Here is a 115,343-nt window from a genome sequence, read left to right on the forward strand (position 1 = left end):
CAAGATCTCAGTTCATCAAACACACTTCAGTTGCGCTCGCAAGCCGAGCACTACGTCGAACTGCACACGCCGGAAGATCTGCATTCCCTGATCAACGATTCTCAGATTAGAAAAATGACCTGGAAGATTTTGGGTGGCGGAAGCAATCTCGTGCTCCCCTTCAAGGTCCAGGGTTTGGTTTTGAAGGTGGCCAACCAAGGTTGGTCTTTGATCAACGAAGACGCCGATCATTGGTTCGTGAAAGCTCAAGCTGGTGATGTCTGGAATGAGTTTGTGCAATGGACCCTGACCCAAGGCTATTGGGGGTTGGAGAATCTTTCCTTGATCCCGGGCACGGTGGGCGCCGCTCCCATTCAGAATATCGGCGCATATGGTGTCGAGGTGAAAGACAGCTTGTGGGAAGTCACCTGTCTGGATTTACAGTCCGGAGAAAAGAAAGTCTTCTCGAATAAAGAATGTCATTTCTCTTATCGTGATAGCTTCTTCAAACAAGAGGGCGCTGGCAAGTATCTGATCTGGGATGTGACCTTCCGCCTGCCCAAGAAAAGCACCTTACGTCTTGAGTACGGCGACATCCGCAAAGAAGTCGAACGCCAAGGCTGGTCTTTGGATGCCCGCAGTGTTTCCAAAGCCGTGATCAATATTCGCCAAAGCAAACTGCCCGATCCCAAAGTCATCGGCAATGCCGGAAGCTTTTTCAAAAATCCTATCGTCGCCCAGGAACTGCGCGATCAGCTTCTTGCGACCTACCCGAATCTGGTCAGCTTCCCTTACGAGCAAGGTCAGTTCAAACTGGCTGCAGGCTGGTTGATTGACCGTGCCGGATGGAAGGGTAAACAGCTTGGCCCTGTCGGCATGTATGAAAAGCAGGCCCTGGTTCTGGTCAATCATGGCGGTGCGACGGCTGATGATGTTTGGGAGCTGGCACATCAGGTGGCTTTGGATGTAAAAAACAAATTCGCGGTGGACATCGAGCCCGAACCTATTCGCTGGTAGCTCTGGAAGCTGGACCTAGGTCGGCCCGACTCTACCTAAGCCTTGTACCCTAACACTAAATCCTCTCACAATATGGTATCTGAGAATCTCAGATACCCAAGGAGGGGTTATGAAAATCACCAAGTGGCTGGGCCTTGCGGCCGTTGCAGCGATGGCAATTCTGCCGATTCAGAACGCACAATCTGTTGATACCAACCAATACTGGATGAAAATTCGCGCCGAAGACAAGTTCCAACGAAGTCTGATCGCCAATACCGGTGCGACAATTGAAACCACACGCGAAGACTATGTGATCGCCGTGGGCAGCTTGGAAGAAAAAAAGGCCATCGAAGAATTGGGACTTTTAGAAGTCAGCTTCCCACTGACCGAGGCGATGGACTTCCCGGCAAAAGATGCTGCCTTCCATAACTATGCGGAAATGACTGACAAACTTAGAACTCTGACGCAGCAGCATTCCTCCATTTCCCAAATGAATTCTATCGGAAAGTCCCTGGAAGGCCGTGATATCTGGGCGGTTCGAATTTCTGGCGACCTTGCCAATGCTGACACCTTGCCAGCGGCGATCTTCATGGGTGGCCACCATGCCCGTGAACACCTTTCCATCGAAATGCCGATCTACTACATCGAATATCTTCTGACAGAATATGCCAACGGCAATCCACGCATTCAACGTCTGGTGAATGGCCGTGACCTGCACTTTGTTCCGATGGTCAACCCAGACGGTGCGGAATACGATATTTCCACGGGCAGTTACAAATCCTGGAGAAAAAATCGCCGTCAGAACGGCAATGGAACTTACGGCGTGGATCTCAACCGCAACTATGGTTACGGTTGGGGTGGTGGTGGCGCCAGCACCAGCCCGAACAGCGACACCTATCGTGGACCTTCCGCATTCAGCGAGCCAGAAACTCAAGCGATCAAAAAGTATGTAGAGACGCACGAGAACATCACAAGCCTTCTGTCCTTCCATACCTATTCGCAGTTGATTCTGTATCCTTGGGGACATCAATACGAAGGCATCTCTAACACCCGTGACAAACAAGTTCACGAAGTGATGGCTAAAAAGATGGCGGAATGGAACGGCTATCGCCCCCAGCAATCCTCTGAACTGTACATCGCCAGCGGTGACACCACAGATTGGTCTTATGGTGAACACAAAATCATCTCTTTCACCTTTGAACTTGATCCGGCCAACAGCGGCTGGGGTGGTGGGGGCTTCTATCCCGGAGCACAAATCATCCCTGAAGTGCAAAGAAAGAATCTGGAGCCGGTTCTTTACATGATCGAGTACGCTGACAATCCTTACCGTGTGCTGGAAGGCAACGGCCCGATCTTCAAGCCTTAAGAAGGTTGAAAAAAGAATAAACTCAGAAAAGGACGCTGCCCCCAGCGTCCTTTTTTGTTTTTCAACACAATCCATCCAGCAAAGGTCCAAGTATATCAGAATTGGACTCTGTATTTTTGCGGTATCGACTTCATGCTTGGAATATGCCAAGCATCAGTTATCAAATCATCCCACTTCATCATGTGTGTGATTCACAAAAAGAACTTTTGAACGAAGTCTTTGGACTTTGGGAAGACACGTTCGGCCGAGTGCTCAACAGCGCCGGTGTCGAGCTGAATTATGACGACTTCTTCCGCTGTCACGCCGCTGGAGTGCTGCTTTATAAAAATGAAGTGGTGGGATTCAATCTTTTCACCACCTTCGATCTGCATCTGCATGCCCACCGCAACCACAACTATTTCAAAGAACTCGATCCTCAGTTCGTGAAGTCGGTGACCAAACAAGGCAGCAAGATCATGACGATGGAATACTTCACGTTGTCCCCTCTTTGGCGCAAGCAGTCCCAGGAAATACCCTGGGGTGAGATCTTAACGGGCCTGGGACTTTACTATATGGATCAATCCCCCGCGGATATCGTGGTGGGAACCCCCCGTGTCGATCTGAAGGTGGATTCCATGTGCGAACGCTTGGGTGCCACGATTCAAGGACATATCGAGAAGATGAACTACAAGTGTGCGATTGCGGTCTTCGAAAAACAGGCCCACCGCCACTTCAGTAATCCCCTGACGCATCACTGGGTGAAAAAACTCTGGGCCAAATACATTCACAAGAAACAAGAAAGAAGCTTGGCATCACCTCCGCCATTCGAGATGACTCTTGCCGAGAACCCCTCGTCCGTTTAGACTGAGGGCTCTACTTCAACAATACCGGAGGTACTTTCGTGGCCTATCACGTTCATAGCGACAAGCCTTTCTTTGATCTGATCATCGGCGATAAAACATTCTCTTCATGGTCCATGCGTGCCTGGCTGGTGGCTGTGCAGTCCGGTCTGCCCTTCAAAGAAGTCAACATCACTCTGGATCAACCGGATACCACGAAAAAAATCCTGAAATACTCTCCGGCAGGAAAAGTTCCGGCCCTTCGCAATGGCAAAATCATCATCTGGGATTCCCTGGCGATTGCAGAATACATCAATGAGCTTTCTCCAGAAGCGCAACTGTGGCCTGAAGATATCGGTGCCCGTGCGCTGGCGCGCAGTTATGCCGCAGAAGTGCATTCTGGCTTCACATCCCTGCGCTCTCAGTTAAGCATGGATTTGCAACACAAAGGTGATGTCAGACACCTGACACCGGGAACAATCAAAGATATCGAACGCATTTTGGAAATGTGGACAACCGCCCTGAAGGTCAGTGAAGGTCCTTATCTGTTCGGTGATTTCTGTATTGCTGACGCCTTCTTCGCTCCGATCGTATTCCGCTTCCTGTCCTACAATGTACAGATCAAAGATAAGATGATCCGCCAGTACATGAAGAACATCCAGGACCATCATGGAGTACAATTCTGGATGGAAGATGCTTTGAAAGAGAAAATCGGCCGTAAAGTCTTTTGACACTCAGGTAAAGCTTTCAAGGCCCCCCGGCAGACCCTTTACATAAAGACATGAAAAGGTGAACTTCACTGCAACGATGAAGTTCACCTTTTTTTCTTTTCTGCTGACCGTTCTTTTGATCCCTGCTGCCCACGCTGGTCGGGTCATCGTCTTCATGAAAGATCGTCAGGCTTTTGAATCAGCCCGACTGCCTGTAAAGATTCAGAAGAATCTTAGAAATCTGAATACCTTCATCGTCGAAGCCAACGATGAATCAAAGCTGCAGGCTCTCAAAAATATTCCGGGCGTAAGCTATGTGGAAAAAGAGCACAACCGCCCCGTCAGCTTCAAACCACAAAGACAATCTCTCTTGGCGAATGTCGCCATTGAACACGCGGAAAAAACCTGGGGACTGGAAGCGATCAAGGCTCCGCAGGCCTGGGAAAAATCCGGCAAAGGTCAGGGCATCCGCGTTCTAGTGCTGGATACGGGCATTGATCCTAAACATCCTTCTTTGAAAGATAACTTTGAAAAAGGCCGCGACTTCACCGGAATTAGCAAAGGTGAAAACTTCACCGACCAGACCGGTCATGGAACTCATGTCGCCGGCACGGTCGCCGCTGTTGAAAATAGCACGGGCTTTGCCGGTGTTGCCCCCAAAGCAAAAATCCTGGCCGGCCGGGTATGCAGTGAAATGGGTTGCAACAATGTCGGCGTGGTCGAAGGCTTGGACTGGGGGGTGACCGAAAAGGTGGATGTGATCAACCTGTCACTGGGCTCCTCGGGATCGTCCCCTGCTGAGCAAGAGGCTATCTTGCGTGCGGATCGCGCCGGGATTTCAGTGGTGGCGGCCACCGGTAATTATGGCATCGACCAAGTTCTGTTCCCGGCGGCTTATCCTTCTGTGATTGCGGTAGGGGCGGTGGATAGAAGTATGCAAATTGCTTCGTTCTCGCAATACGGACCGGAAGTCACATTGGTGGCGCCAGGGGTTGAGGTCGTTTCCACTTATCCCGTCGGCAAAGGCCGTAAAAGCATCCTGACTTTAAACGTGGGTTCAAGCCAGACACAGTCTTTGATTGAACTTATGATGGGCACCACACCCAGCTGGCAGCCTCAAGATATGGAAGTTGTTGATTGCGGTTTGGGGCGCCCAGAGGATTTCCAAGGAAAAGACCTGACCGGAAAAATTGCCCTGGTTGCCAAAACAGATCTGGCCTTTGCTGATCAGATCCGTTCCGCCATGCGGGTGGGTTCCCGTCATGTGCTCATCCACAACACTGATGGCAAGTATGCTGACGTAAAGTTGTTCGATAACGAAAACTCGTTGTTTGCCAGTGCCTATCTGATTGATGCGAAGCTGGGATGGCAGCTTAAGTCTTTGCTCACCGCCGGACAAAATCCACTCGTGTCTTTGCAGACGATTGCAACCAACTACTTTGAAACGTTCGGGACCTCAATGGCCTCCCCGCATGTTGCAGGTGTCGTCGCCCTGATAAAAGCCGTCAACAAAGACCTTACTCCTGCCCAGATCAAATCCCTGCTGATGAAAACGGCCCTGCCCCTGACCCCGAATGATCACAATAAGTTTGGCGCGGGATTGGTCGATGCCGAAGCGGCAGTTCTCGAAGCCCAACGCCTGCTGAAATAACAAACGGGCCTCTGGATAGAAGCCCGTGATATAAACCTGGAATTTTGGATTAGCTAGAATCCCGACACATCCCCAAGGGAAGATGCTTTAGGAGTGTATTTCGATCCCCCCGCCCCCTGAAGAGCATGAACAGAAGCACTGACTGATTTTTGTACCCCCGCACCTCCCTGAATAAGAGCCTGAAGCTCTCCAACCAGCTCGGTCAAAGAATCCGCCTGCTGAGACATCTCCTCGGAAGAAGCCGCCACCTCTTCAGATGAAGCCGCGTTCCCCTGCGTCGCCTGATCCAGTTGATTCATGGCTTTGGAGATCTGCTCCAATCCGTGAGACTGTTCCTGACTTCCTGTTGCAATTTCAGAATTCAGCTCTGCTACTTTCTTTACCGCTCCGAGAATTTCTTTAAGCACTTCGCCACTGGTGTCCGCAATTTTTGCTCCGCGCTCACTCAAAACAACATTTTCATTGATCAAAGTTGAAATCTCTTTCGCGGATGAGGCACTTCTTGCAGCCAAAGCGCGCACCGCCTCTGCTACAACCGCAAACCCTTTGCCCTGCTCTCCGGCCCGCGCCGCTTCCACCGCAGCATTCAATGCCAGAAGATTGGTTTGAAAAGCGATATCATCAATCACATTGATAATCTCTTCAATCTTCTTGGATCCATTTGCAATATCCGCCATGGAGCTGATCAACTTGGAAATTTCCACTTCACCTTTTTCAGCCGACTCACGTGATCTTTGCGACAAAGAATTCGCCTCTTGGGCATGCCCCGTGTTCAACTTCACCATGCTTGCAAGCTCTTCCAGCGAAGCCACCGTTTCCTCCAGAGACGCCGCCGCCTCGGTCGAGCCGGAAGACAGTTGGGCGCTGGCAGCCGCAAGCTGAGTTCCCCCACTGGAGGTCTGCTCGGACGCCATCAGGACAGACTCGCCAATACGACTGAGTGACTTTGCCAGGGATGTTGCAAAAAGGTAGCCCGCCAAAAGAGCCGTAAGGATTCCACCAATGACGATACCAATTGTGATTTTACTGCTGGTGGAGGATATCTCGGCAGCTGTGGCAGCTCGACCCGCCATAATACCCTTATGATATCGCAACAGATCTTGAACCGCGGCAGTATAGGTCCCCGCTCGAGACGGCAGCTCCTGCAAAATTATCTGCAACTTCTTCTTTTGGTCCGCCTCTGCATCACTCTGATGAAGCGACATCACCGTTCCGGTAATCTCTTTATAACTCTTCCAAGCACCATCAACTTTCTCAAAAACTTCCCGTTGTCCCGGCACAAAACCAAGATCAATGTACGCCTGTTTGTCCTTTTCATAGTCGTTAATAGCCGACTGAGCGGTCTTGATACTCTCTGCGGCATCTGCTGCTGAAAGATCAGTCACTCCAAGCATGGTGACGTTGATTCGAAGTCGTCGATAGTTCGCCAGAAAACTTGCGGCATATTCTGACTTTGGCGAAACTCGCGTCACAATAAAGTCATACTCGTGCGCGACTTTGGACTGAGACACCAAACCCGCAACCCCCACGACCAGTGAAATTGACGACAAGAAAAAACACAGAAGAAACAACTTGGCTTTAAGACTTAGTTTACTGAGCATATTTTGAGGACCTTTCATATTGGCAATAAATATGTGCTCACATATCGGCGGGAGCCCATTTAAAAAGAGAGGTTGTCTTTAATTTGATTACTGCATTCTAAAAAATTGGACCTAAGCCCACCGAGATTGTAAGGCCGCCCAAGACTGTGCCTTCTGTCAAATTTTGAGACAGTCACTTGCCTTCAGAAGGCTTCCAATTGCATAAAAAGTTGGCCAGGGCCTTGCTTATGTGATCTCTGGATTCCTAGGGAGAGGTTTACACCTATGTTGAAGTTCTTGTTGGCTGCAATTGTTGTTATTGGATTTGGGTTGCCCCAGGCTCAGGCTGCGGGTCTTTGCCAGGTTTCGAAGACAGCCAAACTTGCTATAGACCAACGAGATGATCTGCGTTTGAAATGCCTGAAGCAGAAGAAGCAACAGATCTCTGTAACCCAGTGCCTTAACATCGCAGCAAACATGGAGTATTCCACGAACGCTGAAGATGCTCGCATGATTTGCCTTTACGACCTGCGCATGCGTCCTACTTTGAAGGAGTGTCATACAATTTCCAAAGCCATGGAGTTCCCAGATTCGGGAGATGAAGCTCGTTGGGAGTGCCTGCGTCACTTTAATAAGACGATCACCAAGAAGCAGTGTAATAAACTCGCCCAAAGTATGAGTTACCCGGCGAACGAGCAAAGAGCGCTCCAGTACTGCGATCAAGAGCTTCAGTAAAAATCTACGAATAAAGTCTCATATTTTTCTACAGTTTTTCTTTACAAACATTACGGGTTTGCAAAAAACCAGACTTGCCCACGCGTCCAGACGAACCTATTCTGTCCTCACGGGCCTCGGGTCCACAGAAAGGGTATTCGTTGATCATGATGTCATCTGAAGAAAAAACGAAGAAAACTAAGATTATTGTCAAAGCACCTACTCAAGAACGTTCTCGCCAAACCGTTGCGACTATCTTGGATGCCTGCTCTCGCCTGCTCGTCAGTGAAGGCTTCTATGCTATCACTACAGATAAAATCGCCAAAGAAGCTGGCGTGAGCATCGGGTCTCTTTATCAGTTCTTTGGCAACAAAGAATCCGTTGTTCAAGCTGTCGTTAAGAACATCCTTGAAGAGGACAAACGCATCTTCAGCGAAAAAATGCGCGCCATCTCTCCACTTCCACCAGAACAGCGTGTGAAGGGGATGATCGAACTTGCCGTTGAAACAACTCGCCGTAACTCAGAACTTCGCTCTAAACTGACCACCATTCAGTACTACGTAGCCGAAGCTGCTTACATGTCCGAGTCGATCCGCTTCTTCCAGGAAGTTGTCCGCTACAACCTTCCGCAGATTCCGGGTCGTGATATGGACAAGATCTCCTATATCATGGTCAATGCTTTCATCGGCCTGACCAACACCATGGCAATCGATAATCCGACGGCCATCCACGATGCTGCTATCGTTGAAGAGATCTACCAGCTCTTCCACAAGTATCTGGATATGGGTGCAACGGCGCAGGTTCCTGCTGCCAACGCGAATCGCAGCAAAGGCGACTTCATCTAGCACCGTCTTTCCAAAACAAAAAAGGGAGCTTTCAAGCTCCCTTTTTTTATGCCCTGATTTTATTGCAGACTTATTTTCTTTCCATCGCCACCATACGGTCACGACGAGCCAGGGAAATCAAAGCCACATTGTATTTGTCTTTAGGTACCGCAATCACCGTCTTAGCCGGGATTGGATGACCTTTGCGGGCCTTGAAAGTCAGATGCGGATTGAAAATCTGGGCCTTACGGTCATCTCCGTCAAACCAGCTTACGATCTCTTTGTATTTCACAGACACCGGCAGCTTCAAATCCTGCGCATCCAATGGTTTGGACCAGACCACAGAGCCGAAGTACTTGCCCGCGTTCTTTTCCACTTCAACTGCCGCCAGGAAGCTTGCATAGAAGTTGCGCGAAGCAAAGCCGAAGCTTTTGCGTGAACGAACATTGGCAATCAGTTCACCCAACTCACGAGTTTTATAGTTCTCGGTCATCTTGCGCACACCGGTCGGACCATGATTGTAACCCGTCACCGCCAAAGGCCAGGACTGCAACATGCCGTAGTTTTGACGAAGAAGCTTTGCCGCCAATTTGGTGGCTTCCATGGGATGGTTGCGATTATCCACCGTCGCTGAAATCATTTTATAAGGCTTTGCCGTGTAAGGCATGATCTGCCAAAGACCACTCGCACCGACTTTGGAGCGCGCCATGATATTAAAGCTGCTTTCCACAAATGCCAGACGCGTCAGTTCCACCGGAACTTTGGCATCGCGGAAGATTTTTTCCATGTCTTCAATATAGCGACCGGAATAGAAGATCGCATCCTGCATGCGGTCCTTTTGCCCCAACTGGAAACGCAGGCGTTCTTTTTCTTCGGCAGACAATTTCATACCGATGGTTTTTTTAACCTCATCGATTTTCTTCTGCTGGGCTCGTTCACCCACCAGGCCTGTCAGATCAACCACTTCATAAACGGTCTCGACATTTTCAGCATCGTGGATCACGCCCTGATTGGTGGAGTACTTGGTATAGATATCCACCCAGAACTGAACCTGTTTTTCCATGCCCTTAGGAGTCGCGAAAGCTTCACCATGATATCCCAAGAAGGAATCCTGCCCCGAAAATACGGGTGCGCGCCATGGACGGCTTTCCTCCGGGCTTCTTCCCATCACCTGTGGAACGACCTGAGAAGCAATATCCCCTTGAGCCATCGCCATCGGCGCGCCCAAAAGAACTGCGTATAGAATTGAGACACTAAGTTTCGTCATGGAGGTCCACCTTCCACATTTTTATTCGGCTTATTTTACAAGATAGATAAGTAAATTATCAAAAAACGAACGAATCTTCGTCTCATCCGTAGAACCATTGTAAACGAAAGAGAAAGTCACAACTCGGCCGTCCTCCAAACCCGCGTAACCCGCCAAGGAGACGACGCCAGTCAGGAATCCCGTTTTCGCACGCACCCAACGTTCTGCCGGGGAATTTTTCATGCGTTTCTTGAGCGTGCCATCAACCCCCGCAATCGGCAAGGAGGTCAGGAACTCGGGCTGGACTCGGAAGTCGTTGCGTAAATGCTGCAGGACCTTCCACATCGCAAACGATGACATCTTATTGTCCCGGGTCAAACCGGATGGAGACTGCAAATGATATTGATCCGCAGGAACCCCCAGACTTTGCATATGCTCATTTAAAACGGTCACACCATCTGCCAGCGAAGCCCCTTTTGTTTTTTTCACCGCGCCCAAGTTTTTCGTCAGCATTTCAGCGACGTAGTTGTTGGAAAACTTGTTCATGTCAGCAACGATGGCCTCGATCGCCTTACTTTCAGATTCCGCGACCAGTTCGGCCTTCTCTGGTGTGACACCATTCTTGATATTTCCGGTGAGTGTGATTCCTCTTTGCCCCAGGAAAGACTTCAAATTGTAACCTGCCCAAAGGTCCGGCTGCGTGATGTTCTTAAAGACCACCACTTCCTTCAGCCCCTGGCCAATGCTGCCCCCCACGTGAATCACATCGCCATTGAACTTTTTATCTTCCTGACGATCCGCCAAAAGCTTGTTCGCAGAACCACTGATCGTTTTGGCTTTGTTCACCAGACGAATATAGTCATTTTCCGGATCAATCGAAACGTCAGCGCCATTACCCGCCCCATTGGGACGAACGAAAATATTCACCGAGTTCCAGTTAAAGCTCATCGCCCCGACCGGAGCATCATAGGCCCGGTCCACACGCTCTTTCTGGCGGCTCATGTCGTAACGAACTTTGTCGAACAAGGAGTCATCCACGATGATATCCCCTTCGATTTTCTTGATTTTTGCACGGGTGAACGCGTTCACCAGAAACCACATGTTCTCAGAGACAAAAGACGGATCACCACCGCCTTTCAGGTAGAGGTTTCCTTTCAAAGTGCCATTTTTGACATCACCACTGGTCAGCAGCTGAGTCTTGAATTTATACCCCGGAGGAAAAGAAGCCAGAACAGCCGACGCCGTCGCCACTTTGGAAATAGACGCCGGAATCATGACTTTCTGCCCGTTCACGTCCAGGAGGGTCTTTAGCTCCTCACCTTCACCAATCGTTGCATAAATGCCAACATCCTTGGTGCTGACCCCAAACTTCTTTGCCAAAGCCTCAAACTCTTTTTGAACATCTGCAAACTTCTCGTCCGCTTGAGCCGAAGCTGCCACAAAAACAATCAAACAAACATTCAAAAGAAATCTCACGAAGCCTCCAAGTGTACGAGCGTTCTAGACGATGGTAATGAGAGGTTTTTTCATTCGCAAGTCCTTGTGTGAATTGTTAGACTGAAGTGCATGAAAAAACGCGAATGGCTAATTGTGATTCTTCCTCTTCTGGCGACGTGGTCCTTGGACCGCATCACAAAAATATGGGCCACCGGCATCACCCAGCTTAAATCTTTCGGTCCAGTGCACTTCGTCCTGCACCATAATCACGGGGCGATGCTGGGACTGTTTTCAGACCTTCCATCTGTTTTGCGTATTGTGTCCCTGTCCACGGGTGGTGCATTCCTATTAGCGACCTATGCCCTGATCCAGTATTTACTGCCGATCAAATCCCTGACTTTGCGTTCGGGCCTGTCCATCTTGATTGGTGGCATCATTGGAAACGTCACCGATCGTATCGTTTGGGGCTATGTTGTCGACTTTATCGTTTTGGGCACCCCGTCCTTGTCCAGCCCGGCGTTTAACGTCGCCGATGCTTTACAGTGGCTGGGTTATGGTTTGATTGTCTATGCGATCATCCGCGAAGGCGAGCTATTGTGGCCGGAAAACAACGTGCGCAAACAGTACTGGGTGAATATGCCCTTCCAGCTTAAATACTGCTTTATCCTGATGGGTGTGGGTTTAAGCCTGACTTTAATCTGCTCGGTGTTTTCCTACACCTACATGCGTGTGACGATTCAGGAACTGGTGGGGAACAACGCCTTCTTGCTGAATAAATTCCTGGTGCCTTTCGTCATCACCTTCCTGATTATCTCCGTTGCGTTCTGTGCCATCCTGTTTGCTGTCGGTCGTTTGATTTCCCACCGTATCGCAGGGCCGCTGTATGCCTTTGAAAGATTCCTGAACGAAGCTTTGGAAGGTAAAGCCAACGCCAACCTGAAATTGCGCGCGGGCGATGAATTCAAACATCTGGAAGAACTGGCAGAAGAGGTCAACAAACGCCTGCACCAGATCAAAAAAGAACGCACCGTGAACGTTATCGAGTACTCTGAAGGCGAATAATCACATCACCCATGACTTTGGCGCTGTCCTCGTCGTGGGTTACCATCACCGTCGTCAAATTGCGCGCACGAATTACTTCCAGACACTGCTGTTGAACCTGTTCCCGCAAGGCTTTGTCCAGACTGGAAAATGGCTCGTCCATCAACAGCACCTTTGGGTCCGAGGCTATCGCACGGGCAATCGCCACACGCTGCTGCTCGCCTCCGGAAATCTGATGCGGATAGCGGTTTTCGTGCTGTTCAATGCGGAAGTCCTGCAGAAGCTTTTTAAGCAGCTGCTGTTTTTCCTCTTTGCTTTCGCGGGTGCAGCCAAAAAGGATGTTCTTCGCTACGGTGAGGTGTGGAAATAAAGCGTGCTGCTGAAACACCAGACCAATTTTTCGTTCTTGAGGCACCACAAATGAAGCGCCTTCGCCAGCAATCGCTTTGCCACCGATCAGGATCTGACCTGACTGAGGTTCCAGGAATCCCGCCATAAGCTTCAATAATGTCGTCTTGCCACTGCCCGACGCCCCCAACAAACAGGCGATTTTGCCTTCCGGAACTTCAAAAGAAACTCCAGAAACTCCACCGACCTTGTAACGATAAGTTGCATTTTTAAGTTCAATGTTCGACATCACGCCACCTTAAACTGCGCTTTTGAATCCAGTGGAGCGCAACCACGGCCACGGTTGACATGGCAATCAAGACCAAAGAGTACGGAGCCGCTTCGATATAACGATCGTCGCTGGAAAATTCAAAAGCCGCCACCGCCAAAGTTTTCACATCAAAAGGACGAAGGATCAAAGTGGCCGGAAGCTCTTTGACCGTATCCAAAAACACGACGATAAACGCCGTACACAAAGAAAGTGTCATCAATGGAACATGCACCCGGAAAATGGTGGTGACCTTGCCCTTCCCCAAAGACGCCGCCGCCATGTCGATTTCCTCAGGTATGCGCAACATGCCGCTATGAAGCGGACTGTACGCCGTCGCCATAAAACGAACCGTGTAAGCAATCAACAAGCCCGCAATGCTGCCAGTGATAATCCAAGTCGAACCCGTGAAATCGCGCAACCACCCGAACAACATCATCAAGCCGACCGCAACAACCGCCCCCGGAATCGCATAACCCAGATTTGCCAATAACGTGACCAAACGCAACCACTGCGCATGAAAACGTTCCGCACACACCATCGTAAAGGCAGCAAAGCAGGCCAGCAGTCCTGTGAAAATACCCAGCCGAATACTTTGCCACAAGTAATCCGTTAAAGATTCCAGGAAGCTCCATGAGGTGGAATAAAGCACCAGACGAATCAGAATCGCGACAGGCAACAAGAAGCCCGCCGTCACCGGAAGCAAACACGCGACAAAAGCCCCCAGGTTCGCTAGACCCTGCAGCGGAACCTTGTCTGTCGCCTGCTGATTGCGCAAAGAACTGTAGCGCATTCCCCGGCGTCCCAAAGCTTCAACCCCCATCAGAACAAAAACAAAAATCAAGAGCAATCCTGCCAGACGAGCGGCCACCAATGGTTCACTCATAAAGAACCAACTGCGATATATCCCAGCACTGACCGTCTGTACCCCCAGCACCGTCACCGTTCCGATGTCGGCGATGGTTTCCATTAATGACAACGCAACCCCGGTGGCAATAAACGGACGGGCCGCAGGTAAGGCAATTTTACGGAAGATGCGCGACGGATAAGCGCCCAGTGTGGCCGCTGCTTCCCACCACTCGCGCGGTTGGGACAAGAACGCCGTGCGAGCCAGCAGATAGACATACGGGGTTGTGGAAATACCCAAGACCCACATAGCGCCCCCTAAACTGCGAAATTCGGGAAACCAATAATCGCCCCGCGACCACTGCATCCATTCACGCAACAGGGACTGCACCGGACCGGCATACTCAAAAAGCCAGCCGTAAGAATATGCGGAAATATAAGCCGGCACAGCCAGGGGAAGAATCATTCCCCATTCAAGCCAACGCCGACCTGTGAAAGAAAACTGTGACGTCAGCCACGCCGCCGTCACACCAAGAACAGAACAGATGGTGGCAACACCCAAACACAAACCGACGGTCTGCCACACATAAGAACTTAAAAGAGTTTCAAGAACATGCTGCCAGCTTTCCGCCGTTTCCGGGGAAAATGGCAACAGCCAGGCCGTGAGCACCAACAAAAGTGGCGCTATGCACAGAGACGCAATAAAAATGGCCAGGAATCTCAACACCGAAAACTACTTCCAGCCAGCCTTGTCTGCGATACGAGTCGCATCCTTGCTGTGAGTCGCCCACACAGACAGATTGGTACCTTCATTTTTGAACGGACCCCAAGCGGCCAAAACAGTATCCGCCTTCACCGTTGGATTTACCGGGAACTCTTTGTTTGCCGCTGCATAGATGTTCTGCGCATGATCACCGCTCAGGAATTCAAGCAGCTTTTGTGCGTTCTTGGCATTTTTGCTGGTCTTCAAAATACCGCCACCGCTGATATTCACATGGGCGCCGGTCAAATCACCTTTACCCGCTTTTTGATTCGGAAAGAAGATGCCTACTTTTTGCGCCACCAGTTTATCTTCAGGAAGGTCCGAGGTCATCATACGGCCATAGTAATAGCTGTTGGCAATCGCCAGCTTCGCTTCACCAGCGGCCACCGCTTTCAATTGGTCTGAATCCCCGCCTTGAGGTTTCCGAGCCAGATTTGCCACAAAACCATCTGCCCACTTCTGAGCCTCTTTGGCACCGTGGACAGCCACGATATTTGCCAACAAAGACTGATTGTAAGGGTGAGCAGAAGAACGAGTCAGGATTTCACCTTTCCAACGAGTGTTTGCCAGATCTTCGTAAGTGGAAAGCTCTTCAGGTTTTACTTTTTCTTTGTTGTAGAAAATAGCGCGAACACGTTTGCTCAACGCAAACCACTGACTGTCTTTATCGCGATAGATGGCAGGAACATTCTTTTCCAAGACTTTGGATTTTACTGGCGCAAAAAGACCTTTGTCTTTGGCAATTGTCAAATTCGCCACATCCACCGTAATCAATAAATCCGCAGGGCTTGCCGCACCTTCAGACTCCAGACGAGCAATCAGCTTTGGCGCGTCGTCAGAAAGAAATTTAACGGCGATGCCAGTTTCTTTGGTGAACTGGTCAAAAATAGGCTTGATCAGCTCTTCCTTACGCGCAGAATAAACAACGATCTCTTCCTTCACGACAACGTCCGCTGCAAAAGAAGAAGATGCAGAGAAAACCCCTGCCCACAGCAAAATTGCATTCAAAATCAGTTTGGATGACATGAAATATCCTTTCAATTTCGGGGCAACCTATCCCAAGAGGCTTTGAGGGGCAAAAGAATGCCACAAAAACCCGGAAATGAAAGGCTAAAGATAATACTCAAGACCGCTATTTTTCATCTCTGTATTCTGCCTGCATCATATGTTTTTGTTTGATCAAAAGCCCAAGAAATTGATAGAGATAGACCATGAGTAAACTAACTTTTATGCCCCCCATTCTTGGTCTTCTTCTGCCCGTATTGGTGCAAGGGGAGCCGTTAAGTCTCTCTGAAGCTCTGCAAAAAACCCTGAGAGACAATCGGGAAATCAAAGCCTCGGCCTCTTCCGTGGAAGCCGCTAAAAACACCTACGATGGTGCTATCGGCAAATATCTGCCCAGCATCGGACTGACAGCAGCTTATACTCATTTAAACGATGACATCGTGGTAGACCTCAGCGAACTACGCACCGCTATGATTGGTTCGGCTTCCACCGCCGCAACCATCGCCAACGGCCCGGCAGCCGGAGCCGCCACCAGCACAGCTTTGCAAAACGCACTTCCCCGCTTTGAGCTTCCGGTGCAAAAACAGGACTTCACCGTGGCCTCTGTGAACCTGACTCAGCCTCTTTTCACAGGCGGCAAGATCACTGCCAACAAAAATGCCAAAGAGCAGCTTTATAAGAATTCTCAGACCGAAGAAAAAGAAACTCAAAGCCGCATTCTGGTCAGCCTGGTGCAACAGTACTTCACTGTTCAATTGGCGGCTCAGGTAAAATCAGTGCGCTCTGAGGCCTTGAGCACTTTGCAGGAGCATCAGCGCATTGCTGCGGCTCTTTTAAAGCAAGGTCAGCTTTCCAAAGCACAAAAAATGAAAGTCGATGTGGCTGTGGCCGATGCAGAAAACGCGCTTTCCAGAGCCGGACGTGATGAATCCTTGGCGCGCAAGGTTTTGGCTAACACTCTGGACCGCGAGGATACAAACTTCACTTTGACGACTCCGCTGAAAATCACTGCACTGAAAAGTGTGGAAACCTACAGCAAGACCGCCCAAGAGGAAAACTACAGCTTAAAGCAGATCAAACACAAGCGCGAGCTTCTGGCAGCCAAGAAAACGGCGGCCCGGTCTGAGTTTATGCCGACACTGGCCTTGATCGGAAGCTACGAGGTTTACGAAAAGGATCTGACCGAAGTGGCACCGCAATGGTATGCCGGCCTGGTTCTGAAGATGAATCTGTTCAACGGTCTTTCTGATAACAATGAATTAAAAACCATCAGTCAGGAAAAAACGGCCCTGGACCTGTTCGAAGGCAATGCGCAAAGCATGGTCAGTATCGGCGTGGAAAAATACTATTCTGAAATTCTGAATGCCCGTGAAGAATACGACACCGTTCAGAAAACAAAAGATCTGGCCAAAGAAAGTCTGCGCCTGAATACCGTGGCTTTCCGCAACGGTTTTGCCAAAAGCACGGATGTCATTGATTCTCAGCTACAACTCACAGCAGTTCAGCTTAATGAGCTTAAAGCGCTCTATGACTACAACAACAACTTCGTCCAACTGCTGAAGTTCAGTGGCCACAAGGACGATCTTCTTGAAGCATATAAAAACTAGGAAAGGCAGCATATGTCTCGTTTTATCATCTTACTGACTTCCATGGCTCTTTTCGCGGGCTGCACCAAGACTGATAATATTTTCTATGGCGAAGTTTCTGCCACGGAAATTGATGTCGGTGTGAAGATCCCGGGCCGTATCGGCGAAATTCGTGTTTCTGAAGGACAAGCGGTCAGCAAAGACACCGTGATGGGCATTCTGGAAAGCCCTGAAGTGCGCGCCAAAATGCAATCCGCTCAAGCCGGCAAAGGTGTTGCCAAAGATCAGTTGTCATTGGCAAAAACCACCTATGAACGAGTCGAGAAGCTTTTCGCCGAAGGTGCCGTCACCCGTCAGCAGCGTGACGAAGCGAAGTTTAAATACGATGCCGCCCGTGCGCAATTCTCGGCTTCTCAAGGGGTTGTCGGGGAAGTCACTGCGGCAGAGGATGAAACCTCCATCAAAGCACCGATGGAAGGCGAAGTTCTGCAAATCGTGTCCAATGTCGGCGAACTGGTTTCCCCGGGCTATCCGGTGGTGACGCTGGTGAATCTGAAAGATCAGTGGGTGGTCTTCAATGTGCGTGAAGACAAGCTGAAAGATTTCAAAAAAGATCAGGAAGTGTCTGTTCGTATTCCGGCTTTGGACCAAAGCTTTAAGATGAAAATCACCTACATTTCGGCCTTGGGAGCTTTTGCCAAGTGGAAGTCCACCAATGAACAAGGCCGCTTTGATCTTAAAACATTTGAACTGCGCGCTCGTCCCGCAGAAGCCATTGAAGGTCTGCGCCCCGGCATGACCGCGATTGTTTCGCTCTAGGAAGTTTATGAAAGATCTTTTCAAAGTCTGGAAAATGGAAATGCAAAGGCTTCTGGCGCACAAAGGATTTTTATTCCTGGCGCTGGCATGGCCTTTGGTGTTTGCCTTCTTCTTTGGGAAGATCTATTCACAGCGTGTGGTGAATCAAATGCCCATCGCGATCGTGGATCTGGATCGCTCCAATCTGTCACGCACTCTGATTCGTTTTACCAGCACCAACCGGTCATTTGAAATCAAAGAAACTTTCGATAACACGGAAACTTTAAAAGATCCTTTCCTGAAGGGTGACTTTGCGGCCGCCATCATCATTCCCCGCGACTTCCAAAGGGACATCAAACGCGGCCATCGCACGCAAGTGACAGTCTGGGTCAATGCCACCAATGTCGTCGTGGCAAATCTGACGATGTCGGAAATGGCCTATATCGTGGGAACCCTCAATGGCGGAATTCAGATGAAGTTCCTGCAAAAAACAGGAAGCTCCAGCCAGCGTGCAATGGAAATGATCCAGCCGTTGCCTTTAAATATTGCCAAGCTTTACAATCCCGGCCTGAATTATCTGAACTATCTGACACCAGGGATCTGGGCCGCAATCCTTCATCAAGTCATTATTCTTCTGGGCGCTTTATGTTTCGTCCCTCACCAGCAACGCAAGGAAACAGCCACACTTTTAAGCCACCTGCGGTCCTCCCAGGCGATGTTCTGGGGCAAGTGGAGCTTTTATTTCGTTCTGGGCCTATTGAGCTTTGAAGTCTTCTTCCGACTTCTCTTTCCGTGGTTTGAAATCTCGCTTCATGCCCCAGTGGCCGAGCTTTTGGTGTTCTCGGCTTTGCTTTGTGCCGCAGCGGTGTCTTTGGGCTGTGCCATCTCTTTGGCCTCAGCGCGCACTATCGGGGCCTTAAAGGGTGTTTTACTTTTGGCCTCTCCGGCCTTTATCTTATCCGGCTACACCTTCCCGATCAGCCAGATGCCGGAATTTTATAAGTACATCACTGCGATCTTCCCGCTGACTCCATTTATTTCCGGCTATCGCAAAATCTATCAGGAAGGCGTGCCCCTGACTTATCTTGGAAGCGAAGTTCTGCATTTACTGATCCTGACCGTCCTGTATCTGGCCGTGGCCCTGTTCTTCTATCAACGTAAATGGAGAAAACCCGCATGAGATCTTTCTGGGACTTCTTCAAAGCTGAATTACGACGTGTCTTTAGCAATCCTGACATCCGTCTGATGGCTCTGGCTGCACCGGTTCTTTACGCCGTGGTCCTTTGTTTTGCCTATCAAAAAGGGCGTGTGCAGAACGTTCCTGTCGGAGTTGTCAGCGAAGACGCCTCTGGGTTCACGCAAGAACTTTTACGCCAGATTGATGCGACCGAGGAAGTGGCTTTGGAAGGCAACTATCTGAATTTGCATGAGGCCTCTGAAGCCATGGCGCAAGGGCATACGGTTGGCACTCTTTATATTCCGCGCGACTTCACCCAAAACCGACTGCGCTTGCAACAGGCTCCCCTTTATCTGGCGACCAACACGTCAAACTTTGCACTGTCCAATCCCGCCATGGTAGGGGCATCCACTGTCACTCAAGTCTATGGAGCCGGAACTTTGATGACCGTTCTGCGCAAGGCAGGTCTTCCCAAAGGCAAAGCCGTGGTCATGGCAAATCCCGTGGCTCTGAGTTCAAAACCGATCTTCAATCCGCTTTTGAATTACAGCTTCTTTTTCGTACCCGGCCTGATCTATGCGATTCTTCAGCAGATCATCATTGTCGGACTTTGCTTCAGTCTGACAGAACAAAAGGACGCTGGCACCTGGCAACCTGAACGACGCTCCAACAGGATTATTCCCTATGTTCTGGGACGCTCGATGCCGTATGCGCTGATCAATCTGGCTTTCTCGATGATCTTTATCTATGGCCTGCTGCCCCTGATTGATCTTCCAGCCCAAGCCTCTCAGTTTCTTTTGATTTTGGGATTGGGGTTCTTCTTCACTTTATCTGTATCCGTGATGGCATTCTTGTTTGGGCTCCTGTTTAAAGACTCGGTGACCGCCTTTGTGGCTTTGATGTTCTATTCGATGCCGGCTTTCTTGATTTCCGGTATGTCCTGGCCGACCTACAATCTGAGCTGGGATCTGAGAATTTTAAGTTGGCTGACACCGATTACTCACTTTGGGGATGCGATCCGCCGGGTGCTTCTGGAGCCTCAGGTGGGTTTTATCCATGTCTGGGGAACCTTCCTAAACCTCACATTATTTTCGGCCGTGATTCTTGGTATTTGTTACATCCTGCTTCGCTATCGTACCCGCTCCTGACTTGGGGGTTTGAGGGGTTTCACTAGCTTTTCCAAGGGCCTGTGCTATACCGTTCGGCATGAATGAAACAAAACCTCTGAAGGCAGTTCTTGTCGGCATCCAAACATCGCGCACCACCTATGAAGAGACCCAAGAGTCTTTGACGGAACTTTCCCGCCTGGTCACCACTCTGGGCTATGAGGTCGTCGGCCAAATGTCCCAGCGCCGTACCTCCACAAAAACGGCCACGGTCCTTGGAGATGGCAAGCTTATGGAGCTGGCTGAATGGACTGGCGGCACCGGCAAAGTGGCTCCTTCTTTCGTGAAAAAAAAGCATAAGGCCGCCTTGAAGTTCAGCAAAAATCAGGATGATGAGGACGATGATCTTTTCGGAGACAACGTTGACGAAGTCTTTGAAGAAGAACAAGGTGCCGAGGATTTGGATGCCTCTGCGGACACGGCTCCAAAAGAAACTGCGGAAGTTGTCGTCTTTGACTGTGACCTTTCCCCGTCTCAGCTTAAGCTCGTTGAAAGCGCCACAAGTGCCAAAGTTTTGGATCGCACGGGTGTGATCATTGAGATCTTCAGCCGTCATGCGCGAACTAAGGCTGCCCGTTCACAGGTGGAAATTGCCCGTCTTAAATACGTGGCACCACGAATGCGTGAAGCTTTGGGGGATGATGATCGTCAGGGTGGTGGCGGCAAAGGGGCTGGGGAAACCAGCATCGAATTGGATCGCCGTAAAATCCGTGACCGTATCAAGGAACTGAAACAGGAACTGGCTGCAGTATCGCAAGAACTTGATCAACGCCGCGCTCGTCGCGACCAGGAAATCTCTGTGGCTTTGGTGGGTTATACCAACGCGGGGAAATCTTCCTTGATGCGTGCCCTGACTGGCAGTGAAGTCTTGGTGGCGGATAAACTGTTTGCAACTCTGGATACCACTGTCCGTGTGCTCTATCCGGACACCCGTCCTCGTATTCTGGTTTCTGATACAGTCGGGTTTATCAAAAAACTTCCACACGATCTGGTGGCCTCATTCAAATCCACTTTGGATGAAGCGGCCAACGCTTCTTTGTTACTTTATACCGTGGACTGCTCTGATCCGACATTCCGCTCTCAGTTGGAAGTCACCCGCACAGTTTTGGCTGAAGTGGGTGCGGCGGATTTACCGAGTTTCTTGATCTTCAACAAACGTGATCGCCTGACCCCGGAACAAGAGGCCGAGCTGGCGAAAGAATTCCCGACAGCTCATTTTATGTCTGCGAAAAATCCGGATGATGTGGCCACTTTGCATGCGAAGCTGGTCAAACACTTTGAAGAAGAAATGATCGAAGAAGACGTTCTGATTCCATACACCACTCAAGGTGCTATCGGCGAAATTCGCAGCAAGATGCGCGTGCTTTCAGAAAACTACGAAGGCAACGGTGTGGTGCTCAAAATCCGCGCGCACAAGCAGGATTTAGAGCAAATGAAAGAACGTTTTGATCTTGTTCCCGGCAAAAACAGAAAGAAAAGCAAACCAAGCTGGAATATCGACGAGGACTAAATCCAAATCACCTGTGCATCACTGATGCGATTTAGATAGTATCTCTTGTGCGCCTGATCCTTGTGACAGAAGGCGTACAGATAATCGCCATCAGGATTGCGAACAATGCCAATCGGTGTGACCCGGCGGGTTTCACCTTTATTCGAACCACCTTCATAGGACATATCGACATCTTTTTTGGTCTGAATCGCATCAATCAAAGTTTTGATCTGCACGGCCGTCAGGGCATTGATGGAATAGTCTTTCCACATCAGGTTTTTTCCCTGGCTTTTGATGGCGCCCGCCAAAGTCATCTCTGCGCCCATTTTTTCAAAACACGCCAAGCCCACATGCAAACACGCTTTGGCATCATCGTAAGCGCGATGGGCTTGTCCCCCATCAATCCCCAGATGTTTTACCAAGGTTTGCAGCTTGTGGTTGTCCACTCCATGAATCCATTTTCTGGACAACAAGCTGGTGCACAAAGCCGGCTCAGGTAAAACCGACAAAAATGCTTTTTCAAAATCAATAGCCATGAATCCCAGATCAAAAGGGGCGTGGTGAGCCAAGACAATGGCCCCTTTAAAGAATTCATGGATCTCCTGAATCTTTTCAGAAATCAGCGGAGCCTCTTTCACCATGTCGTTGGTGATACCATGAATGCCAATGATAAAGTCACTCATCAGCTCGCGCGGTTTGAACAGGAACTGCAAACGGCCGACCTCTTCGCCCTTGTACCACTTCACTGCCCCGAACTCGACCACGTCAAATCCGACCGGATAAGCTCCGCTGGTTTCTGTATCAAAGGCAACGTATGTGTATTCATTTAATGGCAAATCAAGGTTCATAGCGGGCCAATCTACCCGTCCTTGGGCTTTTGGTCCAGTTCCCGTTGCTGGGTCCCTGCGAAAACTTTGTTTTTCCCGATTCTTTACGTCACAATGAAGCGAACTATCTATGCGAAGATACATTGCTTTTACCATTATTCTATTGAGCACTTTGGGGGCCTTAACCTCTAAAGCCAGCACGTCCCCCACTTTTGATCTTTCCGGAGATGTCAGTCTGCTTTCCCATTATGTGGAATACGGACTTTCCCAGTCGGATCATTCACCGGCTCTGCAGGGGTCGTTCTGGTTTAACTTTGGTTCGCAATTCCGCCTGGGAGTTTGGGGTTCCAACACCAACTACGATCACGGCGACGATCACTTCAATCTGCGCCTGAATGCGGATATCAAGGTGGATTTCTCTGCAAATACAAATCTGATCATCGGTTACAGCGAAAGCCAGTTCTACAACGGTGGCGATCACAACGGAAATATCCTGAGCCTTCATCTGCACTTGTGGAAGTCACGCATCATGTACGATGCAATTTCCAACTGGGAAGCCAGCAAAGAACGTTCGGCCCGTTTTGCTTTTGGCAATACCATGGATGTTTTTGGTAACTGGAAATGGGACAACGAGATTGGTTACAACGCCCCGGAAGTGGATTCCATCAATCCTTACTTCGATGCGCGCACAGGACTGGGACGAAAATGGGGGGTGATCTTCTTTGAAGGAGCTCTCACCGGAACCAGTGAAAGCTCTCAATTTGACGGCGCTGGAGATTACTTCTTTATTCTGTCTGCGAAGACGGAGTTGTAAAGCCCGCTTCTTCCTTTAGATCCTGATCCACTTGCTGTTTCAGATCCGGCTTTTCCGCTTTCTTGCGGTTGCTGATCTGGTTCACAAAGTTATCATACACAGACATATCCACACGCGAAGGCCCGAACAAAGTATCGAGCTTGCGCGGCTTTCTGCCGTCGGCAGTGATTTCCTTCTGGGCGATTTTCACACGGATAAAGCCCACCAGTTTTGCCGGATCCACTTCACCGCGCTTTTCTTTGACATTGATACCACCGGAAACATCCACGGTGTTATTTTCCAAAGACGCCAGAATTTTGTTACGAACGATATCATAGCGTTCGGCCGCCACCTTGTTCGCCGTCATCGCACTGGCATCAGGAACCGCCTGCACAAACAAACCGGAAGTCAGCTTGATATTGGCATCCTTCAGACCTGTCGTGATGCCTTTGATTTTATCCATGACCTTCACAAAGTTGGCATTCGGCGTGGCCGAACCACGTTCAAACAACATGTAATCAGGAATATCAAAGTCATACCCTTCCGGAGTCACCGTGACGTTCTTTGCCACGTCATTCATCTGATCCGCCAGATAAGCTGCCACCACTTTTGTGGAGCCCATATCCAACAGGTTCGGCGTTTTATCTGCCGGCTCCATGAAGCTTTGGAAGGCTTTCAATGGCTCGTTCAGAATATCCAGGAAAAGTTTTTCAAGAGTGATTTCCGCACCGAAGTTCTGGAAGTTGTATTCAATAACAGACGGCGTGGAGAAATAGTCAGAAACCGCTTTTTTGGTTTCTTCAGACTGCCCCACCAGCCACATCACCAGGAAGAAGGCCATCAAGGCCGTCATAAAATCGGCCAAGGCCACCTTCCAGGAACCCCCGTGGTGACCACCGCCCGATACGATAATTTTCTTGATGACTATCGTCTGTTTTTTCTGCCATAGTTTAGTTCCAGTCCAGTTACGCGGGCTGTGCCCGCTTCACATCCTCGGCCGTGGCCGCCAGTCCAGTTACGCGGGCTGTGCCCGCTTCACATCCTCGGCGGCGCCGGTATTACGCAGCTTTCTTAATTTCTTTTGTAGCCTTGTCGATCTCTTCAAAAGAAGGTCTTTCTTCAGGCATGATGGAGCGACGTGCGTACTCCACGCATACGATCGGTGGCGCACCTCTTTGCAAAGCCACCATCGCAGCTTTGATACAACTTAGGTAACGGCCTTCCGCATCGATATCCGCTCCCATTTTCGTCGCTGTCGGACCAATCAGACCGTAAGCTCCGAAAACCCCTAACATCGTACCAACCAGGGCGCCGGCAACCAAGGCACCGATCTTCTCAACCCCTTCGGTCAAATGTCCCATCGTTTTTACGATACCCAAAACCGCGGCAACGATCCCCAGACCCGGGAAACCATCGGCCACTGTTTGTACGGCGTGAACCGCCATGTGTTCTTCGTGGTGAATCGCTTTAATATCCGCATCCAAAAGATCATCAACGTCATACGGAGACATCTCTGCAGACAAAGTGATTTTCATCGTGTCGCAAAGGAAATGAACCGCATGGTGATTGTGCATGAAACTTGGATAAGCTTTGAAGATGTCACTCTTATCCGGCTCTTCGATATGTTTCTCGATCCCTTGAGGTCCTTCTTTTCTGAAAGCCTGGAAAAGCTGGAACATCATCTGCAGCAGTTCCACATAATCCTGCTTCTGAGGTCCCTTGGCCGTCATGGCTTTGATACTCATCTTGAAACCGGCTTTGATAATCTTCATTGGGTTGGCAATGATGTACGCTCCCAAAGCCGCGCCCCCGATAATCATCAATTCGAGCGGAGCCGCCTTGAGGATCACGGACATATGACCACCTGCTAGCAGGAAGCCCCCGAAGACCATCACAAATACTACGATAATACCTACAAAACCCATAAGTTATGACCTCTCAGTTTCTCTATCGGAGTGAACTGTGCTAATATTGAGGCAGTCGCAAATAAACTTGCCCATAGTCCGGAGTCGGACTAAGACGAGGCCAGAGGAAAAACATGAGATTCAGCCTGTTTTACGTTGTAGTTCTAATTCTCTCGTTGTTCGCAAGTCCTAAGTCTTGGGCTGTTGACCCGAACGACACTGATCCCCTTTTAGCAGAGACCAAAGTCCTTCCCTATGAATGGAGCCCGGGCCAGGGTGGCAACATTGAAATCAAAATGAAACTGCCTGCGGGTTATCATGCTTACGAAGACAAATTCAGCGTGGTGATTCTGGAGCCGGATGGATTCAAAGTGGCTCCCTTTAAAATCGAACCACTGATCACCTGGAATGATAAATTCTCAAAGAAGATGCGCTCCGGAATTGAAAATGAAGCCACACTGACGGCGCACATTGAGGCTCCTCACCGTTTCCTGAAGCGTCATACAAAAATGAAAATGGAGCTCACCTATCAGGCGTGCTCGGACCAGTTCTGCCTGTTCCCGACAGTTAAAACTCTTGAGGTTCCCATAACAGTCACACAGGTTGAAGGTGAATCACAGATTATGGAAGCCGATGTGCAACCAACTGTTGCGCCCACATCTTTCTTTGGCGCTGACAGCTTCCATAAGTATCTCAGCTCCAGCATGTGGGCCGGGTTGATCTTTGTATTCTTCGCAGGGATCTTCACCAGCTTCACTCCATGTATTTTTCCGATGATTCCTATCACCCTGGCTGTTTTGGGAAATCATTCCAATGAGCGCACACGCCTGCAGAATTTTTTCACCAGCTGTGTGTATGTGCTGGGTATCGCGACGACCTATTCTATTCTGGGACTGATCGCCGCCTCCAGCGGTGGTATCTTTGGTGCCAGCCTGGGGAATCCCTATGTGCTGTCTGTCATCTGCATGATCTTCCTGGCCATGGCGCTTTCCATGTATGGTCTTTATGATCTGCAAGTGCCCGCCTTCCTGCGCAACAAGTTTGGCCGTGGGACTCAGAAAAAAGGAATTGTTGGTGTCTATCTAACTGGCTTATTCGCAGGTATCGTTGCCAGCCCTTGTGTAGGTCCTGTGCTGGTAGCGATACTGACTTATGTGGCATCCACGCAAAATAAAATGCTTGGATTCATTTATCTGTTTGTCTATGCCCTGGGCTTGGGATTGATCTTTATTGCTTTGGGCCTTTTCAATCAGTTGGCAAAAGCTCTTCCAAGATCTGGTGCGTGGATGAATTCATTCAAGTTCATTCTGGGCACACTGATGCTGTCTGCCTTCTATTACTATCTGGAACTGTTGCTGCCGGACCGTTGGTTCGATGGTGCTTTGGCTGTCGGCTTGATTATTCTGGCCAGTGTCTATGGTGCCTTCTTACCAGCTCAGGGAAAATCCACTTTGCAGCATATCCAGAAGGGCCTGATGCAATCAGTTTTGATCGTGGGCATTGGCTATATGGTGATCTCGGCATTTGATCTGCGTCCCTACATCCGCAGTCAGATGATGGGCACCGCCAGCATCAATCAAATCCAAAAGCTTAATTGGCAGCCTTATTCAGAGGCTCTGCTGGCCCAAGCTGCAAAAGATCAAAAGCCTGTGATCATTGATTTCTGGGCGGACTGGTGTGCGGCCTGCCACGAGCTGGAAGAACAAACCTTCACCGATCCTCGTGTACGGGCCTTGTCAGAAAAATTCGTCATGCTGAAGTTCGATGCGACGAAGGACTCCGCAGAGCTGAAAGAACTTAAAAAGAAGTACAACATTCAGGGCCTGCCAACTGTCGTCTTTATTAATCCTCACGGTATGTGGATTGACGCTCTGACATTGACCCAGTTTGAAAAGGCTGCGGACTTCATCAAACGTATGGAAAAAGCATCTCAATAGACTTTCTACCTGGGAATTATGTCCTGGGTCATAATCGCCAAGGCCTCTTTGGGTTATAATAAACCCATGTAAAGGAGGCATTATGTCTGTCTTTCAAAGAAACGAAGGCTCAATAGATCGAACTCTCAGAATCGTAGTGGGACTTATCCTGGTCAGTCTGGCCTTTGTCGGACCGGCGAATCCGTGGTTTCTTCTGGGCGCAATCCCTTTAGTCACAGGTTTGGTCGGCTGGTGTCCCGCTTACCAAATTTTTGGTCTGAATACCTGCCGCCACAAAAAGGTCATGAAAATGTAAGTCGGGTGCTGGCCCCCAGCACCTCACCCTATCAGAAATTCCACAGCAGCTTGGCTTGAGGCACACTTTCGTTCAAGCCATTGATGCCGTACTTATTGCCCCAGTATTTGTATTCCATACCAATTTTCAAAGGCACTTTCTGAGCCGTTTTTCGACTGATGTCGTACAAAAAGCTCGCCTGAATATGAACGTTGTCTTTCAATGCTCCTTCGACACCGGCCCAATCCAAAAAGCCGGAAAACTCCAATGGCAGCCAGTCCCCGCCAGCACGCTTTAGCCACGCCACCGTCAACTGCCCTGTATGCCCGTCAACCCCCACAACATCCCGGTATAAGAACTGCGTGGCCAGATAATCAAACCCGACATCTTTCCACTCCAAGGTCACGCCAGCCAAGTTCGCCCGACGAGCGGGCCCCTGTGGAAGCTCAAAATTCAATTGAAGCAAAACATCCTTCAAGAAGGATTCTGGCGGGGTCAAGATCCCCATCTTGCCCAGGCTGAACGCGGGTGCAAATTCGCCATAGTAAGCAGTACTGCTTTCGGTATCAGGGCTGGTAATATCAAAAAAGAAAAAGTTGGAGCCGTAATCCCACTGACTGAGGTGCTCAAACGTCACAACAGTCGCAGAATAAGAAATATCCCCGGGCTTCTTATAAGAGTCCCCGTGCAGAAACTGCACATTGGTCTGAGACCAATTGGCGGCATAGGTTGTAGAAGAGAGAAGAAGAGTTAAAAAGGCGATTATGTTTTTAAGCATGCCTACCTAGCTTAGGTAGCCCGGCAAACTCAAAACAACTCGCATTCATTTTTCTGTGCGGAGGTACTGTTCACAACGGGCAGTACCGACAACGGTCTGCCCGCAGAACTTTCAATTTTTATAGACGCTTCAGACGTGCAATTTCCATTTTGGCTTCGTTCAAAGCCGCCTGGCTTGCGATCATCTGGGCTTCTTTTTCAGCCAAAAGTTTTTGCAGGTGGTTCATGCGAACTTCAAAACTTTTGATCACATTGTTGTGGCGATCGACCATTTCCTGAACTTTCAGATCCAAGCTTTTGCGCTCGTTCACACGCTGGCTCAGTTGCGTGATTTTTTGACCGGCTTCAGTCGCCAGACCATTGTGGCTTTGTTCCAGGCGGTTCAAAAGATGGTGCTGTTTTTCGAACTTGATATTGGAAGTTTTGATCAACTCGTTGACGGTCGCGACGACCTTATTCAACTGATCCGCCAAAGCCTGGTTTTGGGCTCTCAGCTCAAAAATCTGGCGGTCTGTATTCAGGTAGCTGTTCGGGGCTGTCCCCATGGCAGAAACGCTGTCCATAGCGGAACTCTTGGCCACTTTCTTTTCCCCAAACAATTCTGGATTCAATTCTTTATGCATAATCGGGCCCCTCCGTAGGACTTAAAAAATTCTGCTCTTCCAGTATATTTTCTCTGGACTAAAAATTCAAATGTTCATACTTTAGGGCCGACGTGCAGAGAGGGGAAAAATGCTAAAAGTTGGACAGCTTTTGAAGTTTGTTTCTGATTTAAATCCGCAGAATACTCCGACGCGTCTGTCTTTTTTCAATTTCCTGCGTGGTTTCCCCCATTCCGATGACGTTTTGACTCCGGAATTGATCGAAATGTTCTTCAATTACTGCATGGATTACCCGCACTGGGCGTCCAATAAGCAACAATTGGGTCACGAAGTTCAGTTCCTTTTAGAGAATTTCAACGGTTTCTATCAGCAAAAGTTCGATCTCACCCCGATTCGCTTCCCACAAACGGTTCAGCTTATTGAGATTGAGCATTTCTCCGACCTTATTGACGCGGTGAGTTCATACGTTAAGACCCAATGCGCCGAAGGTGAGAAATTCCGCATCCTGCCTGATCAGAACAAGCGAGCCGTTGCGATTATTCTTCGCGAAGATAAATCCCTGGAAGTTCGTACTTTCGATCGCAAGTTCACAATCCGCAATGGTCTTTTGGAACCTTTGCGCAAAGATCTGGTGCTTTATTACAACTCCGAGCTGGAGCTAAGTTCCCAGCACACCCATAAAATTGAGGTGGCGCCGTACATTACAGCGCAATTCCGTGTTGTGAACGACAAGGTCACGGGCTCCCTTTTGCGTGGCTATGTTTTCCAAAAGCTTCTGGAAATGAAGAACGAGCCTTTGCAGGAACAGACACGTCTTTTGTTCCCGATCAAACGACTGGAGCAGTTCTTTGTCGATCGTCGTACAGATCCTTACTATCAGGATCTGGTCAGCCAGCTTGAAAGAACCTGTGCTCTTATCCAACAGGGTGACTCTGAAGCCCTGAAATGGTCCTCTATCGTACTTTCCAAGGCTGAAACAGCCGTGGATAACGTCTTTTTGGGAGACAAGCTCATGACTCTGCTGGCTCGCGACCTTCGCCATGCCATCGCCGAGTACAACCGCAAGAATATCTCCTCTTCCGGCCTGAGTGGTGATATATTGATCACTCAACAATTACCCGAGGCCGATGAAGAATGTCTGAAAATAACTCCTCTGAAAGAGTTCGACTTAATAAACTAATTGCCGACAGTGGCTTGGCGTCCCGTCGTCATGCAGACCGCATGATCGAAGAAGGACAAGTGACTGTGAACGGTAAACGCGTTTACGAGTTGGGTGTCAAAGTAGATCCTCAAAACGACCGTATCCTGATTGACGGAAAGCCTCTGCGCAAGCCTCTGACTCAGAAAATCTATGCCATTCTGAACAAACCAACAGGTGTATTGACTACGATGGAAGATCCTTTGGATCGCCCAACAGTGGCAGAATACCTGGCTGATATTCCCGTACGTGTATTCCCGGTAGGGCGTCTGGACTGGGACTCTGAAGGAATGCTTCTTTTGACCAACGACGGTGATTTTGCCAATAAGGTGATGCATCCGAAGGCGGAAGTAACCAAAACCTATCTTGTAAAACTCAGTGGCAAGCCCGAACCGGTTCAGTTGGATAAACTGCGCAAAGGTGTTTCCATCGTTGGTGGTCGCGTATCTGCCCGCCACATCGAAAAAGTCAAAAAGACCGGTGAAAACAAATCTGAAAAGTACGAGTGGTACAAAATCGTGATCACGGAAGGTAAAAACCGTCAGATCCGTCAGATGTTCGCGAAAATCGGTTTTGATGTGATGAGACTTCAGCGTGTGGCGATCGGTCGTCTGCGCATGGGTGCAATTAAAACCGGCGAGTTGGCTTATCTGAATGAAGCCGCAGCTCAACGTGTGTTCCTTGCTGACGATCCGGAAGACGTAAAAACAAAACGCACCTACAAGGGGCGCGCGACTTCCATCAAGAAGACAGCAAAACCAGCTTCCAAAGTGAAGACTCAGAAAAAACCAAGCAAATATAAAAACGGCCAAAAAGTAGCAAAATAAGCCTTATCTATGAAAAACATGAACCCACGTCTTCGCGGAACCATTGAAATATCCTTAGCGAGCGTGGGTTTTGGCTTTTTAGGGGTCTTTGGAAAATGGGGATTTGATTCAGGCCTTTCTGTCGGCGAAGTTTTATCCTATCGCTTTACCCTGGCCGCCGTTCTAATGTGGATTGGCCTGCTGCTGTTCCGACCGTCCTGGGTTCGTCTGAATCTGCGTCAGACCGTGATTGCGGCCTTGCTGGGAATTTTCGGTTACGCTTTCTTTTCCACTTTGTATTTCACGGCTGTTCAAGGTCTTAGTATCACACTCGCAGCGCTCTTGCTTTACACTTATCCATTCTGGGTGAATATCTTTTCACACTTCTTCACCGAAGATAAAATTTCCCGTCGCGAGGCCCTGTGTCTGCTGGCCGCCTCCAGCGGACTGATCCTGCTTTTGTGGGGACATATCGAAGTGAAAAACATCTGGGCCATCGGCGCCGGACTGGCGTCAGCGATCAGCTACGCCATCTATGTTCTGCTTTCAGGACGCCTGCAGAAAAATGTCCGACCGATTTCTTCTTCGTTGTATGTGATCACTTTTGGCGCCTTGGCCCTCTCTCTGTTCCATCACCCGCACTACTCTGCGATTCAAAGCCTGTCCAATATCCAAGCCTCCAGTATTTTAGGTCTGGCTTTGGTCTGCACCATCATTCCACTGACCTTTGAACTGGCTGCTTTACAAAAACTGAAAAGCACGGAAGTAGCCCTCCTGATGATGATAGAACCCATCACTGCCGCCCTGATGGGCGCCCTTATCTTTAAAGAATCTTTGAGCTTTGTTCAGATTCTGGGAGCCTTGGTTATCGGTACAGCGCTGGTGATCAATACGACCTCTCTCAAAACGAGACAGAATTAATCAACAACCCATTTTACCTACGCAATCTAGACTTCAATAACTCATGTTTCTTGTTAAAAATCCGACAAGATAAGTATGAGAATCGGAACGTACCTGCTTAAAATTCTCGTACTCCTATGGACTGGGGTCGCAGTCGCGGCTCCAAATTCTCTGACTTACCAGGGCCGTATCATCAACAGTGACGGCAAAGGCCTGGAATACAACAACGTCAGCTTCCTTTTTGAAATCACCAGTCCCAACGGAACTTGCGTGATCTATCGCGAACAGAAAAATGGCGTAAATCTGCAAAACTCTGGCGGGGTCTTCGATGTCCCGATCGGGTCAGGCACAAAAATATTTCCCACAGATCCTCTGTTTACACTGCTGGATGCCTTCAACAACACCCTGGAACACAACTGTGCCGGCGGCTCAAAATATCAGGCCGTTTCCGGTGACATTCGTTTTTTGAAAGTTCAGTTTCATGATGGTTCAGGATGGAAAGTGATTTCTCCTGCCAATGAAATTCGCACGGTGCCTTATGCGGCCTATGCCAAGTCAGCGGAAATGCTCGGCTCCAACGTGATTGATGACTTCTTTTTGAAATCTGATTTCCCTGTCTGCCCGGCCAATACATTCCTGACCCGCACAGGCGGCACCCTTTCCTGTGCTGGTATTTCTGGAGCCAATGGCGGCACCGTGACCAGCGTTAGTTCTGGCAGCACGGCTCTTTCTATTACCGATAACACCACAACTCCGGTGATCACTCTGAATGTAGGTCAAGCGGCAGGAACGGTGGCGGCGGGGAATGATCCGCGCTTCACCGACCCTCGCGCCCCTGTCGGAGGCGCCAGCGGAGATTTGTCGGGTAACTATCCCTCCCCTTCTGTGGCGAAAATCCAGGGTGTCGCTGTTTCTGCGACAGCTCCCACCGGAAATCAGTTCTTTAAATATGTCGGAACTGAATGGACTCCGTCAGCGATCAGCCAAAGTGATGTCAGCGGACTGTCTGCGACCTTGAATACATATATGACAGACGCAGAGTTCAGTGCAGCTGTCACCAACGCCAGCTGTAATCCGCACGAGACCATGTACTGGAATGCAGTGGGTGGTTTTAATTGTCAGGCCATCAATGTTTCTGTTGCAGGTGATATCGGTGGAACTATCGGCGCAACATCGCTGAATAAAATCAAAGGTGTTCCCGTTGATACAACAGGATTGAGCACCGGTCAGATCCTTAAATATGATGGCAGCAAATGGGCTCCTGCCCCCGATAATGACGCCAACTCTGGTGGGACGGTCACGAACATCGCCACAGGCACGGGACTCAGCGGTGGTCCGATCAGCACAACAGGGACCATTTCTTTGGCGAATACAACGGTGACTGCGAACTCTTATGGTTCAACAACTCAAGTTGCGACCTTCACTGTCGATGCTCAAGGCCGCTTAACGGCGGCAAACAACGCTTCTATCGCGTTCCCAGTCGTTTCAGTGGCCGGAAAAACCAATGCTGTCACTTTGGATGTTGGCGACATTGGCAACGCCGCTGGAAAATATTTTATCTATCGTCCCAACAACACAGCTTGTACCGACGGGCAGGTTTTGAAGTGGGTTGCCGCAAACAATCGTTGGGAATGCGGAACTGATACGGACACATCTTCCGGTGGTACGGTCACAAACATCGCCACAGGCACAGGTCTTACTGGCGGACCGATCAGCAGCACTGGTACTATTGCTCTGGCCAACACGACGGTCACTCCGGGCACATACACTCGTGCGACCATCACTGTGGATGCTCAAGGTCGTTTGACTTCAGCGTCCAGTGGAGCTGCCATCAGTCTTACCTCCGATGTGAATGGCACATTGCCAATTGCAAATGGTGGCACCGGAGCCGCGACAGCTCAGGCAGCCATCAATGCATTGTCTCCTTTAACTGCAAAAGGGGACGTCCTGGTACGCGACGCTGCAAACAACACCCGTCTTCCTGTGGGCACCAATGGTCAGGTTCTCACTGCGGACTCCGCGCAAACCTCCGGCTTGAAGTGGGCCACTCCTACGGTAGGTACTGTCACCAACGTCACTGGCACAGCCCCCATTCAGGTCGCCACCGGAACCACCACTCCCGTTATCTCTGTGGACCCGGCAACAACAGGTGCTCGCGGTGTCGTTCAGATTGGCTCAGGGATTGCCGTTTCATCAGGGACTATTAGCGCAGATCCTGCGAACTTCCCCTCGGCAGTTCCTGTGAATAAGGGCGGTACTGGTGCCACTTCTTTAACGGGGGATCGACTGCTTGTTTCCAACGTAACAGGTTCCGCGATTATCCCCTTCACCTGCGGTACCACTCAGATGATCACATTCAGTGCCTCAGGGGTGATGGGTTGTACCAACTTTGCTTCTGCGGGCTTCTTCGCCAATGGCGGAAATACTTTGGCTACCAATGCCACTCTGGGCACCAACGATGCCTTTGCTTTGAATTTTGAAACCACCAATATCACCCGAATGACGATTCACAAAGATGGTTATGTTGGCATCAACACAACTCCTGACACCAATGCCTCTTTGATTGTTCGAGCTCCCGCGACCACGAAATCGTCCCTTATTCTTTCAGGTCCCGATAATGGAAAGGTAGAGATGGAGTATATTCGAGATTCGGCATGGCTGGGTAACGTCGGCTACACAGATGCCACGAACTCAAATCTCTATGTCACCAACGGCGCCAATGCCCATATTATCTTCGACACCAACAACGTCGAAAAGATGCGAGTCACGAACGACGGAAAAGTCGGAATTGACACCATCAATCCTGGGGCTCGTTTGCAGGTCGGCCAGTGGGACGCCACGGCCAACTACAACGCTGTATTTGTCGGCTCTTATCACAATACGCTGGGGCAGGCGCAGTTTGTCGGGAACTGGAACAGCACCGGTTACTGGGGCATCGGCCCGGTAGCCAATCCAGCAAGCAGCACCGTGCGCTTGGGTAACGCCAACACCCAAGGGGACTGGCGATCGACTCAGGATCTGAAATTAGTCGTACCGGGTGGAATTGCCATCGGAAGTACGCTCACGACCCCAGAGCGTGTCTTTCACATCAAAGGAACCGGAGGCGGCAATGATGACGTCTACATTCAAAGCGTCGGCAACACTGCAGAAGCAGCCGTCATCATGACCAAAGCTCGCGACAACGCGGGAGCCGAATCGCCCGTATTGGCCGGTGACTCATTGGGATTCGTGGCTATGCGCGCTTGGGATGGAGCCGCTTACTCCAATGGCGCAGCTATTCATTCCTATGCCGAAGCGGACTATGCCACTGCCAAATCAGCCTACTTGTCGTTTGCGACAAACTCCAATGGCTCCTTCGCTGAACGTATGCGCATTGCCAGCAATGGTTACTTGGGACTTGGTTCAACCTCCCCTAGTGTCAGACTTCATGTCCAAGGACCAAACTATAGCGCCTCCTCAGCTGCCTTTGAGCGCAATGAAAATGCGACAGCAGGCCCGGGAATCCAGTTGATGAAGTCTCGTGGAACTGCTGCCTCCAAAGCTGCTGTGTTGAGTGGAGATACTCTCGGAAATCTACTCTACAATGGCTATGGCGACGCCACCACCGTAGGGCTCGGAGCCAATATCTACAGTGAAGCTTCGGCCAATTGGACAACAACGTCCGCTCCCGCTGATCTTGTGTTTACAGTCAACAGCGGTTCTGGTGCCGTCCTTTCAACAACAGAGCGAATGAGAATTGCTTCTACCGGTTGGGTAGGCCTGGGAGCCGGCGCACCAGGAGCGCCCTTCTACATAAAAAATGCAACCGCTCCTTACATTGGCTTTGAAGAAGGTGACACAACTCAAAAATTCTTCATGGGGGTTGACGGCGGACACTTCTGGATCAGACCCGGCCCAACGACAGCCAGTGGGGATGCTCTGACCATAAGCAATGGAGGTAACGTCTACATCGGCGGCAATACTGGTTCTCGCAAATTCTTCGTCAATGGGACTTCGGGTGGTACGGCGGCTTGGGAAAACTTGTCCGATGCTCGCCTGAAACAAGATATTGAAATCATACCGGACTCATTACAGAAAATCCTGTCTTTGAAAGGTGTGACTTTCAACTGGCGCCATGATGTTCGTCCCGATCTGGATCTGATCGACAAGAAAGATATGGGTGTCATCGCTCAAGACGTCGAAAAAGTCTTCCCCGAGGCTGTTGATAAAGACGAGAAAGGCTTCCGCGCTGTTGCCTATACTAAACTGATTGGCCCTATGATTGAGGCATTTAAAGAGCTCTATAAATCCATCTCAGGTGTAAAGGCTGAGCTTCAGGCTCAAAAAAGAGAAATCGCTTCTTTGAAACAGGAAAACCAAGAGCTGCGCGAAGCCGTTTGTGAGATCAATCCTAAAGCCAAGGCCTGCGGAAAAAAGAAGTAACTCTCATTAAATACTCGTAGAGATTCGACGATTTAGCTCTATTTCTCCCCCCAAACAACCGATAAGATAAGCATGAGAAACGGAACGTATTTGTTTGTATTACTCTCATGGCTCTTTGCTTTTTCGGCAGAGGCCTCTCCTAATTCCCTGACCTATCAGGGACGGATCATTAAATCCAACGGCCAGCCTTTAGAAAACAGTAGCGTCAGCTTCCTATTTGAGATCACCAGCCCTAATGGTGGTTGCGTCATCTATCGAGAACAAAAAGACGGTATCAACATGCTCAATTCCGCCGGGGTCTTTGATGTACCCATTGGTTCGGGAACGAAGCTGTTTCCCACTGATCCTCTGTTCACTTTGCTGGATGCTTTCAACAACAGCAAAACACATAGCTGTTATGGCAACTCCACCTATCCAGCTCAGGCCGGGGACTTCCGTCTTTTAAAAGTACAGTTCCATGACGGCTCCGGATGGAAAGTCATCTCTCCATCCAATGAAATTCGCACCGTTCCCTATGCTGCCTATGCCTTGTCGTCAGAAAAACTGGGACAAAACAAAGCCGAAGACTTCGTGCTTAGGGACACGTTGCCGACCTGTCCGGATGGCACCTTCCTGAAGTGGAATGGCACCGCCTTAATTTGTGCCGGGGTCACCGGCGCAAATGGGGGCACAGTTTCGGATGTTTCCTCCGCCAATGGATACATCACCATCACAAATGGAACCAGCACTCCGCAACTGACTTTGCAGGTGGGAAATACCGCCAATACCGTGGCTGCAGGTAACGACCCCCGCCTAAGTGACGCCCGCACTCCTTCTGGCACCGCCGGAGGTGACTTGAGTGGAGCTTATCCAAACCCAAGCGTGGTGGCGCTTCAAGGAACTGCTGTTTCCAACGCCGTTCCCACGAACGGACATTTTTTGAAATTCAACGGAACCCAGTGGCTGTCTGCACAAATCGGAACAGCCGATATCAATGGACTCAATACAACACTGAATAGCTACATGACCGATGCTGAATTCAGTGACGCCGTCGCAAACGCAGGCTGTGGTCCACATCAAACCATGTACTGGAATGCGGTGGGCGGCTTTAATTGTCAGGCCATCAATGTTTCTGTCGCAGGCGATATCGGTGGTACCATCGGCGCTACCTCGCTGAATAAAATCAAAGGTGTTCCAGTTGATACAACCGGTTTAACCACGGGCCAGATCTTAAAATATGATGGCTCTAAATGGGCTCCAGCCGCTGACAATGATGCAAACTCAGGCGGCACCGTCACCAACATCGCCACAGGCACAGGTCTTTCCGGTGGACCAATCTCTACCGCAGGAACAATTTCTTTGGCGAATACAACGGTGACGGCGAACTCTTATGGCTCGCCAACTCAAGTCGCCACCTTTACGGTCGATGCCCAAGGCCGTTTGACGGCGGCAAACAATGCTTCTATCGCGTTCCCAGTAACCACCGTTGCCGGTCGTACCGGAGCTGTCACCTTGGATGCTGGTGATATCGGAAGTGCCGCTGGAAAATATCTAACCTATCGACCAAACAACGCGGCCTGCGGTGACGGACAAGTTCTGAAATGGATTGCTGCAAATAATCGCTGGGAATGTGCCAATGACACCGACACCTCCTCCGGAGGTACAGTTACGAATATCGTCACGGGCACCGGACTCAACGGTGGTCCGATCAGCACCACCGGAACCATCTCTTTGGCCAACACTTCTGTATCTGCAAATTCCTATGGTTCAACAACTCAGGTAGGCACTTTCACTGTCGATGCACAAGGACGCCTGACTGCAGCTGCCAATGCTGCGATCGCCTTTCCTGTGACCAGCGTTGCGGGCCGCACCGGCGCTGTGACTTTGGATGTGGGTGATGTCGGCAATGCCGTAGGAAAATACTTTATCTATCGCCCAAACAACACCGCTTGTACAGATGGCCAAGTTTTGAAGTGGGTTTCTGCGAACAATCGTTGGGAATGTGCCAACGATACCGATACTTCTTCCGGTGGCACCGTTACCAACATCGCAACTGGCACCGGCTTAAGTGGTGGTCCGATCAGTACGACCGGAACTATTTCTCTGGCGAATACAACAGTTGCTGCCGGATCTTATACGCGAGCAAATATCACCGTCGATGCCCAAGGTCGTCTGACTGCTGCCGCCAATGGAGCTGCCATCAATCTGGCATCCGAAGTCACAAGCACTTTGCCTGTTGCAAATGGTGGAACGGGAGCAACAACAGTCCTCGGTGCATTTAATGCGCTTTCTCCTCTGACAACCAAAGGTGATATCCTAACCCGAGATACCAGCAATAACATTCGTTTGCCAGTTGGCTCGAACGGACAAGTTCTGACTGTTGATACAGCGACAGCTTCAGGTCTGAAGTGGGCTTCCCCCACGGTCGGAACAGTCACCAGCGTTTCTGGAACTGCCCCAGTGCAAGTGGCCACTGGAACTACAACTCCTGTGATTTCTGTGGACCCAGCGACAACAGGGGCTCGTGGGGTTGTGCAAATAGGCTCGGGAATCGCGGTGTCCTCAGGAACAATCAGTGCAGATCCCGCCAATTTCCCGTCAGCAGTTCCCGTCAATAAAGGCGGTACCGGTGCTACTTCTATTACGCCCAATCGCCTGCTGGCTTCTGATGGCACCGGAGCCAGTATCATTCCATTCACTTGCGGCGTGGGCCAAATGATCACCTTCAACGCCTCGGGTGTTATGGGATGCACGACCTATTCTTCATCTGGAATCTTTGCCAATGGAGGCAATAGTTTTGGAGCTGCCGCAGTTCTGGGAACCAACGACGCCAACTCTCTGACCTTGGAAACCAGTGGGTCTCCTCGACTGACGATCCTTTCAAACGGTGCAGTCGGTATCAACGAAACATCCCCGACGGGAAGTTTCATGGTGGCTGGTACGGGCGCTACAGATATTCGCCTGCAGGACAAATCCGTGGCCAATCCGTCCACTCTGCGCATTCTGACTCAAAACGGGGCCAATTATATTGAGTCCGGAACTGACTTTACAAATACCACCTCCGCAGACCTGCACTTTACTGACATGATGGGAGTCAATCGCTGGATGACCATCAAGGCTGACGGAAAAGTGGGAATCAACGCGACCAGCCCCGTCACGAACTTCCAAGTCAAGGGCGGAACAATCATCGGGGATCTTACACCATTCCCTGCATCCTATGCAGTCATCCCGACTGAAACCCAGATGGCGGTTTTACGCAACAATACCGAAACCTCCGGCAACCTGACAGGCAGTGGAGTCTATCAGCGCTTCAATCCGGCTGCCAACTCCACCCTCTCAACCCATGCGACGGTCAGCATTGTTGTGCCGAATGTTCCCTCGGGTGTTACAGTCACCAGCACCAATGAGGCACTGTATACAGCGGCGACCCGCAATCGTTACGCTGGCAATACGGATGCGGGGACAGTCACAGACCTAAGAGCCGCAAGCTTCTTGTATGGACATGAAGGTTTCGAAGCCGGTAATTCCCCCACCACAAACACTGCCATCGGGTTGCATGTCTTGCCTCGCCTCCAAACTGGAACCATCGGCACTATGTATGATCTCCTGCTGGAAGCCCCGGTAACGGGCGGCACCGTGACAAACCGATACAGCGTCTATCAAGCCAGCAGCACGGCCAAGAACTATTTTGCAGGACCCACTGGATTTAACACTGCTTCACCACTGGCCAATGTGCATATAGGCAGTTCGGGTGCGGGGAATACGGCTTACTCTTCTTTCCAGATGGGCAGCGATGCTACCGTCACCAATAACTTCCACATTGTGAATGAGTTTGGAACTTCCCGTCGCCTGAATTTCTATAAAGGCAATCTAGGTTCAGGACAGATGCTGATGTCTTTGGATGCGTCAGGCGTATTGACTCTGGGAGAAACCGGCTCCAGTGGGATGGGAATCCTGAATTTGAAACCAGGCACTGGGGATCACACTTATATTCAGTTCTTCGCCCGCACAGCCAGCCCCAACACTCGCAGCGCTTATATGGGAATCCCCACCGGCGGTAGTGCTCAGTTAAATATCGGAAACGAAATCGAAGGCGGCAGCATCGAATTTCTGACCAAAAATGGTGGAGCTATCTCCTCTAAGATGAGTCTATCTGCGGCAGGCAACCTGACCACCGCTGGTACGGTTAACGGCGCATCAGACATCCGCCTGAAAAAAGACATCCATCTTCTTGAAGACAGCCTTGAAAAAATCCTTCAGTTGAAACCTTCCTCGTATCACTGGAAAGACCAAGCCGCGGATCCTCGTCTGCAAATGGGCTTTATCGCCCAGGAGTTGGAACAGATCTACCCGCATGTTGTGGACCAGAACAAAAATGGCATCAAGTCGGTCTCTTACATGAACATGATCGCCCCCATCACCAGTGCTGTGCAGGAGCTTTATCATAAGTTCAAAGCGATCCTCACGAATCATGACAGCCGCATTTCCAATCTGGAAACGCAGATGACTGCCTTACAAAAGCAAAATGAGGATCTACGCCAGCAGAATGAAGATCTAATGAAATATATCCGATCTCAAAATGAGAAAACTCAAAGAGTTCCGGCTTCCAGCCGATAAGTAACTTGTGCGGAGGTTGCACGTGAAATGGATCGTACTGGCTTCACTAATGATTCTTGCCACAGGGTGCTCGATGGAAGCATCGCTGGAGCAAATTTCTGAAAACTCGCCGATCAAGTTTCAAGATCCCGCGAAAACTACGGGCTTGGTTTCAGGTTCCACTCAGACTGGCACCGCCACTGGTGGTGGCGTGACTTATCACGTGCAAAGTACCGTGGGTAACTATATGTCCGGCATTGAACAAACCACTGAAGACAAGTCTTACAAGGTCTATAGCTCTGTTCAGGGCGCGATCGTTTCCAATTAAGGGCTTTGGTTCACACCAAAGTCCAGAGGCCTCAAGTTTCAAAATAAGACAGCCGATATAGATACTAGCTAAAACCATGGAAGGGTTTTCTTATGATGCTTATATTCATGCTTCTTTTCGGTCTCACGACAGAGTCCAAAGCCGCAGATATGTCAGTGGTGGATGTGCGCAGAAACATCACCCTGTCTGAAGACGACACCGTCTACAAAGACTTCTACATCAATGTCACCCCCGGCTCTGGATTGAAAAAGAATCTGGTGGTCACTGCTGTTCGAAAAATCAACATCCGCGATGCCAGTGGCGCCAACGCCGTTGGTGAAATCATGGTTCCGGTGGGACAGCTTAAAATTATAGCCATCTATGACCGCGTGGCCGTAGCCCGCGAATTCACCCTGCTTTCCCGCGATGAACTGCCGATGCTGGAGCAAATCGGCATTATGACCGGTGATCGCATTGACCTGGGGGGCTCTTTTATCGATACCTCCAAGCCAAAACGCCGCAAGGTTGCTGAAGCCGAAGTCCCGGCCACCCCAGCCTCCCCGACTGTGACTGTGGTTCAGCCCCAGATTATCACGACGCCAGCCCCCACCCAGACTGCCAACCCTGTAGTTTCTGCAAACCCTCCGGCGGCGGCTTCAACGGTGGTTCAAGCCTCCCTGCAAACCGCAGAAAAGCTTGAAAAATCGGTGGTTTCTGATTACACCACTCGGAATGAGTGACACAAATTCCTACTTCCGTATCCGCCTAAGTCAGGTTCCTGCTGAACTTGAAGACATCATCACTACCCACTGCTTCGAATGTGGCGCCTCTGGCGTCACAGAAGCATTGCCTTTCACACAACCTGATCTGACTTATGATCCTCAAATTCTTCACGTGCGCGCCCACGAACTGGATGTATTCTTCCCAGAACGGCCGGGTTGCAATTTCTTTGATGGCTTGATTGAGCTTAACGAAAGCATCAAGTGGCACATCCATGAAGAAGAAACCAAAGACTGGTTGGAAGAATGGAAGAAGGGCTTCAAACCTTTCAAACTTGTGGGCGACTTCTGGGTTGTTCCTTCCTGGCTAACACCTCCTCCAGAGTGCAAACATCCGATCTATATTGATCCGGGCATGGCTTTCGGGACAGGCACTCATGCGACCACTCAGATGATGGCGTTCTTCATTCATAAGCTGGCTGAAAAGTACAAAGGTCAGATTGGTGATTGGACAATGTTGGATGTCGGCACGGGCACCGCCATTTTGGCGATGCTGGCAGAGATGGCTGGTATGGGCCTTGTCACTGGTATCGAAATTGACCCTGAAGCCCGCCGTGTCGCGCGCGAAAATATCAAACTCAACAAGGTGGAACAAATCTCCATCCCAGAGTCTTTGATTGAAGACCTGCGCGAACAGTATGACGTGGTTGTTGCCAACATCATCGACGGCGTTCTGATTAATATCAAAAAGGATCTTATGCGCGTTCTGAAGCCGGGCGGCCACATGCTGCTGACGGGTATTCTGGAAGAACGTGACAACCACTTCTTCGAAAAGTTCCTGGAAGGTTCCGGCCTGACCGTCATCCGTCGTCTTGAGAAAGACGAATGGGTTGGTTACTGGGTTCAATCATGAGACGTTACTGGATCGACAAAAAGGATCTCTTTCAAGACCAGGTGAACTTCACCGGAGATGTGTTTCACCACATCTTCGATGTTTGCCGTCAGGAAGTGGGATCCAAGTTCGAAGTGCTGACTGAAGATAGCAAAGCTTACTTTGTTGAAGTCACTCAAGTGACCAAGAAAACTGCCACAGCGCAGATTCTTGAAACTCGCGATATCCCCGCCCTGAAAGAGCCTCACATGCACCTGGTCCTTTCCCTGTCCCGCTTCCCGGTGATGGATGCCATTATGGAAAAGGCTGTGGAACTGGGCGTTTCCAGCATCCACCCGTTCTTCTCGGAATTCAGCTTCCTGAGAAAGGGTGAAAAACTGTCCGACAATAAAACCGACCGTTGGGACAAGATCGTCAAATCCGCCACTCAGCAAAGTGGCCGTGGCGACCTGATGAAGATTCATCCGGCCATCCCGTTTGAAAAGATCTCGGATTTAATTAACCAGAATGGGTCCGGTGTGGGTCTATTTGCTTATGAGGGTCCGGCGACTCTAAGCATCAAGGATTATGTCACCAAAGTTAAATCTGACCGTCCTCAAGGGATCAAAGATATCTGGATTATCGTGGGCAGCGAGGGTGGTTTCTCTCACCGCGAGGTTGAGGAATTCCAAAAACTAGGCCTTCATCCAGTCACCTTAGGGCCCCAAGTTCTGCGAGTTGAAACGGCTTGCATGACCTTGGTCTCCGTCCTAAAGTATGACTTTGATCTGATGTGTTGAAAGGAGAGGGAATGGATCCTTTCGAGGAATTTGAGTTTAAGCCCCTCACGGATGGTTTGGGTTTTCACAAGAAAAAACAAAACAATGCGTCCACTCAGGATAAAGCTGAGGCATTCTCCGTCAGCCCGGTTCTTAAGGACAAAGGTCTAGAGCTTATTGAAGAAGCCTCTACAGATCCTCTTCGTCCGCCACTTCCACGCAAAAAAGCATCTCCAGTTCCTCCAGCGCCAGGCTCATTGACTGAAGTTGGCGGCGATGGCGCGGCTCCATCCACGGCGGTCGATGAAATCCTGAAGACTCTGCAAAAGAATCGTCGTTTGGATTTGAACAAAGCTCCTCAAAAAATCACAGGCGCTGCGACCAAGGAAGAATTCAAAAAAACAACGTGGAGCTTCTCCGCAGCCCTTTTGGATGGAATGTTGGTTATCGCGGCCAGCCTTCTTTGCATGATCATTCTTTTGGTCATCACCAAAGTGGACTTGATCGGCAACCTGACCAATCCAGATGCACAAGGCATGATCTATCTTTCCACGTTCTGTCTGTTTGCAGGTGTGGCGTTCATCTATCTGACGGTGAACCGTATCTTTGTTGGCTGCACTCCGGGTGAGTGGGCCTTCGATCAAAGAGTCGGCAAACCGGAAGAATTGAACAAGGCCGCTTATTCTTTGAAAGTTGTTGCCCGCAGTTTGATCGTGATCGCAACAGGTTTTGTTGTAATGCCACTTCTATCCGTTCTATTTAATAAAGACTTCGCAGGCACTGTCACTGGTGCACAGCTTTACAAGAAAGCATAAGAGACTCTATGGGCCAGGTTTGCACATTCGACAATATCGAGGAAACTCTGGCCGCTATCCGCTCTCAAGGTAAAAAAATCGTTTTCACCAATGGCTGCTTCGACCTTCTGCACGTAGGCCACGTCCGTTACCTGCAGGAAGCTCAGCGCCTGGGTGATGTTCTGGTGGTGGGAGTAAACTCCGACGCCAGCGTAAAACGCCTGAAGGGTCCTACCCGCCCGGTGCAGGTCGAAAACGACCGTGCAGAAATTCTGGCAGCTCTGGGAGCTGTGAATTTCACGGTGATCTTTACCGAAGACACTCCGGAAAATCTGATTCACAAAGTAAAGCCTGATATCCTGGTCAAAGGCGGCGACTGGAAAATCGATTCCATCGTCGGCGCCCCATTTGTCATGTCCTACGGCGGGAAAGTCATGTCCTTGCAATTCGTGGATGGAAAATCCACGACCAAACTTATCGAAAAAGCTCAAAAATAAAAACTGATCTAGAAGCGGAATCCGACCTTGGCGCTATAGACAGAGTCAGCATAGCGGTCAATTTGCATTGCTAAGAACATCTTGGCAATGTCGATATTGATTCCAAAGACGGCATGATCTTCAACGACATCGCGAGTAACTGTGTTCTGATCAGCCGTGATACCGTCAGCTCCTCCAATGAAAGTCCCATTGGCACGAATACGTCCAAAGCCCGTATAAATAGCCAAACGATCCATAGCCACAGTCGCTATCAGATCCAGCCCCATCGTGGACACATTGATCAGATTGGAAAAACTGGCGCCGCCACCGTAAAGCATCGCTGTCAGACTCAGAGGAAAGAAACTGGCTTCATAGAAACCCCAGCGCACCTGAGCGCCGTAGTTCTGCATTTTCTCTCCCTGAATGGTGGGGGTGAAATAAAACAAAGTATCAATATTGTAGTAAAGACCTTTGCCGACGGTCAGGGTGTAAAAGTTAAACTCCCCTTTGTCATCGGTCTTACTGCCCAAGCTGGCCAGATCTTCCGTGGGAATAAATTCTGAAGAAAGTCCCACTTCAATTCCCGTATATCCACCCAAGGGATAAGGGTTATCCAAAATCTTGGAGGCCGAACCAAATCCCAGAATTTGCAGAGCGCGAATTTGATCACCAGAATCCAAATTTCGTGGCAGATCCGTGGCCGCCAAGACCGGAGCCGTCGTCGCCAAAAGAAGAATCAGAATTGTGTTTCGCCAGAAATGAAATAAGCCCATAAATATGGGCTTATTCTGATCGAAAACAGGCAGACCTGTCCAGTTTTAAAGAGCCGCAACCGCTGCGGTTTGGATTTGACTCAAAGCTGCAGAAGCCATACTTGCAATTTCACTGTCCTGACTTTGTGCCAACTGTTGAAAGACTGGGATAAACTTCGCATAACCATCAACTGAGTTGATAACCACATCACCGCGGGAACCACGAGGATCCATCAAAGACGTCCCTGCTTTGGCCGCCACATAACCTTCCATCACCACTTGAGTTGCCGCCGTCACCAGCTCTGCATTGTTACTTTTCAAAACCGACATCAAGATACCCATGCGACCGGAAACTGCATAGCTCAGCATATAAGCATGAACCTTGGTCTGTACTTCCGGAGCCAGTTGATCGTAATACTGAGATGCCACTGCGAAGCTCTTTTCGCTGTAGGCACCTTTCAAAGCTACCAAGCCCAGATCTTGAGTTTCGGTTTTATTGCTGCGAAGAAGCTCAGTCACGATTGTATAGAAAGTCTGATCATCCACTTCTTTCTCACTGTAAGCCGCAATAAGCTTGTCCACGTTTTCTTTGGTTGGTTGCGCTTGCAGTAAGGCTCTCCACTGATCACCGGAAAGAGTGTTCTTTTTTTCAGTGGTATTTGCTGTGTTGGTTTTATTTGTATCCTGCTGATAGTTCTGCTGACCGTTGCCATCACCCACCGTGATGTCGTCAGATTTCAAGCCAGAAGCCGGGGCCGCATCGACCACATTCACTTCCACAGAAGGCTTCTTAATTGGTGTTGGAGACTTCTTTGAATCCGTCTTCTTCGCTACAGCTTTTGCCGGAGTCTGCTGAGGAGCCGCTGTTTTCGCATCGACTTTTTTAGCATCGTCTTTTTTCTTAGCAAATGGATTCTTATAATCACGGGAGATCTCACGATCACCCAGATCAAACAACGCCGCCAAAATGGATTTCGGACGAGGCATCTCGTAGATCACTTCCATTTCGCTGATGGCGTTTTGAACAGGGGACTTCAACAGATAACCCATCCCGCCAATCATAAGAAGGGCAAAGCCTGCGATCGCGATTTCGAGTTTTTTGTCTGTGAAGCTCATAAGGGCCTCCTGTTCTTACTAGATGTAAGAGCAGTGCTTGTGCCACTTCAGAGCGAATATACCAGCCTTGACACGCCCCATGCTGAGACAGGGCCGAACAAGAGCACACCCCTGTCAGAATTTTCGACAATCAGCCTGGGCAGAACCCCGGACGGGGCCCAATAGAGGGAAACTGGCGGCAGGTGTCGGGACGCTTCTCATAGACCGTACACAGGCGCGTTTTAGAATCCAGATAAAGGCAGTCCCGGTTGGCCTTCTGAGAAAGCATAAAAAACTCTGTCCCAGAACGATACGAGACAATAACGCCTTCTTTCATCAGTCGCTTTGCTAGTTTTTTGATGGAGGTTTGGGCCTCATCCTCGGTGGCAACACCAAGGCGGATGAGGTCCGAGAGTTTGATTTCAACCGGCATTGTGCAGCAGCCACCGAAGCAGCCGTTGCACATCCCTGTTTTATAGGGCTTCCAGGTTGAAGGACGATCAATATCTGTTTTTCTCATGAACTTTTAAAACTATGGCAGTCTTTTCTTAACCAGCTTGCTGTTGTATCTCGCAGACATATCTGCGGGCTGAAGTAGTACAATACTGTAGCCACGGTTGTAAAGCTCACGCAGGAACTGAGGCATAATTTCTGCCGTTTTCCTTTGGATATCATGGAAAAGAACCTGTCCACGACCACGCTTTTCAATTTCAGCGATGGTGGTGCGCAACAGATTTTCATTTGTTTGAGCTCTCCAGTCATTACTGTCGATAGACCAGAAGAATTCACCCGTAGAGTTGTTCTTCAGGAAATTCTTAAGCTCCGGAGAACCTTCACCATACGGGAAGCGGAAGAAAGGGTCCACCCAACCGATAGCATCATAAACCGCCTGATGACCACCTTTGATCTCAGCCACCGCTTCATCAAATGTCAGGTTACGACCATTGGTTTTACGACAAGCCGAACTGCTGCCCAAACACGCATGTGTTGTCGAGTGTGTTCCGATAGAGTGACCGTCAGCTGCGACACGTTTTACCATATCCGGGTTTGCACGAACGGCCTTACCCATGTGGAAGAAGATCGCTTTGGCATTCACTTCTTTGAACGCACGTAGGATTGCATCCGTGTATTGACCGTTTGGACCATCATCAAATGTGATGATCACTTCTTTGCGAGCCACATCACCAGTCACAGCGAAGTAGCCATTAGCCGTATCACGCTTTTGAATGTTCGTCGGGAACTGGAAGCTATTTCCGGAATAAACCGCCTTCAGGGCGTGACCAGGAACATCCAACGTCTCACGTTCTTTATCAAAGTGAGCATCCACCTTTTGCAGAAGCTCCTCTTTACAAGAGCTGACCAAGGCACGGTTGTTTTCGTCACGGATTTCATTTTCAAAGATTGTCAAAGACTGCCCATCGAGCTTGTTCAGCTCCCCGCACAGCTCTTCCTTCATGGCTTCACGCTTGGTTGAATCCACCATGAAGTCGTGGCGCCAGTTGGCGAACAATGCCTCCGGGTTGGCTTCAGAGTTTTCCCATTCAACCAGGTTTTTAGCCTCTTGGTTGACCGTCACTGCCTGACGAACACTGCTGCCAATCTGACTTCCACACCCCACCAGGGAAGTCGCAGATAGTAAAATCATACCCCCGAAAACAATTTTCTTCATAGTCACCTACTGAGAAACATCGGTCCCTTGACCGACATTAAGAACGTTCCATGCCATCTTCTGCTGTTCGTCCTCGTTAACTTCATCCTTCTTGGCTTCCGGTTTCTTCAAACTAAACTTAATCTTGGAATTCTCGATAATCACTCGTGGATCCACGGAGTGGTTGTCGAAAATAACCAGGTTGCGGGACGCTTGTGCCGTCACCACATGCGGGTTCCACAGGTAACGGAAATAAATTACCAGCGAGCCCACGAACTGACTTAATAGCAATGACAACAGCCCCAGACTTAAAAGTCCGATCTGTGGCAATGTCGTCTCCCAACGAGCCCGCTCCAATACTTCAAAGCGAGTATCAATGGAAATTTTCATCGCATCCAATTTGGTCAAAGCCGTGCTCAATTCCTTATAACGATTGAACTCCAGCTCGGACTTTTTCTTCAGGTCATCCACCATTTGTGCCGCGAAAGGAAGGTCCTTTACTTCCTTCTTCAAGCGGGCAATAGAGGCCTGCACCTGACCGAGCTTGCCGGCCAGGATGTTATTTTCAATTTTCAATGCTTCAATGCGACCACCTACACCATAAAGGGCACTTTCCTTCTGCTTCCCACGTCCTGCTTGAAGGTAGTCGATCATCTTTTTGTTTTCCGCCATCTTCAGTTTGATCTCATTGGATCGAACCAGAAGGTCGGACACGTAATCACCCATTTTGTCTTTGGAGGCCAAAGGCAAAAGGTTTTCATCTTTATTCTGCATATCAGCCAGTTGCTTCCCGAAGGCCACCAACTTCTGATCGGCATCGACTTTTTGCTTAGCCATGAAATCTTCCACACGGTTGATTTCTGCAAGCTCCCGTTTTTTCAGCATATCTGCTGCCAGCTCCGAAGCCGTGTTCGAAAGGAACAGCGACATGGACTTCACCGGGGTCACCGCTGCCACACGGATCTCGAAATCTGAATCCAGATTGATTCGAGTCCAAGCATTAAGCACTTGCAATAATTGAACCCGGCCTTCGGGGTTGCCTTCCAAGTCCTTCAAATACTTGTCGCGGAAGATCTCAAAGCCTTTACGTTCTTCCAGAGTGATTTCCTGGCTGTTTCCACGCTCTTCAACCCGCTTTAAAAGGGTCTCATAGAACTCACGGGTCTTAAGGTATTCAATGTGTTTGGATAAGACACTGCTGCCCTTTTTTGACTCTTGAACAGACTTTGAAAGCCCATAGAACTGATTGGAAAACGCCTGCAAGGACGAGTTCTGGGAATCGTGAATAACAATCGTGGAATTAGCCACAAACGGAATTTTAATGATGTAAACAAGAACACTGATAGCAAACAGCACGGCCGTAAAGACGGCAAACATCCGCCAATGAGATAAGTACAGTTTGATAATTTCGCCTACCGTGAGTTCCGGTTCCATATGCTGATCACTCATATTTCCCCACCTTTTCATCTACCAGTCCGTAAGCATTGGTTGTGCCACCGTTTTTTGAGCTTGGCCTGTGTTTAATGTGCAATGAGGATTAAGAGTTTGAAATTACTTCACGGCAGGGCGCCCAATTGACAACTTCCACAGCAGTAAAACCGCCAGAATGAAAAGACCACCCACCAGAGGACCAAAAGCGAGACTCAGTCGAAAATGCGTGGTTTCCACCTCGTTGGTCAGCGCCCAGGTCAGCAGTTGTCCTGTAACAGCCAATGCCAAGCCCCGAGAGATTTTACCGACCATTTTCCACACGCCAAAATAGAGTCCCAGCTCGTCGTGCCCCGTGCGATCTTCTTCGGCTTTTACAATATCCGTCAGCAATGATTCTAAAAGCACCGCAGAGCCCACCAGAGTGCCTCCCACTAAAGAGGCCCACAACAAGGCCCACCCCACTTGAGCGACCGGCAGAATCGGATATATGAAGCAACTGACCATCCCGAGCAGAAATACACCCCACATCAAGGCCCGGCTCTTCGGCACATATTTGATCAGGTACAGCCAGCCGGGAATCGACAAGGTAAAAGCCAACAGAAACAACAAAAGAACAGCGGTGATTTCCGTCTCGGTAAATTCCAGTGCTTCCCGGTAGAAATACAAAGCTACAGACGAATTAAAAGTCAGTCCGATATTGGCAACAAAGTACGCCAGCAAAAGCGGCGCAAAATTTCTATTTTGCAAAGGTTGCCACATGGAAAATTTCGCGGCAGCTCTTCCTTCAACCACAGGACGATTGTATTTCACTGCCGTCAGCCAAGACACCAAAGTGCCAATACATAGCAGACCCACAATCATCCACGCTGTTTGTGCGTAAGGCTTGGAATCCCGGGCAATCAAAAAATATCCTGGAACCGCGATACCAAAAATCGCCCCTAGATTACCAAATGCCAAACGCCAGCCGATCAGGCGCGAGCGCTCGGCAGAGTCTTTGGCAAGATCACCCACCAAAGCAGAATAGGGCACACTTAAACAAGTATAGGCAGTGTTCACCAACAACGAAAAAGCCAGAAGATAGAAGAACTTCGACGTCATCGAAGTCATGGGAGGTGGATTCAACAGCCCCATGATCGAGACTGACAGAAACACCAACCCCCAGGGCAGAAATGAATACCGCTCTCCCCGACGGAAACGCACACGGTCCGAGTAATAGCCAATCAAGGGGTCAATCAGTGCATCCCAGAAAATAGAAAGCCCCAAGGCCAGCCCGGCCCACGAGGAACTAAGTCCGACTTCCTGAGTATAGAAAACCAGCAGATGCAGGCGAAGGAAGATCTCAACACAGTTGATTCCCAACTCTGCAAAGCCGTATCCAAAACCTTTCATTTCTTCCCTGTCCGGGAGACTGACGCTGCAATAAAGCCAAAGACCATCCAGTAAAGACGGTCGGCCATGCCTCCTATGGACAAGTGTATGTGATAGATAATGAGGATAGGAATATGGGACAGTAAATAGATGGCGACTTGCCGTTTGGAGATGTCAAAACTCAAAAGCGCCTTGAAAGAACCGACAATCATCAAAATTAAAGAAATGCCAGCCAACACAAGAAGTGGCCAACCCCCGATCACCCCGGCAGAGATAAAGATATTGTGCGGGTCCTTCATAGCGTTGTAGTTGGAAACATCCACTTCGTTGCCCGCTGCAAACTTGGAAAGAAGTCCGTGGCCCAGCCAAGGTTCTTCCAGGAAAATCTGACTGCCCCGTTCGACTTCTTCCCAGCGGGAAGCAATACCATCCTGCGCCTCGCGAGTTCCCAAAGAGCTTTGTCCCGTCGCAATTCCGCGTGCGAAATCATAAACCTGATTTCCGAAGAACAAGGTGAACGTCACCAGCAAAGACAAAAAAGAAAATTTAAAGATCCGCCCCTGATTGCTGGCGGTTTTATGCAAAACCATCGTGACAACAAAAGCCATCAAAGCAGCCGCCGCTGACGAACGAGTTCCCGTCAGGATGATCGCCAGAAAGCTTCCACCCAGCACCAGCACATCCCAAACCTTATGTTTCATTTTGCTGTCATCAAGCAAAGTCCCCAAGGAAAAAACAAAGGCCACTGTCGCACAAGTCACCATGTGCGGAATATGTTTAAAGACCCCAACAAAACGCCCACCCTTAAAGACAGCACCGCCAGCCGCCACCCATAAGATAAGAGACATCAACACCAAAATGCCGGACCATTTCTGCACAAAGCGCATGAAGTCCCGGACATCCCAAAGGCTCGGGATCAGGACGCCATACACAACCACCATAAACAGCGACACCAACAAAGCGCCCACCTGCATAACGGGGGATTCTTCAGTGTTCACATAGCTGATCTGTAAAAGAGTTTGCACAATCAGGGTCAACATCAGCAGAAAGACGAAAAGCTTATAGAACCCGCTAAGATGATGACGGTCGCGCACCTTCAGCCACAATAGAGCCAGCGGAAGCCCCAGCAGAAAGCACAAAAACACATTCACGTAAGGATGAAGCCCCTGCTGGAAAATCAGATAGGAAAAACTGTAAGGAACAGGAAGCAGAAAGCTTCCCAAAGAAATCTTGGAAATAAACAGCAGGGCCACAAGGGCTTTGATCAAAAATAAGATTCGACCGTCGCGGGCCCCCACCATCTCTACTTCCCGCTGTTTTTATCAATAAGAAGACCAGTTAGCACGATTCCCAAAACCACAGAGACAATTGTGATCCCGCGAGAAGCCTCATTGCTGATCCAAGGAGTGCGTGGCGGCACATAGACAAAGTCATCCTGACCCAACTTTAGATTCTTGCCTCCGCCGTACTTGATGATTTTTTCGGCATCAACTTCGTAAGCCCCTTGGTATTCGTTAATCGCCTTCATTTTCAGATCGGACCAGGATTTCGGCTCGGACTTGCGAACCAAAACCTCAGAAAGGTCCCCACCGTTTGTGGTCCCGCCGGCCAAGGTCAGAAGCTTTAGCAGCTCCGTATTTGCCGGAATGTAATAGATCCCTGGCTTATACACGGCCCCCAACAACTGCACACTGATAAGTGATTCTTTTGGGGAAGAGCGGAAGATATATTCTGAAGACTGTTGCGGCGGCTTGATGTCACTTAGCAGGCCCATTTCCTGTTGACCATAAGCTGTACTTACGCAAGTCATCGTCATTAAAACAGCCATCGCAAACTGCAAAGACTTTTGGATACTCATTTTTACTCTCCCACATCATGACTATTCAACACTGGACCTAAATCGAGAGGCTGGACTGATGTCAATAAATTTCGATGACTTGACTTCCGTCTGTGCCTCACAATGAAGTCTATGACGAACTCCGTTCCTGAGCACGAAAAACTTTTTGATGAGATCTGCAGCAAACTTAACGAGCTGGGCACCAACCCTGAAGAGGGTCTAGTCCCGCCTCCACCAAAGTATGAACAAATGCAGGTTCAAATGAAGAAATTCCATTCAGACCTGAAAGGCAGCCAGGAAGAACTTCGCGAGAAGATCAAATCTCTGGAGAACGTGTCTTACGGAGCTGAAACGTTGGACGCACAACTGCAACAATTGGCGAACCAATTAATTGCAGAACGTTCTAACAACACCAAGCTTAGTGGTGATCTGGCAAAATCTTTGGAGTTGAGCCTTCAGCTTCAATTAGAAATTCAGGGTCTTAAAGCCCGCGCCTTGCAAATGCAAAGCGAAGAAAAGAAATACAGCCAGGCTCTGTTTGAAAAGAACAAGCAACTGCAAAGAGACCTGGAACTGAATCAGGCCCTCAAAGACGAAACGGCGATGGAACTGATGAAAGCCAAAAGCGCTTTCGCCAAAGAACAAGAACTTTGGGAAGAACAGCGCGAGCAGTTCGAAAAAGAAATCCACGGCCTGAAAGAAGAACGTCAGAACCTGCAGCATAACGTTGAGGAGCTTCAAGCCTCTGTCACTCAAAGAGACGAGACTGTTGCTTCCTTGAACGAAGAGATCGAAAAGATCTCTACCGCCTTCAGCGAAGTGGAGGCCTCAGCCCAACAGCAAAACGATGTCCTTAAGAATCTGATGTCTGTGGCTGAAACCAAAATCGTGGAAATGAAGCTGGCTTTGGATAAAAAAGCTCTGGAAGCTCAGGACTACTACAGTCATCTGCAACAGGCCCTGACTCAGTTGGGAGTTCTAAAGCAGGAAAACGGCGCCCTGAAAGAGTACGTGGCCAAACTCAACTACTACCATCAGCAGGCTCAACAAGCCCAGATGACTGTGGCGCAGATGGCACAAGCGGCGGCTGCCCAGGTGCAGGGAGGAAGTCCGGTACAGATGCAGGCTTCTCAACAACAGCAACAAACAAATATCTAGATAAAAAAAGCCCGGCAACAAACCGGGCTTTTTTTTATTCTGTCACCGCATTGGGTGGCAGGCTTGGGAAGGCTCGAGAGGCCAAAACTTTTTTCGCCGCCTCCCCTTTGATTCTGTAGTAAGGGATGTTGGTGTTCACATCACCCAAACCGACTTTCTTAAACGGATTCTGAGAATCATACCAGCTATAGTGACCGGAGAAGAAGTCAAAGCGTCCCAGTCCCTTGATGCCCCGGCCCTTGTCACGAATAACAAAGTAACCGTTGTGCTTGCTTCCATCTGGAAGCTCCAAACCCACAACTGCCGGAACAAAGATCACTTCACCCGGTTTGTAGATCGTTAAATCCGCCGCCAAGGTATAGAAAGGATCAAGGCAACTGCTGTTCACGCCGTAACCGAAGCGGCAGCCATCATCTGGAATTTCAAAATAACGGTCCTGGCCATCGAAGCGACCAATAATATTGAACGTATGCAATTGTCCTTTTTGAATAATGCCACAGGACCCCTGCAATGCACACGCTGCCGCCGTCTTCGGACAAACCTTCAACAGAGGTTTGCTGCCAGCACCATGCATTGTTCTTTTCGTATCGGCCTTACAGCCATTTTTATCTTCATTCAAAATCACAAAGAAATAAACTGTTGGTTTCAAAACACCGGGCCCAACGATCTCACTACGAGGAGCATTGGGAGTTTTGGAAAGAACAGGCTCTTCTTTTTTAGGCTCTGTCTTCTCTTCTGCAACTTCAGCAGATTTCTCTGGCGCTTTTTCCTCTGTCTCTTTGACAGGTTCAGCTTCCGTCTTGGTAGAGCTTGTCTTGGCCGGAGCGAGAACTCCTACCGGAGCCGCAGGTTTGACGTCTTTCTTCTCTTTAACTGGAGAGATGGCTTCCTGTACGACTTCTTCGTAAGTATCCATGGCTTCTTCATAGCCATAGTAGCCACTGCTGCCCAGATCCGCTTGTTGCGCAGGTCCTTGAGCCACCTGCTGCCCATAAGGCGAGCCCTGAGGGTTCGCTTCAAATGAAGTCACACCAACATTCATATTTCCGCAGGCTGCTAGAGCCAACAGAGCGAAAATCAGTGTAGGTATTTTAATATGTTTCCCTGTCATATTTAAACTCCTAACCTAAAGACAAGGGCAAGAATAGCAACTCCATCGTAACTTGCGGGATATTTAGGAAGCTCTTGAAAAGATGAAAATTCCGGTGCCGAAAATAGTTACCTGTGAAATATGGTGCCATGATATGCTTGTAACCCTATGAGCACAGACACCTATCTCTCCATTGATTTTGGGACCAGCAACTCTTTAGTCGGCGCCTATCATCAGGGAAAGCGCTATGAAGCCCTCACGTTGGACAAAAAAGCCAGCGATCCTACGATGATGCGCACCCTGCTGTATTTCCCGAATCCGGATCTTTGTTACTATGGCTCTGAAGCTATTGAGCAATATATTGAACAAGATATGGAAGGCCGCCTGTTCAGATCCTTCAAATCCCATCTGCCAAATCAGAACTATTTGGGAACAGTTCTCGACAATCGTATTCTGACTTTGGAAAGCATGATCGGCACCTTCCTGTTGGAACTGAAAAAAAGAGCTGAACAAACTTTAGACACCTCCGTTGAAAAGGCTGTGATCGGTCGTCCGGCCCGCTATTCCATGGACTCGGTGGCCGATGGCTTTGCTCTTCATCGCATGCAGAAGGCCGCCGCCTTTGCGGGGTTCAAGGAAGTGCATTTTGTCCCGGAACCTCTGGCCGCCGCCTTCGACTATCGCCGCGAACTGACCTCAGAAAAAATTGTTTTGATTGGGGACTTCGGCGGGGGAACGTCGGATTTTACTCTGATCAAACTTCGCCCTTCGGGCTTTTCCAAAGACGACGTTCTGGCAATTGATGGATGTCCTCTTGCAGGCGATGCCCTGGATAGCGTGTTTATGAGTCACAAGCTCAATGAATACTTCGGCGCCAAGTCCCGCTATCGCCTGCCGATGGGAAGCAATGTGATGACAATGCCCAAGGGTGTGACCTTGCGCCTGAACCACCCGGCCCACATCGTTCACTTGAAAGAAAAAGACACTTACGAGTTCATTCGCGAGGTGAAGAAGTGCTCTTTGACCGAGAAAGACGCTTCGGCGGTGGAAAGATTGTTTATCCTGATCGAAGACCAGCAGATCTTCCCCTTCTTTGAAAACATCGAGAAAACCAAACGAGCATTGTCCAATTCCGATGAGACTGACTTTGCCTTTGATTATCCGGGTCTTGAGATTCAAGAACATTTCACCAGCAAGTTGTTTGTGGAATGGGCGGAAGACACCCGTCAGAATATCTTTACCTCGTTGGACCAGTGCCTGAAAGACGCCAACATCACCGCCGATCAGGTAGATCTGGTATGTCTGACCGGAGGCACCGCGAAGGTTCCTTTCATTCAGAAAGAGTTTGAAAAACGCTTCGGGGCCCAACGGCTGCAGACACAATCCCACTTCCACTCGGTTCTTTCCGGACTGACGGAGGCTGCAGGATTCGTCGCCAATGGGCAGCAAGTCGTTTAAAAGATTGAGTTCTAGCCAGATGCAGTAATATGTTGCGCCCAAAGACGTACTTTTAGGCTGCATAATAGAACAAAAGTGAGTATTTCAACCCCGTGTTGAGAGGTGATAAATGATTCAAGCATTCCGTATTCTAGGCTGGCTCGAAGGGGCTTCTTTCCTGGCTCTTCTTTTGATCGCCATGCCGGTAAAGTACATGGCTGGCAACCCTGCCATGGTAAAAGCACTCGGACCGATCCATGGCTTCCTGTTCATTGGCTACGTATTAATGGCAAACTTCATTGCCGGTGAATTGAACTGGCCGATGAAAACCAGACTTCTTGCTTTCGTTTCCTCAGTTCTGCCTGCAGGCACATTCTGGTTCGAACGCAAGTATCTGGATAAAAAAGAAGTCGCTTAGTTAGGGATTCCCATCTTCGCCTGTTAAAACAAATTGCAACGGCGCCAGGAAGTTTACTCCCGTCTGTTCATAAATGACTTTGATCATTCGGGCAGCTTGCATGCAGTATAACTTCTTGAGCGCACTTTTAGCAGGCTTCTCGCAATCATATTGCTCCACAGATGCCATATTTGATTCCAGGCCTGTCGCCTCATAGATCGCGCGAGGCAATGAAATAACAGGCTTGTGATTTTTCTCCTGAAGATGAGCCAAGCCAATATAAATAACAGAGCGCTGACAACGACCACTGTGCATTTTAATCATTTGAGCAAACTGTCGGTTTCTTTCCGAAAGAATAATATCATCGCCTTTCAGCAACAGTTCACGAGAATTACTTTCCGCCATCTGACGCTGTAGTTGGTGACTGCGTTTTCCCAAAGCACCAGAAAAATCCAGATCGGCTGCGATGACCTGAATACCCGCCTCTTTCGCTTTTTGCATCAGCCCTTCGGTCAAAGACATATGGCTCTCAGAACCTGGATAGTACATGGATCCGAGATCTCTTTTTAGAAGAGATGCTTTGTAATTTAAGACAGCTTCAAACCCACTGCGACCGTCTTGGAAATACCGGTCCACCGCAGGCTGCATTCTTCGATCTTCTTCCAAAAAAAGACAATCGAAGCGTTCATCAGCAACTTTTAAAGTACTAAGTTTAAGACCAAGTGTATCACGCAGCTCGGGACTATGATGATTGGTGTCTGCCAGAATCAAAACTTTGGAATCATCCCCAATGATCTCACAAATCTGCTGCAAGGTCGGATTGACGACAGCCTGAGCCCGAGCCACCACCGGGCTGGAAACCAGCCCCATAAGCACCGTCGAAAGCAATAAAGCCGCTTTGAAAGCCATAATCCACACCTCTAATAAGGCCTAGATCTGCAACTTCCCTACCACCCTAAAACACCCCTAATGGCCTATAACCCACCATCAGTGCCTAGGGTGCCATTTATCGGCGAAGCCCGCTCCCTCCCGAGGACCAAGGCCGCTTAATGGATGTAGTGGACGTACATTTTTAGGTAGAAACCCTCTGGGAATTGCATCAACGTCGGATGATCGGCCGCATGGCCTCCGCGCAGAACGCTGCGAAGTTCGGCATAATTTCTCAAAGAAGCTTTGCGAATGGCATCGCGGAATTCTTCTTCTTCCAACAGCCCAGAACATGAACAAGACGCCACAAAGCCGTTCTTTTTCACCAGGCGGAATGCGTGAGTGTTCATTTTCAAATAAGCATGCTTTCCGATTGGAATGTCTTTTTTGGATTTAATAAACGCCGGAGGATCTGCGATCACAATGTCGTAATGAGTGCTGGCCAATTGAGTCAGCCCTTCAGACACGTCCATTTCATGTACGATGACCTCAGCGCCTTCACGTGCCGCATTCTTTTTCGCGAACGCCAAAGCCGTCTTGGAAATATCCGCCAAAGACACTTCCACTTCAAAGCCCAAAGACTTCAAAGCACGCGTGATCTGCGTGGACCAGTGGCCGACATAGCAGCACAGATCCAGGACACGAATTTTGCGCGGGGTCTGAGTTTTCGCCCAGTTTTTGAAAAGTCCCACAGCCAGGAAAATGTTATGTGTCTGATCCAGAAAGAATCCGGTCTTTTGCCCTTCCACCAGATCACAGCTCATCTTCACCAAACCGTCATCGCCTGCCGCATTCAGCAGAATTTCGACATCGCGAAGATTCATTTCAGGAAGATCTTTGATCAGTCGCGGTTCTTCCACTTGCAGACCTTCCAGTTTACGAACGCCCACGTCGTTACGAATCACAACGGCCGTTTGTTCCCACGAAAATTCGGACAGCCCTTGTGCATGGGCTTTTTCCGCCAGACCTTTAAAGAAGCCTTCGGCATCTTTGAGGGCCTCATTCATCCCTGCTGTCACAAGCTGGGCTGCAAACAACTGGGCCTTCTTGCCGTTTTGTTCGATCATGTAATAATCCAGCACCAAACCCGGAATAAAATCAGACTCACCAAATGCCAGACGGAAGCTGCCACGGAAGCCCGCAGCTTTGCGCACACGCCAAGAGTTAAAGATCTTCTCATGAAGGAAGTCAAAACTGGTGGGCTCTTTATCCTGACTGTTAAAACTTAAAGCGCGGAATGCGATCAAAGAATGGGGATTGCCGTATCCACGGGCCAAAAACTGCCCCTTGGAATCCTGAAGCTCCACCGGAGTTCCGGCAGGATGCCCTTTGGGACTTGCGGAAAGTTCATTAGAGAACACCCAAGGATGTCCGCTGCGAATTCTTTTATCAGCACCAGGACGAAGACGCCATACTGTCATCATAAACTACTCACCCTCAACTGCAAAAACCACTAACTCGGTGATTTCTTTTTTTGAAAAATTATTATCAGACATCACCAGTAAACTGCGACGTCCGTCGGAAAGCTTGGGTCCCCAGGACAAGGCTTCAAAGTTCTGAACTTTTTTATCCTTGCGAATCTTCAGATCCACTTCAAAATCCACCAGCAGTTTTTTACTTACGCCGGTGAACTTGGCCCCTTCCAGTTTACTTAAGCCTGAAACATCACTGCCCTTGCTTAGATCCACTTCAAACAAAGCCACTGTGTTGGCCCAGATCTTTTTTGGAAAAAGACGAACGCCTCTTTCCAAGACCAGCAGCTTCGTTTCGCTGACTGCCAGAACTTCTGAAACCCCGCGGAAGACTTCTTTGCCGCCATGAGCATCCTTCAGAGGCTCAATGCGATAAGCGTACTCCCCCACCGGCTGAAAGCCTTTTTCCGATTTCTCTTCGTACTTGAGAATTCGGACCCAGTCGCCTTTTTCTTCTTCACCGATCACATAATCCTGAAAAAGAGAAGTTTCTACACCCACAAAGGCATGCTTGCCATCCGCGGTCACAGAGAGCCCCTCGAACGCGGCATTGTTCTGCACACCCTTTTTCTGCTGCCCCGTGGACTCTGGCAAAAACTTGTCCGGCACAGGCAGATCCGCCTTCCATACTCCCAAAGCTGAGACCTGGAAAACTCTTGGCATTTCACGCGGTTTGGAGTCGTTATTGCCTTCAGAGGAAATCAACAGATCCCCGGAAGGAAGCCCTGCCAGCCCCTCAGGATCCAAAGAAGCCTTCTTTTCCCCAGTCGTCGGAAGCCCTGAAAGAAAATGAACTTTCTGTGGTTTTAAAGAGACCTCGGAAGACGATATTTTTAAGTCGAACTCATAAAAACGCGGCTCGCCCATGCGGCCCTTATCATCGGAAAGCGCCAGCAGCCTGCCATCACGCCAGACGATGCCAGAAAGACCGCCAATGGTGGTCTTTTGAAATTCCGTTCCTGTTTTGATGGAAGCTTCCCCCACATAGCTCAGACTGAGTGCCTGAGCCTGTCCGCCTATGAATAAAACCAGCAGAGCGTGGGGCAGAAAAGACATACTAACTTCTCCAGCGAAGCTCAGTTTCTTTAACCGGGTGATTGAAGTCGCGCTTTTCCTGAAGATGATCATGATACTCTGTTTTCAAAGCATAGTACCACTTCGCCTGAGTATCCGCGTCCTTGATCAACATCAAACTTGGATCATAACGAAGACCATCTTGTTGCTTGGTCACCGCATCCATGTCCTGACCCAGGAAGGTTTTAGAGAAGCTATTGATCGCGGGCTTAATCAGGCTCAACCAAGGAATATCCCAATACGCCAACTGGGTCACACGTGTGTTGTTTTCATCCACCGGAGTCAACGCCGTGTAGGAATAGAAATTACGAGGCCCCACTTCAATGTGCTCAACACGAACGCACGGCAAAGTGAAAGTGATCTCGGTCGTCGGCGTTCCACCCAAAATTTTATAAGCCTTGGAGTTTTTCGAAGGTTGATGGCGCACCATCTGGAAACCGTAGTTCACCGGAGCAAACTTCTTTTTCTTTTCCAGCATGGTCTTTTCAGAACGCCAGAACCAGCTCTTATGCACATAAGGCCCGTGAGCCGGGTCCATCAAACCGATCACCGCGTGATCCACGTGACATGGGAAGTTCACCACATAAGTCAGCTTCGGCTTCACATCCGCCGGGAAAGCTTTCATCACCGGAATCGCGGGCGCCTTGGAAACATCATAGTCCTTGTCACCCACGAACACCCAAATCAAACCTTGAGCTTCGTGAACAGGAAAAGAACGCACTTTGATTTTATTGGGGTTAAGATCCTGATCCGGACACAGAGAAGGAATCTCCGTACACATGCCCGTGCCATCGAACTTCCAGCCGTGATAAGGACATTCAATTTGATCATTGACCACACGGCCATAGCTCAGCGGGATACCACGGTGAGGACAGATGTCGCGCATCGCGGAAGCTTTTCCTTTGGAATCACGATAGAACACAACCGGTTCACCCATGATTTTGCGAGAAGTGGCTTTGTTCACAGCCAGCTCTGCACTTGGAAGTCCCACATACCAAACATTTTTTAAGAATCCACTGAACATAAAATCCTCACCTACAAACTAGAATCCGGCGCGCTTTTCCGCTAGCAGACAGGTGTTCTGCAAAAGCATCGCAATCGTCATCGGACCCACACCACCGGGAACAGGCGTTGCCGCCTTCACCCAACCATCAAGTTCTTCAAAGCGGACATCACCGCACAGCTTGCCACCCTGACCCGTGCCGTGCATTCCCACGTCGATCACGATCGCATCTTTTTTAAAGTCCTCTTTACCCAGGAAGCGGGCCTTGCCCGCCGCCACCACAACAAGATCTGCCTGGCGAATCGCCTCGGACAGGTTCTCTGTTTTTGAGTGGCACAATGTGACTGTCGCATGAGCCTCTGTCAACATGTGCGCCATCGGTTTGCCAACAATATTACTGCGCCCGACGACCACCGCATTTCGCCCTTGAACAGAGATTTGATAGTGTTTCAGAATCTGCATGACCCCAGCCGGGGTGCAGGGGCTGACAAAGGGTTTTCCGGCAAAGAAGTATCCCAAAGAAGCATACGTCAGACCGTCGGCATCCTTTTCAGGGGAAACCAATTTTAAAACCTCGTCGGAACTTAAATGCTTGGGAAGGGGGAACTGAACAAGAATTCCGTCAACCTCAGAATCCGCATTGAGCTTTTTTAAGGCTTCATTCAACTGGGCCTGAGTTGTCGTCGCTGGCATACTGTGAATCGTGGAAGTCATCCCTACTTTTTCACAGGCGATTTTCTTGTTTTTTACGTAAGTATGACTGGCAGGATCGTCACCCACAATGACAACTGACAAATGAGGAGCTCGGCCGGTTTTACCTTTGAAGTCTGCTACCCTGGGAACGAGGGCAGAACGCACTTCCTTTGCGACTTCTCTTCCGTTAAGAATCAGCACCGAAAGACCTCCCCGTTTTTGAAGTCTTAAATCTCCGCTATTTCCCAAAGAAATTCAATAGTTATTACCTATTCCACCGTCCCCGGAGCTTGCAAAAAAAGCTTGCTTCGGCCCCTCCTCCGTTGTACAAACCCTTTAAAACACTAGGGGATTTTCGAATGGCTGAAAAAGTAAAGCTCTCAAAAGACGGTAGCTCCATTGACTTCGTTCAATCTGACAGCCTTCCTACGTCTCTAAAAAAGTTCCGTCAAAGCCCTGAGATCGAGGGTTTCTATCGTTTTATCTTTGAAAACGACCTGCAAAAAGAAGCTTTTGATATTTTGGACCGTATTATCTTCCAGCGTAAGGCGAAAAAAGCCGGCGCTAAAAAAGAAGCCGCTGCCGCTGCTAAAGAAGAAAAGGCCGCCGCTAAAAAAGCCGATGCTAAAGGCAAAAAGAAATAAGCTTACAAAGTCCGGACCTCCGGACTTTCTTTTTTGTTTTAAGCCCACCCTGTTACTTGCACATCTCTTGCTAAGGCCTCCTTCCTGGAGGTCTTATGAAAAACAAATCACTTATCAAAAATAAAAAAGGGCAAGGACTGGTCGAATATCTGATCATCGTGGCCATTGTTGCTATTGGCAGCATCTCGGTCATCAAGGTGGTGGGCGCCAATATCGACGTTCAATTCGCCAACGTGGCTCAAGCTCTGGGCGGCACTGACAGCCGGAAAAAGAGTGCGCATGCCGTGACTGAAAGCATGTATAAAAAACGCGACTTCAGTGACTTCTTCGAAGGATCTGTCAACGATTCCAAAGCCAGCAAAAAGTAGCCGTTCATGAATCCGCTCAAGACACAACAAGGTCAAGGATTGCTGGAATCCGTGCTCATTCTGCCGCTCCTATTTTTACTGGGAAGCGTGCTGACTCTTCTGCTTTACAGATCTTTGATCTTTTATGTCGCCGACTATCACCTGCATGAAGCTCTGCTTTGCGGAGCTTCGGAACCAACTCATTCCTGTGAAATTCACTTTAAAGATCAGATACGCAAAATTCTTCCGACCAGGACGGCAGTCGCTGTTCGACTACAAAAGTATCGCCCCTCTGGAGAAGTGACCATTCAACTAACCCCGGTAATGAAAATCACCAAAGAGCTGGCTCTTCCGCGCTAGGGAAACATCATGGTCTCACTAAAATCCAATCAAGGTTTTGCTGCCATTCTTATTGTTTCCTTATTGCCGTGTCTGCTGGCTGGTCTATTTCTGGTCACGGTCCTGATGAGCTTTCTGCAGATCGACCTTGAGCTAAAGCATCGCTGTCGCACCGGCGGACTTAGCGGCCAGACAGCGGTGCGCCCTTATTTGACGGCTCTGCTGGCACTGAACCCTCTGGCCACGACACTGAAAGCTCAGGAAACTATATTGCTGGCAAAACTGGCTGCGGCGATCGCTTCGGGTAATCCCCCTGCCATCGCTGCCTTAAAAGTTCAACTGGCTAAAATACGACAAAAACGCCAGGAGCTGGATATTCGCCAGAAGCAACTGATCCAGCAAAGCAATGTCTCACTGGCGCGCCATCACAGCACGACCCACTATCAGATTCGGCATAGATCCGCCGAGATACAAAACAGATTTTTCTTTTTAAACTTAAACTTGCGTGCACTTCCCGAAAACGCTCCCCGTCTTGCAGTCCGTCCGGACTCATCGGACATAGCTCCGACATACAGTCCCGAAGAAAATTTTGAAACCCGTCAGGCCTTGGCGCACCGCTGGCAATATCGGCTCACACCGCGCGGGCCCCTGGCTCATTTTTTATCTGGATCTTTCCAGTTTGAAAAAGCCTGCGCCGTCACTTTAACCAAGGAAGCACGTGGATGGAACACACTAATAACAAAGGGCAAATACTCATTGAAGTCTGTTTGGTGATGAGTTTGATCTTTCTGATCTTCTTTGCCGCCATTTCACAAATTTCCGAACTCAAATCCACACAACGTAAACACCAGTTCATCAAGGAGAAGTCTTATGTTTCAAAAGACACTTTCCCAGCTAAAAAGTAATTGGCCTTTAGCCGGTTTTATTCTGGTGGGCCTTGTGGCCTTTATCTCCAGCCCAAAACCTGAAAAGGAAGATGCTTTGCAAGTCGTTCCTTCACCGGCCTCTGTGGACACCTATATCCCCCGAGGTTTTGTGCTCGTTCCCCTGGAAATCAGCAACGCTGAATCGTTGGCATCATTGGTTGGTGATATGGGAGGCGTTGTGGATCTTTATCTGGCCTCCAACGATCGCCAAAAAGGCGGCTTGAAAGTCGGCAGCAAATTAAAACTGCTCCGGGCACCACTGAATCCTGAACAATATGCAGTGCTAGTGAAAGATACAGAAAGCTCGCGCTTGCTTAGCTTCACCGGACCTTTTCTGGCTGTTGTACAAAACCCCGATGAAAAAGGCACTGAAGTCACAAAATCGGCATCAACTTCTCGTTTGAAAGTGGACTATCAAAACTAAGGAAGCTCCCATGAAAAAGCTTATTCTTCTTCTCTCAGTGTTTTGGCCCCTGCTGGCGCAATCACAAATTCTTGTTCAGGGGCCGGGAACTTCGCCCAAAGAGTTCGAAGATTTTCTACGCCTGAATCCTCGGGCTCAGTCCATTCAAAGATTCACCATCGAGCAAATACAAAACCAGCCCGTTCAGGAACAAAGACTCTTTACCCTTGCCGATTTAACACCGCCAGAAATCGACACAGGACTGCAAACACTGGAGGGTATAAATCGACAAACACCTCTTTCCACTTTAAGTCTGCAATTTTTAAAAGATCTTCTGGGCCGCTGGCAAACCGTCACACCTCAAAACAAGGTCACGAAAATCGCCGTCACTCAACTTTCTTGCAAGATGAACTTCCTGCTTGGTGAAAACACGACTTCTTCAGAGTGTCCGTTAGAACAAATCCATCTGAAGGAATTGCACCTCAGAAACTCGTGGGCTGACACTTTGTTGGTGGAAAATATCGCTTATTCTATGGAAGACGGTGGTCGGATTTTGTTGATCACTTCGGCCCGCTATCACTTCACCTTGCTATCCAATACCCATAAACCTGTCAGCTTTTACGGAACCTATGCAGAGCTTCTAACCCAACATCTAAAATCTGAAACTCTGGTATCTGGTACTTGTGAAGGCTTTCAGGCGGATATCGACAATATGAGTATCCTAAATCAAGGCTCTGTTTTTTGGAATTCTCAATGCGTGCGTCGCCTGCAGGAAGGGCAGGATGACGATATGTCCGGAAGGAGCTGGGTTCAGCGCAATAAAACCTGGCTTTACCCCACTGCCGCCCTGCTGATCGGCGGTGGAATCTATGCCATGAAAGACAAAAAGCTGGTTATTGATACGTCATCATTCAAGTGACAAGGGACGCCCGTTGAAGTTGATCTCTTTCACAAGGCCTTCTTCAATGACTGTGTAAGAATCCGCAAAGGTTTTATCCGGATGGGCATGGGCTACTGCCAAGTCGCCTGTAAATTTGCGGATTCTAAATTTCGGGCTTTCATCCAACGCAATCTTATTGCGCCAGAACGAAGACGGCTCCACCGGGCTGTCACAACCAAATGAAATGGGAATCTGTGCGGCCCGCAAAGCCTCCCACGGAAAGGCATACGGATACAGTTCCTTAAGCTTATCCTGCAACCACACCCGATCACTCAACCAGTGACAAGGCTGCATATGACAGCGCACATGCAGTGGCTTCATCATCTGAATCGTTTCCGGGCGCAAAACTTGAGCATGCTCCAGATTCAAACGCCCCACAGCTCCTTGTGCAGAAATCTTGCGTGCCGTCTGCACAATGTGGTGAGATGCCTCATCCCCAATCGCGTGAACAGAAAACTCCAGACCCGCCGCCCAGGTTTGTTTCATGATATTTTCAATATCCGCCAGATCCCACAGTACTCTCCCCTGATTGCCACCGCGAATTCCGTTATAGGGTCTGGACAGCAAAGCAGTTTCCGATCCCAAAGAGCCATCATAGAAAACTTTGATCCCTTTAGCTCGTAACAAAGGACGCTCATTCTGACGAGCGTATTTCGCCAAGCTCAACATAGCTTCAAAATCATTCATATCATGGGACGTGAAGTTTTCCTCAATCGCCAAAGTCAGGTCCCCGGCATCAGCCACTTCACACAACATGCTCCACAAGGATTCTGTGCAGCTCATATCCCGCACATGCGTGAATCCGGCTTTGTTAAAAGTCCGGCAAGCTTGCAGAATGTGTGATCGTCCCTGTTCTTTGGTAAATCCGGGCAGCTGATCCCACGCACGAAGATGATCTTTTTCTGTCAGGATACCTGTTTCAGAAATCAGATTCATTTCCTGCAAGGCTTTGGAGTTTAACCAACAACTGTGACCATCCAGGCGTGCAAAGAAAACGGGAATATCCGGAAAGACCTCATCCAGAAGAGCTTTATGAGGTTGCTCGGAAGCGGGCCACTTACGTTCATCCCAGCCAAAGCCCAGCAACCAATGACGGCGATAATATCCGGGATTGGAGCGGACGATATTCTGTAGATCCTGCTTGGAGTTAATATTTTCCAAACGCAGACCTGAGGCGAATTCGCCAGTGGCCAGAAAGTGAGTATGGCTGTCATACAGACGCGGGATTCTGAAAAGCATAAGGCCCTCTGTTTTAGCAGAGGGCCTTCGTTTATTTAACTGTTTTGTTGAAATTATCGTGTACCCGGAATTGGCGCAGTGCCTGTGCCCGTTCCATTGCCAATTGGAACTGGGATTGGGCTTGTGCCTGTACCGCCACCGATTGGTGTTGGCACAATTCCACCACCGATACCGCCTCCAATACCACCGCCGATTCCGATCGAGCCGCCACCGCCGCCCACACCGTATTGAACCTGCTGGATTCTATACAACAGACCGTAAAGCTCCTGCTGCAAGCTTGCCACAACCTGCTGTCTTTGCATTTGTTGTTGCATGTAAGACTGCTGCTGCTGGATGTACTGTTGGTATTGTTGCATCTGCATTTGCATCATTTGCTGTTGCATTTGCATCATACCCAAGCTGCCAGCCATACCGCCGGCCATTCCACCAGCCATGCCACCCATCATTGCTCCCGGATAAGCGCCCATCATGCCACCCATCATAGAACCAGGGTAACCACCCATCATGCCGCCCATGCCTGCCATACCGCCCATCATAGAGCCTGGATATGCGCCCATCATGCCGCCGCCAATTCCACCGACCATGCCACCTGGGAATGCTCCACCCATACCAGCCATACCGCCCATCATAGAACCAGGATAGCCGCCCATCATGCCACCCATACCACCTGGGTATGCGCCCATCATGCCGCCACCGATTCCACCGACCATACCGCCTGGGAATGCTCCGCCCATGCCGCCCATGCCACCCATCATAGAGCCTGGGTAACCACCCATCATCGCTCCAGGATATGCGCCAATAATTCCGCTAGCCAAAGCGCCCATACCCATCATTCCACCTGGGTAACCGCCCATCATACCGGCCATGCCACCCATACCGCCCATCATAGAGCCTGGGTAACCACCCATCATGCCGCCCATACCACCTGGGTATGCGCCCATCATGCCGCCGCCGAAACCACCAATCATAGCACCTGGGAATCCACCCATCATGCCACCCATACCGCCCATAGGTCCGCCCATGCCCCAAGGACCGGCCATACCCCAAGGACCCATACCAGGCATGTAGATACCACCACCCATGCCGCCCATACCAAGACCGGCCATCGCATATGGGTTACCCCACATACCATTGCCGTTCATACCACCGTATGGACCCATCATGCCGTAAGCACCACCATTGTTGCCTGCACAACCGAAGGCACCCGCACCGATACCACCGCCGATAGAGCCGTAGATACCGCTGCCACCATTGATCATCTGACCAACGCCAGTTCCAATCGCACCCAAACCGTAACCGTAGCCCGTGGAAGCCCAAGGGTCTGTCGGCCAACCGATATTAGAGTTCGCATCAGCAACCATTTGATTTGTTTTATAACCAAGGAAAATAGAACCAATACCCAAAGCCACGTTACCAACAACAGAACCCCAGTTTGTTTCTGGCTTCTGATACTGATAGCCGGAACCGCTGGCGATACAGTCGATGCAAACGCCACCTTCCAACTGCTCACGACGTTTTTCACGTTGTTCGTCAGCATAGTCTTCTTTGGCAATTTTAATGTCTTCTTTTCTGTTTTCGATCAAGGCCTTCAAAGCGTCGATTTCACGAGTCACTTTGTTGCGTTCAGCGTGGCCTTTTCTCATATCTGTCAGACCCTTCTTACAGTCTGCAGTTGTATAACGGCCTTTTTCGCCCTGACGATATTTTGGATTTTCACACACGGCACCTGATACAGAACCGTTTTTATTGGCATCGCACACACGCGCCCATTCCTGAATCTGGAAGCCGTACACTTCACGTGTTGCCGGCGCCTGAATGGAAGCATCACCTTCTTGCCCCTGAGCGATGAACTCGTCACCAGCACCCAAGCCTTTATACTCTTTACAGTTTACGTTGTTGGAGATGTGTTCAAACATGAACTCTGTGTAGTCACCGGAAACAACACCATTCACAGCATCACTGGAGCGCTTTAAAGATCTGTCGATCTTCTTGAGCTCGGACTGCTTCGACCGAAGCTGTTTCTGTGCTTCGCTGATCTCAGCTTGTGCTTCTTTGATTTCATCAAGATAGCTGGAGGAACCGGCGCCCGCGGAATAGTTATAAGGACATGCTTGCATGCCTCCGTACATTCCCGTACCCCACATTTGAGCTTGAGCACCACCTGCAATACTCATCACCAGTGTGACGGGAGCTGCAATGCGCATCCAAAACTTCATACACGATCTCCTGAAAAGGATAAAAATACTTCTATCGTCTCTATTATCGTCAGGAGTCGACTTGAACTTGACTCATTCTTGAGCAAAAGTATTGAAAGATTGTGAAACTAGACTGATGGCCAGCATAGTTTTCTGCAATTTTTCCGCATCGTCATCCATGACAACAGACCCGCACAAAATACTTTGCACAGATCTTTCCACAATCCTACACTAGCTTCTATGACTAAGCACACAATTCTTTGTGTAGATGATGAAATAGATAATGTAGATGCGCTTGAGAGGCTCTTTAGGAAGAAGTACACAGTACTAAAGGCCACCTCAGGAAAAGAGGCGCTGGCTGTTCTCGACGAACATCGAGGTCCTGTTGCACTCATCATCACAGATCAACGAATGCCGGAAATGACTGGAGTGGAATTCTTAGAGAAAACTCTGGAGTCTCATCCTGAGACAGTGCGAATTCTTCTGACCGGCTATACCGATCTTGAATCTGTCATCATGGCTGTGAACAAAGGTCAGATCTTCCGCTATCTGACAAAGCCGTGGGACCCGACCGATCTATCCAACACCGTAGAGCATGCGATCGACCGCTTTGCTCTGGGACAGGAACTAAAACAAAAAAATCAGGAGCTGGCACGCGCTCTGGATGACTTAAAAAGTCTGGACGTTGCGAAATCCAACTTTATGATTCTGATCAATCACGAACTCAAAACCCCACTGACTTCGATCTTAAGTTTTTCGTCGCTGCTGGCAGAATCCAAGCTGAATGACGAAGACAAACTGATGGTGAATCGAATCACAAAAAGCGCGGACCGCCTGAAGACGCTGGTGGATGACGTTCTGCTGGTGGTGCGGGCGGAAACCAATCAACTTAAGATCGACATGCAGCAGGTGGCATTCACGCAGTTTGATGAAGCCCTGTCTAAAGAAGTCGTGGATCTTATTGCCAAGAAACAGCAAAAACTTATCAGCAAGCTCGAACCGCTCTCTGTTCTGGCTGATGTTCGTCTGATCAAGCAGGTGATGCTACGTTTGATTCACAATGCGGCAAAGTTCGGAACCGACGGCAGTGAGATTCATGTGGAAAGCATGAAGAGCGGCAACAGCCTGCGCTTCCTGGTTTCCAATCTGGGACCGCAGCTCCCGTCCTCTGTTGCAGATAAGATCACGAAGCCTTTCTATATTGACGAGGATGTCATGCACCACTCCACCGGCACGGGGTTGGGATTGACGATTTGCCAGTCGATCCTGAAGTCCCACAAATCCACGCTGCAGTTTAAAAATACTGCACAAGGGGTGATGGTCTTCTTTGAGCTGCCTTTGGCCTGATTGTCCGAACATCGTCTATCACATCTAAATTTTGAGTCTTGATCTCTGCACGGGGTTTGCTTCTGAACCCCGCGATGAAACCACTTCTTATCGCTCTATTATTCTTTGGCATTTCCACGGCCGCAGCTCAGACGGAACTGACGTTGGGTCTTGGGGAACAAATTACATTAACGGTCAAATCCCAGGATCGGATTTGGATCCAGGACAGAAATATTCTGACCGCCGAAGGCCAGGGACACCGCCTGCAAATTCGCGGACGCCAAGAGGGGCAGACCACGATCAAGATCGGACCAGAACTCTATTCTGTTCAGGTTCTGCATCCATCCAAGAAAGCCGCTTTCAGCGCTTTGCAGTCGCAGTTGAAAAATCATCTTGGCCTGAAAGCGAATCTCAGTGAAGGAGACTTGCTGATTCAAGGTCATCTGTACCGTCTTCAAGACTGGGTGCGCCTTGCTGAATTTATGCAGGGTAAGAATCTTTCCTACCAAATGCGTGCGCATATGACAGTCGCACGTCAACAGGAAGCTCAAGCTTATTTTGAACAACTCCTTCAGAAGGCCAAACTGCCCCCGCAGACTTTGATCTTTGAACCCTCTTTGGAGGTTCGAGTCAGCGCCAGCGATCTGGCCTTTAAGAAATATGTAAAGCTGCTGACTTCCTATGGCATTCAGGTTCTGCGCGACGAAAACAGTTTGGATATAGCCCCCACTATCAAAGTACAAATCACTGTTGCTGAAATCAGAAAAAATCTGGCGATGAAATACGGACTGCAATGGCCGGAGGCTTATTCAGCCCGACTGCTTCCCACCGGGGGCTTTTCGCAGGATGAACTGCCGTTCAATCTGCGTGCAATGGAACAAAAAGGGCTGGGGAAGATTCTAGCCAGCCCCAACATCTTATGCCGCAGCGGCAAAGAGGCCGAATTTCTGGCCGGTGGTGAGTTTCCTATTAAAATTATGAACTATAAAATTCAGGACATCGTCTGGAAGCGCTATGGAATCTTACTTCGCGTAAAACCCAAAGCCGATGCCGCCGGTCGCATGAGCCTGTCGATTGAAACCGAAGTTTCCACCATGGACAAGGCCACCGCCGTTGGTGATATTCCCGGAATATTAACCAACCGAGTCTCCAGCCATTTTGATTTAACCCGCCCGCAAACGATTGCCCTTTCTGGTCTTATCAAAAATGAAGATGCCAAAGGCCATGAAGGACTGCCGTTCCTTTCCCGTTTGCCGATTTTAGGCGCTCTATTTTCCAGTAATGACTTTCTGGAAAATCGCACAGAGTTAGTTATCTTTGTACGCCCCTCGATCGTTCATGAGGGCGACGAGCAAGAAGAAAGCCCTCAGCATTTGAAAGCCTATCAAGGAGGCATTCAGTGATTGAAGAAGCCCAAAGAATCTATGAACGCATTCAGGAAGACATTCAACGCCTGCCTTTGAATGAGTTCTTACTGGGAAGTGATGACGAAAACCTGCTGCGCTCGCAACGGGTGGAAAATCTTTTGGCGACACACACCAAAAGTTCCTGTGAAAAAGTTAAAACCCGTGTGCTGGCGGAATTTCATTCTTGGGGACCACTGGAAGAACTGCTGGCTGACGACAGTATCACTGAGATCCTGGTGAACGGCCCTGGAGCAATATGGCTGGAACGCCAGGGACGGCTGCTGCGCCATCCGGATCATTTTTTCTCGGACCTGAGCTATCGCAATTTTTTGGATCGGATCAGTCATGCCGCCAAGGCCCATATCACCACTGAATTTCCCTGCGCGGATGGACGCTTTGGCGACTTCCGTCTAAGTCTGATCGGTGCCGAGCTGACACAGAACCAACCTCACCTGACCTTAAGACGTCATCCCAAGAACCCGTGGACTTTTGCCCGCCTGGCCGAATATCAATGGTGCTCGATGGAGCAACTCGATGCTCTGACCCGTCTTGTCGCTGAACGAAAGAACTTTTTGGTCGTCGGACCGACCGGTTCAGGGAAGACCTCAGTTTTAAATTCATTCTTAAACCTGATGCCGGACAACGAACGCCTGGTGGTGATCGAGGACACTTCTGAAATCTCATTACCGAATAATGCCAGCCTGAAGCTCTTAACACGGGAAGATCCACAAGGGGTTCTGCCTTCCGTCGAACAAGGACAACTGGTGCGCAGGTCTTTGCGTCTGCGCCCGGACCGTCTGGTCATGGGGGAAGTCCGCGGACCTGAAGCCAAAGATTTTTTAATGGCACTGGCCACTGGACACAGCGGCAGCTTCGGAACCCTGCACGCACAGGATGCGGCCCAGGCTTTGATTCGACTTGAAATGCTGATTCAGATGGGGGCTCCCCAATGGAGCCTGACTGCCATTCGTCGTCTTATTCAGATGTCTTTGGATTATGTTATCGTGGCAGAACGCGCACCGACGGGCCAGCGCAGACTCAAAGGTCTTTATCGTCTTTGTTCGTTGGAAGAAAATGGATTTCTGCTGGAAAAGGAAGTCTAAAACTAAAAACCCGGAAAGCGAGGGGCGCAATCCGGGTTTTTATTTATTAAGAAGCTTTAGTCGTGTCTGTTTGTGGAGTCAAAGGAGTGGCTTCCGCCCTTAAATCCTTTTCCACATAGAAGAGTCCTTCATTTTCGGTGGCTTTGGTAAAGGTCTCTTCAGACTTGGTCTGATCCCCTTCGCGCGCCACTGATTTCGGATTATTGAAGAACTTCTGATTCAGATCTTCAATCACCTTCAGCTTTTTCACTTCCACTGGATTTTTGTAAACGGGAGAGGCTTCCAGCTCTGGAAGCTGACCGGTTGCCCGCATCTCTTCCATTTGTTTGCTTAAGGTGATGCGATCCCCTAACGAGTTCTTGCCCATCGGACGCCCCAAGGCCAAAGCGCCGGGACGCGCAGGCTGGGAAGCCGAAGTATCAATCGCTCTTGTCCGGGCTGTCGCCGGCAGGATTCCGCTGATTTTTTCCATGTCACACCTCCGTGTGCGTGCTTGAAGTCCATCCTGGTCTTCACTTCACAGGAAACGTATCGGAATCGAACGTCTAAACTTGAGACGTAAAAAGGATTTCTGGACCTAAGTCCACGAAATAAACAGCCAAGGACTTGCTGGGTGCCCCAGAAGTTTTTCGCAGATGCTTTTCACGCGAGGATCATCCGCTCCGGACCAAAAGGTGCGGCCGATCAGAAAGCTCTGAGAAAAATCCATCCAATTATCAAACTTACCCTCAATAATCGGCGCCAGTTTCAAAACTTCTGACCACGCCTGAATGTCCGAAAGATAACCAGCTACAAAGCTCAAACGAACCAGATGAATGTAGCGAGAAGCATCCCAGGCTAAAATGCCCGGCTCTTTAAGATATTTATTTGTACGCTGAACCCACAACGCCAACTTGCTGTAGTCAGCCTCGCTCATCTGCAAATCCTGCCCGTCTTCCAGATCGAAGTTGAAAATCTGGCGAAACTTTTCCATGGAAACGGCATCAATACTGCCATCCTTCGGCAAAGAGGATCTCAAAACATTGAACTTGGTTCGATGGCCTTGGGTGCGGATAGCTTCCAAAGTTCTTTGGCAGGTCTCACGATCCACTACGCTCCAGAACTCTTCCAGAATACCGATACAGTCGGCTTTAATCTCAGGTCCGTAGTTCATATCCAAACGAAAGAAGTACTCACCGATCTCGTCCAGAACCTGCTCTTTGGTTTCCGACGAAAGCTCCTGGTTGTCGCCAAGGTCGTGTCCCAAAACTTGAAACAGCTCATCAAGAACTTGATTTTCCTCAACAAAAGGAGCACCCAGCGACATCAACTTTCGTTCAAGATCTGTCTCTGGCAATATACGCTGCATAAACTCCTCCTTCTTTTCAAACCCCAGCCCACACTTCCATTCAATTACGTTTTCAATGCCTTTTCAATGTGTTAGTTTCTTCGCATGTTAAAGAAGCTTCTGATGGCCGCCGTGGCCCTTTTCTTTATTCTCGCGGGCTCACTGATGCTGCTGATGGGTTATGTCTTCAACAACCCAGGCACAGTATTTAACGCCTTCAACTCGGTCGCTGATCGCTTCCTGCAAGGCGAAGCACATGAAGAAAATGAGGAATTTTTTCTGCAGGGCATGGAGGAGCTTCAGCTCTCTTCACGCCACGTGGAAATGGAAGTGCGAATATACAAAGGCAGCACACTAAAAGTTCGCCTGTCAGGGAAAGTTCCCCGCTTTGAAGCCGGGAAGTACATCCTGCAGACCACAGAAAAAAATCGTCTGCAGATCACCTTCCTGGAACCTCTGGCCAGCCATTGGATTCACATGAACGTCAACGGACAGGAACTCAGCAAAACAACAGATTCGCAGCTAAAGGCAGAAGTATATCTGCCAGAGTCGTACAAAAATCGAATTAACATTGAAACTCAGGAAGGCTCCGTCACCTTGCATCTTCCCAAAGATGCACTGTACGAGCTGGATCTGCAGTCTATACAGGGAGCCATCTCTAACAATCTGGAGCAGGCTGCCCCCGCTCAGGTGGAACCACAGAATGTCGGACATATTCAAGTCCGAACCGCTGGGGGGCCCATCACCGTTCAGCCTCAGGAATAAAAAACCCGCTTCTTCAGCGGGTTTTCTTTTTTCGAACTATGTCTTCTTGATATCTTCCAGATGTTTTTCAGCCATTGGGCTTAAGCGGATTCCCACTTCTGCCAACTGCTCACGGCTGACATCACTTGGACACTCGGACATCAAATCTGTCGCCTTCGCTGTTTTCGGGAAGGCAATCACTTCACGAATCGCATCCGTTTCACACAACAACATCACCAGACGGTCCATACCCCATGCGATACCACCATGCGGAGGTGTCCCGTACTTCAAAGCTTCCAGGAAGTAGCCAAACTTGTGCTGAGTTTCCTGCTCGCTCATACCCAACAAGCGGAACATCCCCTGCTGAATCTCGTTACGATAGATACGGATACTTCCGCCACCCATTTCATAACCGTTACAAACAAGGTCGTAAGCCTTTGCCAGCATCTTGCCGTAAGCCGCTTCGTTATTGTTGATCAAATCCTGCGCGAACTCATCCTTAGGGGATGTGAACGGATGGTGACGAGCCACCCAGCGCTTTTCATCTGGAGAGTACTCAAGCAATGGGAAGTCCACGACCCACAAGAACTTGTATTTGCTGTTGTCGATCAGATTCAATTCACGACCCAGATGCAAACGCAAAGTTGAAAGTGCCGCACAAGCCGTGTCGAAATCATCGCCCACGATCAAGGCACAGTCGCCAGCCTCACCACCGCAAGTTTTAAACATCTCTGCCAGCTTTTCAGGGCTGAAGAACTTGGAAACCGAAGAAGACAGGGTGCCGTCAGCCTCAGACTTGATCCATACCAAGCCTTTCGCGCCCGCACGTTTTGCCATGTCAGTCAGTTTATCCAGCTGACCACGGGAGTAGCTGCCACCTTTCGGAGCTGCGATACCACGAACGATCCCGCCACGTGCCAGAACATCGTCGAAGACTTTGAAGCCAGAACCCGTAACGACAGATTTCAGATCTTTGATTTCAATACCAAAGCGAGTGTCCGGCTTATCAATGCCGTATCTGTCCATCGCCTCTTGATAAGTCATGCGAGGAATTGCGCCCACGTCGATGCCTTTGATCTCTTTCCAGATCGTGCGCAACATTTTTTCGTTCATTTCCATGATGTCTTCCTGATCGATGTAAGACATCTCCATATCGATCTGGGAGAATTCCGGTTGACGGTCCGCACGCAAGTCTTCGTCACGGAAGCAGCGGGCGATCTGGAAGTATCTGTCGTAACCGGAGATCATCAAAAGCTGCTTCAACGTCTGCGGAGACTGAGGAAGCGCATAGAAATGGCCCGGGTTCACACGGGAAGGAACAAGATAGTCACGAGCGCCTTCCGGAGTGGATTTGTAAAGGATCGGAGTTTCAACTTCCAGGAAGCCATTATCAGAAAGGAAGCGACGAACCAACTGCGCCACTTTGTGACGAGTCATCAAGTGACCAGCCAGACGTGGAGAACGCAAATCCAGATAGCGATATTTCAAACGCAACATTTCATTGACATTCGTGTCGCTCACCTGGAACGGAGGAACTGCGGATTCATTCAGAATCTCACAACGAACAGCTTCAACTTCGACTTCCCCAGTTTTGATTTTGGCATTTTTCATACCATCCGGGCGAGCACGCACCACACCTTCAACGGCCAAAATGAATTCGCCGCGCAGATTTTTTGCAGAAGCTGTTTCAGGTTTATTGGGGTCCAGCACCACTTGAACGATGCCTTCACGGTCGCGCAAATCGATGAAGACCAAGCTTCCGTGGTCGCGTCGAACGTCAACCCAACCCATCAATACAACTTTTTGACCTGCCTGAGAAACGCTCAGACTTCCGCAATAATGTGTTCTTTTTAGCTCTTTAACAAACTTCATATGTCTACCTTGTTCGTTGGCCCAGATTTACATATTGTGCCATCCCAGTCAAAAACCATATTCTTATAACTTCCATAACAAAACCTTCAGAGAGCCCCCTCGACCCCCGGCATTCTGCTTCATTTACCCCAATTTCCACCGTATAATTTCAACTTCGCAACCTATCACTGTTGAGGTTATATGCCTAAATTTACGATTGATCATTCCAGCAGCCACTCTCCGGAAGAAGCTTACAAAAAGATTAAAGAATTCCTCTCGAACGATCAGGACATTCGACGCTTTGACCCAAAGATTCAGTGCTCTTTCGACGATGGAAGCAAATGCGCCAATCTTAAAGGATCCCAATTTAAAGCGGATATGGCCGTGGCCGCAGCTGGCGCAGGGAGCAAAGTCTCTGTCACGGTGGATCTGCCATTGATGCTGACTCCCTTCAAAGGTAAAGTCACCGAGACCCTGCAAAGGAAACTGGCTAAATATCTTGGCTAATCATTCATAATGGCGAAAACGAAGACAAAGACTTCTTCCCCTAGCAAGACCGCACCGGCAAAGAAAGCAGCTGCAAAAAAAACAGCTGCCAAGGCCCCGGTACGCAAGACAACCACAGTGGAATCCAAACCCGTGGTTGCAGAGCTGGTTGAGGACGTTCAAGCCGACGACATTCGCCCTGCTGAGGAAGCCGACAAAGCTTATACCGTCCCCACTCCAGAAGAAGATCTTCCCGAAGTCGAAGAGGACAACAAAGCCCTGACCCTGACGGATTCCTCAAAGGCCCTGACCTCGGCAGACCCGTTGGTCATGTACTTGAACGAGATTCGCCGTTACAAAGTCCTGACCCGCGAAGAAGAAATGGCTTTGGCAAAGAAGTACTTTGAAAGCAAAGATCCCGATGCCGCCCAAGCATTGGTGAAAGCCAATCTGCGTTTTGTCGTTAAAATTGCCGCCGAATATTCTAAATTTGGTTCCAAGATGATTGACCTGATTCAGGAAGGAAATGTCGGCCTGATGCACGCGGTTCGCGAATTCAACCCTTACAAAGGGGCCCGACTGATCACTTATGCCGTCTGGTGGATTCGCGGTTACATTCAGGAGTTCCTGATGCGTCAGTACTCCATGGTCCGCATCGGCACAACTCAGAATCAACGCAAGCTCTTCTATCAGCTACAAAAGGAAAAGGACGCCTTGGATGCCATGGGCATCGAACCCAACGCCGCCTTGATCAGCAGCCGCCTGGGTATTCCAGAGGACGAAGTCCGTGATATGACCATGAGAATGTCCGGTCGCGATGTCAGCCTGGACCGCCCTGTCGATGAAGACTCTGGCACCAGCTTAGGGGACCTGCAACGCAATCAATCCGATCAACCTTTGGATGAAGCCCTGGCTCACAATGAGCAACTGGAGATTCTAAAACAAAAGATCGAAGAAATCCGTCCCGAGCTTTCAGAGAGGGAAAAAATCATTCTGGATGAGCGCATTCTGAATGATGATCCTCTGACACTGCAGGAAATCGGCGAAAAACACGGCATCACCCGCGAGGCCGTCCGTCAGATGGAGGCCCGCCTGATGAAAAAGATCAAAGCCAAGATGGAAGAAAGCTCCGAAGACTAGGGAAACACGCCTCGCCCACGCAGATGCAAGACAATATCTTCCTGCGGAGTCAGCTCAATTTCCAAATCCCCACGATGCACACCGAAAGAGCGTGGTTCAAAGAAAACACGAATGCGGCATTGCTGTCCGCGGAACAGCAGTTGCGGGCAGTTGTCCCGGAAACTAAAGTCACTGCTGCCAGTCAGATCAAAGTCGTTGATGTAAATGGGTATATTGCCGTTATTGCGCAAATAGAAATTCGCGCGCGCCTCACGGAACAATCTCACTCTGCCAAAATTATAGAAGTAGTCCCTGTCTTGAGTCTGCATCTCATCACTAAAAACCACTTCATGATTTTCTTCGTAAGCAGTCTCCGACATGTCCTCTTGCGCCAAAACGGGAGAAGCGAGGAGAAGACCCAGGAAAAGACGTTTCAGGATTTTCATAAGCACCTCCTATCGCAATTCTGAAACGATGACGCAAGGACCGCAAAAGCATTTCCTTCCATGAAGTAAATTTCACTTCAAGGCTTGGCGGCAATCTGCCCCGGTGCCCGGGGCACAATGCCCCTGATACTTTCGCAGGCGTCCAAATAGAAAAAGGATCTCTTCATACGAAGAGACCCCTTTCTACCGAAAGATCACGTAAGCCGACTTTAGCGACTTGTGCTTCTTCTTTCGTTTCTATCTGTCTGAGGTCTTTGAGAATCTTTTGAACCCCTCTCAGAGGAAGGAGAGCGCTCAGTTCTTTCTGATCTGCCTCTTTCTTCTCTTTCTGATCTGTCTCTGGACGTATCAGGCTGTTGTGGCCTGTTGGTTCTTTCCGTACCCATAGGGTCCTCCTTGGCTTTTAATATAAGCTTGCTTGCTTATATTCTCTTCCTAAAGCAAAGCCCCTGCCATGAGCTATTTGACATATGTCAGAACGAAAAAACCTCCTGAGATACAATCTGCAGGAGGTTTTTTGCTTTCAAGCAAACGTCTTAAATGAGCTAGGCGATTTCCAACTCGCCAGCACCAATGGTTGCTGCCAACTTCGCACGCAAACGCGCCACAGCTTGAGCATGCAACTGGGACACGCGGGACTCGGTCACACGCAAAACCTGACCGATTTCCTTCAGATTCAGATCTTCATAGTAGTACAAAGAAAGAACCAAGCGTTGTCTTTCCGGCAATTCTTCAATGGCCTGAGCTACAACTTCTTTGATGTTTTTTACATTCAACTGATTGAACGGACTGTTCGTGCGGGAACCTTCCAAGATATCCATAATGGATTTCTTGTCGGTATTGCTGAAACTTGTCGCCTGATCGATAGGCAACAAACTGACAGGACGAACCTGATTCACAAGATCGTGGAATTCGTCGATGCTGACATTTAGGGCTTTAGCCACTTCTTCATCGGAAGGAGTGCGGCCCAGATCGGCTTCCAATTGAACCATGGTTTTATCCAATAGCTTGGCCTTGTCACGAATGGAACGAGGCACCCAGTCCTGAGCACGAAGTTCATCCAGGATCGCACCACGGATACGGAATTCAGCATAAGTTTTGAATTTATTATCGCGTGTTGAATCGTACTTCTCGATGGCATCCATCAAGCCAATAACACCCGCAGAAATCAAATCATCAAGTTCGATGTTAGAAGGAAGTCTTACGGCAATCTTTTGAGCGATGAATTTAATCAACGGCGCATATTCTCTTATAAGGTCATCTTTCTGAGTGGGAGCGAGCTTCCGTGGCTCTTCCTTATATTTCTTCAACAATGCCGCATTTTTCCCCATATTTTTCCCTCTTAAGAACTATGTTATCAAACAGGTCGATGCCCTAAAAGTCCAATTCTCTCAGAACTGGAAACTCGGACCTACGCACTTCCTACGACCTGGTCCCAGAACATCTGCATGCCACCGGCGCTCTCAATCTGTTTGCAGGACTGTTCAACCTGATAACAAATTTGACGAATCGCCTTTGACGACTCGGCACCGATTTCATGTCTCACAATGAGACGCTGCATTTGATTTGCCTTACGCAGAACCACATCATTGGGAACCGATCCCCAATAATCCAGACCTATGTAGAGGAATTTGTTTACGACATCATTGAAGCGCTGATACAGACCCAGGCCCTCTTGCTCATCACGCACTTGATTGCAGATGATGGAGAAATGATTGACCTTGTACTGCTTGTGCAGAACTTTGATCAACGCATAGGCATCAGCAAAGCTGGCAGGGTCCGGAGTGATCACTACGGACACGGTTTGCGCAGCCGAATTCAGGAACAAAACATTTTCGGCGATACCAGGAGCGGTATCGATTAAAAGATAATCAAAACCCAACGGCAAAGCACTGATCGCTTCCACCATCGCTCTTCTTTCGAAGTGATTCAGGTGATTGAACTCCACAATGCCACTGCCCCCTGGAATCAAGAAGACATCCTTGGACACTTCCATCAGGATATCGCGCATCTCTTTGCGACCGGCGATAATGTCATGAAGATTTCCGGTGGGACGAACGCCAAACAGAATATCCACGTTGGCCATTCCCAGATCCCCATCCAGAATAAGAACCTTCTTACCCTTTTGCGCCAGGGTCAGTGCCATATTCGCAACCAAAGTGGTTTTACCCACCCCACCTTTACCGGAGGTGACACTGATCGTGCGAGTCCGCTGCATATTGAAAGAATTCATTTTATTCATACAGCTTCAGAATCCTGTTGTTTAAGTTGCGTGATACGGAAGATCAAATCCAACAAACGCTCTTTGGTCGCAAACTCGAAGTCTTCTGGAACACGAGGCCCGATACCGAAAGAGTGCAATGGCACATCAAAGCGTTTCATAAAGTTGTAAATTGTTCCATGCTGAGTGGATTCATCCAAGGATGTGAAAATCACATCCTTGTAACCCAGGACAGAGTAACGACGGCCCAACTCAGTACAGTCCCCATCCTTTGCATTTGTCGACAAAGTCAGGTGAATGTTCGGGTTCAAAGCCGCTGGCGGCAGAAGACTCTTCAGCATCTGAATCTCGTCATTGCTCTTCAAGCTCAAACCAGTGTAATCGACCAGAACACAATCCACATTCGCCAGATAGCGCATCAGATTTGTCCAATCCTGCTGCGTACGAATCACAGAGAATGGAACATTCAGAATCTGCGCATAGATCTTCATCTGATCTGCGGCGCCCACTTTGAACGTGTCTGTCGTAAACAAAGCAATCTTCTTGCGCTCACGGACAACCATGTGGCTGGCCATTTTAATCAGTGCAGAAGTTTTACCGCTGCCCGCCGGACCGACAAAGCAGTGGATCTTGCCCTGACTTGGGTTGGTGGCAATTTTAGTGGCATCCAGCACATGGCGAGCCACCCAAGCTTCCACCAAAGAGCGATTTTTCAGCTTCAAGGCTGGCAAAGTTTCCTGTGCCTGTGTCAGAAGCTCGGCTGCGATCTCGGGAGCCATCCCCGCGCTTGTTAATTTAGAGTACACAAAACTCAAATCATAGTTGATGCCGTAGTCCGCACCAGGGTGGGAACCCGTGAACGTCTGAGGCATTTGCTGGAACTGACTGATAACCTGTTTCAGGTTGGCAATTTCACTTTTCAAAGCCAGAACTTCCGGGTTTTCAGCCCCTGGTTGAGCCGGACGCACCGGTGCAGGTGCTGGTTTTGCTGGTACCGCCGCTTTCTTCGCGGTATTCTCACCGCGAGAGAAAATTTCATCCTGTTCCTGGAAGGCGTTCAATGCCCTTTGTGCTGCGGTACGAACACGCTCTTCAGAAACACGATTCTGACGATTCAATTCATGTTCGTCTTCGATATCAATATAACGTCTTTGTGTGATGGGCTGAGCCTGGGCGGGAGCCGCCTTTTGCACATGTTTATCCACCATCTTCTGAATCAGCTCTTTCTGCTGTTTTGCAGAGCTATTATTGAATCTGGCTCTGTCCTGCTCGCGCAAACGGGACTCTGCGAACTTCTTTTTCTGCAGTGTCTCCTCGGAAACGGCGGCTGTAATCTCCACGCTGCCCTCACCGACAAGACCGAAGCTTTTATTATTGTCGCGCGCCGACAGGATGATGGCATCTGGACCCAACTGGGTCTTTACCATCTCCAAAGCTTCTTTCATGGTACGTGCTTCAAATTTCTTAACCTGCATGGCTCATCTCCACGAGTGCAACAGAGTTCACATCCGCATCCGACGACAATTCATTGTGCGAAAGCACAACCAACTGCGGGATAAAACGGGAAGTTAATTTATACAAATGACGACGTGAGGTCGGGCTGGTCAGCAAAATCGGCTGACTGGCCACTTCCGGATGATTCTCCACTGTACGCGCAATCTCGTTAATCAAACGATGCGCCGTGCTTGGATCCATCACCAACTGCACCCCTTGCTCTGTTTGCAGCAACGAGTTTGCAATCAACTCTTCAATATGCGGATGCAACGTCATAACCGGGATATTCCCCATATCAGTGGTGTACTTCGCAGTAATACCCCGAGCCAGGGAACGACGAACCTGCTCTGTCAACACTTCAATGTCTTTCGTGCGAGGAGCATCGTCCGCCAAAGTTTCAAAGATCGTCAGAAGATCACGGATGGACACTTGTTCCTTCAGCAGGTTCTGAAGGACACGCACCACAGATCCCAATGGAAGAAGATCCGGAACAAGCTCTTCCACCACTTTTGGATGAGACCTCTTGAAGTTCTCGATAAGCGCAGACGCTTCCTGACGTCCCAGAAGCTCATGAGCATGGGTACGGATAATTTCAGTAAGATGGGTTGCCATAACCGTCGGCAGATCCACCACCGTGTAACCAGCCAGCTCCGCGTCTTCTTTACGGGCAGGCGAGATCCAAAGGGCATCCAAGCCAAACGCCGGTTCCTTCGTTGGAATACCTTCGATTCTTTCCGCCACATTGCCCGGATCCATCGCCAGCAATGCTTCCGGACGAAGAGTTCCCCCGCCGACGCGATTGCCTTTGATCATCAGACGGTATTCGCCCGGCGCCAATTGTAAGTTGTCGCGGATATGAATGCTTGGAACCAGAATCCCCAGATCCAGCGCAAACTGCTTGCGGATACTGACAATACGTTCCAGCAAATCACCACTCTGATCGGACTCAACAATATTGATAAGTCCATAGCCCACTTCCAGCTCGACCATGTCCAGTGGAAGCATTGTTTCGATATTTTCTTTTTTCGGGGCAGACAGAGCCGCATCGGATTGCTTCTTCGCAACTTCGGCCTGTTCGGCACGAGCTTTTTTAATGATCCAGGCCGTCCCACACAATGCACCGCCCATCAACAGGAACGGAATCGTCGGAAGACCCGGCACCAGGCCCATCAGAACTAGAACTGCACCGGAAATCATCACCGCACGAGGTTTCACGAACAACTGACCAGTGACTTCCTGACCCACGTCCTTGTCAGAGTTGGAAGTACGAGTCACGATGATACCGGCCGCTGTGGAGATCACCAATGCCGGGATCTGGGAAAGCAAGCCGTCACCAATCGTCAACATCGTGTAGTATTTCGCCGCAGTTCCGACATCAAGACCTTTTTGAATGACCCCGATCGCCAAACCCCCGATGATATTGATCATCGTGATGATGATACCGGCAATGGCATCACCGCGAACGAATTTGGAGGCACCATCCATCGCGCCATAGAAGTCCGCTTCGCCTTCGACCTGTTTACGGCGCTTGCGAGCCTCGGCTTCAGTGATGTGACCAGAGTTCAGCTCCGCATCGATGGACATCTGCTTACCAGGCATCGCATCCAAGGTGAATCGAGCTGCCACTTCCGCCACGCGCCCAGAACCCTTGGTGATAACCATAAAGTTGATGACCATCAGGATCAGGAACATCACAAAACCGATAACGTAGTTTCCACCGACAACAAAGTTCGCAAAGGACGCGATCACGTGACCGGCCGCTTGTTCACCTTCATGTCCGTGGGTCAGAATCAAACGGGTTGTTGCCACGTTCAGGGCCAGACGGAACAAGGTCGTCATCAGAAGTAATGACGGGAAGGATGTGAAGTCCAAAGCTCTGTCAGTATAAATACTGACCAACAGGATCAGGATACTGATTGCCAACGAGAAGGTCAGGGTCAAGTCCAGCATCACTGGCGGTAAAGGAATAATCATCACCGCAAGGACTGCCAACAGGCCCACGGCAATGAAAAGATCCGTATTCTTCGTGATCTTATCGAATCGTTTTAAGAACTGAAACAATTGATCCATTATCTTCTCTTCCTACGCAAACGGTAAACGTACGAAAGCACTTCGGCCACAGCGACGAAAAGCTCCCGAGGAATAACTTGTCCAATTTTCATTGTCTTAAAGATCGTACGCGCCAACGGTTTGTTTTCCACGATAGGCACGTTATTCTCGCGCGCGATCTCTTTGATTTTTTCTGCAATATGATCCGCCCCCATCGCCACAATCTGCGGCGCCGGAAGGTTGTCCGAATACTTCAAAACCACGGCAATATGCGTGGGGTTGGTAATAACAACATCCGCTTTGGGAATTTCCGACATCATTCGCTTGCTCGCCATCTCCCGTTGGATACGGCGAATGCGAGATTTGATCATCGGATCACCCTCGCGCTGCTTGTGCTCTTCTTTGACCTCTTGTTTGGTCATCATCATTTTCTTTTCAAGATCATAGCGCTGATAGAAGTAGTCCGCTCCGGCGATCACCAGCATCACGCCACCGACACCACCCAACAGCTTTACCACCACGACCCCGAGGTACGCGATGATCTGCTCGATAGAATAAGTCAGCATATAAGGAACTTGATTCACTTCACTGCGCAGAAGGAAGTAAAGAATCACGCCCACCGTAGCCATTTTCAGAATGGATTTCAAAGCCTCTACAACGGCGCGAAGACTGAAGATGCGTTTAAAGCCTTCAGCCGGATTCACTTTTTCAAAGTTAGGGGAAACAGCGTCTTCAACCTGAAGGAAACCGATCTGAACAATAGACGAAGCCGCGCCGATAATACCGGTGAACAGCAAAACGGGCGCCACAAGAATCATGGCTTTGATCCCGCAATATTTGAAAGCTTCCGCAAAATTTCCTTCGCGCACCATCTTCACCATGTCATCCCCGAAGGAATGCTGGAAGATCTCGTAGATGTTCTGAAAGAAAAAGCGACCCAAAGCATACACGCCACCAGCCGCGGCAAGTAAAATTACTGCCGACGCCAGCTCCTTTGTATGTGCAACGTTCCCTTTTTTGCGAAACTCTTCCCGTCTCGCGTCCGTTGCTTCTTCGGACTTTTCGCCGTTATCCTCAGCCATCTCGTTCCTTCCTAGAACTTAAAAGCCTTACCCTATAAGTGTTTCATCACAGCGAACAGTTTGCTAGCTGTGATTTCAACAACTCCATTCATTTCCATTATCAATAGCGGAAGACAGATAAACACCACTGTCATTCCCATCATAATCGTCACTGGCATACTTGTGACCAGGACGTTGATCTGGGGCACGGCTCTTCCCAGAATACCCATCGCCAGATTGACAATCAGAATGGCCACCAGAACCGGGGCACACATCTTGATTGCCATGACCAGAACCGCTTGTCCGAAAACTGCGATCTCTGCAAAGGGTCCAACATTCAAAGCCAACGAACTTACAGGAATCAACTCATAGCTTTGCGCAATGGCTGTCAAAAGCATGTGATGCCCATTGATCGCCAGGAACACCAGGGTTGCCATAGCGGAATAGAATTGCTCGACGACGCCCCCTTGAGAACCCATCATCGGGTTATAAATCTGAGCCGCACTCAAGCCCACGCTCATGGAAACCAAATCCCCTGTCATACTGACCACAAAGAAGAACAGTCGGGTTAAAAAACCCAGGGTCAATCCAACAATCAGCTCCCGCACAGCCAAACTGATGATTTCACTGGAAATTAGGGAATAATCGACGTTTCCAACCTTCACGACTGGAAAAATCACCATGGCCAAAACCAGCGAAAGCAGGACCTTAATAGGCGCATTCACCAGCGGAGAGCCAAAAAACGAAGAGGACACGACATAGGCGATCATGCGCAGAAGAACCAGCGCAAAAAGAAGAATTTGAGCCTCTGTCAACGCACTCCAGTTCAGCACTCTATTCCCTCACCATCACGGCAATATTTTCAAAAAGATTGATCGTATAAGTGCTCATCACGTCCATCATCCACGGACCCGCCAGAATAAACACCGCAGCCACCACGATCATTTTCGGAATGAACGTCAAAGTCGCCTCATTGATCTGAGTCAAAGCCTGGAACACACTCACGGCCAGACCCACAACCAACGTGCTGATCAAAAGCGGCGCCGCCAGCATAGCTGTTGTACGAAGCGCATCCTGTCCCAGTCGAATCACTAATTCATCTGTCACTTTTCACCTCACCCGAAACTCTTAACCATGGAACCGATGAGCAGACCCCATCCATCCACTAGGACAAAGAGCATGATCTTAAAGGGTAACGAAATAACTACAGGCGGAAGCATCATCATACCCATGGCCATCAAAACGCTGGCTGCGACGATGTCGATCACCAGGAATGGCAGGAAGATGATAAAACCGATCTGGAAAGCCGTTTTCAATTCAGAAACCACGAAAGCCGGAACCAAAACCATTGTCGGAACATCCGCACGGGTTTTCGGTTTATCAACTTTGGAAAGCTTCAGAAACAACGCCAAATCAGAATCACGAGTTTGATGGAACATGAACTTGCGCAGCGGAGCCAAGGTGTTTTCCAGCGCCTGATCCTGGGAGATCTTCCCGGCCATATACGGCTGAATACCATTGGTGTTCATTTCATTGAACGCCGGCTGCATCACAAAGAAAGTCAAAAACAAAGCCAGACCCACCAGAAGCTGATTCGGTGGCATCTGCTGAACCCCCATCGCCTGTCTTAGGAAAGACAACACGATGATAATGCGGGTAAAGCCCGTCATCATGATCAGAATCGCCGGTGCCAAAGTCAGCACCGTCATGATCATGATCAATTTCACGGCATTGACCACTTCATTGGGATTGTCTGTGGTTTTAAAACCCAGATTCATTGTTGGCAAAGTCACCTGAGCCGACGCACTCGAACTTGCGAAGAAGATCAGAGGTAAAAGAAGCAGACTCCAAAGAGTCCATTTATTCTTAATCACTGAAGAGACCTCATGCCTTTCAGGCGCTTGGAAACAATGTCCTTAATACCACTGATGGCGAACTCTTCATCCAGATCCATGTCCTTGGCACTGCGCTTGCGCGGTGCCTGCTCTTCCGCAGACTCTTCAAAATCCGCGTCTTTGGCGGACTGGCCCAAAACTTTTCCGAAGCTTTGTGGAGCTTCCTCGGGAACCTCATCATCCAAAAGGGACAAAGACTTGATCATGGAGATGTTATGATCCGTCACGCCAATCAGGATGGATTCACCCGCCACACGCACAATAGCCAGACTTTTCTTAGGACCCAGGTAATGCTGTTGCAAAACCTTGATCTGCGTCTGATGTTTCATCGCACGTGGGACTTTGTACTTTTTCAGGAAGAAGTAAGCTCCTGTGCCCACAATGCCCAATAAGGACAACGTGAACAGAATACGGAACACACCACTGCCTTCGCTGGAGGCTGTCTTCTTATTATCAAGATTCAAAAGAATCTCGGATTCTTTGCGATTATCAACTTTAGACAGGTTTGTGGGATCTGCCGTTGCCGCTGCTGACAACTCTTGGGATTCAGAATCCACCGCTGCGGAAACGACGGCTCCCGCACCAGCAGCATCTGCGCTCTTCTCAGAAGCCTGGGCTGAAACTGACACAACAAAGATCAAAGAAAGCAACCAACGCATTTTAAACCTCTTATCTGAGTTGTTCTACGCGCTCAGCTGGAGAAATAATATCTGTCAAACGCACACCGAACTTCTCGTTCACCACCACGGCCTCGCCGCGTGCGATCAACTTGTCGTTCACATACACTTCCATCGGCTCGCCCGCCAACTTGCTCAGCTCAATCACAGAGCCTTGAGTCAGATTCAAAAGCTCGCTGACCGGCATTTTTGTACGACCCAGCTCCACGGAAACCTTCAGAGGAATATCCAAGATCAGGTTCAAATTTCTGTCTTTGTGTGTCGGCATTTCGCTGGAGACTTTTTTACTGCCAGCTTCAGCCATTCCCGCGGCTTCGGCCACCAGCTGATCTGCCAGGTTGTCCAATGTATCGTCGCTCATTCATCCCCCTACTTTTCCACCGGTCTGGTCACTTGGACAGCCACGGTTCCATGATGTATTCCGTAATAACCTTTAAACTTTCTGATACCTTCGACAGCCACGTCGAATTCACCGGACGCATCCTGATCCAACGGGATCACATCGCCCACTTTAAGATTCATCAGATCACGCAATTTGATCTCGGTTTCACCCAGATTCACTTTGATTTCCATATCTGTTTCCAAAAGCTGTTCCTGAATGATCGCCGTCCAAAGTTTTTTGTCGGTCTGATCGGTTTCTACCTGGAAACCCGTCTGTAGTTTTTGCTTGATCGGCTCAATCGTGGCGTAAGGAATAACGATGGAAATCGTTCCTGTCGCATTTTCCAATTCAACGTCAAAAGTAGAGGCAATAACCACGTCGGTCGGAGGCACAATCCCGACGAACTGTGGATTCACCTCGGTACGTACAAAAGAACAACCGATCTTTTCAATGGAGGCCCAGGCCATTTCCATATCATTGATCGCTAGCCCCACCACCTTTTGGACAATTGAAAGCTCAATCGGGGTAAAGTCTTTACCATCAATTTTTGTATAAGGACGATCCGCCCCACCAAAGAAGCTGTCCACGAGCGCGTACGCCAGTTTACTCTCTATAACAAACAATGCGGAACCACGCAGATTACCAAAGCGCAGAACGCTCATACACGTTGGCATTGGCAGGGTATTGATGAACTCACCAAATTTCAGAAATTCAGTGGAAGTCAAAGTGATGGAAGCTATCTTGCGAAGAGCCGAGGACAAGGACACGCGGAAGGCACGCATGAATTTTTCGTAGATAACTTCCAATTGAGGAAGGCGGCCACGAATAATACGATCCTGACTGGTAAGATCGTAAGAAACAATCTTACGTTCATCCACTTTGCCGACATTCTGCGCCTCGGGCTTGGATGTTTCTGAAGAGGCGACATCCCCGTCGGAGACCGCCGCTAACAGAGCATCCACTTCACTTTGTGAAAGAACCTGATTCATAGTCCTGCCTTAGTTATAGATAAACTCTGTGAAGAACACGTTTGAAATCTTCCCCTGCACCAGGAAAGAATTGATGGTGTCCTTGATTTCACTTCTTAAGCTGTCTTTACCTTCGCGGGAGGAAACTTCCGCATAGGTCTTGCTTGAAAGGATAATAATAATGATATCGCGGATCTGGGCTTTGCGCTTTTCCAGTTCTTCCATGACATGGGTGCCGGTCACTTCCAGCTCCATGTTCACTTTAGCCACCTGACGGCCTTTAGAGCCCGCCAGATTCACGATAAAGGTTTCCAAAGGAATCACCTTGCCGATGACTTCTTTTTCTTCAGTAGCTTCTTTGTGTTGAGCTTCTGCTTCACCTTTAATGACTTGTTCGATTTTAGGCTCTGCTGCCTCTTTTTTACGATTTGAATAAAGCATGAAACCCACGCCGGCAACGACGAGCATATTAATGACCGCCAAGGCAATAAGTAGTATAGGCTTTTGTCCAGATCCCCCGCTCGGAGCTGACGACGCTTCCGCTGCTGCCGCTTTTTCTTCAGCCACTTCATCCTCCATGATGAAAGACCACGCAGTGGTCCTATCAAGATTGAAAGCAACAGAGATGCCAACAGGACCCAAGTCCTGTCAGGAAGACTGCGGTCCAACACATTTGATTTCAGGCAATTTTTGCCCCTGTGGTGAATGTTTGCCGGGTAGTAATTCTATGACAGTAGTCAAAGTTTTGGCGCAGAAATTTGACTATTTGACCAAACAGGAGCCTTCTAAAGATAGCTCAATCCATGTAAGGAGGTACTTATGAATAAAGATATCTTCCAGGGAAAAATCAAAGAGATATCTGGCGAGCTCCGCAAAAAATGGGGTGCTCTTACTGATGATGACATCCAGAAAACAAAAGGAAATTTGGAAGCACTCAGCGGTTTGGTTCAACAAAAGATTGGCCTTTCCAAGGAAGAAGCCTCCCGTCAGGTTACTGACTTCATGTCCGGTCTCGATAGAAAGTTTACCGGAAGTGCCGACAAGGCCACCGATAAAGTGAACGAAAAAATCGACAAACTTAAAGACAAGCTGTCTCACTAGAACATCCCGACCGAGGTCGAGGAAGGAGCACCTATGGACAAGCAATCAATAGAAAACAAATTCGGGGCTTTCTCCAGTGCCCTAAAACAAAAGTTTGCAGGTCTTAATCTGACAGATGAAGAAATCAAAAAGGCTCTGAAAAATCCCGATGACCTTGTTTCTCTGGTATCCGCCAAAACCGGCATTCCCAAAGAAGAAGCCAACAAGCGTGTTCACCAAGTCATGAGCACCGTTGGCATTGATGAGTCCACGGTCAAAGGCTTCATGGAAAAATGGGGCGACAAGGTCGGGGACAAACTTGCTGACATCAAGAACAAACTCAGCCACTAACCCACTCTCAGGAGAGGGGTTCTCCCTCTCCTCAAAACTTTGCGAACACCAACTGCAATAGAGCGAATTTCCGGCATTTTTTTGTGTTTTATTCCTGTCTAAAATCCTGACAGTTTCCATTCAGACAAAGCCATACTATAACGGTTTTCTATTTAGTAGGAGACCCTATGAAGCTATATATGAATCTGCTTTTGGGAGGCTTGATTTGCACAATGGGCCTGGCCGCCCAGGCGCAATCCTCAGGAAACGCCATCAACAAAAAAATTCTCACTGCCGGAGTTCCTGCAGATGCTCTTTCCCGTCTGAACAAGTTCATGTACGAAAACCGTGGCCGCAGCTTCAATCAGGACACCTATGTCTGTGACGGGAAAGACCCGGCCAGCGTTCGCCCTTGTGAAGAAAATAAACGCATTCGCAGCAGCAAAACAGTCACTCTGCAAAACCCGCAGTATGTGGCCATCGTTGATTACTCTGCTCCGTCCACTCAGCGTCGTTTCTACTTCATCAATATGCGCACCGGCGAAGTGCAAAAGTACTACACCTCCCACGGCATCGGCAGCGGTGAAGGCAACTACGCTTACAAATTCAGTAACACCAAGGATTCTCGCCAGACATCTTTGGGCTTCTATCTGACAGGTGATATTTATACAGGTTCTTACGGCAAGACTCTGCGCATGTATGGCCTGCAAAAATCCAACGATCAGGCCTATAATCGCGACATCGTTGTGCATGGTGCTTGGTACGTAGGCGAGGACTTCATCAATATGAAAAATCCAAAAACTGGTGAGCCCTTTGGTCGCCTCGGATTAAGCTGGGGCTGCCCTGCTTTGTCGCTTTCCATGGCGGACAAACTGATTCCGTACCTGAAGGGTGGCAGTGTCGTTTTCCACTACCACTCTTCTTTGCTGGATGAATCCCAAAATGGCCGCTTGGTTGTTGGCATAAATCCCAACTAGTTCGCTTCTTCTTAGTTGGTGCCTTCACTCAAACGAGGCACCAGCACTTTCTGTATCTCGGCCACCATCGCTGCATTTCCTGCCACGATCGAGTTTTTGTAAGGCGTATACTTGTCACCACGATAAGTTTGCACAACACCGCCCGCCTCTTCGACAAGTAAAATGCCAGCTGCCGCATCCCACGGCTGAATGTTGCGTTCCCAATAACCGTCGAACACTCCACGTGCCACCTGTGCCAGATCATAAGCAGCAGCTCCAGGGCGACGTACACCCCGACACTTGCGGACCATATCGTCAAAGATACGCAGCTGTTCAGAAATCACATGTTCATGCTCAGACACAAAGCCTGTCGCTAGCAGACCTTTTTTTAGTTCAGCATTTTTGCTGACACTCAAAGGGCGGCCGTTGACGAACGCTCCCTGACCGCGAATGGCGGTGTAGGTCTCTTTTAAAATGGGCACATCAATCACGGCTAACTGAATCTGACCGTCAATTTCCAAACCCAGACTGATGCAAAAAATCGGAAAGCGATGAATGTAGTTAGTGGTCCCATCCAGTGGATCCAGTATCCAGCGCCCGTTTGGCCCGGCCTTGCTCCACGCGACGTTGGTCCCGGTTCCGTGAGACGCAGCAAAGGTTTCCTCGCCCAAAAATTCAATTTCCGGAAAATTTTTCTTAAGATGCTCTGCGATGACTCTTTCTGATTCTTTATCGGCTTCACTGACAAGGCCGGCTTGGAATTTTTCCTCGACGTGCTCTAAGTTACCGAAATAATTGAGAAGCACCTCGCGCCCCAGGCTGACAGCCTTGATGGCTTGACCTAAGACCTGCTTCCAATCCATTGATTTTACGCCATTTTCCATGCTTTTCCCTTTGAGCCGGACTCTCGGATGATTGACCAGTTTAGAGGATTAACGCTAACATGTTTGAAGGGCCAAAGGAAGGGCCCGAAACTTAAGCATTCAAGCGGGTTTAAAATTATGAGGATTGAAAAAATGGGTTCTAAAATGGATGTCGTGGTAAAACTAACATTAGTTTTCTCTATCTCTTTGTTGTCTTTCTCTATCGGTATTTTTGCCGGCAAAAAGTATAGTGACAACCAACACGCTCTATCTGCCCTGGAGCCTCAAAAAACTTCCCACGCCGCTGAACGTGAAGTTGCTTCCGTTCCATCTCACGAACCTGCAACTGAGGGCAAAGTGGGCGCAATGACAGACGAAGAAATCGCAAAGCTGGCTGAAGAATTCGTTGCTGATGAAACGACTGCGGTAACTACTGGCGAAACCACAGCTCCGGCACAGGAAGGTCACCACGCTGAAGTAGCCGAAAGCAAAGCAGAAACAAAAGTAGAACCCAAAGATCCACACAAACCACTTCCAGTAAAGTCTGACAAGACGCCAGTGACTCAGAACCACGAACCGTCTGAAGCTGCTAAAACTGTTGCGGCTGGCAAATCCCCAACTTCCCTGGAAGCCACTGACAAGAAAGTAGCTGCAAAAGAAGATCGCCTGCCTTCTTCTTTGCCTAAAGATGTTGCTCAGTTTGCAGTTGGCAAGTTCACAGTTCAAGTGGCTTCTTATGCTGACGAAGGCGAAGCTCAAAGAATGGCTTCTGACCTTAAGAACAAAGGCTACAGCGCCTTCTACGTTCCAGCAAATATCAAAGGTAAAACTTGGTTCCGCGTGAGTGTTGGCCAGTTTGCCACACAAAAAGAAGCTCAGGCTTACCGCACGGAGCTGGTCAGCAAAGCCAAAGTAGGCTCTGCGATTGTGCAAAAGATCACTGAATAGTTTTTAGAAGTACCGCTTTTAAATTCCTTAAAAAAGCCTCGCGACAAGCGGGGCTTTTTTTTTACAAAGGCAGAACCAGCCCCAGACGCAGGACAACGCCAAAGATTGGGTTGGGATCGAAGTCTGCCCCCACCAGAGCACGGCCTTCCAAAGCCGCAGACACACCACCGTAACGACCGGTCATAAACATCTCAAGCCCAGCCGCCGCACCACCCATCACTTTCATTCCGGTCTTGTCGCTGCGGGAAGAACCCATAAAGGTCGTGACCACTTCTTCTTCGTACCCACCGACACCGGCGCCCAGATACACGATTCCGCGCATGTGCTCTTCGGCTCCTGCGACCAGATTGTAACGACCCCACATCAGCAAATCCTGATGCTTGCGTTCAATGGAGGAGGTACTGTTACCGCTTTCATCAGAAAAGTGACTGTATTCAAAGAGCACGCTGTAGCGACTGCGGTGATAGCCCAATCCAAAATTCATCGGCTGACGACTTTCAAGATCCTGAGAATTACCCCGCTCGTAGCGCATTTCATAGGCCAAGGGGTACAACGCCAACAAGGAAACTGTATCTTCAGTTTTCACCTTCATACGGGATTCCTGAGCCCAAGCACCCCACGACATTGTCAGAAGTAGAAAAACAACAAGAAGTCTCATCACATAACTTCCTGAGTGTTCGTTGTATTGGCTTCAAGGATCAATCCGTCTGCGTTCTTTTTGCAGGAGTAGCTCGTGTTCGCCTCGTCGGTGGAAGCATTGATCACACCCGCCAGGAATTCACACTCGGCCTGTTTCATCTCTGGAAGTTCCTTGGCAAAGCTTAAGACGTACTTTTCTGCACGATAGTAAGCATCTTTGCTTTCAACCAAGTCATTCTTCAAAGCATTCAGCGTGCGCAGAATAACTTTCGCCACTTCCTTGCGGGCCGCCAGAGATTCCAGACTGCGCTCTTTGGCGGAAACTTCGGTGAAGCTTTTCAACATGCGAGAAAACTGCGTCCCAATCACATAGGCATAACCAGTCACATAACTTTCAAACTTCTTGGCATCCCCGGTTTTATAGAAAACCTGAATGCTATTTTTGATCGTCGCTTCGCTCGGCAGCTCATAGGTTGCAAAAATCCCGTCCACATCCAAAGAACGATTCATTTTTTCCTTCGGCAAAGACTGCGCAATAAAGTCCGGATTTCCGGTGTACATCCAACCCCAGTAATCCGCCAAACCTTCATTCAAACCACGAAGCATGGCCTGACGATAGTACTTCTGCAAAGCGGCCTCTGCCAATTCCGCCCCTTCAATATCCGAAGGTTTCAAACGACCTCTTTGCGAAAGCTCTTCATGGATGATGGGGGACGACTCAAGGAAATCCTCAAGATTATGAGCTGTGACCTTGGCCTCTTCCGTGCTTTTTAAAACAACTTTATAGAACAAGGAATGGAAGTGTTCGTGCGCCAGAATTCCACCGTTAATGGCAATCGGCAGACCCGCTTGATTGTATGGCACCACCAGCATGGAGTCCGTATCGCCATCATAGTAAGCGTTGTTGTTTTGTCCGCCCTTGACGCGAACACCGACACCCACATCGCGAGGCCATGTATTGATTCCTCCAGCACCCAACTCATCATCCAATTGAGCCAGTCTCTGTGTGTGCGCATAGATCGCCACCAACTGCTGGGTCATTTCATTCGCCGGAATAAACTCACCGTCTTGATTTTTGATAAAACGACTGACCGCCGGGCGACCTGTGAGCTTACCTTTTACAATGCGAGGACTCATAAAAAAGCGCACAAATTTTCCAGATACCGTCTGCAGATCGCTGATCCCCAGCAAATCCACCGTCTTTAACGCATATCCGGACTTTGAATCCGACTGTGGAGCCAGAACACGGACCGTGCCTTTTTCCTCGGCCGTTTCAGACTGAGGAGCGCAGGCACTCAAAGTCCCTACAGCTAAAATTGTTGCGGTGATCCGGCTAAAAACGCGCTTCACAAAGTCCTCTCTAAGCTCTATAAACGGGAGGGTCTCTCTCGCCACTTGACTTATTGCGTTATAGTTATAGTGAAAAAACTCCAAAACCTCAATAAAAACTTAGAGATAGACAAACTTTGTCAGTCTCACTACAAGTTTGACAGTCCCCGTAACGCAGGTGAAGGAAACCGCCATGGATGTACTTGATTTTGTTACTAAAAATCTGAACCCTGCCCAGAAGGATGCCGTTGAGACCCTGGACGGCCCTTTGCTTATTCTAGCTGGAGCAGGTTCTGGCAAAACCAGAGTGCTGACTCATCGTATGGCGAATATCATCGGCCAGGGCGTTGCCGCCCCGGATGAGATCCTTTGTGTGACCTTCACCAATAAGGCCGCCAAAGAGATGGAACACCGTATTTACAAGATCCTTTCTGACATGGGCGCCATGGTTCACACGCAGCTTTGGGTTAGTACCTTCCACAGCTTCTGCGTTCGCGTTTTGCGCCAGCACATCACTTTGCTCGACTACAAACCCTTCTTTGGGATCTATGACTCTTCTGATCAGCTCAGCCAAATCAAGAAAGTCATGACGGCTCTGGATATCAACGACAAGATGTATCCGGCCAAGAGTTTTCAAAGCCGCATCAGCAGCGCAAAAATGATGGGGCTTTCTCCGGACGGTCTTGAGAAATCCTCCAAGCGCCTGATGGATCAAAAGACCGTGCAAGTTTACAAGGCCTATGAAAACGAGATGAGGAAGGCCAACAGTCTGGACTTCGATGATCTGCTGCTAAAGACCTATGATCTGTTCCGCATGTATCCGGATGTTTTGCAGATGTATCAGAAAAAATTCCGCTACATCATGGTGGATGAGTATCAGGATACCAACCACATTCAATATCTGCTGGTACAGATGCTGGCGTCTGCTCACCGCAATCTTTGTGTGGTCGGTGACGAGGATCAGTCGATTTACAGCTGGCGTGGAGCGGATATCAAAAACATCCTGGATTTTGAAAAGGACTTCCGCGATGCCAAGGTTGTAAAGCTGGAGGAAAACTATCGTTCCTCCGCCAACATCGTCAATGGTGCCACCGCGGTCATCAAGAACAACTCTCAACGAAAAGATAAAACTCTGTTCACCTCCAATGAGGCCGGTGATTTGATTCACGTTCGTGAAGAGAAAAACGAATATGAAGAAGGTCGCTTTGTCGCCAAGACCATTCAGTCCATGATGAACGAAGGCGAAGGGTCTTATAACGACTATGCGATCTTCTATCGCACCAATGCGCAGTCTCGCGTCCTGGAAGAACAGCTTCGCACGATGGGCATTCCGTATCGCCTAGTCGGCGGCGTGCGCTTCTATGAACGTATGGAGATCAAGGACATGCTTTCGTATATGAAACTGTCCATCAATCCGGCTGACGATATTGCATTGAAACGAATCATCAATGTCCCGGCTCGTGGGATCGGCAAAACCACTATCGAAAAAATTGAAGAATATGCGGCTCAAAAAAATATGAGCATGTTTGAAGCAGCCTTCAAAGCCTGCGATGAACGCCTGTTCAATGCCGGAACCACTGGCAAGATTCGTCGCTTCCTGGAGCTGATGACGGACCTGCAAACCAATGCCACTGCCTTTAAGCTGGTGGACTTCTATCATATCGTTTTGGATCGCACCGAATATCTGGCCGCTCTAAAGAAAGATGAATCTCCGGAAGCTCAGGCGCGTATCGAAAACTTGGAAGAGTTGGACAACGCCATCGCCCAATTCGCGAAAGAACGTGGCGAAGAATCCACCCTAACCAGCTTCCTGGAAGAGATGGCCCTGGTGAACGACGTTGATTCTTTGGATCAGGAACAGAACTCTGTCACGATGATGACTTTACATATCTCCAAAGGTTTGGAATATCCGTATGTCTTTGTCGTCGGCCTTGAGGAAAACCTATTCCCAAGTGCGCGCAGTGCGGAAAGCGACAGCGAAGAAGATGTCGAGGAAGAACGTCGTCTGGCTTACGTCGGCATGACCCGCGCCCGTCAAAAGCTGTGGCTGACTTACGCAAAAATGCGCCGAGTGTGGGGACAGGAACAATTCAATCCGCCATCTCGCTTTATCAAAGAGATTCCGCAAAATTTGATCGACTTTAAGACTTCGGCTGAAGCTCCTCGCTTTGTGTCTCGCTATGGCTCGAGCTCTTATGACTCTGACTTTGGTGGCGGCGGTGCTGGCAAATGGGGTAATACCGGAAATGGTGGTTACGAGCGCAACAAGGCTCGCAGCCAAAACTATGATGATGTTCAAGACTTCCCGGACTACGATGGTGATAGTTCTTCAGGTAGCGCACCGTTTTCAAAAGGGATGCGTGTCAGACATCCCACCTTTGGAGTGGGTACTGTTTACGCGACAGAAGGGGCTGGAGAGAACTTCAAAGTCAGCGTCATGTTCACCGACAATACGGTTAAAAAGTTTGTCGTCAAATATGCCCGACTGGAGCGCGTCTAAGGCTAAGGCTGGATAAGCCCAGCCTTAGAAACAATGTCCTGTAGGATTAGATAACTGGCATAACAGGTAAAGTGCGTACCATCTTTCCAGTATTTGGGACTGCCGTCATCCTGCTCAATGCTGTTGATATAGCTTTGCACCTTTCCGGTGGCTTTCTGCAAATCATTGATCCAGTCCAGATGCCTTTGCATAATCTCCGGATATTCGTGCTGAAGCTGTTTGGTGAAATCAGGATGGTACGGCACAAACGCCACAACGAAATCGACCCCGATATCCTTCGACAGATACTGCAGCATCAAATCTTTCTTCCAGCGGCTTTCTTTCGGGATAAAAACCTGCTTGGTGTAGTTGTAGTACATCAACTGCACTTCTTTTTTCAAAGTTTCTTCGGAAAGTGACCCGGCAAAAGAATCCTTAAAGCAGTTCTCAGAAACGATGCTGTCAACACCAAGACGGAAGGATTCATTCGTCAGCTTTTTATTGCCTAAAGCAATAGCCGCATCAAAGTTGCTGTGATCCAGTGACAGTAAAATTTTGCTTTTTAGATTTGAAAAATCCAATTGACCTGCGGGACTGTACAGTTTCATGGCGTGAAGCTTTGATTCCTTACTGTCACCCAGAATTTCATAATAGTCGGCCTGCCAGATGACCATCTTCAAAGGAATCATTTTCTTCGCCAGCTCAATGAAGGCAATTTTTGCCTCCGCACTAGAGCCCGCAACCGCCAAATTTAGAACTTTTTTGCCCAACTTTCTGGAAAGCCATTCGGGAGAAAACCCCTGCCCCCGCGAAGTGCCCACGATAATCACTTCCGCATCAGGATTGGCCTTAAGTATTTGGGCTACTTCATAATAAGAGTTCACTGAATAGCGATGAACATCGATTTCAGAGCAGTTGTTACAATAAGGATCTCGCCACAGCGTAAAGCCAATGACAAAAACCGTGAAGAACATCGAAAAACCAAAGAAAGAAAAGATCGCCTTTTTTGCGCTCATGCCAGCCTCTAGAATTGGAAATACAGGAATGGTGACTGCTCACCCATATACATCAGGCAAATCACAAACAACAAAGCCACAATACCGGCCATCGAAAGTGAAGGTTTAAACTTCATTTCCCAAGTGTTCTTTGCCCACATAGAACTTACTAATCCGATCAGACAGATGGCATAGAACTTATCACGATACTTAATCGGCATAAGCGTAATGCCGGTATCGTAGGACCCCTGCCAGGAAAACACCTTTGTCAGCCACATGGATGCATCATGAAGCGAGTTGGCTCTAAAGAACACCCACGCCACAGAAATGAACAGGAACGTGAAGGCCCACTTCAAAGGGCTGAACTTGATAAGATCAATATTTCTGTCCTTACAAAGCCTTTCCAGGGCCAAAGCTCCCCCGTGCATGACTCCCCAGACGACGAACGTCCAATTGGCTCCATGCCAAAGGCCCCCGATGGCCATCGTCAGCAAAAGATTTCTATACGTGAACAAGGTCCCCTTGCGATTACCACCCAACGAGATATAGAGATAATCGCGAAGCCATGACGACAAAGTGATGTGCCATCTTTTTCAGAACTCAGTGATGGAGCGAGACTTGTAAGGCGAGTTAAAATTGGCCGGGAACTGAATGTTCATCATCAGCCCAAGCCCCACGGCCATGTCAGAATAACCGCTGAAATCAAAGTAAAGCTGGACCGTGTACCCCAACATCGCGAAGAACGCCTCAAGATTAGAGGCCACCGGAATATTCGCTATAATAGGATCAATCGCTTCAGCCACGCGATCTGCAATGAGCATTTTCTTAGACAAGCCGAAAACAAAAAAGCAAATACCCTTCCAAAAATTGGAGTTACTGAAAATATAGGTCTTAGCGCTTTCCAATTGCGGAACAATAGTGTTGTGCCTTACCAACGGACCAGATATCTGATGCGGGAACAACGTCACATAGCTGGAAAACTCCAGCAAAGATCCGTGGGAACTTGCCGAACGTCGATAAACATCGATCACATAGGACATTGATTGGAATGTATAAAACGAAATTCCAATCGGCAAAACCAGATCAAGATGAGGCAAGCCGGTGTTCGAACCAAAGTACGACAAGGCCCCATTCACCGAACCGATAAAGAAGTTATAGTATTTGAAGAAGCCCAGAACCGAGAGGTTGGCTATAACTGATGTCAGCAGCAGCGCTTTTCTTTTTCTATCGTCTTGGCACTTGAACAATAACTGCCCAATATAGAAATCAAGAACTACAGTGAATAAGAGTAAAAATACATGCGTATGACTCCAGTATGCATAGAAAAACAAACTGGCTGAGAAAAGAAAAATAAGCTGAAATCTCTTATTCCCGATCAGATAGTACCCAAGTAAGGCGATCGGCAAAAACACGAAAATGAACTGAAATGAATTAAAGAGCATCGATATATCCCAAAAAAAGAGCAAACCCAAGCTAGTTAAGTTCACTTGCGCGTTCAAGATAATAGTGAGACTAAACTTAAACATCCTAAGAATGCGACGCATTGGGGCAAGAAATACACCTCTCTCTGAGGTGTGCCTAAGCGCGTTTTATCTTGCCAAAAAAGCCAATCCTGACAGACTTCTTTGGTCTACAAACTATAGGGAGTCTTTCATGAAAAAGTTAATCGTGGCCTTGTGCCTCTTGTCCTCTTCAGTGTCCTTCGCAGCCAGAAATGTAGCTTCTTATTCCGGGAAAACAGCAAGCATCAATTTGGGCATGACCAGCTCTGCTTTGAATATTGGTGGCCGTATGGAATTCGATAACGACCAGGGAGCGTTGGGAGCATACATCTTCCTGCAAACTGAAAAGAAGGGCATTGTTCCGCAAGTTCTGACTTTCGGTGCTCACTCCATGTTGAGACTTGTTGAGTCCACGAATGCAACTGCATACCTAGCTCCAGGCTTTGGTATTTCCATGATCAAAATGGATGGCGCAGATGACAAGACTGTTGTTGGTCCAAGCTTCCGCTATGGCGGTCAGTTGAAACTTCCAAACGGAGCTGGAGCTTTGGGCCTTGAGCGCCTTGAAGCATGGAACTGGTTCGACAGCGATTCCGATGCTAGCGTGGCGTTCACGTCCGTGGTTTACTCTTTCAATTTCTAATTGTAAGAGACATTCGCATCTTCAAAAGCCCGGCAGGTCCGGGCTTTTTTTTCGAACAAAAGTTATTTGCACCCCCATCTTCTCCCCGAGAATACTTCGCAATAGCTCCGATCAATAGCTGGCCAAATAATTTTTGAGCAAGAAAGTGTTTCGAGATCCACGGGAACACCAGAATATTATCAAACTACGACTAATGCCTCTCGTTCATTTGCCCGATGGAGTGTTAAGCCACTTTAACATGTCCAGGGGAATGTGATGATAAAGTCATGGAGTCTAAAAACAAAGTTAACATCAATGGGTCTTTTTGTGGCTTTGCTTTCCGCCAGCAGTGGAGCCATCGGGTTCTATTTCCTTCATAAAGTCAGCGCTGAATATAATGTTGTAGCCAAAGACAACCTCCCCTCACTCAAGGAACTTGCTGACTTGCGTTCCACGATCCGCGAGCTGCGCATTCACGTTCGCAGCATCGGGCTTGCCGGCAACACGCAAGAGGCCGTCAATCATTACATCGAACAATCCAAAACACAGATTGGTGCTTTCGAAAAACACATCGAAATGTACACAACAATTGATCGCCAAGCCAAAGACCGCAAAAGCTTTCAAGAATTCCTGCACAGTTGGCAGGACTTTAAAAAGTTCGGAGGCGAAGTCCTGACTTTGGCACAAGACTTCAAAACAAATGAGGCACAGATCATTTCCATGATCCGTGATGTCTGCGAAATCAAAGCCGCCGGAATTTACAAACCTCTGCTGGTGGAAACGGAATATCAAGTGAACTATGCAGACAGTTCAACTCACAACGCTCAGGCGGCCGAAGCCAATGCGCGCTCCTGGGTCAGCATCTTCTCTCTTGTTGCCATCGCTTTGGCTGGTGTCGTCTCATTCCTGGCCTCTATTTCCATTGCAAAAACAGTTAAGAATATTTGCGAGGCACTGACTCTGAACTCCACCGAAGTTCACCGAGCAGCTAATCATCTTTCTGAAGCCAGCCTGACGGTTCATGATGGATCAAGCAAGGCTGCCTCTATGCTGGAAGCCAGCACCGCTTCCATCACTCAGATTGAATCAATCGTCAAAATCAGCAATGAAAATGCTGTGCAAGCCAAAGTCGCCTCTGAACAATCCATGAGCTCGGCTGAACACGGCTCCAGCGCAGTTCAACAGCTGATGCAATCCATGAACGAGATTAATTCCAGCTCTCGAAAAATGCAGGAAATCATCAACATCATTGAAGACATTGCCTTCCAAACAAATCTGCTGGCTCTGAATGCCGCAGTCGAAGCCGCCCGAGCTGGCGAAGCAGGCCGGGGGTTTGCTGTCGTTGCCGAAGCCGTCCGGACACTGGCCCAAAGAAGCTCTGTTTCTGCCAAAGAGATTTCTGACCTGATCACGGAAAGCGCCACTTACATCCAGAATGGTGTTTCCAAAGCCGAACAAAGTCAGAACGTGCTTAAAACAATCCAAAAAAGCATTGAACAGGTTTCGGCCTACAATCAAAACATCGCCTCTACCAGCGAAGAACAACGCTTGGGAATTCAACAAGTCAGCGGAGCCCTGCTGAGCTTGGATTCAACTTCCCAAGACAACACCAAAGCCTCTGAACAGGTATCCCAGATCGCTCAGGAGCTCAACGAAAAGACCGAGGCCGTGGACCATCTCATATCCAATTTACGGGAATTGATCGAAGGACAAAAAGCAGCATAAAAAAAGGGGGGATCTCAAATGAGATCCCCCTTTTCATTAACGGAGTTTCGACTAGCCAATCAGCTTGAGTGCCAATTGATTTGCCTGATTTGCTTGCGACAGAACCGAAGTCCCTGCCTGCAATAAAATATTATTTCTAACCATCTCACTGGAAACCGCTGCCACGTCGGTATCACGGATACGACTGTTGGCTGCCGACAGGTTTTCCTGAGTCACCCCCAGGTTGTCTACCGTCGACGTCAGGCGATTCTGCAAAGCGCCCAGATAAGCGCGGGTACCGCTGACATTTGTCTGAGCATCGTCCAGTCTTTTCAAGGCCGTTTGGGCTCCCTCTTTTTGTCGAGAAATCCAAACCGTCCAGTCCCAATGCATCCAAAGTGGCAGCATGCTTGCCTGCCTCAAAAGAAATTCGATCAGCAAACGGATCATTGCCAATCCCCACCTGGAAATCAAAGTTCGGGGCCGAGCCATCCAAAAGCTTTGTGGTTCCCCATGTGGTGGACTTTGCAATTCTTTGCATCTCACTGGTCAACTGCTGCACTTCTTTGTTAAGCATTCCCCGCTCAGTTTCACCCACGGTATCGGAAGCGGCCTGAATTCCCAACTCACGCAGGCGCACAATGATGTTTCCGACTTCATTCAAACCGCCTTCGGCCGTTTGAATCAGAGAAATACCATCGTTGGCATTACGCTGTGCTTGTGCCGCAGAACGGATCTGCGCCTTCAAACCCTCGGAAATTGCCAAACCTGCAGCATCATCTGCTGCCTTGTTGATTCGACTTCCTGAGGCGAGTTTAGCCATCGAGTCGTTAACGACTCTTTGCGCGCCCACCAGATTCCTTTGTGCATTGAGTGCTGCAATATTGGTTGTAACTCTCATTCCCATGTATTAATTCCCCATCAGTCTGTCATCATCATGGCCACAGCCTCCTTGTGCAGTTCATCGCCAACATCCGAGTTCGCGACTTGTTCCTTACAAAACTTTTCGGGAGTTCGCCGAAGTACTTCACGAGACTATGGAACGAATTTTATCAGTCGTTAACGACATCTCTCCTCTGCAAAGGGCCAAGTATTCCACGAAAATTTGTTTTCTTTCCCGGAAAAATACATCACCCTGTCTCATACCGAGAAGGAGTTTTCGATGAAATCTGCACTGTTGCTGTCCGTACTTTCGTTGATTCTGATGTCTTGTGCTTCCAAGCCAAGCCAAACCAAGACTGTCGATCACGCTGGCGACTTTATTGCGTCGTATATCCAAAGATACAATATTCCAGGGGCATCCCTGGCGATTTCTCATAATGGCCAAGTCGTTTTTCAAAAAGGTTATGGATACGCCGATGTGGAAGCTCAAGTGGCTCCAACACCTGAAACAGTTTTTCGCATTGCCAGTGTAAGTAAACCCATCACGGCGGTCGCGGTCTTTAAGTTGCTGGAAAAATCCGGCACTGACCTGAAAACCGCTTTAGATAAACCGGTTTTCGGCAAGAACGGTTATCTGCCTCAGTACAAGAAAATCAAAGACGCACGAGTTTTGAAAATCACTTTGCGTGATCTTTTACAACACACCGGCGGCTGGAACTCCGAGTCCTATGATCCTCAATACGACGTCTATCATATTGCGAAGAAAATGAAGACCTCTGTTCCCGCGTCTGGTGACACTGTTATTCGCTATATGCTTCAGTATAAAGATCTCGATGTGGAACCGGGCAAAGAATATCACTATTCGAATCTGGGCTTTAACATTTTGGCTCGCGTGATCGAGACTTTGAGCAAAATGCCTTATGAGCAATATGTTCAGACTGAAATCTTTGCGCCGATTGGGATTGTCGACATGAAAATCGCAGGCAACACGCTGAAAGACCGCCTGCCATTGGAAGCGCGCTATTATGATGATCCTCGCTATCCCCAACCCATTTCTGTCTTCGATAACAAAACCAGGGGTCCTCAAGCCTATAACGGCTTTGCGTTCCACACCATGGATGGCCATGGGGGCTGGCTAGCAACACCGACAGATCTGGTAAAGTTTGCAGATGCTGTGACTCCTGGGGCCGGAAAAGTTCAACTGCTAAATCCTGAAACCATCAAGGTGATGACAACGGCCAATCCTGCAACTGGAAATCCGACGGCATCCCTGGGTTGGGTTTCAACAGAAGACGGTAAATCCGTCGCTCATGCGGGCGCATTGGAAACAAGTACGCTTTCTTATTTGAATCGTCGTTCGGATGGAACCACTTGGGCAGTGATCTTCAATCGTCTTCCGGTAAAAGACCTTGCGGAAATTGGTATTCTCGCCAAAGACCTGATGTCCGGAATGGATCAGGCTTTACATGACTTCAGATGAGCCCACTCAGCTTCGTACAAAGAAGCATCGGGCTTGCGGATTTTCTCTGGGGCGGGGCTGATATACTCGGCCTTGACCCCATCCCAGCCGACATAGTGGCGAGTGCGCCCCTCCTGCCCCACTTCAAAATTTGGAACAAGATAGGTTTTGCCGCCACCATTGGGGATGTCCAAAGACAGATTCGGCATTGCCAGGCCCGACAAATGCCCCCACAGCTCTTTTTGAATTTCTAAAGAATCTTCCACAGAAGTGCGCAAGTGATCTGTCCCTTGCGATGGGTCGCACTGGAACATGTAATAGGGCTTTACACGCAAGTACAACAGACGACGGTTCAGAGCCTGCACCAATGCCGGGTGATTGTTAATTCCATTCAAAAGCACCATCTGATTCATCACGGGAATCCCGTTATCCACAAGTCTTTCCAACGCCTCGACAGCTTCGGCTGTGAGTTCTGCCGGATGATTAAAGTGTGACATCAGGAAAACAGGCTTATGCTTTTTCATGATCTGTACCAGATCGCCAGTAATACGCATCGGGCACACCACCGGCATCCGCGAACCGATACGAATGATCTCGACATGTTCAATCGCTCGCAAATCCGTGAGCACTCGATCCAACTGCTTATCACTGACTGTCAGTGGATCACCACCGGACAAGATGACCTCACGCAGGCCTGTGTGTGAACGAATATAAGCCAAGGCCTGTTCGTATTCTTCATTACGGATGAAAGCTTGCTCCTGCCCCGTGAAGTGTTTGCGTGTGCAGAAACGGCAATAAACACTGCAAATATCTGTGATCAAAAACAGTACACGGTCCGAGTAACGATGAATCAAACGAGGAGCCGCCTTATTCACGCGCTCGCCCAAAGGATCCAGCATCTGCTGATCGCCTTCTTCAATTTCAAAGCGATGTGGCATCAGAATCTGGCGCAGGGACTGTCCATCAGGACCTTGCTGGGCAAGACTTGCATAGTAAGGCGTCGTACGAACGTTGAAGAGTTCCTTCCCACCCACGAACGCGGCCTTTTCATCTTCATTCAATGCAAAGTGAAGTGCAAAATCGTCTTGAGTTTTGAGCGAATGGCGAAGCTGCCAAGTCCAATTATTCCAATCGGATTCAGCAATAGATTCTGGGCGAGGGCTTCGCGGGAAATGAAACTTCATGGCTGTTTTATGAAGGAAATAGCCCTATTTAGCAAGGAGAAGGCCCTTTTCAATGCAAAAAGTGACCGAAAGGGGCGCTTTTAAAGGAATCTCGCACAGCCCCCCCTTAACTCTTTTAACTATATGAAAATTCGCGGCTTTTAACGGTTCTCACGGTGGGACACCACAAGTTTTACAGTCACCCCTTGGCATTCCCTCATTCTCAACATGAGAACCTTTAGATATTCCATGCGCTTAGACCCTTTGGCACAGCCCCCCCCGTTTTGGCCCGGCCTTCGCTTTACATCTAGGTAGATAAAAGGGACTGGATGTTCCCTTCATATAGGAGGACTTATGAAATTCACATACCCACAAAAGAAATGGGTTCTGACAACGGCCTTGCTGGCTGTTTTAGGTGTTAATGTATCTTTAAACTCTCACTCTGACGGTATTGCTTCCGCAGACTTCGCTTCCACAAGCGGTGATCTGATGGAAAGCAAGGTGTACACTGCTGATGGCGTTGTACCCGTTAAGTACATTGATAATGGGGATGAAGAAGTCCTGGCCCTGGTTCCAAAGAAAACAACTGAAGGAAAAATCTGCGAGGGCAAATGCGGATATGACACCATTACTTTGAGTGTTAAAAATAAATCCGACATCGATTCTCTAAATGTTGAATTGATGAAGCAACTTGCGAAAGAATCCACAGCTCCTAAGAAGAAAGTCGTAAAGAAAGAGGAAGTGGAAGAGGACGCGGTTGAAGCAACCGAAGAAGTCGTCGCTCCTAAAAAACATATTGTTGATCCATTCAAAGACATCGTTAAAGATTGCGTGGCAGAATCTGCGACAGAAGAAGCTAGTGTTAAGTGCGTCAGCAAGAAGTACCTAGATATTCTTAATGACAAAAATAAGTCCAAAAACATTTCTGCCAAGCAAGCGTTGGAGTTCTATAATGAAGAGATTCAAACTCTGATTTCTTCAGATATTGCAAAAGCCAGACACATTAGCGCTACGGTCAGACGTGGGCAGATCGATCCGACCTACTATAACGAAATGCTCGAGTTCGAAAACCCGGCTGTGCAGGTGCGCGATGCTTTAGCAAGAGCGAGAGACGCATCTAGTGAAATTCTAAAAGACACTCCCACGAAATTTGAAGTTGTACGCCAGAAAGCCGTGGCCCTTCAGGCTGAAATCTTGAAACGAGAACTTATCCAATATAAAGAAGTTAAAATTCAAGCTGAGCAGGCCAAAAATACAAATGAAGGAGCATTCCTCTTAAACGAAGCCATGCACCGCCTGCCAGAAGTAACCTCACTGCACGATATGCTGATCAGGAACTCAACAGACTCTCTTAGAGTTGCTCGCGCAGAGAAGAACATCACTTACGACCAGGCGACTGCCTACAATAAGTATCTGCTTGAAGTCAGTAACGCTGTGGCCCAAATCCTAGGCGGAAAAGATAGCACCTTCATGCAGAATGTTCCGACATCTCAAGCCGTAGATCTTAGCGGCAGACTACAGAATCCAGGTCGCGGCATGAGCATCGGCACCATTCCCGGCCAAGCTCAGGTTCCAACATCTCAAATCGGCGTGATTCCTCAACAGGGTACAACAACCGTTCCTGCAGGGACCAATCCAGTATCGACCAGATCTGGAGCTACACTTGCAGCCCCACTGACAACGAGCGGTGGTGGGGTTTCCTTCGGAGCTCCACGCGATGCAACTGCTGAGGCATTGCAAATGAGACAACAAATTCGCAGCGGCCGCACACAGTAAATTATAGAGTTAGTTTTCAATCCTCCCAAGGGTCCACGATGGACCCTTGTCCTTATGAAAGGAGAAAACATGAAAAGAGTCATTTCCACTTCCATAGCCGTGATGACTATTTTGATGGGTTGTTCTTTCTCAAAGGATGGAAATCCCCCGAAAACTCCACTTGCCACCGAGTTTAAAACAGAAAATTCCTTTCAATATTTAGTTCTTTATTCATCATATGCGGACTTAAATGCCGCTCTGAAGACAAAATCGGAGGTGGAAATAAACACTCCGTTTTCCGACGGAAGAACCCCCCTTGAAACAGCTGTTTACAGGGGGAACTGGGAAATCACCGATGCAATTATTGCAGCAGGAGCTTCTCCCTTTATTAAGAATAAAATTACGGGAAAGTCACTCTACGATACATATCAAACTGTAACAAGGAAGGAGACTGACTCACTTAGGATTGATATCTTCCGCACAACCTCTCGGGCAATTTCGCAGATAAAAACAAATATCCGGGCAATCATTACCCAAGACCCTGAAGGCTATCTTCATAAGGTTCTGGCGTTAAATATACCTATTACAATAATATTTGATAGCCTCTTTCGGCTTTATCCCAAGTTTCCTCCACATATTGTCGAAAAGATAATTTCCACCCAGTCGTTAGATAGCGATCTAACGACTAAGCAACAAGAAGCTGCCTCGAACCTTTTTATCAAAGAGCTTGATTCTCAACTGGATTCGGAAAACCCGCACTTTTCTCTGCTAAATTTTTTTCCGCCAAAACTCAATCAGCTATCATTAGCTATAGATTTTATACTGAAGATAGCACCTATCATATTAGCCCGGCGGCACTTATGCTATGGAGAAACGGTCGCGCTTTCCCGAAGCATGAGTCTCTGTCGGCTCAAATTCAACAGTTGAGTCACTGGCCTGAAAACAATGCAATAGCAATTTGCAGCTCTAATTGTAGAGATCTTCAAAGTGCCGAGCGGATAGTAACTTACGACGAAGTGCTGAAAGATCCTGCCTTGGTAGATATCATGAATGAAGCTCTTTCCGAGCGGTCAGGACAATTTTGGCGATTGCCGGTTATGGAGCCAAGATGAATCGCGTTTTACAACTTTGTTTAATTGTTATATTTGTTGGACTATCTTGCTCATGCGCCTTTAAAAAGGATCAAACCCAAGCTCCAAATGCTACTGAAAACAAAGAGCATCCTCTTTTTCAATCTGTCCTATCGTTGTCTACAGAGAAGCTCGCCCCTCTCCTAAGTCCGTATCAAACCCACGAGCTATCGACTCTTGAATATAATGGAAAAACACTCCTGGAAACAGCTTTGATAAGGGGAAATGGCCATATTATCTATTTACTCCTAAAGGCAGGAGCCTCTCCCTTTCATAAAGGTTCCGCATCATCATTCAAACCCTATGAACTGATGCTAACATCAGACTTGAACTCTGCACTTCTAGGAAGCTGGAGTCTTAAAATATATAGAGATATGATCATCCAACCACTACCGCTGGATAAGATAGCAAAATCCCTGAAAGATTTAGGGCTCAATTGCAACGACATCCTAACCTTAGATTCCTTTATGGTCAGCACCACGGGCCAGGGTAGTCAAGCCGCCGTTACCTTAATCCAAAACCAATGCATGCAATCACTTACAGCAGCGTCAAAAAAAGAGGCAATAAAAAGGTATGCTGTAGCTGCGATAAGATATGCTAAGTGGGATCATGCTTACATGAACTCATTAATGAGTTCATACGAGATTAGAACTGCCTTCTTGCAGTTCACCTCAAATGGCAAGCCATTAAATTTAGGCGTTCGAGCACTGTTCGAAACAGCGCTAAAGTACCTATCTTCGGAGGAAAAGAAAAATTCTATCTCTAGCATTATAGAGAACCTTCCGAACAATACCTCATCCGAGATAGAATATACTCTGGATATACAAGGCCCCATAAAGGCATCTATCACACGCTCTGACTCATGGATCGCACCTCAACTGCAGGAACAACTAACTCTTCTACTGAGAAATTTGGAAAACTTTGGCACTCCTATTCAGGAGTATCCATGGATTCACAGGCAATCCATTAGCGCATCATCACGCGCAGGCGCACCGGCTCACGAGGGCGCAGAGTGGATAGGTACATTCTGACATAGCGGACTTTGGATTTTTGAAACATATCGATTTGCTGCATTCCGAAGCGATAGTCGCCTTCCAACCGCCAAGCTGGCAAAGACCACCCGTTTTCTGTGATTACTTCGGCTCTTTGAATGCGGGCGCCACCTGGATTCATCACTTGAACCATGATCTCTTGATACTCAACCTTGCTTTTACGCAAAACAATCTGCTGATAAACAGGATAATCCGCAAAGATAGTTTCGTAGGCGACTTCCGTCCAAGCATGAGCGGATGAAACAAAGCCCGAAACCAATAGGAATACCGCCGACAGAGCGAAACTTTTCATGAAGCCTCCTGGAGCCCTGATCTTACAAAGATCCCAGAGCTTGTCCACGATGTTTTAAGGCAAAAAAAATCCCGGGGGACTTTCGCCCCCCCGGGCCCTGCTCACCACCAAACAAGATGTTTCAAGTAGTCATCAAGCTGTCGTACAAGTTGCAATCGTGCTGTAATCAAAAGCTGATGGCGGCTTTAGATGCAAATCCAAATGTAAAACCTTTTTCAAGGTTGTCATTGCCGTTCTTCCAAGCTTCGCCTGGGAACAACAAACCGACCTGATTCACCCACTGGATACGATCACTGTGTTTGTAAACCACGTCGATATCCCATTCTAGGCCCAGATCTTTTGAAGAATCAACAGAAGAATTTTGGGTTTGCATCAATTGTGCATACACCAAAGTGTTACGAAGATCGATTCTTTCGGACCATGCATAGTTCACGGATGGAGCAAAATAGAAAGTATTGCTGATAGATTCATCATCCGCAGAATTTCCGATACCCATCGCACCATCTTTAACCACATTTGTGTTCAAGAAGTCTTTTTGACCCAAACGATGGTTGAAAAGAAGCATTGCCACGTCATAGTTACGGTTGAAAGCGTATCCACCGAAGTCGTTGGAAGAATCATCCCCCGTCGCCATACCCAAACGAACTCTGTAGTCCCATTTGGATTCTTTGGCAGGAACGTTGAATTCCATCGCCAAGCCGTAACCGTTCAGACCGATGTCTTTCGTGCCAGTTGTCACACCTGTTTCACCCGTTTGGAAACCCGCTTCGAATTTGAAATCAAAGGCATCAAAGCCACGACCCAAAACGAAGTTTGTTCTTTGGATGTTCATGTTAGAGTTCACACTATCACCACCGTAGGCTGCGACCTGATCAGCCGTATAGTGCAAAGCCTCTTTCACACCCTTGGTTGTTTCCTGATAGATACCAAGAAGAGACTTGTTTTCTTCGCTTTCATACTGAAGCTGGAAGCCCATCGTCGTTACGGAACCACCCTGACCGAAGCCCGTGGACTGTTTGCGCCCCAAAGATGGCATAAAGAACCAGTCACCCACGACAATTTTGTAGGCAACCATATCGCGCGTGTCATACCAGTGATCGAACATGCCCTTGCCAGAGCTGTAAGTCATACCCAAACCGAACTCAAACGGCGCACGACCCACGATCAAAGCACCATATTCCTGATTCACAGTCAGATACAATTGGCTGACTCGAACATCTGTAGAACCTTGATTGCTGGAATTTGCTGCGTTACCACCAGGTGCAACTCCATTGTTGTTCAAACCCCAGATATCACCCAATTGAGAATTCGGATATGCCTGGCTGTTCAGGATATCAAAACGGGAAACAACATTCACACCGTCAGCCGCGATAACTTTAGGGCTCAGGTAAAGATAGTTTGTACCGTATGCTTTTCTTTCAGTCGGAGTACCCAAAGAAGGACGATCCACCTCAGTCCATTCAAAACGATAGCCTCCGCTCCAGTCCAAAGACATGGCCTGAGCCGCTGGGGACAAAAGCGCCACAGAAAGACCCAATGCTTTCAGAAGATTCTTATTCAACATTTTCATTCCTTTACTTAGAGACCACGCCCATCACATCGCCTTCGCGCAGAATGATGAGGTCTTCGTTTTGAATTTTGATTTTAGTACCAGCGTATTCAGAGAAAACGACTTTGTCGCCCACCTGAACATCCATCGGACGCAAGTGACCTTTTTTGCTGATATGCCCACGACCGGCTGCCACAACGTAACCTTGCAAGTTACCGGAAGTATCCGCCACGCTGTCAGGGATATACAAACCACCCGCTGTCATCTTTTCTGCACCGGACACCTGAACAATCAAACGATCATCCAAAGGAGTCACAAAGTTACTTAGATCCAATTTCTTTGCTGGCTTTGTGTTTTTTATCAAATGAGCCGTTGGCATTGCCACCGCTTTTGCCGCTGGAGTCTTTTTGACTGCCGTCTTCTTGGCTGGAGCTTTTTTAGCAACAGCTTTCTTCGGAGCCGCCTTCTTTACTGCGGCCTTCTTCACAACCGCTTTTTTTGCTACTTTTTTAGCAGCCGGCTTCTTGGCGACGGACTTCTTCGCTGCGGCCTTTTTGGGTGCAGCTTTCTTGGTTGCAGATGATTTTTTTACTGGAGCTTTTTTGGAAGGCGTTTTTTTAACGGCCTTTTTTACACTGGCTTTTTTTGCAGAAGATTTCTTCTTAGCCACAAACAATCCTTTCACAAAGGCGACTTAATGAAAAACATTTCTAAAGGTTGTTCAGCAAGTGAGTTTCGTACTACGCTGTTATTTATGTTGCGACCACGATTAAAGACTATTTTATTGGCTTTTACAATCCTTCTGACGCTTGTAATCATCTGCGGGCTTGGGATTGGCGTCTATTCCTACTTTGCCTTGGAGAAAGAACTTGTCTCCAAATTGGAGTCGAAAAAGTTCATCGTCCCAACCGAGTTCTATGCGGCCCCGCCCACATTCCAGACACAAAGTTTGATTCAGGTTGCCGATATCGAGAAACAACTTTTGCGTCAGAACTACCGCCGTCGGGAGTTTGACCAAAGAATTTTGCCAGGGGACTACTTCATTGCCACTCGCGAACAATGCGCTGCCAGACTGCAGGTGGGGCTTGATGAAAATCAGGATGCTTGTATCGGCTGGGTGACCCAGGATACAGCGACGCAAAACAGTGACAGCTCCTTACAGGTTCTAGTCATCCAAAAAGATCGCCTGATTTCCCGCATCTTTAAGGGCGCTCCTTTTGAGGAAGTTAACGAGGCCCTTAGCGAAGCTCCTCTTCTTGCTCAATATATCGGCAACGAACCACTCATGCAAAAAACTGTCAGCTTGGGGGAAGTTCCTCCCATGTGCTCCAACGCCATCATGTCTATCGAAGACGCTCAGTTCCTGGAGCACGGTGGGGTCAGCATCAAAGGCATCTTCCGAGCATTGGTAAAAAACATCACCACGGGTCGCAAAGCTCAAGGGGGCAGCACCATCACTCAACAGTTGGTGAAAAACTATTTCCTAACCAGTGAACGCACTTTAAAAAGAAAATATCAGGAATTCATCATGTCTATCCTGCTGGAATCCCGCTTCAGCAAAGATCAGATTCTGGAAACATACCTGAACATCATCTATCTGGGACAGAACGGAGCTTTCCAAGTCCGAGGTTACGGCGCGGCCGCTCGATATTATTTTGGCAAGGAACTAACGGATCTGAATATTAGCGAATGCGCCCTGATGGCCGCTATCGTCAACAGTCCTGGCCTTTACAATCCGTTCAAAAAACCAGTCAATGCCGAACGCCGTCGCCACTTGGTTTTGGATAAAATGAAAGGCTTTGGATACATTTCTGACGAACAGTTCAACGAAGCCGACCGTCAGCCATTGCCTGGCGCTCCGCGCAGTATCGCCTCAGAAACTGCTCCATACTATCTTGATGCCGTCCGCAAGCAGCTTGGCAGTCAGGGGCTAAATCCGGACGGCCTTAAAATCTACACCGCTTTGGATCTTGAGGCTCAAGAAACCGCCCAAGAATCTCTTCGCAATCATCTGGAGAATCTTGAAAAATCCAACAAACATATCGCTGGCCTGAAAGCCAAGGGCAATGCGCTGGAAGGAAGTGTGCTGGTCGGAAACAACAAAACCGGCTTGGTCAGCGTGGTTGTGGGCGGCCGAAATTTCCGCATGACTCAATTCAATCGCGCAATCGACGGGCACCGCCAGATTGGCTCTATCATGAAGCCGTTTGTGTACCTAACGGCCCTGATGAACAACACAGAAACCGGGCAACCCTACACTCCAATCACCCTGCTAAATGACGAAAAATTCACTTACAAGTACGAAGGGCAAGCTTGGTCCCCGGATAATTACGGTAAAAAGTATTTCGGCTCAGTCCCGATGTTCTATGCTCTTAAGAACTCTTTGAATGCAGCAACTGCATCTTTAGGATTGGCCGTGGGGTTGGGCAATATCATCGACGTGACTCATTCCATGGGAGTAACTTCCGAGCTCAAATCCTTCCCAGCAATGACTTTGGGTGCTTTTGAAATGTATCCCAAAGAAGTTCTGCAAAGCTATATGAGTTTGGCAGCCATGGGGCAAAAGCCAGCCCTGTCATTCATTCGTCGCGCCTTGAACTCTGACGGCCAGGAAGTCTATATCCACAACCCACGTCCAACACCGACCGTCGATCCTGCCGCCGTCGCAAGTCTTGTCAGCATGATGAAGCAAACTGTGATATCAGGGACCGCCCGCTCCATCACCTTGAATGGCTTCTTTAATCCGGCAGCAGGAAAAACAGGAACCACCAGCGACAACAAAGACGCTTGGTTTGCCGGCTTCACTCCTTACCTCACAACTGTTGTTTGGGTCGGC

106 protein-coding genes and 2 pseudogenes (2 of these 108 running past the window's edge) are annotated in these 115,343 nt (G+C 48.9%); 54 read left to right on the forward strand and 54 right to left on the reverse strand.

What is annotated here, in order from left to right; all coding sequences use genetic code 11:
* From murB to ACES2G_RS15025, 5 genes are all read left to right on the forward strand, one after another.
* Positions 1-996, forward strand: the 3' portion of a protein-coding gene (murB, locus tag ACES2G_RS15005; RefSeq protein ID WP_374000644.1) for a UDP-N-acetylmuramate dehydrogenase. Its footprint begins 18 nt before the window's first position; only the last 996 of its 1,014 coding nucleotides appear in the window; its start codon lies beyond the left edge, outside the window; its stop codon occupies positions 994-996.
* A 109-nt stretch (positions 997-1,105) separates the two neighbouring features.
* Positions 1,106-2,341: a M14 family metallopeptidase gene (locus ACES2G_RS15010; protein ID WP_347359563.1), complete on the forward strand. Its 1,236-nt coding sequence runs from the start codon at positions 1,106-1,108 to the stop codon at positions 2,339-2,341.
* 143 nt (positions 2,342-2,484) lie between these two features.
* The gene (locus ACES2G_RS15015) at positions 2,485-3,183 is read left to right on the forward strand and encodes a hypothetical protein (RefSeq protein WP_347359562.1); all 699 of its coding nucleotides are present in this window, start codon (positions 2,485-2,487) and stop codon (positions 3,181-3,183) included.
* 38 nt (positions 3,184-3,221) lie between these two features.
* The gene (locus ACES2G_RS15020; RefSeq protein ID WP_347359561.1) at positions 3,222-3,890 is read left to right on the forward strand and encodes a glutathione S-transferase family protein; all 669 of its coding nucleotides are present in this window, start codon (positions 3,222-3,224) and stop codon (positions 3,888-3,890) included.
* A gap of 76 nt (positions 3,891-3,966) precedes the next feature.
* Positions 3,967-5,520, forward strand: coding sequence for a S8 family serine peptidase (locus ACES2G_RS15025; RefSeq protein ID WP_347359560.1), 1,554 nt, complete (start codon positions 3,967-3,969; stop codon positions 5,518-5,520).
* A 53-nt stretch (positions 5,521-5,573) separates the two neighbouring features.
* Here ACES2G_RS15025 and ACES2G_RS15030 read toward each other — a convergent pair whose 3' ends face one another.
* A complete protein-coding gene (locus ACES2G_RS15030; RefSeq protein ID WP_374000645.1) occupies positions 5,574-7,070 on the reverse strand; it encodes a methyl-accepting chemotaxis protein in 1,497 nt (498 codons plus the stop codon).
* Between the two features lie 315 nt (positions 7,071-7,385).
* On the opposite strand from ACES2G_RS15030, the gene ACES2G_RS15035 reads away from it, so the two are divergent.
* Together ACES2G_RS15035 and ACES2G_RS15040 are read left to right on the forward strand one after the other, a co-directional pair.
* Complete coding sequence (locus ACES2G_RS15035) at positions 7,386-7,835, forward strand: hypothetical protein (protein ID WP_374000646.1); 450 nt, start codon at positions 7,386-7,388, stop codon at positions 7,833-7,835.
* Between the two features lie 146 nt (positions 7,836-7,981).
* Positions 7,982-8,659 carry a TetR/AcrR family transcriptional regulator gene (locus ACES2G_RS15040; RefSeq protein WP_374000647.1) on the forward strand — a complete coding sequence of 226 codons (678 nt, stop codon included), beginning with the start codon at positions 7,982-7,984 and terminating at the stop codon, positions 8,657-8,659.
* A 70-nt stretch (positions 8,660-8,729) separates the two neighbouring features.
* On the opposite strand, the gene ACES2G_RS15045 is transcribed toward ACES2G_RS15040, so the two are convergent.
* Together ACES2G_RS15045 and dacB are read right to left on the reverse strand one after the other, a co-directional pair.
* Positions 8,730-9,905 (reverse strand): lytic transglycosylase domain-containing protein, encoded by a 1,176-nt coding sequence (locus ACES2G_RS15045; RefSeq protein ID WP_347359121.1) that lies wholly within the window; start codon positions 9,903-9,905, stop codon positions 8,730-8,732.
* Positions 9,906-9,935: 30 nt separating this feature from the next.
* Positions 9,936-11,360, reverse strand: coding sequence for a D-alanyl-D-alanine carboxypeptidase/D-alanyl-D-alanine-endopeptidase (dacB, locus tag ACES2G_RS15050; protein WP_374000648.1), 1,425 nt, complete (start codon positions 11,358-11,360; stop codon positions 9,936-9,938).
* 90 nt (positions 11,361-11,450) lie between these two features.
* On the opposite strand from dacB, the gene ACES2G_RS15055 reads away from it, so the two are divergent.
* Positions 11,451-12,383, forward strand: coding sequence for a signal peptidase II (locus tag ACES2G_RS15055; protein ID WP_347359123.1), 933 nt, complete (start codon positions 11,451-11,453; stop codon positions 12,381-12,383).
* Here ACES2G_RS15055 and ACES2G_RS15060 read toward each other — a convergent pair.
* Genes ACES2G_RS15060 through ACES2G_RS15070 form a run of 3 tightly spaced genes read right to left on the reverse strand, consistent with a single transcriptional unit; the run spans position 12,358 to position 15,652 of the window.
* On the reverse strand, positions 12,358-12,999 hold the full coding sequence (locus ACES2G_RS15060) for an ATP-binding cassette domain-containing protein (protein WP_347359124.1): 642 nt from the start codon (positions 12,997-12,999) through the stop codon (positions 12,358-12,360). The genes ACES2G_RS15055 and ACES2G_RS15060 overlap by 26 nt on opposite strands.
* Entirely contained in the window at positions 12,986-14,590 is a 1,605-nt protein-coding gene (locus tag ACES2G_RS15065) for an iron ABC transporter permease (RefSeq protein WP_347359125.1), read from the reverse strand. Before ACES2G_RS15065 ends, ACES2G_RS15060 begins: the two co-directional genes overlap by 14 nt.
* A 6-nt stretch (positions 14,591-14,596) precedes the next feature.
* The gene (locus ACES2G_RS15070) at positions 14,597-15,652 is read right to left on the reverse strand and encodes an extracellular solute-binding protein (protein WP_347359126.1); all 1,056 of its coding nucleotides are present in this window, start codon (positions 15,650-15,652) and stop codon (positions 14,597-14,599) included.
* A gap of 185 nt (positions 15,653-15,837) precedes the next feature.
* Between ACES2G_RS15070 and ACES2G_RS15075 the strand changes: the two genes are divergently transcribed.
* The 5 genes from ACES2G_RS15075 to hflX are packed head-to-tail and all read left to right on the forward strand — an operon-like array spanning position 15,838 to position 21,868.
* Positions 15,838-17,238, forward strand: coding sequence for a TolC family protein (locus tag ACES2G_RS15075; protein WP_374000649.1), 1,401 nt, complete (start codon positions 15,838-15,840; stop codon positions 17,236-17,238).
* A gap of 12 nt (positions 17,239-17,250) precedes the next feature.
* Positions 17,251-18,036: an efflux RND transporter periplasmic adaptor subunit gene (locus ACES2G_RS15080; protein ID WP_347359128.1), complete on the forward strand. Its 786-nt coding sequence runs from the start codon at positions 17,251-17,253 to the stop codon at positions 18,034-18,036.
* Positions 18,037-18,043: 7 nt separating this feature from the next.
* A complete protein-coding gene (locus ACES2G_RS15085) occupies positions 18,044-19,195 on the forward strand; it encodes an ABC transporter permease (RefSeq protein WP_347359129.1) in 1,152 nt (383 codons plus the stop codon).
* Positions 19,192-20,340: an ABC transporter permease gene (locus tag ACES2G_RS15090; RefSeq protein ID WP_347359130.1), complete on the forward strand. Its 1,149-nt coding sequence runs from the start codon at positions 19,192-19,194 to the stop codon at positions 20,338-20,340. The genes ACES2G_RS15085 and ACES2G_RS15090 overlap by 4 nt, the downstream gene beginning before the upstream one ends.
* 58 nt (positions 20,341-20,398) lie before the next feature.
* Positions 20,399-21,868 carry a GTPase HflX gene (gene hflX / locus ACES2G_RS15095; protein WP_347359131.1) on the forward strand — a complete coding sequence of 490 codons (1,470 nt, stop codon included), beginning with the start codon at positions 20,399-20,401 and terminating at the stop codon, positions 21,866-21,868.
* Here the strand turns inward: hflX and ACES2G_RS15100 are convergent.
* The gene (locus ACES2G_RS15100; RefSeq protein ID WP_347359132.1) at positions 21,865-22,695 is read right to left on the reverse strand and encodes an exonuclease domain-containing protein; all 831 of its coding nucleotides are present in this window, start codon (positions 22,693-22,695) and stop codon (positions 21,865-21,867) included. The two genes, hflX and ACES2G_RS15100, sit on opposite strands and share 4 nt — an antisense overlap.
* Before the next feature lie 109 nt (positions 22,696-22,804).
* Here ACES2G_RS15100 and ACES2G_RS15105 point away from each other — a divergent pair, with 109 nt between their 5' ends.
* A complete protein-coding gene (locus tag ACES2G_RS15105; protein ID WP_347359133.1) occupies positions 22,805-23,488 on the forward strand; it encodes a TorF family putative porin in 684 nt (227 codons plus the stop codon).
* Here ACES2G_RS15105 and ACES2G_RS15110 read toward each other — a convergent pair.
* Together ACES2G_RS15110 and motA are read right to left on the reverse strand one after the other, a co-directional pair.
* On the reverse strand, positions 23,460-24,332 hold the full coding sequence (locus tag ACES2G_RS15110) for a flagellar motor protein MotB (RefSeq protein ID WP_374000651.1): 873 nt from the start codon (positions 24,330-24,332) through the stop codon (positions 23,460-23,462). The two genes, ACES2G_RS15105 and ACES2G_RS15110, sit on opposite strands and share 29 nt — an antisense overlap.
* A gap of 193 nt (positions 24,333-24,525) precedes the next feature.
* Positions 24,526-25,392: a flagellar motor stator protein MotA gene (motA, locus tag ACES2G_RS15115; RefSeq protein ID WP_347359135.1), complete on the reverse strand. Its 867-nt coding sequence runs from the start codon at positions 25,390-25,392 to the stop codon at positions 24,526-24,528.
* 113 nt (positions 25,393-25,505) lie between these two features.
* On the opposite strand from motA, the gene ACES2G_RS15120 reads away from it, so the two are divergent.
* Positions 25,506-27,308 carry a protein-disulfide reductase DsbD family protein gene (locus ACES2G_RS15120; RefSeq protein ID WP_374000652.1) on the forward strand — a complete coding sequence of 601 codons (1,803 nt, stop codon included), beginning with the start codon at positions 25,506-25,508 and terminating at the stop codon, positions 27,306-27,308.
* A gap of 82 nt (positions 27,309-27,390) precedes the next feature.
* A complete protein-coding gene (locus ACES2G_RS15125; protein WP_347358630.1) occupies positions 27,391-27,603 on the forward strand; it encodes a DUF2892 domain-containing protein in 213 nt (70 codons plus the stop codon).
* 31 nt (positions 27,604-27,634) lie between these two features.
* On the opposite strand, the gene ACES2G_RS15130 is transcribed toward ACES2G_RS15125, so the two are convergent.
* Together ACES2G_RS15130 and ACES2G_RS15135 are read right to left on the reverse strand one after the other, a co-directional pair.
* Positions 27,635-28,360: a DUF5020 domain-containing protein gene (locus ACES2G_RS15130; protein ID WP_347358631.1), complete on the reverse strand. Its 726-nt coding sequence runs from the start codon at positions 28,358-28,360 to the stop codon at positions 27,635-27,637.
* 118 nt (positions 28,361-28,478) lie between these two features.
* Positions 28,479-28,982 (reverse strand): hypothetical protein, encoded by a 504-nt coding sequence (locus ACES2G_RS15135; protein WP_347358632.1) that lies wholly within the window; start codon positions 28,980-28,982, stop codon positions 28,479-28,481.
* A gap of 109 nt (positions 28,983-29,091) precedes the next feature.
* Here ACES2G_RS15135 and ACES2G_RS15140 point away from each other — a divergent pair, with 109 nt between their 5' ends.
* The 11 genes from ACES2G_RS15140 to rfaE2 all read left to right on the forward strand — a co-directional run bounded on the left by ACES2G_RS15140 (position 29,092) and on the right by rfaE2 (position 44,829).
* Positions 29,092-30,141 carry a hypothetical protein gene (locus tag ACES2G_RS15140; protein ID WP_374000653.1) on the forward strand — a complete coding sequence of 350 codons (1,050 nt, stop codon included), beginning with the start codon at positions 29,092-29,094 and terminating at the stop codon, positions 30,139-30,141.
* Positions 30,096-30,986, forward strand: a complete 891-nt coding sequence (locus ACES2G_RS15145; RefSeq protein ID WP_347358634.1) for a pseudouridine synthase — start codon at positions 30,096-30,098, stop codon at positions 30,984-30,986. Before ACES2G_RS15140 ends, ACES2G_RS15145 begins: the two co-directional genes overlap by 46 nt.
* Before the next feature lie 9 nt (positions 30,987-30,995).
* Positions 30,996-31,886, forward strand: a complete 891-nt coding sequence (locus tag ACES2G_RS15150) for a DMT family transporter (RefSeq protein ID WP_347358635.1) — start codon at positions 30,996-30,998, stop codon at positions 31,884-31,886.
* A gap of 75 nt (positions 31,887-31,961) precedes the next feature.
* Positions 31,962-36,287 (forward strand): tail fiber domain-containing protein, encoded by a 4,326-nt coding sequence (locus ACES2G_RS15155; RefSeq protein ID WP_374000654.1) that lies wholly within the window; start codon positions 31,962-31,964, stop codon positions 36,285-36,287.
* Between the two features lie 72 nt (positions 36,288-36,359).
* On the forward strand, positions 36,360-40,883 hold the full coding sequence (locus ACES2G_RS15160; RefSeq protein WP_374000655.1) for a tail fiber domain-containing protein: 4,524 nt from the start codon (positions 36,360-36,362) through the stop codon (positions 40,881-40,883).
* Between the two features lie 22 nt (positions 40,884-40,905).
* On the forward strand, positions 40,906-41,190 hold the full coding sequence (locus ACES2G_RS15165; protein ID WP_347358638.1) for a hypothetical protein: 285 nt from the start codon (positions 40,906-40,908) through the stop codon (positions 41,188-41,190).
* A 92-nt stretch (positions 41,191-41,282) separates the two neighbouring features.
* The gene (locus ACES2G_RS15170) at positions 41,283-41,909 is read left to right on the forward strand and encodes a hypothetical protein (RefSeq protein ID WP_347358639.1); all 627 of its coding nucleotides are present in this window, start codon (positions 41,283-41,285) and stop codon (positions 41,907-41,909) included.
* Positions 41,902-42,801: a 50S ribosomal protein L11 methyltransferase gene (locus ACES2G_RS15175; RefSeq protein WP_347358640.1), complete on the forward strand. Its 900-nt coding sequence runs from the start codon at positions 41,902-41,904 to the stop codon at positions 42,799-42,801. Before ACES2G_RS15170 ends, ACES2G_RS15175 begins: the two co-directional genes overlap by 8 nt.
* Positions 42,798-43,559: a 16S rRNA (uracil(1498)-N(3))-methyltransferase gene (locus ACES2G_RS15180; protein WP_374000656.1), complete on the forward strand. Its 762-nt coding sequence runs from the start codon at positions 42,798-42,800 to the stop codon at positions 43,557-43,559. Before ACES2G_RS15175 ends, ACES2G_RS15180 begins: the two co-directional genes overlap by 4 nt.
* An 11-nt stretch (positions 43,560-43,570) precedes the next feature.
* A complete protein-coding gene (locus tag ACES2G_RS15185; protein ID WP_347358642.1) occupies positions 43,571-44,353 on the forward strand; it encodes an RDD family protein in 783 nt (260 codons plus the stop codon).
* Between the two features lie 8 nt (positions 44,354-44,361).
* A complete protein-coding gene (gene rfaE2 / locus ACES2G_RS15190) occupies positions 44,362-44,829 on the forward strand; it encodes a D-glycero-beta-D-manno-heptose 1-phosphate adenylyltransferase (protein ID WP_374000657.1) in 468 nt (155 codons plus the stop codon).
* An 8-nt stretch (positions 44,830-44,837) separates the two neighbouring features.
* On the opposite strand, the gene ACES2G_RS15195 is transcribed toward rfaE2, so the two are convergent.
* From ACES2G_RS15195 to ACES2G_RS15230, 8 genes are all read right to left on the reverse strand, one after another.
* Positions 44,838-45,581, reverse strand: coding sequence for a hypothetical protein (locus ACES2G_RS15195; RefSeq protein WP_347358643.1), 744 nt, complete (start codon positions 45,579-45,581; stop codon positions 44,838-44,840).
* 45 nt (positions 45,582-45,626) lie between these two features.
* Entirely contained in the window at positions 45,627-46,676 is a 1,050-nt protein-coding gene (locus ACES2G_RS15200) for a hypothetical protein (RefSeq protein WP_347358644.1), read from the reverse strand.
* 130 nt (positions 46,677-46,806) lie between these two features.
* Positions 46,807-47,175, reverse strand: coding sequence for a YkgJ family cysteine cluster protein (locus tag ACES2G_RS15205; protein WP_347358645.1), 369 nt, complete (start codon positions 47,173-47,175; stop codon positions 46,807-46,809).
* A gap of 12 nt (positions 47,176-47,187) precedes the next feature.
* Complete coding sequence (locus tag ACES2G_RS15210; protein WP_347358646.1) at positions 47,188-48,324, reverse strand: polysaccharide deacetylase family protein; 1,137 nt, start codon at positions 48,322-48,324, stop codon at positions 47,188-47,190.
* A 6-nt stretch (positions 48,325-48,330) separates the two neighbouring features.
* Entirely contained in the window at positions 48,331-49,752 is a 1,422-nt protein-coding gene (locus ACES2G_RS15215; protein WP_347358647.1) for a hypothetical protein, read from the reverse strand.
* Between the two features lie 102 nt (positions 49,753-49,854).
* Positions 49,855-51,123 carry an MFS transporter gene (locus ACES2G_RS15220; protein WP_347358648.1) on the reverse strand — a complete coding sequence of 423 codons (1,269 nt, stop codon included), beginning with the start codon at positions 51,121-51,123 and terminating at the stop codon, positions 49,855-49,857.
* Positions 51,120-52,370 (reverse strand): O-antigen ligase family protein, encoded by a 1,251-nt coding sequence (locus tag ACES2G_RS15225; protein ID WP_374000658.1) that lies wholly within the window; start codon positions 52,368-52,370, stop codon positions 51,120-51,122. Before ACES2G_RS15225 ends, ACES2G_RS15220 begins: the two co-directional genes overlap by 4 nt.
* A 35-nt stretch (positions 52,371-52,405) precedes the next feature.
* Positions 52,406-52,960, reverse strand: coding sequence for an SLBB domain-containing protein (locus ACES2G_RS15230; RefSeq protein WP_374000659.1), 555 nt, complete (start codon positions 52,958-52,960; stop codon positions 52,406-52,408).
* Between the two features lie 111 nt (positions 52,961-53,071).
* Here ACES2G_RS15230 and ACES2G_RS15235 point away from each other — a divergent pair, with 111 nt between their 5' ends.
* Positions 53,072-54,097: a hypothetical protein gene (locus tag ACES2G_RS15235; RefSeq protein ID WP_374000660.1), complete on the forward strand. Its 1,026-nt coding sequence runs from the start codon at positions 53,072-53,074 to the stop codon at positions 54,095-54,097.
* A 34-nt stretch (positions 54,098-54,131) separates the two neighbouring features.
* On the opposite strand, the gene ACES2G_RS15240 is transcribed toward ACES2G_RS15235, so the two are convergent.
* The gene (locus ACES2G_RS15240; RefSeq protein WP_374000661.1) at positions 54,132-55,208 is read right to left on the reverse strand and encodes a 3D domain-containing protein; all 1,077 of its coding nucleotides are present in this window, start codon (positions 55,206-55,208) and stop codon (positions 54,132-54,134) included.
* A 147-nt stretch (positions 55,209-55,355) separates the two neighbouring features.
* Here ACES2G_RS15240 and ACES2G_RS15245 point away from each other — a divergent pair, with 147 nt between their 5' ends.
* Together ACES2G_RS15245 and ACES2G_RS15250 are read left to right on the forward strand one after the other, a co-directional pair.
* The gene (locus tag ACES2G_RS15245; RefSeq protein ID WP_374000663.1) at positions 55,356-56,645 is read left to right on the forward strand and encodes an Hsp70 family protein; all 1,290 of its coding nucleotides are present in this window, start codon (positions 55,356-55,358) and stop codon (positions 56,643-56,645) included.
* A 109-nt stretch (positions 56,646-56,754) separates the two neighbouring features.
* Positions 56,755-57,042: a DUF3817 domain-containing protein gene (locus tag ACES2G_RS15250; RefSeq protein ID WP_347359752.1), complete on the forward strand. Its 288-nt coding sequence runs from the start codon at positions 56,755-56,757 to the stop codon at positions 57,040-57,042.
* Here the strand turns inward: ACES2G_RS15250 and ACES2G_RS15255 are convergent, their stop codons facing one another.
* The 5 genes from ACES2G_RS15255 to folD form a co-directional block, all read right to left on the reverse strand.
* On the reverse strand, positions 57,043-57,930 hold the full coding sequence (locus ACES2G_RS15255) for a hypothetical protein (RefSeq protein ID WP_374000664.1): 888 nt from the start codon (positions 57,928-57,930) through the stop codon (positions 57,043-57,045).
* A 137-nt stretch (positions 57,931-58,067) separates the two neighbouring features.
* Entirely contained in the window at positions 58,068-59,372 is a 1,305-nt protein-coding gene (locus ACES2G_RS15260) for a class I SAM-dependent rRNA methyltransferase (RefSeq protein ID WP_374000665.1), read from the reverse strand.
* Positions 59,373-59,375: 3 nt separating this feature from the next.
* A complete protein-coding gene (locus tag ACES2G_RS15265) occupies positions 59,376-60,476 on the reverse strand; it encodes an esterase-like activity of phytase family protein (protein ID WP_374000666.1) in 1,101 nt (366 codons plus the stop codon).
* A 1-nt stretch (position 60,477) separates the two neighbouring features.
* On the reverse strand, positions 60,478-61,518 hold the full coding sequence (locus ACES2G_RS15270; protein ID WP_374000668.1) for a Rieske 2Fe-2S domain-containing protein: 1,041 nt from the start codon (positions 61,516-61,518) through the stop codon (positions 60,478-60,480).
* 18 nt (positions 61,519-61,536) lie between these two features.
* Entirely contained in the window at positions 61,537-62,391 is an 855-nt protein-coding gene (gene folD / locus ACES2G_RS15275; protein ID WP_347358179.1) for a bifunctional methylenetetrahydrofolate dehydrogenase/methenyltetrahydrofolate cyclohydrolase FolD, read from the reverse strand.
* A gap of 158 nt (positions 62,392-62,549) precedes the next feature.
* Between folD and ACES2G_RS15280 the strand changes: the two genes are divergently transcribed.
* The 6 genes from ACES2G_RS15280 to ACES2G_RS15305 all read left to right on the forward strand — a co-directional run bounded on the left by ACES2G_RS15280 (position 62,550) and on the right by ACES2G_RS15305 (position 65,768).
* Entirely contained in the window at positions 62,550-62,834 is a 285-nt protein-coding gene (locus ACES2G_RS15280; protein ID WP_347358180.1) for a hypothetical protein, read from the forward strand.
* Positions 62,835-62,929: 95 nt separating this feature from the next.
* Positions 62,930-63,202, forward strand: a complete 273-nt coding sequence (locus ACES2G_RS15285; RefSeq protein WP_347358181.1) for a hypothetical protein — start codon at positions 62,930-62,932, stop codon at positions 63,200-63,202.
* A gap of 6 nt (positions 63,203-63,208) precedes the next feature.
* Positions 63,209-63,541: a hypothetical protein gene (locus tag ACES2G_RS15290; protein WP_347358182.1), complete on the forward strand. Its 333-nt coding sequence runs from the start codon at positions 63,209-63,211 to the stop codon at positions 63,539-63,541.
* Positions 63,542-63,550: 9 nt separating this feature from the next.
* Positions 63,551-64,294 (forward strand): hypothetical protein, encoded by a 744-nt coding sequence (locus ACES2G_RS15295; protein WP_374000669.1) that lies wholly within the window; start codon positions 63,551-63,553, stop codon positions 64,292-64,294.
* A 96-nt stretch (positions 64,295-64,390) separates the two neighbouring features.
* On the forward strand, positions 64,391-64,870 hold the full coding sequence (locus ACES2G_RS15300) for a hypothetical protein (protein WP_374000670.1): 480 nt from the start codon (positions 64,391-64,393) through the stop codon (positions 64,868-64,870).
* 10 nt (positions 64,871-64,880) lie between these two features.
* On the forward strand, positions 64,881-65,768 hold the full coding sequence (locus tag ACES2G_RS15305; protein WP_347358185.1) for a hypothetical protein: 888 nt from the start codon (positions 64,881-64,883) through the stop codon (positions 65,766-65,768).
* On the opposite strand, the gene ACES2G_RS15310 is transcribed toward ACES2G_RS15305, so the two are convergent.
* Positions 65,757-67,028: an amidohydrolase family protein gene (locus tag ACES2G_RS15310; RefSeq protein WP_347358186.1), complete on the reverse strand. Its 1,272-nt coding sequence runs from the start codon at positions 67,026-67,028 to the stop codon at positions 65,757-65,759. The two genes, ACES2G_RS15305 and ACES2G_RS15310, sit on opposite strands and share 12 nt — an antisense overlap.
* A 53-nt stretch (positions 67,029-67,081) precedes the next feature.
* Positions 67,082-69,244, reverse strand: a complete 2,163-nt coding sequence (locus tag ACES2G_RS15315; protein WP_347358187.1) for a hypothetical protein — start codon at positions 69,242-69,244, stop codon at positions 67,082-67,084.
* Between the two features lie 219 nt (positions 69,245-69,463).
* Between ACES2G_RS15315 and ACES2G_RS15320 the strand changes: the two genes are divergently transcribed.
* The 3 genes from ACES2G_RS15320 (at position 69,464) to ACES2G_RS15330 (ending at position 73,058) form a co-directional block, all read left to right on the forward strand.
* Complete coding sequence (locus tag ACES2G_RS15320; RefSeq protein ID WP_347358188.1) at positions 69,464-70,570, forward strand: hybrid sensor histidine kinase/response regulator; 1,107 nt, start codon at positions 69,464-69,466, stop codon at positions 70,568-70,570.
* Between the two features lie 74 nt (positions 70,571-70,644).
* Positions 70,645-71,952 (forward strand): pilus assembly protein, encoded by a 1,308-nt coding sequence (locus tag ACES2G_RS15325; protein WP_347358189.1) that lies wholly within the window; start codon positions 70,645-70,647, stop codon positions 71,950-71,952.
* A complete protein-coding gene (locus ACES2G_RS15330) occupies positions 71,949-73,058 on the forward strand; it encodes an ATPase, T2SS/T4P/T4SS family (RefSeq protein ID WP_347358190.1) in 1,110 nt (369 codons plus the stop codon). Before ACES2G_RS15325 ends, ACES2G_RS15330 begins: the two co-directional genes overlap by 4 nt.
* A 46-nt stretch (positions 73,059-73,104) precedes the next feature.
* Here ACES2G_RS15330 and ACES2G_RS15335 read toward each other — a convergent pair whose 3' ends face one another.
* Positions 73,105-73,530, reverse strand: coding sequence for a hypothetical protein (locus ACES2G_RS15335; RefSeq protein WP_347358191.1), 426 nt, complete (start codon positions 73,528-73,530; stop codon positions 73,105-73,107).
* Between the two features lie 105 nt (positions 73,531-73,635).
* Entirely contained in the window at positions 73,636-74,406 is a 771-nt protein-coding gene (locus ACES2G_RS15340) for a DUF1266 domain-containing protein (protein ID WP_347358192.1), read from the reverse strand.
* An 84-nt stretch (positions 74,407-74,490) separates the two neighbouring features.
* Between ACES2G_RS15340 and ACES2G_RS15345 the strand changes: the two genes are divergently transcribed.
* Positions 74,491-75,150 carry a hypothetical protein gene (locus tag ACES2G_RS15345; protein WP_374000671.1) on the forward strand — a complete coding sequence of 220 codons (660 nt, stop codon included), beginning with the start codon at positions 74,491-74,493 and terminating at the stop codon, positions 75,148-75,150.
* A gap of 36 nt (positions 75,151-75,186) precedes the next feature.
* On the opposite strand, the gene aspS is transcribed toward ACES2G_RS15345, so the two are convergent.
* Complete coding sequence (aspS, locus tag ACES2G_RS15350) at positions 75,187-77,001, reverse strand: aspartate--tRNA ligase (protein WP_347358194.1); 1,815 nt, start codon at positions 76,999-77,001, stop codon at positions 75,187-75,189.
* A gap of 180 nt (positions 77,002-77,181) precedes the next feature.
* Here aspS and ACES2G_RS15355 point away from each other — a divergent pair, with 180 nt between their 5' ends.
* Both ACES2G_RS15355 and ACES2G_RS15360 read left to right on the forward strand, forming a co-directional pair.
* Entirely contained in the window at positions 77,182-77,487 is a 306-nt protein-coding gene (locus tag ACES2G_RS15355) for a polyhydroxyalkanoic acid system family protein (protein WP_347358195.1), read from the forward strand.
* 9 nt (positions 77,488-77,496) lie between these two features.
* Positions 77,497-78,606, forward strand: a complete 1,110-nt coding sequence (locus ACES2G_RS15360) for an RNA polymerase factor sigma-32 (protein WP_347358196.1) — start codon at positions 77,497-77,499, stop codon at positions 78,604-78,606.
* Here ACES2G_RS15360 and ACES2G_RS15365 read toward each other — a convergent pair.
* The 13 genes and pseudogenes from ACES2G_RS15365 to fliL form a co-directional block, all read right to left on the reverse strand.
* On the reverse strand, positions 78,603-79,031 hold the full coding sequence (locus ACES2G_RS15365; RefSeq protein ID WP_374000672.1) for a hypothetical protein: 429 nt from the start codon (positions 79,029-79,031) through the stop codon (positions 78,603-78,605). The genes ACES2G_RS15360 and ACES2G_RS15365 overlap by 4 nt on opposite strands.
* 545 nt (positions 79,032-79,576) lie before the next feature.
* Positions 79,577-80,362 (reverse strand): FliA/WhiG family RNA polymerase sigma factor, encoded by a 786-nt coding sequence (locus ACES2G_RS15370; RefSeq protein ID WP_011165664.1) that lies wholly within the window; start codon positions 80,360-80,362, stop codon positions 79,577-79,579.
* Positions 80,363-80,442: 80 nt separating this feature from the next.
* Positions 80,443-81,273 carry a MinD/ParA family protein gene (locus ACES2G_RS15375; RefSeq protein ID WP_347358198.1) on the reverse strand — a complete coding sequence of 277 codons (831 nt, stop codon included), beginning with the start codon at positions 81,271-81,273 and terminating at the stop codon, positions 80,443-80,445.
* Positions 81,270-82,727 carry a flagellar biosynthesis protein FlhF gene (flhF, locus tag ACES2G_RS15380; protein ID WP_374000673.1) on the reverse strand — a complete coding sequence of 486 codons (1,458 nt, stop codon included), beginning with the start codon at positions 82,725-82,727 and terminating at the stop codon, positions 81,270-81,272. The genes ACES2G_RS15375 and flhF overlap by 4 nt, the downstream gene beginning before the upstream one ends.
* A complete protein-coding gene (flhA, locus tag ACES2G_RS15385) occupies positions 82,717-84,816 on the reverse strand; it encodes a flagellar biosynthesis protein FlhA (protein ID WP_374000674.1) in 2,100 nt (699 codons plus the stop codon). Before flhA ends, flhF begins: the two co-directional genes overlap by 11 nt.
* Positions 84,816-85,877 carry a flagellar biosynthesis protein FlhB gene (gene flhB / locus ACES2G_RS15390; protein ID WP_374000675.1) on the reverse strand — a complete coding sequence of 354 codons (1,062 nt, stop codon included), beginning with the start codon at positions 85,875-85,877 and terminating at the stop codon, positions 84,816-84,818. Before flhB ends, flhA begins: the two co-directional genes overlap by 1 nt.
* A 32-nt stretch (positions 85,878-85,909) precedes the next feature.
* The gene (gene fliR / locus ACES2G_RS15395; RefSeq protein WP_374000676.1) at positions 85,910-86,689 is read right to left on the reverse strand and encodes a flagellar biosynthetic protein FliR; all 780 of its coding nucleotides are present in this window, start codon (positions 86,687-86,689) and stop codon (positions 85,910-85,912) included.
* Position 86,690: 1 nt separating this feature from the next.
* A complete protein-coding gene (gene fliQ, locus ACES2G_RS15400) occupies positions 86,691-86,963 on the reverse strand; it encodes a flagellar biosynthesis protein FliQ (protein WP_347358203.1) in 273 nt (90 codons plus the stop codon).
* 8 nt (positions 86,964-86,971) lie between these two features.
* Entirely contained in the window at positions 86,972-87,730 is a 759-nt protein-coding gene (fliP, locus tag ACES2G_RS15405; RefSeq protein ID WP_347358204.1) for a flagellar type III secretion system pore protein FliP, read from the reverse strand.
* Positions 87,727-88,410, reverse strand: a complete 684-nt coding sequence (fliO, locus tag ACES2G_RS15410; protein WP_374000677.1) for a flagellar biosynthetic protein FliO — start codon at positions 88,408-88,410, stop codon at positions 87,727-87,729. Before fliO ends, fliP begins: the two co-directional genes overlap by 4 nt.
* A gap of 10 nt (positions 88,411-88,420) precedes the next feature.
* A pseudogene (fliN, locus tag ACES2G_RS15415) lies at positions 88,421-88,672 on the reverse strand (flagellar motor switch protein FliN); the annotation flags it as partial.
* A gap of 125 nt (positions 88,673-88,797) precedes the next feature.
* Positions 88,798-89,799 carry a flagellar motor switch protein FliM gene (gene fliM / locus ACES2G_RS15420; protein WP_347358206.1) on the reverse strand — a complete coding sequence of 334 codons (1,002 nt, stop codon included), beginning with the start codon at positions 89,797-89,799 and terminating at the stop codon, positions 88,798-88,800.
* Positions 89,800-89,808: 9 nt separating this feature from the next.
* Complete coding sequence (gene fliL, locus ACES2G_RS15425) at positions 89,809-90,345, reverse strand: flagellar basal body-associated protein FliL (protein ID WP_374000679.1); 537 nt, start codon at positions 90,343-90,345, stop codon at positions 89,809-89,811.
* 252 nt (positions 90,346-90,597) lie between these two features.
* Here fliL and ACES2G_RS15430 point away from each other — a divergent pair, with 252 nt between their 5' ends.
* The 3 genes from ACES2G_RS15430 to ACES2G_RS15440 all read left to right on the forward strand — a co-directional run bounded on the left by ACES2G_RS15430 (position 90,598) and on the right by ACES2G_RS15440 (position 92,165).
* Entirely contained in the window at positions 90,598-90,879 is a 282-nt protein-coding gene (locus tag ACES2G_RS15430) for a CsbD family protein (RefSeq protein ID WP_347358208.1), read from the forward strand.
* 33 nt (positions 90,880-90,912) lie between these two features.
* The gene (locus tag ACES2G_RS15435) at positions 90,913-91,209 is read left to right on the forward strand and encodes a hypothetical protein (RefSeq protein WP_347358209.1); all 297 of its coding nucleotides are present in this window, start codon (positions 90,913-90,915) and stop codon (positions 91,207-91,209) included.
* A gap of 167 nt (positions 91,210-91,376) precedes the next feature.
* Positions 91,377-92,165 (forward strand): murein L,D-transpeptidase catalytic domain family protein, encoded by a 789-nt coding sequence (locus tag ACES2G_RS15440; RefSeq protein ID WP_374000680.1) that lies wholly within the window; start codon positions 91,377-91,379, stop codon positions 92,163-92,165.
* A gap of 11 nt (positions 92,166-92,176) precedes the next feature.
* Here the strand turns inward: ACES2G_RS15440 and ACES2G_RS15445 are convergent, their stop codons facing one another.
* Positions 92,177-93,028: an inositol monophosphatase family protein gene (locus tag ACES2G_RS15445; protein ID WP_374000681.1), complete on the reverse strand. Its 852-nt coding sequence runs from the start codon at positions 93,026-93,028 to the stop codon at positions 92,177-92,179.
* Between the two features lie 132 nt (positions 93,029-93,160).
* On the opposite strand from ACES2G_RS15445, the gene ACES2G_RS15450 reads away from it, so the two are divergent.
* Positions 93,161-93,955 carry an SPOR domain-containing protein gene (locus ACES2G_RS15450; protein ID WP_374000682.1) on the forward strand — a complete coding sequence of 265 codons (795 nt, stop codon included), beginning with the start codon at positions 93,161-93,163 and terminating at the stop codon, positions 93,953-93,955.
* A gap of 61 nt (positions 93,956-94,016) precedes the next feature.
* Here the strand turns inward: ACES2G_RS15450 and ACES2G_RS15455 are convergent, their stop codons facing one another.
* Complete coding sequence (locus ACES2G_RS15455; protein ID WP_374000683.1) at positions 94,017-94,613, reverse strand: hypothetical protein; 597 nt, start codon at positions 94,611-94,613, stop codon at positions 94,017-94,019.
* The gene (locus tag ACES2G_RS15460) at positions 94,613-95,944 is read right to left on the reverse strand and encodes a hypothetical protein (protein WP_374000684.1); all 1,332 of its coding nucleotides are present in this window, start codon (positions 95,942-95,944) and stop codon (positions 94,613-94,615) included. Before ACES2G_RS15460 ends, ACES2G_RS15455 begins: the two co-directional genes overlap by 1 nt.
* 172 nt (positions 95,945-96,116) lie before the next feature.
* Between ACES2G_RS15460 and ACES2G_RS15465 the strand changes: the two genes are divergently transcribed.
* Positions 96,117-98,423: an ATP-dependent helicase gene (locus ACES2G_RS15465; protein ID WP_374000685.1), complete on the forward strand. Its 2,307-nt coding sequence runs from the start codon at positions 96,117-96,119 to the stop codon at positions 98,421-98,423.
* A gap of 2 nt (positions 98,424-98,425) precedes the next feature.
* Here the strand turns inward: ACES2G_RS15465 and ACES2G_RS15470 are convergent, their stop codons facing one another.
* The 3 genes from ACES2G_RS15470 to ACES2G_RS15480 are packed head-to-tail and all read right to left on the reverse strand — an operon-like array spanning position 98,426 to position 100,644.
* On the reverse strand, positions 98,426-99,418 hold the full coding sequence (locus tag ACES2G_RS15470; RefSeq protein WP_374000686.1) for a hypothetical protein: 993 nt from the start codon (positions 99,416-99,418) through the stop codon (positions 98,426-98,428).
* Between the two features lie 8 nt (positions 99,419-99,426).
* The gene (locus tag ACES2G_RS15475; protein ID WP_374000687.1) at positions 99,427-99,972 is read right to left on the reverse strand and encodes an MBOAT family O-acyltransferase; all 546 of its coding nucleotides are present in this window, start codon (positions 99,970-99,972) and stop codon (positions 99,427-99,429) included.
* 18 nt (positions 99,973-99,990) lie between these two features.
* Complete coding sequence (locus ACES2G_RS15480; RefSeq protein ID WP_374000688.1) at positions 99,991-100,644, reverse strand: MBOAT family protein; 654 nt, start codon at positions 100,642-100,644, stop codon at positions 99,991-99,993.
* A 406-nt stretch (positions 100,645-101,050) separates the two neighbouring features.
* Between ACES2G_RS15480 and ACES2G_RS15485 the strand changes: the two genes are divergently transcribed.
* Both ACES2G_RS15485 and ACES2G_RS15490 read left to right on the forward strand, forming a co-directional pair.
* Positions 101,051-101,542 carry a hypothetical protein gene (locus tag ACES2G_RS15485; protein WP_374000689.1) on the forward strand — a complete coding sequence of 164 codons (492 nt, stop codon included), beginning with the start codon at positions 101,051-101,053 and terminating at the stop codon, positions 101,540-101,542.
* A gap of 255 nt (positions 101,543-101,797) precedes the next feature.
* Entirely contained in the window at positions 101,798-103,246 is a 1,449-nt protein-coding gene (locus ACES2G_RS15490; RefSeq protein WP_347357628.1) for a methyl-accepting chemotaxis protein, read from the forward strand.
* Between the two features lie 51 nt (positions 103,247-103,297).
* Here the strand turns inward: ACES2G_RS15490 and ACES2G_RS15495 are convergent.
* Positions 103,298-104,132: pseudogene (locus ACES2G_RS15495) on the reverse strand (flagellin).
* A 255-nt stretch (positions 104,133-104,387) separates the two neighbouring features.
* Here ACES2G_RS15495 and ACES2G_RS15500 point away from each other — a divergent pair.
* The gene (locus ACES2G_RS15500) at positions 104,388-105,587 is read left to right on the forward strand and encodes a serine hydrolase domain-containing protein (RefSeq protein WP_374000690.1); all 1,200 of its coding nucleotides are present in this window, start codon (positions 104,388-104,390) and stop codon (positions 105,585-105,587) included.
* On the opposite strand, the gene ACES2G_RS15505 is transcribed toward ACES2G_RS15500, so the two are convergent.
* Complete coding sequence (locus ACES2G_RS15505) at positions 105,563-106,750, reverse strand: KamA family radical SAM protein (RefSeq protein ID WP_374000691.1); 1,188 nt, start codon at positions 106,748-106,750, stop codon at positions 105,563-105,565. The two genes, ACES2G_RS15500 and ACES2G_RS15505, sit on opposite strands and share 25 nt — an antisense overlap.
* A 333-nt stretch (positions 106,751-107,083) precedes the next feature.
* On the opposite strand from ACES2G_RS15505, the gene ACES2G_RS15510 reads away from it, so the two are divergent.
* From ACES2G_RS15510 to ACES2G_RS15520, 3 genes are all read left to right on the forward strand, one after another.
* Positions 107,084-108,505, forward strand: a complete 1,422-nt coding sequence (locus ACES2G_RS15510) for a hypothetical protein (RefSeq protein ID WP_347357632.1) — start codon at positions 107,084-107,086, stop codon at positions 108,503-108,505.
* Between the two features lie 69 nt (positions 108,506-108,574).
* Positions 108,575-109,411: an ankyrin repeat domain-containing protein gene (locus ACES2G_RS15515; protein ID WP_347357633.1), complete on the forward strand. Its 837-nt coding sequence runs from the start codon at positions 108,575-108,577 to the stop codon at positions 109,409-109,411.
* 181 nt (positions 109,412-109,592) lie between these two features.
* The gene (locus ACES2G_RS15520) at positions 109,593-110,645 is read left to right on the forward strand and encodes a hypothetical protein (RefSeq protein ID WP_374000692.1); all 1,053 of its coding nucleotides are present in this window, start codon (positions 109,593-109,595) and stop codon (positions 110,643-110,645) included.
* Here the strand turns inward: ACES2G_RS15520 and ACES2G_RS15525 are convergent.
* From ACES2G_RS15525 to ACES2G_RS15535, 3 genes are all read right to left on the reverse strand, one after another.
* Entirely contained in the window at positions 110,581-110,958 is a 378-nt protein-coding gene (locus ACES2G_RS15525) for a hypothetical protein (protein ID WP_347357635.1), read from the reverse strand. The genes ACES2G_RS15520 and ACES2G_RS15525 overlap by 65 nt on opposite strands.
* 166 nt (positions 110,959-111,124) lie before the next feature.
* Positions 111,125-112,522, reverse strand: a complete 1,398-nt coding sequence (locus tag ACES2G_RS15530; protein WP_374000693.1) for a hypothetical protein — start codon at positions 112,520-112,522, stop codon at positions 111,125-111,127.
* Positions 112,523-112,532: 10 nt separating this feature from the next.
* Positions 112,533-113,177, reverse strand: a complete 645-nt coding sequence (locus ACES2G_RS15535) for a co-chaperone GroES (protein WP_374000694.1) — start codon at positions 113,175-113,177, stop codon at positions 112,533-112,535.
* 27 nt (positions 113,178-113,204) lie between these two features.
* Between ACES2G_RS15535 and ACES2G_RS15540 the strand changes: the two genes are divergently transcribed.
* A protein-coding gene (locus ACES2G_RS15540; RefSeq protein ID WP_347357638.1) for a PBP1A family penicillin-binding protein crosses the window boundary here: on the forward strand, positions 113,205-115,343 show its 5' portion. It continues 234 nt past the right edge of the window; 2,139 of the gene's 2,373 nt are visible here — the first part of the coding sequence; it begins with the start codon at positions 113,205-113,207; its stop codon lies beyond the right edge, outside the window.

This window comes from Bdellovibrio bacteriovorus (assembly GCF_041888015.1).
In the GTDB taxonomy this organism is placed as follows: domain Bacteria; phylum Bdellovibrionota; class Bdellovibrionia; order Bdellovibrionales; family Bdellovibrionaceae; genus Bdellovibrio.

What these genes read in the sequence shown, in the direction of transcription:
- ACES2G_RS15430 (WP_347358208.1), top strand. Translation starts at nt 90,598, where the DNA reads ATGAATAAAGATATCTTCCAGGGAAAAATCAAAGAGATATCTGGCGAG.
- flhF (WP_374000673.1), bottom strand. Translation starts at nt 82,727, where the DNA reads ATGCAGGTTAAGAAATTTGAAGCACGTACCATGAAAGAAGCTTTGGAG.
- ACES2G_RS15530 (WP_374000693.1), bottom strand. Translation starts at nt 112,522, where the DNA reads ATGTTGAATAAGAATCTTCTGAAAGCATTGGGTCTTTCTGTGGCGCTT.
- ACES2G_RS15445 (WP_374000681.1), bottom strand. Translation starts at nt 93,028, where the DNA reads ATGGAAAATGGCGTAAAATCAATGGATTGGAAGCAGGTCTTAGGTCAA.
- aspS (WP_347358194.1), bottom strand. Translation starts at nt 77,001, where the DNA reads ATGAAGTTTGTTAAAGAGCTAAAAAGAACACATTATTGCGGAAGTCTG.
- ACES2G_RS15505 (WP_374000691.1), bottom strand. Translation starts at nt 106,750, where the DNA reads ATGAAGTTTCATTTCCCGCGAAGCCCTCGCCCAGAATCTATTGCTGAA.
- ACES2G_RS15250 (WP_347359752.1), top strand. Translation starts at nt 56,755, where the DNA reads ATGATTCAAGCATTCCGTATTCTAGGCTGGCTCGAAGGGGCTTCTTTC.
- ACES2G_RS15185 (WP_347358642.1), top strand. Translation starts at nt 43,571, where the DNA reads ATGGATCCTTTCGAGGAATTTGAGTTTAAGCCCCTCACGGATGGTTTG.
- ACES2G_RS15515 (WP_347357633.1), top strand. Translation starts at nt 108,575, where the DNA reads ATGAAAAGAGTCATTTCCACTTCCATAGCCGTGATGACTATTTTGATG.
- fliM (WP_347358206.1), bottom strand. Translation starts at nt 89,799, where the DNA reads ATGAATCAGGTTCTTTCACAAAGTGAAGTGGATGCTCTGTTAGCGGCG.
- ACES2G_RS15195 (WP_347358643.1), bottom strand. Translation starts at nt 45,581, where the DNA reads ATGGGCTTATTTCATTTCTGGCGAAACACAATTCTGATTCTTCTTTTG.
- ACES2G_RS15055 (WP_347359123.1), top strand. Translation starts at nt 11,451, where the DNA reads ATGAAAAAACGCGAATGGCTAATTGTGATTCTTCCTCTTCTGGCGACG.
- flhB (WP_374000675.1), bottom strand. Translation starts at nt 85,877, where the DNA reads ATGGCTGAGGATAACGGCGAAAAGTCCGAAGAAGCAACGGACGCGAGA.
- ACES2G_RS15360 (WP_347358196.1), top strand. Translation starts at nt 77,497, where the DNA reads ATGGCGAAAACGAAGACAAAGACTTCTTCCCCTAGCAAGACCGCACCG.
- ACES2G_RS15040 (WP_374000647.1), top strand. Translation starts at nt 7,982, where the DNA reads ATGATGTCATCTGAAGAAAAAACGAAGAAAACTAAGATTATTGTCAAA.
- ACES2G_RS15500 (WP_374000690.1), top strand. Translation starts at nt 104,388, where the DNA reads ATGAAATCTGCACTGTTGCTGTCCGTACTTTCGTTGATTCTGATGTCT.
- ACES2G_RS15255 (WP_374000664.1), bottom strand. Translation starts at nt 57,930, where the DNA reads ATGGCTTTCAAAGCGGCTTTATTGCTTTCGACGGTGCTTATGGGGCTG.
- ACES2G_RS15090 (WP_347359130.1), top strand. Translation starts at nt 19,192, where the DNA reads ATGAGATCTTTCTGGGACTTCTTCAAAGCTGAATTACGACGTGTCTTT.
- hflX (WP_347359131.1), top strand. Translation starts at nt 20,399, where the DNA reads ATGAATGAAACAAAACCTCTGAAGGCAGTTCTTGTCGGCATCCAAACA.
- ACES2G_RS15470 (WP_374000686.1), bottom strand. Translation starts at nt 99,418, where the DNA reads ATGAGCGCAAAAAAGGCGATCTTTTCTTTCTTTGGTTTTTCGATGTTC.
- ACES2G_RS15155 (WP_374000654.1), top strand. Translation starts at nt 31,962, where the DNA reads ATGAGAATCGGAACGTACCTGCTTAAAATTCTCGTACTCCTATGGACT.
- ACES2G_RS15035 (WP_374000646.1), top strand. Translation starts at nt 7,386, where the DNA reads ATGTTGAAGTTCTTGTTGGCTGCAATTGTTGTTATTGGATTTGGGTTG.
- ACES2G_RS15150 (WP_347358635.1), top strand. Translation starts at nt 30,996, where the DNA reads ATGAAAAACATGAACCCACGTCTTCGCGGAACCATTGAAATATCCTTA.
- ACES2G_RS15325 (WP_347358189.1), top strand. Translation starts at nt 70,645, where the DNA reads ATGAAACCACTTCTTATCGCTCTATTATTCTTTGGCATTTCCACGGCC.
- ACES2G_RS15335 (WP_347358191.1), bottom strand. Translation starts at nt 73,530, where the DNA reads ATGGAAAAAATCAGCGGAATCCTGCCGGCGACAGCCCGGACAAGAGCG.
- ACES2G_RS15290 (WP_347358182.1), top strand. Translation starts at nt 63,209, where the DNA reads ATGAATCCGCTCAAGACACAACAAGGTCAAGGATTGCTGGAATCCGTG.
- ACES2G_RS15375 (WP_347358198.1), bottom strand. Translation starts at nt 81,273, where the DNA reads ATGAATAAAATGAATTCTTTCAATATGCAGCGGACTCGCACGATCAGT.
- ACES2G_RS15320 (WP_347358188.1), top strand. Translation starts at nt 69,464, where the DNA reads ATGACTAAGCACACAATTCTTTGTGTAGATGATGAAATAGATAATGTA.
- ACES2G_RS15230 (WP_374000659.1), bottom strand. Translation starts at nt 52,960, where the DNA reads ATGAGTATCCAAAAGTCTTTGCAGTTTGCGATGGCTGTTTTAATGACG.
- ACES2G_RS15100 (WP_347359132.1), bottom strand. Translation starts at nt 22,695, where the DNA reads ATGAACCTTGATTTGCCATTAAATGAATACACATACGTTGCCTTTGAT.
- ACES2G_RS15465 (WP_374000685.1), top strand. Translation starts at nt 96,117, where the DNA reads ATGGATGTACTTGATTTTGTTACTAAAAATCTGAACCCTGCCCAGAAG.
- ACES2G_RS15135 (WP_347358632.1), bottom strand. Translation starts at nt 28,982, where the DNA reads ATGCATAAAGAATTGAATCCAGAATTGTTTGGGGAAAAGAAAGTGGCC.
- ACES2G_RS15080 (WP_347359128.1), top strand. Translation starts at nt 17,251, where the DNA reads ATGTCTCGTTTTATCATCTTACTGACTTCCATGGCTCTTTTCGCGGGC.
- ACES2G_RS15060 (WP_347359124.1), bottom strand. Translation starts at nt 12,999, where the DNA reads ATGTCGAACATTGAACTTAAAAATGCAACTTATCGTTACAAGGTCGGT.
- rfaE2 (WP_374000657.1), top strand. Translation starts at nt 44,362, where the DNA reads ATGGGCCAGGTTTGCACATTCGACAATATCGAGGAAACTCTGGCCGCT.
- ACES2G_RS15140 (WP_374000653.1), top strand. Translation starts at nt 29,092, where the DNA reads ATGCTAAAAGTTGGACAGCTTTTGAAGTTTGTTTCTGATTTAAATCCG.
- ACES2G_RS15220 (WP_347358648.1), bottom strand. Translation starts at nt 51,123, where the DNA reads ATGAAAGGTTTTGGATACGGCTTTGCAGAGTTGGGAATCAACTGTGTT.
- ACES2G_RS15125 (WP_347358630.1), top strand. Translation starts at nt 27,391, where the DNA reads ATGTCTGTCTTTCAAAGAAACGAAGGCTCAATAGATCGAACTCTCAGA.
- ACES2G_RS15075 (WP_374000649.1), top strand. Translation starts at nt 15,838, where the DNA reads ATGAGTAAACTAACTTTTATGCCCCCCATTCTTGGTCTTCTTCTGCCC.
- ACES2G_RS15510 (WP_347357632.1), top strand. Translation starts at nt 107,084, where the DNA reads ATGAAATTCACATACCCACAAAAGAAATGGGTTCTGACAACGGCCTTG.
- ACES2G_RS15300 (WP_374000670.1), top strand. Translation starts at nt 64,391, where the DNA reads ATGTTTCAAAAGACACTTTCCCAGCTAAAAAGTAATTGGCCTTTAGCC.
- ACES2G_RS15485 (WP_374000689.1), top strand. Translation starts at nt 101,051, where the DNA reads ATGAAAAAGTTAATCGTGGCCTTGTGCCTCTTGTCCTCTTCAGTGTCC.
- ACES2G_RS15305 (WP_347358185.1), top strand. Translation starts at nt 64,881, where the DNA reads ATGAAAAAGCTTATTCTTCTTCTCTCAGTGTTTTGGCCCCTGCTGGCG.
- ACES2G_RS15210 (WP_347358646.1), bottom strand. Translation starts at nt 48,324, where the DNA reads ATGAAGAAAATTGTTTTCGGGGGTATGATTTTACTATCTGCGACTTCC.
- ACES2G_RS15280 (WP_347358180.1), top strand. Translation starts at nt 62,550, where the DNA reads ATGGCTGAAAAAGTAAAGCTCTCAAAAGACGGTAGCTCCATTGACTTC.
- ACES2G_RS15175 (WP_347358640.1), top strand. Translation starts at nt 41,902, where the DNA reads ATGAGTGACACAAATTCCTACTTCCGTATCCGCCTAAGTCAGGTTCCT.
- ACES2G_RS15240 (WP_374000661.1), bottom strand. Translation starts at nt 55,208, where the DNA reads ATGACAGGGAAACATATTAAAATACCTACACTGATTTTCGCTCTGTTG.
- ACES2G_RS15285 (WP_347358181.1), top strand. Translation starts at nt 62,930, where the DNA reads ATGAAAAACAAATCACTTATCAAAAATAAAAAAGGGCAAGGACTGGTC.
- ACES2G_RS15010 (WP_347359563.1), top strand. Translation starts at nt 1,106, where the DNA reads ATGAAAATCACCAAGTGGCTGGGCCTTGCGGCCGTTGCAGCGATGGCA.
- ACES2G_RS15205 (WP_347358645.1), bottom strand. Translation starts at nt 47,175, where the DNA reads ATGAGAAAAACAGATATTGATCGTCCTTCAACCTGGAAGCCCTATAAA.
- ACES2G_RS15455 (WP_374000683.1), bottom strand. Translation starts at nt 94,613, where the DNA reads ATGAGACTTCTTGTTGTTTTTCTACTTCTGACAATGTCGTGGGGTGCT.
- fliO (WP_374000677.1), bottom strand. Translation starts at nt 88,410, where the DNA reads ATGCGTTGGTTGCTTTCTTTGATCTTTGTTGTGTCAGTTTCAGCCCAG.
- ACES2G_RS15235 (WP_374000660.1), top strand. Translation starts at nt 53,072, where the DNA reads ATGACGAACTCCGTTCCTGAGCACGAAAAACTTTTTGATGAGATCTGC.
- ACES2G_RS15345 (WP_374000671.1), top strand. Translation starts at nt 74,491, where the DNA reads ATGTTAAAGAAGCTTCTGATGGCCGCCGTGGCCCTTTTCTTTATTCTC.
- ACES2G_RS15265 (WP_374000666.1), bottom strand. Translation starts at nt 60,476, where the DNA reads ATGTCTTTTCTGCCCCACGCTCTGCTGGTTTTATTCATAGGCGGACAG.
- ACES2G_RS15105 (WP_347359133.1), top strand. Translation starts at nt 22,805, where the DNA reads ATGCGAAGATACATTGCTTTTACCATTATTCTATTGAGCACTTTGGGG.
- ACES2G_RS15270 (WP_374000668.1), bottom strand. Translation starts at nt 61,518, where the DNA reads ATGTTCAGTGGATTCTTAAAAAATGTTTGGTATGTGGGACTTCCAAGT.
- ACES2G_RS15025 (WP_347359560.1), top strand. Translation starts at nt 3,967, where the DNA reads ATGAAGTTCACCTTTTTTTCTTTTCTGCTGACCGTTCTTTTGATCCCT.
- ACES2G_RS15440 (WP_374000680.1), top strand. Translation starts at nt 91,377, where the DNA reads ATGAAGCTATATATGAATCTGCTTTTGGGAGGCTTGATTTGCACAATG.
- ACES2G_RS15145 (WP_347358634.1), top strand. Translation starts at nt 30,096, where the DNA reads ATGTCTGAAAATAACTCCTCTGAAAGAGTTCGACTTAATAAACTAATT.
- ACES2G_RS15525 (WP_347357635.1), bottom strand. Translation starts at nt 110,958, where the DNA reads ATGAAAAGTTTCGCTCTGTCGGCGGTATTCCTATTGGTTTCGGGCTTT.
- ACES2G_RS15315 (WP_347358187.1), bottom strand. Translation starts at nt 69,244, where the DNA reads ATGAAGTTTTGGATGCGCATTGCAGCTCCCGTCACACTGGTGATGAGT.
- ACES2G_RS15370 (WP_011165664.1), bottom strand. Translation starts at nt 80,362, where the DNA reads ATGGGGAAAAATGCGGCATTGTTGAAGAAATATAAGGAAGAGCCACGG.
- ACES2G_RS15130 (WP_347358631.1), bottom strand. Translation starts at nt 28,360, where the DNA reads ATGCTTAAAAACATAATCGCCTTTTTAACTCTTCTTCTCTCTTCTACA.
- flhA (WP_374000674.1), bottom strand. Translation starts at nt 84,816, where the DNA reads ATGGATCAATTGTTTCAGTTCTTAAAACGATTCGATAAGATCACGAAG.
- ACES2G_RS15245 (WP_374000663.1), top strand. Translation starts at nt 55,356, where the DNA reads ATGAGCACAGACACCTATCTCTCCATTGATTTTGGGACCAGCAACTCT.
- ACES2G_RS15160 (WP_374000655.1), top strand. Translation starts at nt 36,360, where the DNA reads ATGAGAAACGGAACGTATTTGTTTGTATTACTCTCATGGCTCTTTGCT.
- ACES2G_RS15085 (WP_347359129.1), top strand. Translation starts at nt 18,044, where the DNA reads ATGAAAGATCTTTTCAAAGTCTGGAAAATGGAAATGCAAAGGCTTCTG.
- ACES2G_RS15120 (WP_374000652.1), top strand. Translation starts at nt 25,506, where the DNA reads ATGAGATTCAGCCTGTTTTACGTTGTAGTTCTAATTCTCTCGTTGTTC.
- ACES2G_RS15045 (WP_347359121.1), bottom strand. Translation starts at nt 9,905, where the DNA reads ATGACGAAACTTAGTGTCTCAATTCTATACGCAGTTCTTTTGGGCGCG.
- ACES2G_RS15355 (WP_347358195.1), top strand. Translation starts at nt 77,182, where the DNA reads ATGCCTAAATTTACGATTGATCATTCCAGCAGCCACTCTCCGGAAGAA.
- ACES2G_RS15340 (WP_347358192.1), bottom strand. Translation starts at nt 74,406, where the DNA reads ATGCAGCGTATATTGCCAGAGACAGATCTTGAACGAAAGTTGATGTCG.
- ACES2G_RS15295 (WP_374000669.1), top strand. Translation starts at nt 63,551, where the DNA reads ATGGTCTCACTAAAATCCAATCAAGGTTTTGCTGCCATTCTTATTGTT.
- ACES2G_RS15435 (WP_347358209.1), top strand. Translation starts at nt 90,913, where the DNA reads ATGGACAAGCAATCAATAGAAAACAAATTCGGGGCTTTCTCCAGTGCC.
- ACES2G_RS15365 (WP_374000672.1), bottom strand. Translation starts at nt 79,031, where the DNA reads ATGAAAATCCTGAAACGTCTTTTCCTGGGTCTTCTCCTCGCTTCTCCC.
- ACES2G_RS15070 (WP_347359126.1), bottom strand. Translation starts at nt 15,652, where the DNA reads ATGTCATCCAAACTGATTTTGAATGCAATTTTGCTGTGGGCAGGGGTT.
- ACES2G_RS15260 (WP_374000665.1), bottom strand. Translation starts at nt 59,372, where the DNA reads ATGATGACAGTATGGCGTCTTCGTCCTGGTGCTGATAAAAGAATTCGC.
- ACES2G_RS15450 (WP_374000682.1), top strand. Translation starts at nt 93,161, where the DNA reads ATGGGTTCTAAAATGGATGTCGTGGTAAAACTAACATTAGTTTTCTCT.
- ACES2G_RS15520 (WP_374000692.1), top strand. Translation starts at nt 109,593, where the DNA reads ATGAATCGCGTTTTACAACTTTGTTTAATTGTTATATTTGTTGGACTA.
- ACES2G_RS15170 (WP_347358639.1), top strand. Translation starts at nt 41,283, where the DNA reads ATGATGCTTATATTCATGCTTCTTTTCGGTCTCACGACAGAGTCCAAA.
- motA (WP_347359135.1), bottom strand. Translation starts at nt 25,392, where the DNA reads ATGGGTTTTGTAGGTATTATCGTAGTATTTGTGATGGTCTTCGGGGGC.
- ACES2G_RS15180 (WP_374000656.1), top strand. Translation starts at nt 42,798, where the DNA reads ATGAGACGTTACTGGATCGACAAAAAGGATCTCTTTCAAGACCAGGTG.
- ACES2G_RS15310 (WP_347358186.1), bottom strand. Translation starts at nt 67,028, where the DNA reads ATGCTTTTCAGAATCCCGCGTCTGTATGACAGCCATACTCACTTTCTG.
- ACES2G_RS15215 (WP_347358647.1), bottom strand. Translation starts at nt 49,752, where the DNA reads ATGAGTGATCAGCATATGGAACCGGAACTCACGGTAGGCGAAATTATC.
- ACES2G_RS15490 (WP_347357628.1), top strand. Translation starts at nt 101,798, where the DNA reads ATGATAAAGTCATGGAGTCTAAAAACAAAGTTAACATCAATGGGTCTT.
- ACES2G_RS15015 (WP_347359562.1), top strand. Translation starts at nt 2,485, where the DNA reads ATGCCAAGCATCAGTTATCAAATCATCCCACTTCATCATGTGTGTGAT.
- ACES2G_RS15200 (WP_347358644.1), bottom strand. Translation starts at nt 46,676, where the DNA reads ATGAGCTTCACAGACAAAAAACTCGAAATCGCGATCGCAGGCTTTGCC.